Annotated in this window: 91 protein-coding genes and 4 tRNA genes; 52 read left to right on the top strand and 43 right to left on the bottom strand. The window is 66.7% G+C overall.

The features are described 5' to 3' along the window. Positions 1-28: 28 nt before the first annotated feature. A complete protein-coding gene (locus BRO63_RS21530) occupies positions 29-577 on the top strand; it encodes a hypothetical protein (protein WP_179215173.1) in 549 nt (182 codons plus the stop codon). Positions 578-605: 28 nt separating this feature from the next. Next, on the top strand, positions 606-1151 hold the full coding sequence (locus tag BRO63_RS21525; RefSeq protein ID WP_088141754.1) for a MarR family winged helix-turn-helix transcriptional regulator: 546 nt from the start codon (positions 606-608) through the stop codon (positions 1149-1151). A 42-nt stretch (positions 1152-1193) separates the two neighbouring features. Here the strand turns inward: BRO63_RS21525 and BRO63_RS21520 are convergent, their stop codons facing one another. From BRO63_RS21520 to BRO63_RS21490, 7 genes are all read right to left on the bottom strand, one after another. After that, positions 1194-2891, bottom strand: coding sequence for an ABC transporter ATP-binding protein (locus tag BRO63_RS21520; RefSeq protein ID WP_088141753.1), 1698 nt, complete (start codon positions 2889-2891; stop codon positions 1194-1196). Next, positions 2888-4384, bottom strand: coding sequence for an ABC transporter permease (locus tag BRO63_RS21515; RefSeq protein WP_088141752.1), 1497 nt, complete (start codon positions 4382-4384; stop codon positions 2888-2890). Before BRO63_RS21515 ends, BRO63_RS21520 begins: the two co-directional genes overlap by 4 nt. A gap of 5 nt (positions 4385-4389) precedes the next feature. After that, complete coding sequence (locus BRO63_RS21510) at positions 4390-5367, bottom strand: ABC transporter permease (protein ID WP_054453034.1); 978 nt, start codon at positions 5365-5367, stop codon at positions 4390-4392. Next, positions 5364-7601 (bottom strand): ABC transporter substrate-binding protein, encoded by a 2238-nt coding sequence (locus tag BRO63_RS21505; protein WP_088141751.1) that lies wholly within the window; start codon positions 7599-7601, stop codon positions 5364-5366. Before BRO63_RS21505 ends, BRO63_RS21510 begins: the two co-directional genes overlap by 4 nt. A gap of 121 nt (positions 7602-7722) precedes the next feature. Next, complete coding sequence (locus BRO63_RS21500; protein ID WP_179215175.1) at positions 7723-8385, bottom strand: thermonuclease family protein; 663 nt, start codon at positions 8383-8385, stop codon at positions 7723-7725. A gap of 63 nt (positions 8386-8448) precedes the next feature. Continuing rightward, positions 8449-9453, bottom strand: coding sequence for a magnesium and cobalt transport protein CorA (locus BRO63_RS21495; RefSeq protein ID WP_088141749.1), 1005 nt, complete (start codon positions 9451-9453; stop codon positions 8449-8451). Between the two features lie 63 nt (positions 9454-9516). Continuing rightward, entirely contained in the window at positions 9517-11622 is a 2106-nt protein-coding gene (locus BRO63_RS21490; RefSeq protein WP_088141748.1) for an ATP-dependent helicase, read from the bottom strand. 118 nt (positions 11623-11740) lie between these two features. Between BRO63_RS21490 and BRO63_RS21485 the strand changes: the two genes are divergently transcribed. Next, positions 11741-12637, top strand: coding sequence for a DUF72 domain-containing protein (locus BRO63_RS21485; protein ID WP_088141747.1), 897 nt, complete (start codon positions 11741-11743; stop codon positions 12635-12637). Here the strand turns inward: BRO63_RS21485 and pdxR are convergent. Further along, positions 12623-14134: a MocR-like pyridoxine biosynthesis transcription factor PdxR gene (gene pdxR / locus BRO63_RS21480; RefSeq protein WP_373557789.1), complete on the bottom strand. Its 1512-nt coding sequence runs from the start codon at positions 14132-14134 to the stop codon at positions 12623-12625. The genes BRO63_RS21485 and pdxR overlap by 15 nt on opposite strands. A 95-nt stretch (positions 14135-14229) precedes the next feature. On the opposite strand from pdxR, the gene BRO63_RS21475 reads away from it, so the two are divergent. The 3 genes from BRO63_RS21475 (at position 14230) to BRO63_RS21465 (ending at position 17972) form a co-directional block, all read left to right on the top strand. Beyond that, positions 14230-15495 carry a 4-aminobutyrate--2-oxoglutarate transaminase gene (locus BRO63_RS21475; protein ID WP_088141746.1) on the top strand — a complete coding sequence of 422 codons (1266 nt, stop codon included), beginning with the start codon at positions 14230-14232 and terminating at the stop codon, positions 15493-15495. A 123-nt stretch (positions 15496-15618) separates the two neighbouring features. Next, positions 15619-17103, top strand: coding sequence for an NAD-dependent succinate-semialdehyde dehydrogenase (locus BRO63_RS21470; RefSeq protein WP_256943371.1), 1485 nt, complete (start codon positions 15619-15621; stop codon positions 17101-17103). Between the two features lie 14 nt (positions 17104-17117). Beyond that, the gene (locus BRO63_RS21465) at positions 17118-17972 is read left to right on the top strand and encodes an inositol monophosphatase family protein (RefSeq protein ID WP_088141745.1); all 855 of its coding nucleotides are present in this window, start codon (positions 17118-17120) and stop codon (positions 17970-17972) included. 161 nt (positions 17973-18133) lie between these two features. Here BRO63_RS21465 and BRO63_RS21460 read toward each other — a convergent pair whose 3' ends face one another. The 7 genes from BRO63_RS21460 to BRO63_RS21430 all read right to left on the bottom strand — a co-directional run bounded on the left by BRO63_RS21460 (position 18134) and on the right by BRO63_RS21430 (position 27749). Beyond that, positions 18134-18952: an NAD-dependent protein deacetylase gene (locus BRO63_RS21460; RefSeq protein WP_088141744.1), complete on the bottom strand. Its 819-nt coding sequence runs from the start codon at positions 18950-18952 to the stop codon at positions 18134-18136. Between the two features lie 45 nt (positions 18953-18997). Continuing rightward, the gene (epsC, locus tag BRO63_RS21455; protein ID WP_088141743.1) at positions 18998-19945 is read right to left on the bottom strand and encodes a serine O-acetyltransferase EpsC; all 948 of its coding nucleotides are present in this window, start codon (positions 19943-19945) and stop codon (positions 18998-19000) included. A 175-nt stretch (positions 19946-20120) separates the two neighbouring features. Further along, positions 20121-21170: a UDP-glucose 4-epimerase GalE gene (galE, locus tag BRO63_RS21450; protein WP_088141742.1), complete on the bottom strand. Its 1050-nt coding sequence runs from the start codon at positions 21168-21170 to the stop codon at positions 20121-20123. A gap of 13 nt (positions 21171-21183) precedes the next feature. Beyond that, positions 21184-22851, bottom strand: a complete 1668-nt coding sequence (gene pgi / locus BRO63_RS21445; RefSeq protein ID WP_088141741.1) for a glucose-6-phosphate isomerase — start codon at positions 22849-22851, stop codon at positions 21184-21186. A gap of 13 nt (positions 22852-22864) precedes the next feature. Then, positions 22865-24268 carry a phosphomannomutase/phosphoglucomutase gene (locus tag BRO63_RS21440; RefSeq protein ID WP_088141740.1) on the bottom strand — a complete coding sequence of 468 codons (1404 nt, stop codon included), beginning with the start codon at positions 24266-24268 and terminating at the stop codon, positions 22865-22867. A gap of 20 nt (positions 24269-24288) precedes the next feature. Next, positions 24289-26550 carry a GNVR domain-containing protein gene (locus BRO63_RS21435; protein WP_088141739.1) on the bottom strand — a complete coding sequence of 754 codons (2262 nt, stop codon included), beginning with the start codon at positions 26548-26550 and terminating at the stop codon, positions 24289-24291. Between the two features lie 62 nt (positions 26551-26612). Next, entirely contained in the window at positions 26613-27749 is a 1137-nt protein-coding gene (locus BRO63_RS21430; protein WP_088141738.1) for a polysaccharide biosynthesis/export family protein, read from the bottom strand. A 242-nt stretch (positions 27750-27991) separates the two neighbouring features. Here BRO63_RS21430 and BRO63_RS21425 point away from each other — a divergent pair, with 242 nt between their 5' ends. The 13 genes from BRO63_RS21425 to BRO63_RS21365 are packed head-to-tail and all read left to right on the top strand — an operon-like array spanning position 27992 to position 41263. Then, positions 27992-29401: an undecaprenyl-phosphate glucose phosphotransferase gene (locus BRO63_RS21425; RefSeq protein WP_088141737.1), complete on the top strand. Its 1410-nt coding sequence runs from the start codon at positions 27992-27994 to the stop codon at positions 29399-29401. After that, on the top strand, positions 29391-29900 hold the full coding sequence (locus BRO63_RS21420) for a GDP-mannose mannosyl hydrolase (protein WP_218824107.1): 510 nt from the start codon (positions 29391-29393) through the stop codon (positions 29898-29900). Before BRO63_RS21425 ends, BRO63_RS21420 begins: the two co-directional genes overlap by 11 nt. Positions 29901-29905: 5 nt before the next feature. Further along, the gene (locus tag BRO63_RS21415; protein ID WP_088141736.1) at positions 29906-31336 is read left to right on the top strand and encodes a mannose-1-phosphate guanylyltransferase/mannose-6-phosphate isomerase; all 1431 of its coding nucleotides are present in this window, start codon (positions 29906-29908) and stop codon (positions 31334-31336) included. Positions 31337-31370: 34 nt separating this feature from the next. Then, positions 31371-31733, top strand: a complete 363-nt coding sequence (locus BRO63_RS21410; RefSeq protein ID WP_088141759.1) for a VanZ family protein — start codon at positions 31371-31373, stop codon at positions 31731-31733. 10 nt (positions 31734-31743) lie between these two features. Beyond that, on the top strand, positions 31744-32853 hold the full coding sequence (gene gmd, locus BRO63_RS21405; RefSeq protein ID WP_013395110.1) for a GDP-mannose 4,6-dehydratase: 1110 nt from the start codon (positions 31744-31746) through the stop codon (positions 32851-32853). 6 nt (positions 32854-32859) lie between these two features. Next, complete coding sequence (locus BRO63_RS21400) at positions 32860-33813, top strand: GDP-L-fucose synthase family protein (protein WP_088141735.1); 954 nt, start codon at positions 32860-32862, stop codon at positions 33811-33813. Positions 33814-33851: 38 nt separating this feature from the next. Next, positions 33852-35168 (top strand): oligosaccharide flippase family protein, encoded by a 1317-nt coding sequence (locus tag BRO63_RS21395; RefSeq protein ID WP_088141734.1) that lies wholly within the window; start codon positions 33852-33854, stop codon positions 35166-35168. Positions 35169-35188: 20 nt separating this feature from the next. Next, positions 35189-36091 carry a glycosyltransferase family 2 protein gene (locus BRO63_RS21390; protein ID WP_088141733.1) on the top strand — a complete coding sequence of 301 codons (903 nt, stop codon included), beginning with the start codon at positions 35189-35191 and terminating at the stop codon, positions 36089-36091. A gap of 27 nt (positions 36092-36118) precedes the next feature. After that, positions 36119-37414 carry an O-antigen ligase family protein gene (locus BRO63_RS21385; RefSeq protein ID WP_088141732.1) on the top strand — a complete coding sequence of 432 codons (1296 nt, stop codon included), beginning with the start codon at positions 36119-36121 and terminating at the stop codon, positions 37412-37414. Further along, positions 37407-38537 carry a glycosyltransferase gene (locus BRO63_RS21380; protein ID WP_088141731.1) on the top strand — a complete coding sequence of 377 codons (1131 nt, stop codon included), beginning with the start codon at positions 37407-37409 and terminating at the stop codon, positions 38535-38537. The genes BRO63_RS21385 and BRO63_RS21380 overlap by 8 nt, the downstream gene beginning before the upstream one ends. Positions 38538-38550: 13 nt before the next feature. Beyond that, a complete protein-coding gene (locus BRO63_RS21375; RefSeq protein ID WP_088141730.1) occupies positions 38551-39438 on the top strand; it encodes a glycosyltransferase family 2 protein in 888 nt (295 codons plus the stop codon). Next, positions 39435-39995 carry a putative colanic acid biosynthesis acetyltransferase gene (locus tag BRO63_RS21370; protein WP_088141729.1) on the top strand — a complete coding sequence of 187 codons (561 nt, stop codon included), beginning with the start codon at positions 39435-39437 and terminating at the stop codon, positions 39993-39995. Before BRO63_RS21375 ends, BRO63_RS21370 begins: the two co-directional genes overlap by 4 nt. Next, a complete protein-coding gene (locus BRO63_RS21365; protein WP_088141758.1) occupies positions 39992-41263 on the top strand; it encodes a glycosyltransferase WbuB in 1272 nt (423 codons plus the stop codon). Before BRO63_RS21370 ends, BRO63_RS21365 begins: the two co-directional genes overlap by 4 nt. Positions 41264-41373: 110 nt before the next feature. Here the strand turns inward: BRO63_RS21365 and BRO63_RS21360 are convergent, their stop codons facing one another. The 3 genes from BRO63_RS21360 to BRO63_RS21350 all read right to left on the bottom strand — a co-directional run bounded on the left by BRO63_RS21360 (position 41374) and on the right by BRO63_RS21350 (position 45320). Beyond that, the gene (locus tag BRO63_RS21360) at positions 41374-42039 is read right to left on the bottom strand and encodes a response regulator transcription factor (RefSeq protein ID WP_088141728.1); all 666 of its coding nucleotides are present in this window, start codon (positions 42037-42039) and stop codon (positions 41374-41376) included. Between the two features lie 359 nt (positions 42040-42398). After that, the gene (locus BRO63_RS21355; protein ID WP_088141727.1) at positions 42399-43151 is read right to left on the bottom strand and encodes a response regulator transcription factor; all 753 of its coding nucleotides are present in this window, start codon (positions 43149-43151) and stop codon (positions 42399-42401) included. A gap of 564 nt (positions 43152-43715) precedes the next feature. Then, positions 43716-45320 (bottom strand): glucosamine inositolphosphorylceramide transferase family protein, encoded by a 1605-nt coding sequence (locus BRO63_RS21350; protein ID WP_088141726.1) that lies wholly within the window; start codon positions 45318-45320, stop codon positions 43716-43718. Positions 45321-45701: 381 nt separating this feature from the next. On the opposite strand from BRO63_RS21350, the gene BRO63_RS21345 reads away from it, so the two are divergent. The 10 genes from BRO63_RS21345 to BRO63_RS21300 all read left to right on the top strand — a co-directional run bounded on the left by BRO63_RS21345 (position 45702) and on the right by BRO63_RS21300 (position 59957). Next, on the top strand, positions 45702-46367 hold the full coding sequence (locus tag BRO63_RS21345) for a TetR/AcrR family transcriptional regulator (protein WP_088141725.1): 666 nt from the start codon (positions 45702-45704) through the stop codon (positions 46365-46367). 47 nt (positions 46368-46414) lie between these two features. Further along, entirely contained in the window at positions 46415-48763 is a 2349-nt protein-coding gene (locus BRO63_RS21340; protein WP_088141724.1) for an acyl-CoA dehydrogenase, read from the top strand. A 12-nt stretch (positions 48764-48775) separates the two neighbouring features. After that, on the top strand, positions 48776-50071 hold the full coding sequence (locus BRO63_RS21335; protein ID WP_088141723.1) for an acetyl-CoA C-acetyltransferase: 1296 nt from the start codon (positions 48776-48778) through the stop codon (positions 50069-50071). Then, the gene (locus BRO63_RS21330) at positions 50068-52026 is read left to right on the top strand and encodes a 3-hydroxyacyl-CoA dehydrogenase NAD-binding domain-containing protein (protein WP_088141722.1); all 1959 of its coding nucleotides are present in this window, start codon (positions 50068-50070) and stop codon (positions 52024-52026) included. The genes BRO63_RS21335 and BRO63_RS21330 overlap by 4 nt, the downstream gene beginning before the upstream one ends. 77 nt (positions 52027-52103) lie before the next feature. Continuing rightward, the gene (locus BRO63_RS21325) at positions 52104-53426 is read left to right on the top strand and encodes an OmpP1/FadL family transporter (protein ID WP_088141721.1); all 1323 of its coding nucleotides are present in this window, start codon (positions 52104-52106) and stop codon (positions 53424-53426) included. Positions 53427-53496: 70 nt separating this feature from the next. Next, the gene (locus tag BRO63_RS21320) at positions 53497-55887 is read left to right on the top strand and encodes a 3-hydroxyacyl-CoA dehydrogenase/enoyl-CoA hydratase family protein (RefSeq protein ID WP_088141720.1); all 2391 of its coding nucleotides are present in this window, start codon (positions 53497-53499) and stop codon (positions 55885-55887) included. 1 nt (position 55888) lies between these two features. Then, the gene (locus tag BRO63_RS21315; RefSeq protein WP_088141719.1) at positions 55889-57088 is read left to right on the top strand and encodes an acetyl-CoA C-acyltransferase; all 1200 of its coding nucleotides are present in this window, start codon (positions 55889-55891) and stop codon (positions 57086-57088) included. A 17-nt stretch (positions 57089-57105) separates the two neighbouring features. Beyond that, on the top strand, positions 57106-57651 hold the full coding sequence (locus BRO63_RS21310; RefSeq protein ID WP_088141718.1) for a DUF4442 domain-containing protein: 546 nt from the start codon (positions 57106-57108) through the stop codon (positions 57649-57651). Next, a complete protein-coding gene (locus tag BRO63_RS21305; protein WP_088141717.1) occupies positions 57615-58205 on the top strand; it encodes a chalcone isomerase family protein in 591 nt (196 codons plus the stop codon). Before BRO63_RS21310 ends, BRO63_RS21305 begins: the two co-directional genes overlap by 37 nt. A gap of 48 nt (positions 58206-58253) precedes the next feature. Further along, positions 58254-59957 carry an AMP-binding protein gene (locus BRO63_RS21300; protein ID WP_088141716.1) on the top strand — a complete coding sequence of 568 codons (1704 nt, stop codon included), beginning with the start codon at positions 58254-58256 and terminating at the stop codon, positions 59955-59957. A gap of 51 nt (positions 59958-60008) precedes the next feature. Here BRO63_RS21300 and BRO63_RS21295 read toward each other — a convergent pair whose 3' ends face one another. Together BRO63_RS21295 and BRO63_RS21290 are read right to left on the bottom strand one after the other, a co-directional pair. Beyond that, complete coding sequence (locus BRO63_RS21295; protein WP_088141715.1) at positions 60009-61577, bottom strand: sulfatase-like hydrolase/transferase; 1569 nt, start codon at positions 61575-61577, stop codon at positions 60009-60011. Between the two features lie 11 nt (positions 61578-61588). Then, complete coding sequence (locus tag BRO63_RS21290) at positions 61589-62527, bottom strand: Bug family tripartite tricarboxylate transporter substrate binding protein (RefSeq protein WP_256943374.1); 939 nt, start codon at positions 62525-62527, stop codon at positions 61589-61591. Positions 62528-62729: 202 nt separating this feature from the next. Between BRO63_RS21290 and BRO63_RS21285 the strand changes: the two genes are divergently transcribed. The 6 genes from BRO63_RS21285 (at position 62730) to BRO63_RS21260 (ending at position 69954) form a co-directional block, all read left to right on the top strand. Then, complete coding sequence (locus BRO63_RS21285) at positions 62730-63254, top strand: MarR family winged helix-turn-helix transcriptional regulator (RefSeq protein ID WP_088141713.1); 525 nt, start codon at positions 62730-62732, stop codon at positions 63252-63254. 322 nt (positions 63255-63576) lie between these two features. Next, on the top strand, positions 63577-65622 hold the full coding sequence (locus BRO63_RS21280) for a TonB-dependent siderophore receptor (protein WP_256943373.1): 2046 nt from the start codon (positions 63577-63579) through the stop codon (positions 65620-65622). Between the two features lie 147 nt (positions 65623-65769). Then, positions 65770-66795: a 2-keto-3-deoxygluconate permease gene (locus BRO63_RS21275; RefSeq protein WP_088141711.1), complete on the top strand. Its 1026-nt coding sequence runs from the start codon at positions 65770-65772 to the stop codon at positions 66793-66795. Then, positions 66792-68009: a D-threonate kinase gene (dtnK, locus tag BRO63_RS21270; protein WP_088141710.1), complete on the top strand. Its 1218-nt coding sequence runs from the start codon at positions 66792-66794 to the stop codon at positions 68007-68009. Before BRO63_RS21275 ends, dtnK begins: the two co-directional genes overlap by 4 nt. Continuing rightward, positions 68006-69058 (top strand): 4-hydroxythreonine-4-phosphate dehydrogenase PdxA, encoded by a 1053-nt coding sequence (gene pdxA, locus BRO63_RS21265; RefSeq protein WP_088141709.1) that lies wholly within the window; start codon positions 68006-68008, stop codon positions 69056-69058. Before dtnK ends, pdxA begins: the two co-directional genes overlap by 4 nt. A 5-nt stretch (positions 69059-69063) precedes the next feature. Next, positions 69064-69954: a GntR family transcriptional regulator gene (locus BRO63_RS21260; protein WP_088141708.1), complete on the top strand. Its 891-nt coding sequence runs from the start codon at positions 69064-69066 to the stop codon at positions 69952-69954. Between the two features lie 67 nt (positions 69955-70021). Here BRO63_RS21260 and BRO63_RS21255 read toward each other — a convergent pair whose 3' ends face one another. Then, positions 70022-70690 (bottom strand): FadR/GntR family transcriptional regulator, encoded by a 669-nt coding sequence (locus BRO63_RS21255; RefSeq protein ID WP_088141707.1) that lies wholly within the window; start codon positions 70688-70690, stop codon positions 70022-70024. A 188-nt stretch (positions 70691-70878) separates the two neighbouring features. Here BRO63_RS21255 and BRO63_RS21250 point away from each other — a divergent pair, with 188 nt between their 5' ends. Together BRO63_RS21250 and BRO63_RS21245 are read left to right on the top strand one after the other, a co-directional pair. Further along, complete coding sequence (locus tag BRO63_RS21250) at positions 70879-71748, top strand: fumarylacetoacetate hydrolase family protein (protein WP_088141706.1); 870 nt, start codon at positions 70879-70881, stop codon at positions 71746-71748. 59 nt (positions 71749-71807) lie between these two features. Then, entirely contained in the window at positions 71808-72779 is a 972-nt protein-coding gene (locus BRO63_RS21245) for a tripartite tricarboxylate transporter substrate binding protein (protein ID WP_088141705.1), read from the top strand. Positions 72780-72818: 39 nt separating this feature from the next. On the opposite strand, the gene BRO63_RS21240 is transcribed toward BRO63_RS21245, so the two are convergent. The 5 genes from BRO63_RS21240 to BRO63_RS21220 are packed head-to-tail and all read right to left on the bottom strand — an operon-like array spanning position 72819 to position 77800. Beyond that, positions 72819-74315 (bottom strand): class I adenylate-forming enzyme family protein, encoded by a 1497-nt coding sequence (locus BRO63_RS21240; RefSeq protein WP_088141704.1) that lies wholly within the window; start codon positions 74313-74315, stop codon positions 72819-72821. Positions 74316-74324: 9 nt separating this feature from the next. After that, positions 74325-75059: a CoA-transferase subunit beta gene (locus BRO63_RS21235; RefSeq protein ID WP_088141703.1), complete on the bottom strand. Its 735-nt coding sequence runs from the start codon at positions 75057-75059 to the stop codon at positions 74325-74327. Continuing rightward, complete coding sequence (locus BRO63_RS21230; RefSeq protein WP_088141702.1) at positions 75052-75885, bottom strand: CoA transferase subunit A; 834 nt, start codon at positions 75883-75885, stop codon at positions 75052-75054. Before BRO63_RS21230 ends, BRO63_RS21235 begins: the two co-directional genes overlap by 8 nt. Before the next feature lie 26 nt (positions 75886-75911). Further along, on the bottom strand, positions 75912-76634 hold the full coding sequence (locus BRO63_RS21225; protein WP_088141701.1) for an enoyl-CoA hydratase/isomerase family protein: 723 nt from the start codon (positions 76632-76634) through the stop codon (positions 75912-75914). Next, positions 76631-77800, bottom strand: coding sequence for a CaiB/BaiF CoA transferase family protein (locus BRO63_RS21220; protein ID WP_088141700.1), 1170 nt, complete (start codon positions 77798-77800; stop codon positions 76631-76633). The genes BRO63_RS21225 and BRO63_RS21220 overlap by 4 nt, the downstream gene beginning before the upstream one ends. A 284-nt stretch (positions 77801-78084) precedes the next feature. On the opposite strand from BRO63_RS21220, the gene BRO63_RS21215 reads away from it, so the two are divergent. Continuing rightward, positions 78085-79053: a tripartite tricarboxylate transporter substrate binding protein gene (locus tag BRO63_RS21215; RefSeq protein WP_088141699.1), complete on the top strand. Its 969-nt coding sequence runs from the start codon at positions 78085-78087 to the stop codon at positions 79051-79053. A gap of 11 nt (positions 79054-79064) precedes the next feature. Next, the gene (locus BRO63_RS21210; protein WP_088141757.1) at positions 79065-80696 is read left to right on the top strand and encodes an FAD/NAD(P)-binding protein; all 1632 of its coding nucleotides are present in this window, start codon (positions 79065-79067) and stop codon (positions 80694-80696) included. Here the strand turns inward: BRO63_RS21210 and BRO63_RS21205 are convergent. The 3 genes from BRO63_RS21205 to BRO63_RS21195 form a co-directional block, all read right to left on the bottom strand. Next, entirely contained in the window at positions 80605-81369 is a 765-nt protein-coding gene (locus BRO63_RS21205) for an IclR family transcriptional regulator (protein ID WP_088141698.1), read from the bottom strand. The genes BRO63_RS21210 and BRO63_RS21205 overlap by 92 nt on opposite strands. Positions 81370-81430: 61 nt before the next feature. Further along, positions 81431-82057: a cysteine dioxygenase family protein gene (locus tag BRO63_RS21200; RefSeq protein ID WP_088141697.1), complete on the bottom strand. Its 627-nt coding sequence runs from the start codon at positions 82055-82057 to the stop codon at positions 81431-81433. Between the two features lie 147 nt (positions 82058-82204). Then, on the bottom strand, positions 82205-82816 hold the full coding sequence (locus tag BRO63_RS21195; protein ID WP_143219495.1) for a hypothetical protein: 612 nt from the start codon (positions 82814-82816) through the stop codon (positions 82205-82207). A 186-nt stretch (positions 82817-83002) separates the two neighbouring features. Here BRO63_RS21195 and BRO63_RS21190 point away from each other — a divergent pair, with 186 nt between their 5' ends. The 3 genes from BRO63_RS21190 (at position 83003) to BRO63_RS21180 (ending at position 84389) form a co-directional block, all read left to right on the top strand. Beyond that, positions 83003-83605 carry a helix-turn-helix domain-containing protein gene (locus BRO63_RS21190; RefSeq protein WP_088141695.1) on the top strand — a complete coding sequence of 201 codons (603 nt, stop codon included), beginning with the start codon at positions 83003-83005 and terminating at the stop codon, positions 83603-83605. Positions 83606-83706: 101 nt separating this feature from the next. Next, a complete protein-coding gene (locus BRO63_RS21185; protein ID WP_173150359.1) occupies positions 83707-83955 on the top strand; it encodes a hypothetical protein in 249 nt (82 codons plus the stop codon). A gap of 203 nt (positions 83956-84158) precedes the next feature. Further along, a complete protein-coding gene (locus BRO63_RS21180; protein ID WP_088141693.1) occupies positions 84159-84389 on the top strand; it encodes a DUF3079 domain-containing protein in 231 nt (76 codons plus the stop codon). Positions 84390-84491: 102 nt separating this feature from the next. On the opposite strand, the gene BRO63_RS21175 is transcribed toward BRO63_RS21180, so the two are convergent. Beyond that, positions 84492-84568: transfer RNA gene (locus BRO63_RS21175), tRNA-Arg, on the bottom strand. A 323-nt stretch (positions 84569-84891) separates the two neighbouring features. Here BRO63_RS21175 and BRO63_RS21170 point away from each other — a divergent pair. From BRO63_RS21170 to BRO63_RS21160, 3 genes are all read left to right on the top strand, one after another. Continuing rightward, on the top strand, positions 84892-85581 hold the full coding sequence (locus tag BRO63_RS21170; RefSeq protein WP_088141692.1) for a DUF3313 domain-containing protein: 690 nt from the start codon (positions 84892-84894) through the stop codon (positions 85579-85581). 81 nt (positions 85582-85662) lie between these two features. Beyond that, positions 85663-87105 carry a DUF1254 domain-containing protein gene (locus BRO63_RS21165; protein WP_088141691.1) on the top strand — a complete coding sequence of 481 codons (1443 nt, stop codon included), beginning with the start codon at positions 85663-85665 and terminating at the stop codon, positions 87103-87105. 98 nt (positions 87106-87203) lie between these two features. Then, the gene (locus BRO63_RS21160; RefSeq protein WP_088141690.1) at positions 87204-87980 is read left to right on the top strand and encodes a hypothetical protein; all 777 of its coding nucleotides are present in this window, start codon (positions 87204-87206) and stop codon (positions 87978-87980) included. Positions 87981-88060: 80 nt separating this feature from the next. Here the strand turns inward: BRO63_RS21160 and BRO63_RS21155 are convergent. The 3 genes from BRO63_RS21155 to BRO63_RS34015 all read right to left on the bottom strand — a co-directional run bounded on the left by BRO63_RS21155 (position 88061) and on the right by BRO63_RS34015 (position 89219). Continuing rightward, positions 88061-88137 (bottom strand) — tRNA-Arg (locus BRO63_RS21155). A gap of 128 nt (positions 88138-88265) precedes the next feature. After that, positions 88266-88342 (bottom strand) — tRNA-Arg (locus tag BRO63_RS21150). An 82-nt stretch (positions 88343-88424) separates the two neighbouring features. Beyond that, a complete protein-coding gene (locus BRO63_RS34015) occupies positions 88425-89219 on the bottom strand; it encodes an IclR family transcriptional regulator domain-containing protein (RefSeq protein WP_179215172.1) in 795 nt (264 codons plus the stop codon). 96 nt (positions 89220-89315) lie between these two features. Here BRO63_RS34015 and BRO63_RS21135 point away from each other — a divergent pair, with 96 nt between their 5' ends. Continuing rightward, positions 89316-90197, top strand: a complete 882-nt coding sequence (locus BRO63_RS21135) for a TauD/TfdA dioxygenase family protein (RefSeq protein WP_179215171.1) — start codon at positions 89316-89318, stop codon at positions 90195-90197. A 23-nt stretch (positions 90198-90220) separates the two neighbouring features. After that, positions 90221-91183, top strand: coding sequence for a Bug family tripartite tricarboxylate transporter substrate binding protein (locus BRO63_RS21130; RefSeq protein ID WP_088141688.1), 963 nt, complete (start codon positions 90221-90223; stop codon positions 91181-91183). Between the two features lie 7 nt (positions 91184-91190). On the opposite strand, the gene mnmH is transcribed toward BRO63_RS21130, so the two are convergent. The 7 genes from mnmH to cysS all read right to left on the bottom strand — a co-directional run bounded on the left by mnmH (position 91191) and on the right by cysS (position 98230). Next, the gene (gene mnmH, locus BRO63_RS21125; RefSeq protein ID WP_088141687.1) at positions 91191-92252 is read right to left on the bottom strand and encodes a tRNA 2-selenouridine(34) synthase MnmH; all 1062 of its coding nucleotides are present in this window, start codon (positions 92250-92252) and stop codon (positions 91191-91193) included. Positions 92253-92393: 141 nt separating this feature from the next. Further along, positions 92394-92486 (bottom strand) — tRNA-Ser (locus BRO63_RS21120). Between the two features lie 87 nt (positions 92487-92573). After that, positions 92574-93839, bottom strand: coding sequence for an aspartate kinase (locus BRO63_RS21115; RefSeq protein ID WP_088141686.1), 1266 nt, complete (start codon positions 93837-93839; stop codon positions 92574-92576). Positions 93840-93982: 143 nt separating this feature from the next. Then, complete coding sequence (gene tilS, locus BRO63_RS21110; RefSeq protein WP_179215174.1) at positions 93983-94957, bottom strand: tRNA lysidine(34) synthetase TilS; 975 nt, start codon at positions 94955-94957, stop codon at positions 93983-93985. A 151-nt stretch (positions 94958-95108) separates the two neighbouring features. Beyond that, on the bottom strand, positions 95109-96074 hold the full coding sequence (locus tag BRO63_RS21105) for an acetyl-CoA carboxylase carboxyltransferase subunit alpha (RefSeq protein WP_059372051.1): 966 nt from the start codon (positions 96072-96074) through the stop codon (positions 95109-95111). Positions 96075-96110: 36 nt separating this feature from the next. After that, a complete protein-coding gene (locus tag BRO63_RS21100; RefSeq protein WP_088141755.1) occupies positions 96111-96755 on the bottom strand; it encodes a DNA-3-methyladenine glycosylase family protein in 645 nt (214 codons plus the stop codon). A 20-nt stretch (positions 96756-96775) separates the two neighbouring features. Beyond that, the gene (cysS, locus tag BRO63_RS21095) at positions 96776-98230 is read right to left on the bottom strand and encodes a cysteine--tRNA ligase (protein ID WP_088141684.1); all 1455 of its coding nucleotides are present in this window, start codon (positions 98228-98230) and stop codon (positions 96776-96778) included. Positions 98231-98580: 350 nt separating this feature from the next. On the opposite strand from cysS, the gene BRO63_RS21090 reads away from it, so the two are divergent. The 3 genes from BRO63_RS21090 (at position 98581) to BRO63_RS21080 (ending at position 100674) form a co-directional block, all read left to right on the top strand. Then, on the top strand, positions 98581-99264 hold the full coding sequence (locus tag BRO63_RS21090) for a tetratricopeptide repeat protein (RefSeq protein WP_088141683.1): 684 nt from the start codon (positions 98581-98583) through the stop codon (positions 99262-99264). A 134-nt stretch (positions 99265-99398) separates the two neighbouring features. Beyond that, complete coding sequence (locus BRO63_RS21085) at positions 99399-99908, top strand: peptidylprolyl isomerase (RefSeq protein ID WP_088141682.1); 510 nt, start codon at positions 99399-99401, stop codon at positions 99906-99908. Continuing rightward, on the top strand, positions 99901-100674 hold the full coding sequence (locus BRO63_RS21080; RefSeq protein ID WP_088141681.1) for a UDP-2,3-diacylglucosamine diphosphatase: 774 nt from the start codon (positions 99901-99903) through the stop codon (positions 100672-100674). Before BRO63_RS21085 ends, BRO63_RS21080 begins: the two co-directional genes overlap by 8 nt. Before the next feature lie 92 nt (positions 100675-100766). On the opposite strand, the gene BRO63_RS21075 is transcribed toward BRO63_RS21080, so the two are convergent. The 3 genes from BRO63_RS21075 to azu form a co-directional block, all read right to left on the bottom strand. After that, positions 100767-101630 carry an undecaprenyl-diphosphate phosphatase gene (locus BRO63_RS21075; RefSeq protein WP_088141680.1) on the bottom strand — a complete coding sequence of 288 codons (864 nt, stop codon included), beginning with the start codon at positions 101628-101630 and terminating at the stop codon, positions 100767-100769. A gap of 19 nt (positions 101631-101649) precedes the next feature. Further along, a complete protein-coding gene (locus tag BRO63_RS21070) occupies positions 101650-103233 on the bottom strand; it encodes a TerC family protein (protein WP_088141679.1) in 1584 nt (527 codons plus the stop codon). A gap of 195 nt (positions 103234-103428) precedes the next feature. Further along, positions 103429-103878: an azurin gene (azu, locus tag BRO63_RS21065; protein ID WP_088141678.1), complete on the bottom strand. Its 450-nt coding sequence runs from the start codon at positions 103876-103878 to the stop codon at positions 103429-103431. A gap of 351 nt (positions 103879-104229) precedes the next feature. On the opposite strand from azu, the gene BRO63_RS21060 reads away from it, so the two are divergent. Together BRO63_RS21060 and nosZ are read left to right on the top strand one after the other, a co-directional pair. Continuing rightward, positions 104230-106425, top strand: a complete 2196-nt coding sequence (locus BRO63_RS21060; protein WP_088141677.1) for a NosR/NirI family protein — start codon at positions 104230-104232, stop codon at positions 106423-106425. 54 nt (positions 106426-106479) lie between these two features. Beyond that, positions 106480-108396 (top strand): TAT-dependent nitrous-oxide reductase, encoded by a 1917-nt coding sequence (gene nosZ / locus BRO63_RS21055; RefSeq protein WP_088141676.1) that lies wholly within the window; start codon positions 106480-106482, stop codon positions 108394-108396. Positions 108397-108567 lie beyond the last annotated feature (171 nt).

Below are 108567 nucleotides of genomic sequence, written 5' to 3'. Positions count from 1 at the left end.
CGGCCTGCTCGGCAACGTAACGGGGGCCGTGGGCGGCGCAACTGGCGGCGCCAATGGCGGCGTGCTGGCGCCCGTGACCGGCCTGCTCGGCAACGTGACCGGGGCCGTGGGCGGCGCAACTGGCGGCGCCAATGGCGGAGTACTGGCGCCAGTGACGGGCCTGCTCGGCAACGTGACCGGGGCCGTGGGCGGCGCAACCGGCGGCGCCAATGGCGGAGTACTGGCGCCTGTGACGGCTCTGATTGGCGGAGTGACCGGAGCGGTGGCTGGCACGGCCGGCGGCGCTGCGGCGGGCGCAGGCGTTTCGGCCGGCACGAACGGCGGCGGCCTGCTGGGCGGGCTGGTGGGCGGCGTGAACGTCGCGGCCGGCACCGGGGCCGGCGCCGGTGCCTCCGCAGGCACGCCCGCCAGTTCGGGAGGATCAGGCGGCACAGCCAACGGCGGATTGCTCGGCGGGTTGCTGGGCGGCGTGACGGGCAGCCTGACGGGCGGCGCGGCGGCGGGCGGCTCTTCCGGAGGGGCCGCCAACGGCGGTCTGCTGGGCGGCGTGCTCGGCGGCCTGGCCGGCAAGAAGTAATCCACCTCAACCGCCAGGAATCCACATCATGCTGCAACAACAGACCTACTTTCACCACGAGCATGTGACCGGCATGGCTGAATCTGCAGGAAGCAACCGGCGGTCCGGCATGCTGGACGAAATGGTCCTGCTGCTGGGCCGGCAGTTCGCCGCTTACAACGCGGCATGCCAGTCGGCCCTGGCGGAAAAGCTGGGCCTGCCCCTGGCGGACCTGAAGGCGCTGGAGCTGGTCATGGAGTTCGATGCCCTGCCGACGGGGCATCTGGCCCAGTTGATGGGCGTCAGCTCCGGCGGCGCGACGGCCCTGATCAACCGGCTGGAAGCGGCTGGATATGTCCAGCGCGGCCGCCACCCGCTGGACCGCCGGATGATCGTGATCCGGCCGGTCGAGGAAACGTGCCAGGCGCTGGCGCAGGAACGGCAGTGGATCGCCGAGGCCATCGCCACGACGGCGCGCGGCTATGACACCGCGGAGCTGGAAACGGTGCATGCCTTCCTGACGCGCTGCGGCCGCAGCCTGAAACGCGACACCCTGGCCTGGCTGGAGACAGGCAGCGCGCATCCGGCCGGGTAGCAAAACAGCGGGGGCCCCGCCCCCGCTGCCTCGAGCGCCGGATCAGGCCGCTTCGGATGGCCCGAAGTGCAGGCGCGGCACCGCGGCCAGCAGCCTGCGCGTCATGTCCTGGCGCGGTTGGTGCAGTACCGCGTCGGCCTGTCCCAATTCGATGATGCGGCCGCCATCCATGACGGCGATGCGGTCCGCCAGGTACTCGACCACGCCGAAGTTATGCGTGATGAACAGATAGGCGATACCCAGTTCAAGCTGCAGTTCACGCAACAGGTCCAGGATCTGGGCCTGCACGGAAACATCCAGCGCCGATGTGGGCTCATCGCAGATCAGGACTTTCGGCTCGACCGCCAGCGCCCGAGCGATCGCGATCCGCTGGCGCTGGCCCCCAGAGAATTCGTGCGGATAGCGCGCCAGCGTATTGGACGGCAGGCCCACGCGTTCGATCAGCCTTGCCGCGTGCGCGCGGCGCGATTCCTTGTCCATGCCGGTGCGCAGGGACGCCAGCCCCTCGTCCAGGATGTCGCCCACCCGCATGCGCGGATCGAGCGAGGCATAGGGATCCTGGAACACGATCTGGATGTCCTGCCTCAGGCGCTGCAGCGTGCGCCGGTCCGCGGACAACACGTCCTGCCCCTGCAGCGTCGCGCGGCCCGACACGCGCGCGCCGTCGATCAGGCGCAACAGCGCCTTGCCGGTGGTGGTCTTGCCGCAGCCGGATTCACCCAGCAGGGCCAGCGTCTCGCCCGCCTTCAGCGTGAAGGTCACGCCATCCACGGCCTTGACCCAGGACGCGACGCGGCGCAGCGGCCCCTTGCGCACGGGGTAATGGACCTTCAGGTCCTGCACGTCCAGCACCACTGCGGCATCGCGCGCCTGGGCCCTGGCGGACAGGCGGGCCTCGTCGCGCGCCATGGCCTCGCGGCCGCTTGCCGTAAGCGGCGTGCCGCGCTTTTCAAACGTGGGGATCGCTTCGAACAGCTGGCGCGCATAGGGATGCTTGGGCGCGCGGAAGAATTCCTCGGCGTCGGCGCTTTCAACGATCTCGCCGCCGCGCATCAGCGCCACGTGGTGGGCGACGTTCTTCACCACCGCGAGGTCGTGGGTGATCAGCAGCACCGCCATGCCCATTTCCCGCTGGATGCCGGCCAGCAGATCCAGCACCTGCGCCTGCACCGTGACGTCCAGCGCGGTGGTGGGCTCGTCGGCGATGAGCAGCAGGGGCTCGGCCGCCAACGCGATGGCGATCATGACGCGCTGCTTCTGTCCGCCCGAGAACTGGAAGGGATAGTCGTCGATGCGCCGTTCGGGTTCCGGGATGCCCACCCGCCGCAGCCAGTCCATGGCGCGGGCGCGCGCCGCCGCGCCGCGCAGGGGCGTATGGGCGATCAGCGTTTCAATGATCTGGTCGCCCACCCGCATGACCGGGTTCAGGCTGGTGGACGGTTCCTGGAAGATGATGCCGATGCGCCCCCCGCGCACGCCGCGCATGGCGCTTTCCGGCAGGCAGTTGAGGTCTTCTCCGTCCAGGTCGATCTGCCCGCCCACGATGCGTCCGGCGTCGGGCAGCAGGCGCAGGAGCGCCAGCGCCGTCATGCTCTTGCCGCAACCCGATTCGCCGACCAGCGCAAAGGTCTGGCGCCTGGAGATCGCCAGCTGCAGGCGCTTGACTGCATGCGTCATGCCGCTTTCGCCGGCGATATCGACATCCAGGCCGTGCACTTCGAGCAAGGGAGCCTGGCTCATGGCGCATCTCCCGGGCGGGACTGGCGCGTATCGGTCGCCAGGGCCGTGCGCGGCGCGCGGCCGAACAGGCCGAAGCGCGCCATGCGGCCGGGCTTGTAGCGGCGCGTGCGCGGATCGAAAGCGTCGCGCACCGCGTCGGCGAACAGGTTGGCGGCCAATACCAGCGCCAGCATGAACAGGAATGCGGTCAAGAGGTTCCACCAGATCATCGGGTCGCGGGACATTTCCAGACGGGCGCCGTCGATCATGGATCCGAAGGAGTTCATGCTGGGATCCACGCCTATGCCCAGGTAGGACAGCACCGCCTCGTACAGGACCAGGCCGGAAAATTCCAGCACCACGGTGATCAGGACCAGATGCGCCACATTGGGCAGCAGATGGCGGGTCATGATGCGCCAGTGCGACACGCCGAAGGCCCGCGCCGCCTGCACGTATTCGAGCTCGCGCAGCTTGAGGGTCTCGGCGCGCAACAGGCGGCACAGCCCGGCCCAGCCGGTGAAGCCCAGGATCATGCAGAGCAGGAACAGCCGCAGGTCGGCGCGCGCGGCCGAGGTGTCGAACAGGTCGGCGTGGTTGTCGATGTACACCTGCATCATCAGCGCGCAGGCGGCCACCAGCAGCACGCCCGGAATCGAGGTGATGGTGGTGTAGAGATACTGGATGCCGTCGTCGACCTTGCCCTTGAAATAGCCGGCGGCGATGCCGAAGACGATGGCCGGCGGCAGCATGGCGATGGTGGTGAGGCTGCCGATGACCAGCGCGGTGCGGATGCTCTTGAGGGCCTGCCACAGCACGTCGTTGCCGATGCGGTCGGTGCCGAGCGCGTGATAGCCGCTGGACAGGCCGGCCAGGGCGCCCGCCGCCAGGCACAGCAGCGTGAAGGTGACGGCCATGGCGCGCCAGGGCACGTCCGAAGCCGCCTCGTCGGCGGCTCTTGCTCCGCGCCGCCTGGCCAGCCCGGCGTACATCAGTCCGATCACGGCGGCAGACACTGCCAGACCCGCGGCCAGGCCCAGCCCAAGCCGCTTGGCTACGTCGCCCAGATGGTCGCGGTCGGCGTCTTCCAGATGCACGCCCGCCCCCCGCAGCCGGGGAAAATCGCGCACCGGCTTGTCGTTGACGAGCATGGTTTCCTTGGTGAACTGCCGTATCGCCAAGGGCTCGGAATAGGTCTTTTCCGGCGTCGTCAGCACCGAGCCCGTAAGCAGCCCGTCCAACGCCGAGCGCACCGCGGGCGCGTAGGCCGGCGGCGCGTCGGTCGCGGCGCCGGGGGCCGGCGGCAGCAGCGGCCGGTAGTGCACCGAGTCCAGCAGGCCCACCACCACGAACGCGGCCAGGATCACCGCCGAGCACATGGCGGGCGTGTCGCGCGCCACGCGCGCCCAGGTCGCGCGCAGGTTCGGGCTGCGGCGCACATGCCAGACATAGGCCAGCGCGCCCAGCACCATGAGCCACAGCGCGATATCGGTCCAGAGGAAGACGAACTTGGGCATGGCGGCTACTCGAATCGGACGCGGGGGTCGGCCAGCGTGTAGGAAATGTCGGCCAGGATCAGCCCCACGATGTAAAGGGCGGCGCCCAGGAACACCATGGCGCGCACGATGGAGAAGTCCTGCGCGTTGATGGCGTCAATGGTGTAGCTGCCCAGGCCGGGAATGCCGAAGAAGGACTCCGCGATCAAGCTGCCCATGAACAGCAGCGGCAACGCGGCCACCGTGCTGGTCAGGATGGGCAGCATGGCGTTGCGCAGCACGTGCCGGAACAGCACGATGCGTTCAGCCAGGCCCTTGGAGCGCGCGGTGCGCACATAGTCCTTGCCGATCTCCTCCAGGAACAAAGTGCGGTAGAAGCGCGCTTCCGGCCCCAGCCGCGACACGATCGCGACCAGCACCGGCAGCGCCAGGAACTTGACCACGTCCAGCCCGCCCGAAAAGCCCGAGAACGGCACCAGCCGCAGCAGCTTCGCAAAGACCCATTGGCCGGCGATGATGTAGAACAGGCTGGAGATGGACAGCAGCAGCACGCAGACCACCACGCCCCAGAAATCGAGCCGCGTGGCGCGGAAATACACCAGCGTCAGGGAAAAGACGATGCTGACGAAGAGCCCCAGGAAAAACGTAGGCACCGCCAGCGCCAGGCTGGGCCCCATGCGCGTCTTGATTTCGCGGCCGATGTCGCGCCCGCCGTCGGACGCGCCGAAGTCCATGACCAGCAAGGGCACCGAACGCTGGTAGAACACCGTGTCGGTCAGTTGCGCCGCGCCTTGAGCCTTGGCGTTGAAGAACAGCGGCTTGTCGTAGCCGCGCTCGACCTTCCATTTCTCCACGGCTTCCTGGTTCGCGCGCTGCCCGCCGATGGCCAGCCGGGCCATGTCGTCGGGCGTGTTCACGGCGAAGAACAGGATGAAGGTGAAGAGGTTCACGCCGATCAGGATCAGCACGCCGTACAGCAACCGGCGGATCACGTAGCCGATCATGATTGATGCTCCTTGCCCAGGGCCGGCGCGAATGCCGTCTGGCGTTCACGCCGCTTCAGCGCCACATACGACGGCCAGATCGCCAGCGCCAGCAACAGCGCGAACAGGCCTATCGGCCACCACCTCGGATAATTCCACTCGTCGATCTTCTGCTGCCGCAGCGCGGCATCGATCTTCATGTACTGCAGCGTGTTGCGCACCATCTGGGTCGGCTTGGCGTTGCCGACCCATTGCTGGTAGGCGCCGCCCGACATTGGGAAGTAGCCGAACATCCAGGGCGCGTCGCGCTGCACGATGGCAGTCATCTTGGCGATGAGCTGTTCCTTTTCAGGGCCGTCGTCCAGGAACTTCATCTGCTCGAAGAGACGGTCGTACTCGGGGCTGGCATAGTTGGCCGCGTTCTCGCCGCCGCCCTTGGCCTTGGCGTTGGGGCCGTACAGCAGGAACAGGAAGTTTTCGGCGTCGGGATAGTCGGCGTTCCAGCCCCACAGGAATATCTGCGCGGACCCGCGCATCATCTTGTCCTGGAAGCGGTTGTAATCGGTGGCGCGCACGTCCAGCTGCACGCCGATCTTGGCCATCTGGCGCCGCATCCAGTCGAACTGCGGATTGGAGCCGCCGCCCTGCATCGAGTCGTAATAGAGCACCAGCGGCGCCCCGGTCTTGGCATTGCGGCCGTCGGGGTAGCCGGCCTCGGCCAGCAGGCGGCGCGCCACGTCCACGGACTTGCGCACGGGCTTGCCGTCCACCAAGTTGTAGACCACCGGGTTCACGCCTTCGGGCGGCTCGCGGTAGCCGAGCACGCCCGGCGGCACCGGGCCGTAGGCCACCGAAGCCTGGCTGTTCTCGAACACCGCGACGTACTCTTCCCAGTCGAACGCGATGCTGATGGCCTGGCGCAACTTGCGGTTGCTTTCTTGCTGTTCCGGCGTGTCGCCCTTGCCCACCACCGGGTCCAGCCAGTTGAAGCCCATGTACCAGTTGGCGGTCTCGACGGTCGTCGGCAGCTTGATGCCGTGTTCGTTGTACAGGCGCGCCTTGTCCTGGCTGTCGCCCGCCGCGACCAGCATGGCCACGCCGTACTCGCCGCGCTCGATCTGCGGCACGTCGTAATAGCCCTGCAGGAACTTGCCGGTCAACGGGATGGCTTCCTTTTCGACGCTGAATTCCGCGCGGTCGATGAAGGGCGTGGGCTTGCCGCAGTCGGCCAGCAGCCCCGCGGCCGCGTCGCCCGGCTCGCCTTCGCAGGGATAGGGTTCGCCATGGAAGTTGGGATTGCGGCCCAGCACGTGGCGGCGGTTCTGCAGCGACTCCACCAGCATGTAGGGACCGGTGCCGACCGGCCAGGTGTTGAACGACAGGTCGTGCGCCGCCATGCCCGGCTGGCTGTAAAAGCGGTCGGCTTCCCAGGGAATGGGCGCGGTGAAGGTCATGGCCAGCCAGTACTTGAACTGCGGGTACTTGCCGTTGACGCGGATGCGCAGGGTGTGCGGATCCAGCGCCTGCACGCCCGTAAAGCCGTCGGCCTCGCGCAGGTCCAGCCAGGGCGGCGCACCGGCGCCGCCCGGCATGTCTTGCCGCAGCGCCTGGTCGCGCTGGCGCAGCCGGTCCGCGTACTCCTTCAGGCCGGTCACGTGCTCGGTCATGAGGCTGGAGATCGGCGACACCACGCGCGGGCTGACCAGGCGCCGGAAGGCATAGACGTAGTCGTCGGCCGTCAGTTCGCGGGTGCCGGTGCGCGGGAAATCAGGAATGTAGAACTTGTCGTCCAGTTCGCCCGGCGCCAGCGGAAAGTAGTCGTAGCCGCCATCGGTCTTGCGGGCGAATGCCGGATGCGGCGCATAGCGCGCGCCCGGCCGGATCTTGATGTCGTAGATGCTTTGCGCGATCTGCTCGCCGGGCGTGTCGGCGGGCAGCGTGTTGCCCTGCGCGTCGAGGTAGACGGGCGGGTCGATCGACGCCGCCGCGCGCGGCACCAGTTCGTAGGGCCGCTTCAGATAGTGGTAGCCGTACAGCGTCTCATAGATGTTGTACGTATAAGGGGTCTCGTCGCCGGAATAAGAGCTGGCCGGATCCAGGTACTTCGGAGAGCGCTTGACGAAGGCGGAAAACAGCGTGTTCTGGCTTTCTGCGCCGGACGGATAGGGGCTGTTGATGGGGCTTTCTTGCGAGCAGCCCGCCAACGCCAGCGACAGCAGCATGGCCGCCGCCCAGAGCCGCTTCAATGCACGCATGGAAACCTTCCCTTCGAATCGTTGCGACAGAGGATAGCAAACACGGGCCGGAGACCATACCCAGGCATCCCCCAGGGCTGGCGGCGATCAGGCACAGCGTTCCGGGCCGGTCCGCGCGGATTCAGCCGCACTGGCGCTGTCGCCAGCAGTCGTAGCGCCACTTCCAGGGTTGCATGGCGCCGGGCTGCGCCCACAGGCCGCGCCCGGCCGCCTTGGCCTGGCGCTGCAGGTCCGGCATGGCCTTGTCGCGCAGGTAATCGCCCTGGCGCGCCGTATAGGCCCAGGCGTAGCCGTCCTCCACCTGTTGACGATTGGCCGAGCGGCCGTCATCCAGGATCAGGGCGCAGACTTCCCGGCCGTACTGGTCTTTCTCGTAGCATTGCGCGGTGAGCGTCTTGCCCGCGACCAGGCCAGCCAGGTTCTTGCGCGAGGCCTCGGCATAGGGTTGTCCGGGCTGGTCGGACCCGTGGCCCTCTTCGGGCGCATCGATGCTGTCCATGCGGATGCGATGCTGGCCGTCGGGCGCGCGCAGGGTCACGGTGTCACCGTCGGCCACGTTCACGATCATGCCCGTGAGCGCGTAGCTACCCTGCGGGATGCCGCCAGCGAGCGTCGCGCCAGGCCGGCTCTGGGCTGAAGGCGCCGGACGTTCAGCCCGCTCCTGCCCCTCTCTTCCCGAAGGCTGCAGCCAGTTGACGATGGCGCCTGCCGCCGCAAGTATCAGGGCGACGATCAGGGCGGTCAGCTTGCTGCCGCCGCGAAAAGAAGGTTTGCCACGCACCAGCCGGGCTCCAGGTAGGAAAACGCAGGCAGTTTGCCATAAAGGCGGGGCGTGGAGTCGCCCCTCCTACAGCCAGCCCGACTTGCGGAAGCGCCAATACAGCACCGAACAGATCGACACGATGACACCCAGCGTGACCGGATAGCCCCAGGGCGATTTCAGTTCGGGCATGAACTCGAAGTTCATGCCGTAGATCCCGGCGATGGCCGTGGGCACCGCCAAAATGGCGGCCCAGGACGCCAGCTTGCGGGTAGTGTCGTTCTGCGCGGCCTGGCCTATCATCAGGCTGGCTTCAAAGGCGAAGGCCAGGGATTCGCGCAGCGAGTTGAAAAGTTCGTCCACGCGCAGCACGCGGTCCGCGACCTCGCCGAAATACGGACGGGCATGCTCGTCCACCGCCGACATCTCGACCCGCGCCAGACGGCGGCAGATTTCGGCCAGCGGCGACACCACGGTATGGATGCGCAGCAGGTCGCGGCGCTGCCGGTACAACCTGCGGATATCGGAGTCCTTGGCGCCGCGGATCAGCAGCTTCTGTTCGGCGCCCTCGACCACGGACTCGATCTTGCCGGCGGCGGCCACATAACGGTCCACCAGCCAGTCCAGCAGTTCGGAAGCCACATAGTCGCTGCCGCGCTTGAGCAGGTCGGGCGAAGCCTCAAGCCGTTCGCGCAAGGGGCTATGGCCGGCGGTGGCGCCGCGCCGCACCGTGACCAGGAAACCGTCGCCGATCAGGAACTGAGTCTCGCCGAAAATGGGACGCTCGGCCTCCACCTCCACCGTGATGGCGACGATCAGGATCATGTTGCCGTAGTCGATGATCTTCGGCCGCCGGTGGGATTCCAGCATTTCTTCCTGGTTCTTGTCGCAGGCGCCGAGTTCGCTGGCGACCTTGGCCAGCATTTCCGGGCGCGGATTGCGCAGGCCGATCCACAGCATGCCGTGGTCCTGGCTGACGTACTGGGCGACTTGGTCGATGGGAACCTCGCGTTCCCGCCGTCCGTTCACATAGGCGATCGATGCGACGACCTCTCTCTTCGAGTCGTCGGCGGCCTGTTCTTCAGTAGCCATAAACACCCTTTTGCAATGCGATCCCTGCTGGACAGCTTATCTATCGGGCGATGATAGCCCAGCCTACGAGAACAGGTTGCGCACCCGCTTGGCCACGTCCACGCTGGGCGCCTGCGGCGCCTTGGGCATGCCGCGCCCCTCGGGCAGCTCCGGCGGCTTGGGCAGGTGGTCGAACAGCGGCAGCATCGCATTGGTGATGTAGCGCGTGCGCGATCCATAGACGTGCCGGTCGCCCATGCCGGTCTGCTGGTGCACATAGAACCGCTGCGGCACGATGAGCTGCAGGCGCTCCTTGGCGCGCGTCATCGCCACGTACAGCAGGCGGCGCTCTTCCTCGATTTCCTCGGCCGTGCCGGTGCTCATGTCGGACGGGATGCAGCCGTCCACCACATTCAGCACATAGACCGCCTTCCATTCCTGGCCCTTGGCGGAATGGATGGTGGACAGGATCATGTAGTCCTCGTCGCGATGCGGCGCGCCGGACTCGTCGCTGGTGGCGTCCGGCGGATCCAGCGTCAGCTCGGTCAGGAAGCGTTCGCGCGTGCCGTAGCCCGCGGCGATGCGCACCAGCTGGTCCAGGTCGGCGCGGCGCACGCGCGCATCGTCGTACAGGCGTTCCAACTGCGCGCCATACCAGCGCAGGGCCAGGTCCACGTCGGCGGGCCATTTCAGCGCGGGATCACACAAGGCCGCATAGGTATCGGCGAAAGCGCCCCACTCTTCCTGCGCCGCCGCGCCCGGCTTGAATTCGCGCAGCGCGCGCAGCGGTTCGGCGGAGGCGGACATGGCGTCCATCAGCTTGCCGGCCGTGGCGGGTCCGATGCCGGGCAGCAACTGCGCCACGCGAAAGCCCGCCATGCGGCCGCGCGGATTCTCCGCCCAACGCAATATCGACAACAGGTCCTTCACATGGGCGGCCTCCAGAAAGCGCAGGCCGCCGAACTTCACGAAGGGAATGTTGCGGCGGGTCAGTTCCAGTTCCAGCGCGGCGCTGTGGCTGGCGGTGCGGAACAGCGCCGCCTGCGATTTGAGCGTGGCCCCGCCCTCGCGTTGCGCCAGCACCTGGTCGGCCACCCAGCGCGCCTGGCCGGCTTCGTCGCTGACCGTCACCAGTTCGGGCAACTGGGACGACTGGCGGTCGGTCCACAGGTCCTTGGCGTAGCGCTCCGTGGCCAGGCCGATCACGGCATTGGACGCGTTCAGGATGGGCTGGGTGGAACGGTAGTTGCGGTCCAGCGTGATGACCCGGGCCGGGGTTGGAAACTGGTTCGGAAAATCCAGGATGTTGCGCACGGTGGCCGCGCGGAACGAATAGATCGATTGGGCATCGTCGCCCACCACCGTCAGGCCGCGGCCGTCGGGCTTCATCGCCAGCAGGATGGCGGACTGCAGGCGGTTGGTGTCCTGGTATTCGTCCACCAGCACGTGGTCGAAGCGCGCCCCCACGTCTGCCGCGATGCCGGGATCGCCCATCATCTCGGCCCAGTAGAGCAGCAGGTCGTCGTAATCGAGTACCTGCTGGTCCTGCTTGGCTGCGACGTAGGCGCGGAACAGGTTCTTGAGCTCGTCTTCCCATTGCGCGCACCAGGGGAAGGAGGTCTTCAGCACGTCGGCCACCGGCGTCTGGCTGTTGACCACCCGCGAATAGATCGCCAGGCAGGTGCCCTTGAGCGGAAAGCGCGACTTGGTGGACGACAGGCCCAGCTCGTGGCGCACCATGCCCATCAGGTCCTCGGCGTCGCCGCGGTCGTGGATGGTGAAGGCTTCGGACAAGCCGATGCGTTGCGCGCAATCGCGCAGCAGGCGCGCGCCGATGGCGTGGAAGGTGCCGGCCCAGGGCAGCGACGGCGCCTGTTGCGTGGCGCGCAGCCTCATCACCCGCTGCAGCACCGAGCCCACGCGCCGCTCCATTTCCAGCGCCGCGCGGCGCGAGAAGGTCAACAGCAGCATGCGCTGGGGATCGGCGCCGTTCAGGATCAGGTGCGCGACCCGGTGGGCCAGCGTATTGGTCTTGCCCGAGCCGGCCCCGGCGATCACCAGCAGGGGGCCGTCGTCGCCCGGCGCGCCGGCCACGCCGAACTCGGCGGCCTCGCGTTGGGCGGGGTTGAGATCGGCCAGGGGATCGGGGCGCTCGGCGGACGGGTTGGACGTATCGGTTTGGTCGGACATGGGGCGGGGCCGCAGCAAGGCGGCCGCTGAAAACGGCGAGCCCGGACATTGCCGGGCTTCGGATGAACACTGTATATTTATACAGAATTTTTTCAATAAAGTCTGATTGCCTGCGGCCATGCGCCTCTTGACCGGCACCGCCTCCTGGACCGACCCCACCCTGCTGGCCTGCGGCCGCTTCTACCCGCCGGAGGTCCGCAGCGCCGAGGCGCGGCTGCGCTTCTATGCCTCGCGCTTTCCCATGGCCGAGGTCGATTCCAGCTACTACGCCATGCCCACGGCCGAAAACGCCTACTTGTGGGCGCAGCGCACGCCGGACGATTTCGTCTTCAATATCAAGGCCTTCCGGCTATTCACCGGCCATCAGACGCCGCTGTCCGCGCTGCCCGCGGACATCCGGCGCGAACTCCCCGACTGGCCGGAACCCGTCATTTATCACGACCGCATGCCCGCCGACCTGCGCGATGAACTCTGGCGCCGCTACCAGCTTGCGCTGGAACCCTTGCGCATGACGGACAAGCTGGGCGCGGTGCATTTCCAGTTTCCGCCCTGGATCCGGCGCGACGCGCGCAGCCGGGCGCGGGTGGCCGACTGCGCGCGTCGCATGGAAGAACACCTGGTGTCGGTGGAATTCCGCCACCGCAGCTGGTTCGAGTCGCCCGCCGCCACCGCGGACACCCTGGCCTTCGAACGCGATCTCGGGGTGGTCCATACGGTGGTCGATAGTCCCCAAGGGTTCGACAACACCGTGCCCGCAGTGTGGGAGAGCACCCATCCGGAACTGACGCTGCTGCGCCTGCACGGGCGCAATACGGCCACCTGGAACGTGTCCGGCGCCGCGTCCTCGGGCCGCTTCCAATACGAATACTCGGAACAGGAACTGGCTGAACTGGCCGAGCGCTTCACGCGGCTGGCGGCGCAAAGCGCCCAGGCGCACGCGGTGTTCAACACCAACTTCGAAGACCAGGGCATGCGCAACGCCGCGGCCTTCGCGGCGGCGCTAGCGCCCGCCTGACGCCGCCAACGCCGCCGGCGCGCGCGCCACTTCGTTCAGGCTTTCCAGCAGCACCTCGAACTTGCGCGCGATGTCGTGCTCGGGCACGCAGGCGTAGCCCAGCAGCAGGCCCGGCCGGCGGCCTTCGTCATTGACGTAGTAGCGCGACAGCGCGCGCGTCAGCACGCCCTTGCCGCGCGCCACGTCGACCACGCGCAGGTCGTCCATGTCCTGTGGCAGCGTCAGCACCAGGTGCAGGCCCGCCATGCTGGCGTCGCGATGCAGCCAATCCGGCCCCAGGCGCCGCTCGATCAGATTGACCAGCATGGCGCGGCGCCGCCCATACAGCATGCGCATGCGGCGGATGTGGGCGGCGTAGTGGCCTTCCGAGATGAACGTGGCCAGGGCCGCGTGCGTCATCAGGTGGCCTTCGCGGTAGAGCTCGGCATGCGCCGCCTGGAACGCGGCGGTCAGGGTCTTGGGCAGCACCAGATAACCCACCCGCAGGCCCGGGTACAGGGTCTTGCTGAAGGTGCCCATGTAGATCACGGGCGCGTCCGGCTCCAGCCCCAGCAGCGAGGCGATCGGCCGGCCGGAGAAGCGGAATTCGCTGTCGTAGTCGTCCTCGATGATCCAGCTGCCGCTTTGCCGCGCCACCGCCAGCAACTGGCGCCGGCGCGTCAACGACATGACCGGCCCCAGCGGATACTGGTGCGAGGGCGTGACGAAGATGAAGCGCGGCGGCGTGCCCACGGTCTCCGGCAGCCGCATGCCCTCCTCGTCCACCGGCAGGTGCACGGTGTGCAGGCCGTTGGCCTGCAGCACGGTGCGCGCGCCCCAGTAGCCCGGATCCTCGACCCAGGCGGTCTCGCCGGCTTCGCCCAGGATGCGGGTGGTCAGGTCGATGGCCTGGTGCGAACCTTCGGTAATGATGATCTGCTCGGGATCGCAATCGATCGAGCGGGTCAGCGCCAGGTGCTGGGCCAGCGCTTCGCGCAGGGCCGGCAGCCCGCCGCCGTAGGCGTAGGTCAGCAGGTCGGGCGAGGGATTGCGCCACAGGGCGCTGAAAATGCGGCCGAACTTCTTGTGCGGGAATTCGGTCAGGTCGGGCACGCCGGGCATGAAGGCGCCCCACTGGTAGGGCGAGGCCGAGACGCCGTCGACGATGGCGGCGCCGCGCGGCGACAGCGCCGGGCGCGGCTGCGCGGGCGGCGGCTGGCGCATGCGCCGGCCGCTGGCCAGGTAGGAATCCGGCACCGAGGCGTTGACGAAGGTGCCGTTGCCCTGGCGGCTGCGGGTGTAGCCTTCAGCCAGCAGCTGGCTATAGACGTGGACCACGGTGTTGCGGGCGATGCCGAGTTCGGCCGCCAGGTCGCGCGAGGCGGGCAGGCGCGAGTCCGCGGCAATAGCTCCATCCAGGATGGCTTCGCGGATGCCGCGGTACAGCCGCTTGTTCATGGGCTCGCTGGAGCCGTCCGCCAGCCGCAGCTGCAGCAAGTCACCGACTATGGACCGCAATTGGTTCTACCCGATTTATAAAAGTGGTTCCCACAAATGGGGCCATCGTAGCATTAAATAAGGTTTTCCCGCCCATCATGCTCGCAGAGGCTGAGATGAAGAATCAGGACCTGAATACCCGCCGTTCCCTGGCCACGCCCCGCGGCGTCGGCGTCATGTGCGACTTCTACGCGGTGCGCGCCGAAAACGCCACCCTGTGGGACGCCAATGGCAAGGAATACATCGATTTCGCAGGCGGCATCGCCGTCCTGAACACGGGCCACCTGCACCCGAAGATCAAGGCCGCGGTCTCCGCGCAGCTGGACAACTTCACGCACACGGCCTACCAGATCGTGCCGTACGAAGGCTATGTCTCGCTGGCCGAACGCATCAATCGCCTCGCCCCCATCGACGGTCTGAAGAAGAGCGCCTTCTTCACCACCGGCGTCGAAGCCGTCGAAAACGCCATCAAGATCGCGCGCTCGGCCACCGGCCGCTCGGGCGTCATTGCCTTCTCGGGTTCGTTCCACGGCCGCACCATGCTGGGCATGGCGCTGACCGGCAAGGTCGCCCCGTACAAGCTGTCGTTCGGTCCGATGCCGGGCGACATCTATCACGTGCCCTTCCCCAACGCCACCCAGTCCATCAGCGTGGCGGACTCGCTCAAGGGGCTGGACCTGCTGTTCAAGTGCGACATCGATCCCAAGCGCGTCGCGGCCATCATCCTCGAACCTGTCCAGGGCGAAGGCGGCTTCAACATCACCCCGCCCGAGCTGATGACGGCGCTGCGCAAGATCTGCGACGAACACGGCATCCTGCTGATCGCCGACGAAGTCCAGACCGGCTTCGGCCGCACCGGCAAGCTGTTCGCCATGGAGCACCACTCGGTGCAAGCCGACCTGATCACCATGGCCAAGAGCCTGGGCGGCGGCTTCCCGATCTCGGGCGTGGTCGGCCGCGCCGACGTCATGGACGCGCCCGCCGCAGGCGGCCTGGGCGGCACCTACGCCGGCAACCCGCTGGCGGTCGCCGCGGCGCACGCCGTGCTGGACGTGATCGCCGAGGAAAAGTTGTGCGAACGCGCCGTCACCCTGGGCGACAAGCTGCGCGCGCACCTGGAAGGCCTGCGCGCCAAGGTTCCGGGCATCGCCGACGTGCGCGGCCTGGGCTCCATGGTCGCCCTGGAACTGAACGATCCCGCCACCGGCAAGCCGGACGCGGAAGCGGTCAAGCGCGTGCAAGCCCGCGCCATCGAAAAGGGTCTGATTTTGCTAAGCTGCGGTGTGTACGGCAACGTCCTGCGCTTCCTGTACCCCTTGACCATTCCCGACGCCCAGTTCGATCGCGCGCTGGCCATCCTGTCCGAGGCGCTCGCCGCCTGACGCACAGGGCCTGAACTACCGGTATTCCGGCGGGCAGGCACAAGTCTTGCGGGCGTAGCGGGTTACCCGCCACGCCCGCAAGCGCTTCCTGGCCCGCCGCTTCCCTTCAAGGAGACTCCAACAATGACCGCACTGACCCATCCCCTGGCGCGCCCCGATCTGCTGCGCGACGCCTGCTATATCGACGGCAAGTGGGTAGCCGCCGGCAGCGGCCCGTCCATCCCCGTGGACAATCCCTCGACCGGCAAGACCATCGTGTCCGTGCCCAAGCTGGGCCGCAAGGAAGCCGAACAGGCCATCGCCAGCGCCGAGGCCGCCCTGCCTGCCTGGAGCGCCAAGACCGGCAAGGAACGCGCCGCGATCCTGCTGAAGTGGGCCCAGCTGATGATGCAGAACCAGCAGGACCTGGCCGCCATCATGACGTCCGAACAGGGCAAGCCCGTGACCGAAGCCGCCGGCGAAATCGCCTACGCCGCCTCGTTCCTGGAGTGGTTCGGCGAAGAAGCCAAGCGCATCGACGGCGACATCCTGCAAAGCCCCAAGGCCGGCCAGCGCCTGATGGCGCTCAAGCAGCCCATCGGCGTCACCGCCGCCATCACGCCGTGGAACTTCCCGGCCGCGATGATCACGCGCAAGGTCGGCCCGGCCCTGGCCGCCGGCTGCACCATGGTGGTCAAGCCCGCCCAGCAGACCCCGCTGACCGCGCTGGCGCTGGCCGTGCTGGCCGAAGAAGCCGGCGTGCCCCCGGGCGTGTTCCACGTCATCACCGGCAGCTCGCGCGAAATCGGCGCCGCCCTGTGCGAAAGCGACGTGGTGCGCAAGCTGAGCTTCACCGGCTCCACCGAAGTCGGCCGCACGCTGATGGAGCAATGCGCCCCCACCATCAAGAAGCTGTCGCTGGAACTGGGCGGCAACGCGCCCTTCATCGTGTTCGATGACGCCGACCTGGACCGCGCCATCGACGGCATCCTGGCTTCGAAGTACCGCAACGCGGGCCAGACCTGCGTCTGCGCCAACCGCATCTACGTGCAGGCCGGCGTCTACGAAGAGATCGCCAAGCGCCTGGTCGCCAAGGTCGAAGCCATGAAGGTCGGCGACGGCTTCGCCGACGGCGTGACCCAGGGTCCGCTGATCGACAGCAGCGCCGTGGAAAAGGTGCAGGAACACATCGCCGACGCCACCGCGCACGGCGCGAAGGTGATCGCTGGCGGCAAGCCCCATGCGCTGGGCGGCACCTTCTTCGAACCGACCGTGGTGCGCGACGTGACCCAGTCCATGCGCTTCGCGACCGAGGAAACCTTCGGCCCGGTGGCCCCGCTGTTCCGCTTCGAAACGGAACAGGAAGTCATCGGCATGGCCAACGACACCATCTTCGGCCTGGCCGCCTACTTCTTCACGCGCGACTACGCCCGCATCTGGCGCGTGTCCGAGGCGCTGGAGTACGGCATCGTCGGCATCAACACCGGCATCATCTCCAATGAAGTCGGCCCGTTCGGCGGCGTCAAGCAATCCGGCCTGGGCCGCGCGCATTTGGCGCGTGGACTTCCCAGAGTCCGATATGTTGCATCCCGGCCCGCGCCCGGCATGGTAGATTTGCGCGTTCCCTGACCGAACGAGTCCGTATGAGCAGAACCTTCACCCGCGAGGACACCCGCCGGCTTGCCGCCATCCTGGCCGAAACCGCGCAGACGGAAGTCATGCCGCGCTTTCGCAATCTGCCGGAAGGCGCGGTGCGCGGCAAAAGCTCTGCCCGCGACCTTGTGACCGACGCGGACGAAGCCGCCGAGCGCCTGATCGGAGCGCGCCTGGCCAAGCTGCACCCGGGCGCCGTGCTGATCGGCGAAGAAGCCTCGGCGCGCAACCCCGCCCTGCTGAACATGCTGGTCGACGCCGACCTGGCGTTCCTGATCGACCCGATCGACGGCACCCGCAACTACGTGGCCGGCCTGCCGCTCTTCGGCATGATGATCGCCGCCTGCCATCGCGGCGACGTGATCGCGGGCGTCATCTACGACCCCGTCAGCCGCGACAGCGCGCTGGCCGTGCGCGGCGAAGGCGCCTGGATGGAATACGAAAACGGCAAGCAGGCCCAGCTCGCGGTGGCCAGCCCCGCGCCGCCCGAGGACATGGACGGCCTGATCTCGACCGGCGCCCTGCCCGAACCGCTGCGCACCACCGTCAACGGCAATCTGTCGCGCCTGGGCAGCACCGCCTCGCTGCGTTGCGCCGCGCACGAGTACCGCATGCTGGCCGCCGGACACTGCCACATCGCGCTCTACAACCAGCTGACCGCCTGGGACCACGCGGCCGGCTGGCTGCTGCACCGCGAAGCCGGCGGCTACGCGGCCCACTTCGACGGCTCCCCCTACAAGCCCACGCACCGCAGCGGCGGCCTGCTGTATGCGCCGGACGCCGGCAGCTGGCACGCGGCCCGCAAGGCGCTAATGGGGGACATGGCGGACGCCGCCGAGACTTGACAAACGCCTCCCGGAAAAGGTCAAAAACTCGGGGTTATCCCTAGGAGTTATCCCCAGTTCCTGTGGACAACCCTATGGAAAGGTCTGTAACAGCCGAAAAAAACCTTTGCAGGGCAAGCACTTGCTTAGACCGGTCAAAAACCGGCCGGCCTTCGGGCGTGTTACAGGGCGTCCAGCGCCTCGGCGCAAGGCAGTTCCACTTTCAGGGTCAGCATGCTGTCGGCGCGGGTGCGCCCCAGGTTGATGGCAGCTATCGGCATGCCGTTGCGCGAGGCCGCGGACACGAAGCGGTAGCCTGAATACACCATCAACGACGAACCCACCACCAGCACCGCGTCGGCGTTCATGAGGCCGGCGTTGGCGCGGTCTACGCGCTCGCGCGGCACGGTCTCGCCAAAGAAGACCACGTCCGGCTTGACGATGCCGCTGCAGCGCGGACAGGGCGGCACCTTAAAGCGCGCGAAGTCCTCGCCTTCCAGGTCGGCGTCGCCATCGGGCGCATCCGTGGCCTCCAGCTGTACCCAGTCCGGATTGCCGTCCTGCAGCGCCTCCTGCCAGCTCTGGCGGCCGCCGCGCCAGTCGCAGGCCATGCAGCGCACCTCGTCCAGCCGGCCGTGCAGGTCGACGACGTCGCGGCTGCCGGCGGCCTCGTGCAGGCCATCGACGTTCTGCGTCACCAGCACCGAAACGCGGCCGCGCGACTCCAGCCGCGCCAGCGCCCGGTGCGAGGTATTGGGCTGCACGTGGCCAAAGCGGCGCCAGCCCACCATGCTGCGCGCCCAGTAGCGTGCCCGCGCCAACTCGCCGCCCATGAAGGTCTGCAACGTCATGGGCGGCTTGCGCTTCCATTCGCCTTCGGTGTCGCGATAGTCGGGAATGCCGGAGTCGGTGCTGACGCCCGCCCCCGTCAGCACGAACAGCCGCGGGTGGCGGTCGACAAAGCCGCGCAGCGCGGCCAGATCAGAGACTCGTGTGTCCATCCAGGCTCCTCAGTGCCGGCCGCGAAACGGACCGCAAACGCCGGCTCAGCCGCCCAGACCGCAGTCGGGCATGTCGCTGACCAGGCTGGCCTGGGTCACGTTGCTGCCCGGCGGCACGCTGCGGGTCAGCCAGACGTTGCCGCCGATGGTCGAACCCTTGCCTATGGTGACGCGGCCGAGAATCGTCGCGCCAGCGTAGATCACCACATCGTCCTCGATCAAGGGGTGGCGCGCCAGGCCCTTCTTGAGTTCGCCGTTTTCACCCGGCGGGAAGCGCTTGGCGCCCAGCGTGACCATCTGGTAGAGGCGCACGCGGTCGCCGATGATGGCGGTCTCGCCGATCACGACGCCGGTGCCGTGGTCGATGAAGAAGCTGCGGCCGATGGTGGCGCCGGGGTGGATGTCGATGCCCGTGTCCGCATGCGCGATTTCCGCCACGATGCGCGCCAGCATCGGCGCGCCCAGGCGGTACAGCACGTTGGCCAGGCGGTGATGGATCATCGCCGCCACGCCCGGATAGCACAGCAGGACCTCGTCCACGTTATGCGCGGCCGGGTCGCCTTGATAGGCGGCAGTCACGTCCAGATCCAGCGCGGCGCGCACGCGCGGCAGCTCGGCGCCGAACTGGCGCACGATCTCGATGGCGCGCTGGCGCGTGTCCGCGGGCGGCGCCTGGTCGGGCCGGCCCACGTACTGCAGTTCGAGACAGACCTGGTGCAGCAGCGCGTCCAGCGCCGCGCCGATGGTATGGCCGACGTAGAAGTCCTCGACCTCCTCGCGCAGGTCGATCGGACCCAGGCGCATCGGGAACAAGGCGCCACAGAGATCCTTGACGATCTGGCGCAGGCTTTCCTGCGAGGGAAACTCGCGCAGGCCGGCGTCTTCGCGCAGGCGGCCGCGGGGACCGCGCCAGGCCACGCGCGCTTCGCGCAGGCCGGACACGATGCCGTCCAGGTTCCAGTGGGCCGGCGCGCTGTAGGTCGGCCCGCTCATGGCTGCGGCTCCCGCTGGAAGCCGGTAGAGGGATTGAATTCAAACATGGGTGCGCCTCGTTGACGGTGCATGGCCGCGGCGGCCTGGCCGCCGGGCGATGCTGCTTCGCAATATTTCCGTCAACTGTAACCGCTCGCGCCGCTTTCGCGGAACCCATCCGACACGGCGCAGGGGTTTATGTCCCCGCCTCCTGCTCGTAGCCTTGCGGATTGCCCTGCTGCCAGCGCCAACCGTCCGCGCACATGGCGTCCACGCCATGCGTGCTGTGCCAGCCGAGCAAGCTGGCCGCCAGCGCGGGATCCGCCCACATCCGCTCGATGTCGCCGGGACGGCGGGCTTGCGTGCGCACCGGAATCCGGCAGTCATTGACCCTTTCGAACGCATGCACCAGCTCCAGCACGCTGGTGCCCTGCCCCGTTCCCAGATTGACCGCCACGAACCCGGGATGGCCCTCCGAGTACGCCAGCGCCCGCACATGCCCTTGCGCCAGGTCCATGACGTGCAGATAGTCGCGCACGCCGGTGCCGTCGGCCGTGTCATAGTCGTCGCCGAACACCCGCAGAAAGGGCTGGCGGCCCACGGCCACCTGGGTGATGAAGGGAAACAGGTTGTTCGGGATGTCGCGCGGGCTCTCGCCGATCTGTCCGCTATGGTGCGCGCCGATGGGATTGAAGTAGCGCAGCGTGACGGCGCTGAAGGCGGGGTCCGCCCGGCAGACGTCGCGCAACACCTCTTCCACCATCAGCTTGGTGCGGCCATACGGATTGGTCGGCGCCAGCGGGTGCGCCTCGGTGAACGGTAGATACCGCGGTTCGCCATAGACGGTGGCCGACGAGCTGAACACCATGCGCGCCACGCCCGCCTCGCGCATGGCGCGCAACAGCGCCACCGAGCCGCCGACGTTGTTGTCGTAGTACTTGAGCGGATCGGCGACCGACTCTCCCACCGCCTTGCTGCCGGCCAGGTGCAGCACCGCCTGCACCGGCGTGCCGCGCGCGGCCGCCTCGGCCAGCACGGCTTCGACCAGGCCGGGGCTGCGGATATCCCCTTCCACCAGCGGAATCTCCGCGCCGCACAGGCGTTCGACGCGGCGCACGGCCTCGCGGCTGCCGTTGCTGAAGTCGTCCAGCACCAGCGGCCGCTGGCCGGCCGCCAGCATCGCCACCAGCGTGTGCGTGCCGATGTAGCCGGCGCCCCCGGTCACCAATACATGCAGGTCCGGCATGCCCAGGCCTCCTTCACAGATGCGCCGCCACGCCCGGCACCCAGGCATGGCGCGGCCGCGGCGCCTGCGCATGGCTGCGGTAGCGGTCGATCCAGTACGAGGTCGACGCGTCGTGGCCCCAGTCCACCACGCCGGCCGACACCGGCACCGCCAGCTCGCGCTCGATGCCGGTGGCCAGGCGCTTGCCCAGTTCCACGCCCCATTGGTCAAACGGGTTGATGCCCCAGACCACGCTCTGCACGAACACCTTGTGTTCGTACAGCGCCAGCAGCGCGCCCAGCCCGCGCGGATCCAGCTGGCGCAGCACGATCAGGGTGGAAGGCCGCCCGCCCGGATGCACCATGTGCTGCGCCAGGCTCAGCGCGCGCTCCTGGTCGTCGATGTGCGCCACGTCCATCAGGGCCTGCTCCAGGCACTTGCCGCGCAACAGCGCCTGGCGCTGCGCCAGGCAGTTCGCCAGCAGCATGCGGTGCGCGTCCGGACTGTCCGCATGGCCTTGCAGGCTGGCGATGAAGTCCACCGGCGCGCCGTCCTCGCTCTGGTGCAGCCACTGGAAGAACGTGTGCTGGCCGTCGGTGCCCGGCATGCCCCAGATGATGGGCGCGGTCGGCACCCCGACCGCCGCGCCGTCGCCCGCCACCCGCTTGCCCAGCGACTCCATCTCCAGCTGCTGCAGATAGGTGACCAGGTGCAGCAGCCGCGCGCTGTAAGCCGCGATGTTCAGCGAGTTGTGGCCCAGCACGCTGCAGTTGACCAGGCCCGCCAGCGCCAGCTGGATGGGCGCATTGGAGGCGACTGGCGCCTGCTGGAAATGCTGGTCCATCGCTTCGGCGCCCGCCCGCATGCCGATCAGCACGTCCGCGCCCACCGTCAGCGCGATCGACAGGCCGGCCACCGACCATACGGAATAGCGTCCGCCCACCCAGTCGCACATCTTGAAGACCTGGCTGGACGGCACGCCCAGCGCGCGCGCCGCCGACACGTTGGCGGTGACCGCGGCCAGATGCTCCGACACGTCGGCCACGCCACCCTGCTTGAGCCAGGCGATGGCGGCGCGCGCGTTGTGCAGCGTCTCGGCGGTGGTGAAGGACTTGGACGACACCACCACCAGGCAGCGGCGCGGATCCAGCCCGGCCACCGCGTCATGGAACGCATGTCCGTCGATGTTGGACACGAAGCGGATCTGCCGGCGCTGCTGCATGCCGCCGAATGCCTGGACCGCCAGGCGCGGCCCCCAATCGCTGCCGCCGATGCCGATGTGCAGCACCGTGTTGAAATCCGCCGTCTGGTCCACGCGGCGCACGAAATCCGTCATGCGCGAATGCTCGCAGACCGAGTCGGCGTCCTGGCCGTCGGGCTGTTCCCGCGTGCGTCCGGCGCGCAGCGCCGTATGCCATGCCGGCTTGCCTTCGGTCCAGTTGACCGGCTCGCCCGCGAACAATGCCTGGCGCGCGTCCGCCACGCCGCGCGCCTGCAGCAGCGCCATGGCCGCCGCCTCCAGCGCCGGCGACTGCCGCTGCATGCTCAGGTCCACGCACAGACCCGCGGCCTCGATGACCTTCAGCGCCGCGCCGTCCAGTTCCGCGCCGCGCGCGGCCTGTGCGAACGCTTGCCACTCCGCGCTGTCCGCCAGGCCCGAATTCGCCCTTAGCGCCTCAACCGCATACTTGGCCTTTCCCATCGCGTGATGCTCCTTAAAACGGTAAACGAACATGAGGGGCAATGCGCCGGAACGCGTTGCGGAAATCCTCCTCGATACGGGCCAGTGCGGCCACCGTGTCCCCTTCGAAACGCAATACCACCGTCGGCGTGGTGTTGGACGGACGCGCCAGGCCGAAGCCGTCGGCGTAATCCACCCGGATGCCGTCCAGATCGTTGATGGACTGCGCGCCGGGAAACTGCCCCTGCGCCCGCAGCGCTTCCACCAGGTCGAACTGCTCGCCTTCGGCGGTTTCCAGCTTGATTTCGGGCGTGGCGCAAGACTGCGGCAGGCTTTCCAGCAGGGCCGACGGATCCGGCGCCCCGGACAGGATCTCCAGCAGCCGCGCGGCCGCGTAGATGCCGTCATCAAAGCCGTACCAGCGCTCCTTGAAAAAGATGTGCCCGCTCATCTCGCCGGCCAGCTGCGCGCCGGTCTCGCGCATCTTGGCCTTGATCAGTGAATGCCCGGTCTTCCACATGGTGGCCTTGCCGCCCGCCTCGGTGATGGCGCGCGCCACGTGGCGGCTGCACTTGACGTCATAGATGATCTCGGCGCCCGGGTTGCGCGACAGCACGTCGCGAGCGAACAGGATCAGCTGGCGATCGGGCCAGATGATCTGCCCCGTCTTGGTCACCACGCCGAGGCGGTCGCCGTCGCCGTCGAACGCCAGGCCGACCTCGCAGTCGGAATAGCGCAGGCAATAGATCAGGTCCTGCAGGTTCTGCGGATCGGCCGGGTCCGGGTGATGGCCCGGGAACGAGCCGTCGACCTCGCAGAACAGCTCGACCACTTCGCAGCCCAGGGCGCGGAACAGCGCCGGCGCCGCGGCGCCGGCCACGCCGTTGCCGCAATCGATGGCGATCTTCATCGGCCGCGCCATGCGGATGTCGCCCATCAGGCGCGCCGTATAGCACGGCATGATCTGCATCTGCGTGCGTCCGCCCGACGCGCTCGCCGATTCGATCGGCAGGCGCATCGCGTCGCGCAGCGCGGTGATGCCCTCGCCGTACAGCGAGGCGCCATCCAGCACGATCTTGAAGCCGTTGTGCGCCGGCGGATTGTGGCTGCCCGTGACCGCGATGCCCGCGCCCGTGTCCATCAGGCGGGTGGCGAAGTACACCATCGGCGTGGTCGCCATGCCGATGTCGATCACGTGCATGCCCGCCGAGCGCAGGCCTGCCTGCAAGGCGGCCGCCAGCTCGACGCTGCTCAGCCTGCCATCCCTCCCCACCACGATGGACCGCGCTCCCAATTCGCGGGCCTGGGTTCCCGCCGCCATCCCCAGGCTGTGCGCGAACCTCGCGTCGATCTCGTCCGGCACCGTGCCGCGTATGTCATAAGCCTTGAAAACCGCATCCAGAATTTGCGGGGTGTCCCAGCCAAAAGTTCCGTGCATGCCAGTTTCTCCGGGTGGCGTTATTTAGGGCCGTTCTGTTTGAAATCGCCGTAATACGCCGCACGGGAGTAGCGATAACTACCGTACTTGGACCGGAAGCCGAAGCGTTCCGGCAGGAGCTTGAGACCGTTGAAGAGCACGCCGTCCACCGGCGCGCCCGCCTGGATCAGGCGCTTGGCGGTCTCGCGGATTTCGCCCACCGTGTTCATGCCCGAGCGCACCACCACCATCACCGCGGCTGCGTGCGTGCCGACCACGGCCGCGTCCGGAGACGACAGCACGGGCGCCGTGTCCAGGATCACCATGTCGTACTGCGATGCCAGTTCGCGCAGGGTTTCGCCGAACACCGGCGAGGCCAGCAGCTCGGAGGGGTCGAAGGTGACCGCGCCGGTGGCGATGAAGTCCACGCCCTCGGACACGCTGTGCTTGCGCACCTGGGTCAGCGGTATGGTGCCCGACAAGACCTCGAACAGGCCGTCTTCCTTGGGCACGCCGAAGTAGCGGTTGAGCTGGCCCTTGCGGAAGTCCGCGTCGATCAGCAGCACGCGCTTGCCCACGCCGCCCTGAATGAAGGCGAAGTTGGCCGACAGGAAGGACTTGCCCACGCCCGCCACCGGCCCGGTGAACATGACCATGTTGTTGGCCGACTGGCGCAGCGACGCCTGCAGCACGTTGCGGAACGATCTCAGGCTTTCGATGGGCGGCGCATTGCCCTGGCTCTGCGCCAGCAGCGCCGGCACGCTGGCGTTCTTGCGCCGGCTGCGCCGCCACAGCTTGTCCTGCATGTCGCTGTAGGGTATGGCGGCCAATACCGGCAGGCCGGTATGGCGCTCCACGTCGTCGGGTTCGGACAGGCCACCGAACAGCGCGTTGCGCACGAAGGCGCACAACATGCCGAAGATCAGGCCGAAGGCGGTCGCCACGCCGATGATGATGGCGGCCTTGGGACGCACCGGCTTGTCAGGCTGCACCGCCGAGTCAAGGATGCGCACGTTGCCCACCTTGCCGGCGCGGATCAGGCGCAACTGCTGGGCGTTGTTGAGCAGCGCCGTGTAGAGCTCGGTATTGACGCGCACGTCGCGCACCAGGCGCACCACGTCCTGCTCCAGGTCGGGCAGCTGGCGGATGTTGTTGCCGATGCGGTTCACGTCCCCGGTCAGTCCGGCGATCTGGCGGTCCAGCGCCACGATGCTGGGGTGGGTAGGCGCGAAGCGGGTGATCATTTCCTGGCGCTTGGAACGCAGTTCCATCACCTTGGTCTGCGCGTCCACCGACTGCGCGAGGATCAGCTTGGCCTCTTCGCTCAGGTCGATGGTGCCGCGCTTGTTGCGCAGGGAGTTGTACTTGGTCTCGGCGGCGTCCAGCTCGCCCTTGAGCACCGGCAGTTGCTGTTCAAGGAATACCAGCGACTTCTCGGCCTGCGCCGACTTGCGGTTCACGTTCTGCTGCACGTACTCCTGGCCGATCTGGTTGAGCACGGCGGTGGTCAGCGCGGGATCATTGCCTTCCAGCGTCACGCCGATCACTCCCGAGGTGCGGCCGCGCTCGAAGATTCCCAGGCGCGCCTGCACGTCCTCGATGGCCGCCAGGCGCGAGCTGCGCGACACGGTGAACTCAGTGCCAGGGCGTCCCGTCAATGCGTCGATGTGCACGTCCATGGCGCCGCCGCCGGGCAGCCTGAAGTGCTCGGGCTTGCCCACCGTGCCGTTGAAGGTCGCGCCCGTGAACTTGTCGCTCAGCGTGTAGCGTCCTTCGCCCAGCGTGGTCACGCGAAAGGGCTTGCCCAGCCATTCGTTGGGCACGTCCAGCTGCGAGATCGCGATGGCTTCGCCGCCCCATGCATAACCGCCGCGCGGAAAACTCGACGGGTACGGCAGGCTTTCGTAGCGCTGCGCCAACCATTCGCCGACCACGGGGAAATAGCGCGGCTTGGCCTGGATGTACAGCAGGAACTTGTCGACCGCGGGCCCGACCACCATGCGCGAACGCAGCACTTCCATTTCGCCCGAGGTCTCCGCCTTGGTGTCGAACATGGAAGACACATCGCCGAGCAGGCTGCGGCTCTGCCCCTGGGGCATTTCCTCCTCCACCTGCACGATGATGTCGGCCGAGTACACCTTGGGCGTGATCATCACATAGGTGAGCGCTCCCAGTAATGCAAGCAGAGTGATCGCGATGATCATCCACCGGTTGGAGAAGATGGCGTCCACGTGGGACGACAACGGAGTTTCCTGCTGGCGAGCCGGCACGGACGGCTCGAACGATTCGATGGGCAACGACATGCAGCTCTCCAAGAGAAGACGCCGCCGCGGTCGCGGCGTCCCCAGGCGTGGTTTAAGGCGGACTAATCTATGGCTTTCACGGTCTGTACGGTCTGGGCGCTCGGGAACAGGTTGCTGATGAAGCGGTTCCACCGCACCAGGCCGGCCGAGTCCACGAACACAACATCTTTGGGTTGCAACTCGAATTTCTCCGCCACCGCAAGGTTCTGCGGCGAGCCGGCGTTCAGGTGGAACACCAGCGGCGTCGCTTGCTCCGTGCTGCGCACAACGAATATCTGCGACGGATTCGAAGTCAGCTGGTTCGGTCCTCCGGCCAAGCCCAACGCCTCGGTCAACGACATGCGTCCGTCACGCATCACTGCCGCGGTGGGCAAGGTCACCTCGCCCATCACGAATACCTTGCTGTCGTCGCGCGGCGTGACCCTGACGATGTCGCCCGACTTCAGCAGCACCTGGTTCAGGTCCTGGCCACGCTCGATCAGGGCCGGCACGTTCACGCGAGTACGGCGTCCATCGCGGATCACGTAGACTGCGCTGCGGTCTCCCGTCGGCAGAATGCCTCCGGCCCTGTTGACGGCTTCCAACAGGGTCATCGGGATATCGTTGATCGCGATCGCGCCCGGCGTCCTGACCTCGCCATCCACGTAAACACGCTTGCTGCGATATCCCAGAACGCGTACGGTGATCTGCGGATCCTGGATGTACTTACTTGAACTATTCACTATGAGATTGCGCGCCTGAAGTTCCGTCAACCCGGCCACTTTCAGCAATCCCGCATACGGAAATTGGATATGTCCAGTGGATGAAACCGTATAGCCCGGAATGCCCGAGGCGGTGTCTCCAATAGCTAGTTCCGTCACCCCAGTCCCGATGGCGTAGGTTTGCGTCGGAAGGACGAGCTCTGGGTGATCCCACACCACGACCGAGAGGATGTCTCCCGGCCCGATCAGGTAGGGTCCGGACTTGCCGTAGAGCTTGTCGACGCCTTCGTTGTCGAGCAATGCCTGACGCGCGCGCTGGTCTTCCAGGACCAGCGACGGCGTGATTTCCTTGATTACGGCCTTGGAGTTCGGATCCAGCGGATCCGCAAGTTGATTGGCGTCAAAGGTCATACCGGGGGACAAGGCGCAAGCGCCCAGCGAGGACACGAGCGCGATAGCTGCTATGCCTCGGCTCAACGTTCCGAAAAATGTCGTCATGGCAAATCCACTTGTGAATGACTTCGTTGCTTGGAGTGAGCCCGATGCGTAACGGGTTGCGACATTCCACTCTCTTTTCCTAGCCCCGCACATTCGACGGATGTCCTAAGCCTTCTCCTACATCGTTTGGAGGTTTCGGGTGCGTTGCGCACTCAATAAGATTTTGTCGGTAGCCACAAGCTTTGCGGCGGTGCACGGTCTTTGCCTTCCGCACGGCGGCTCCCCACGAACAGGAGTGCGCGATGGACCCGTCCCAAACGGACACGTCGTCTAGATTCAGCGGGGCAAGCTATCTCTACCGCTTGCTCGATGCCGCGATCGTCATCACCTGCGGCCTGACTGCCACCGGCTTGAAATTCTCGGACGATGCCTTGGCGGATCCTCCGCAAATCCATCTATTCCTTGTGTATCTGTGCGGCCTGGGCGTCGTCGCCATCTTCCCGGCCTTCCGCCTGTATGTATCGTGGCGCGGCCGCCTGCTGACCGACCTGGTCGTGCGCAGCCTGGCGGCCTGGGCGCTGGTGTTCGCGCTGGGCATCTGCATCAGTTTTCTCATGCACCAGACCGCGGCGATATCGCGCATATGGGCGGCTACATGGTTCGGCATGTCGGCCCTGACGCTGGCCGGCTTACGCATTGCGGTCTACGCGGTGCTGGGCGCGGCGCGCGACCGCGGCCTGGACCGCAAGCGCGTGCTGCTGGTGGGCTTCGGCGCGCTGGGCCATGACCTGTGGCGCCGCGTCGAGCAATACCGCGGCGCGGGCTACGAAGTGGCGGGCATCTACGCCGAGCCTCACGAGAACCTGCCGCCGCAAGTCCGCCGCCTGCATGACCTGGACGAGCTGCATGGCTTCGTGCATGAGCACAACGTCCGCGAGATCTGGATCGTGTTGCCGATGGAAGCGGGCCAGGAACTGCGCGAAGTCCTCTATCACTTGCGCAACGACCTGGTGGACATCCGCTGGATTCCCGATGTCATGTCCATCCAGCTGCTGGGGCACCGCATCGGCGAATTCCTGGGCCTGCCGGCCATACAGCTCAACAGCCTGCCCGCCGCCGGCGTGCGCGGCTGGGCCAAGGAGATATTCGACCGCGGCTTCGCCTTCTGCGCGCTGATCGGGCTGTCGCCCGTGATGCTGACGGTGGCGTTCCTGGTCAAGGCGACTTCGCGCGGCCCGGTGTTCTTCACCCAGCCGCGGCTGGGCGTGGACGGCAAGGTGTTCCACGTCTACAAGTTCCGCACCATGACGGTGCATCAGGAACACGGCGTGGTCACCCAAGCCACCCGCAACGACGCCCGCATCACGCGCATCGGCGGCTTCCTGCGGCGCACCAGCCTGGATGAGCTGCCCCAGTTCCTGAATGTGCTGATGGGCGACATGTCGGTGGTGGGGCCACGCCCCCACGCGCTGGAACACAACGAAATGTACAAGGACCTGGTGCAGCGCTACATGATGCGCCACCGCGTCAAGCCCGGCATCACCGGCTGGGCCCAGGTCAACGGCCTGCGCGGGCAGACGGACACGCTGCGCAAGATGAGCGACCGGGTCGAGTACGACATCTATTACATCCAGCACTGGACGTTCAGGATGGACCTGCAGATCATCGCCCGCACGGCGGTGTCGGGATGGACGGGCCGCAATGTCTACTAAACCCTTGGGATGGCCCGAACAACGCAGGGCCTCGGTCCGCGACGGCGTACTGGCGCAGGCGGAGTTCCGCCAGGCGGTCGAAATGTTGCCGCTGGTTTCCATCGACCTGCTGCTGCGCGACGCCGCGGGCCGCTACCTGACCGGCCTGCGGGCCAATCCCCCGGCCCAGGGCGCCTGGTTCGTGCCGGGCGGGCGCATCAGGAAGAACGAAACCCTGCACGCTGCGCTGCGCCGCATCGCCCGCGACGAATTGGGCATCCCGGTCAGCGAGCTGGCCTGGACCCCGCGCGGCGTGTACGAGCATTTCTATGGCACCAATTTTGCGGGTGAAGCCGGACGCTCCACCCATTACGTCGTCCTCGCCTATGAGGCCGAGCTTTCTTTGGACGTTTCCTGCCTGCCCCAGGCCCAGCACCGCAGCTACCGCTGGCTGCCGGCCAAGGCCCTCGCCGCCGATCCCGGCGTGCACCCCTACACCCAGGCCTACTTCAAGGAGTGAGCGCCATGACCAATCCCCCTCCCGCGTACCGGGCAGTCATTCTTTGCGGCGGTTCAGGCTCGCGCCTGTGGCCGCTGTCGCGCGAACTGCTGCCCAAGCAGTTCATCCGTTTGACCGATGACCGCAGCCTGCTGCAGAACACCCTGCTGCGCCTGGGCTCGGCGGGCGCCGAAGCCAGGCCCACCCTGGTGTGCAACGACGCGCACCGCTATATCGCGGCGGAGCAGGCGCTGGAGCTGGGCATCAAGGACGTGGAAGTCATCCTGGAGCCGTTCGCGCGCAATACGGCGCCGGCGATCGCCGCGGCCACCCTGCGTGCCATGCGCGACGGCGAGGATCCGGTCATGCTGATCATGCCGTCGGACCACGTGCTGGAAGATGGCGAGGTGCTTCAGGCCGCCTTCGCCGAGGCCTACCAGGCCGCCCTGCAGGGCGCGCTGGTGACCTTCGGCATCACGCCCACCGCGCCGCTCAGCGGCTACGGCTACATCCAGGCGGACGAGCCCGGCGTCATGGCGCCCGCGCGCCGGGTGCGCCGCTTCGTCGAAAAGCCCTCGCCCGAAGTCGCGCAGCGGTTCATCGACGACGGCGGCTATTACTGGAACAGCGGCATGTTCGCCTTCCAGGCCTCGGTGTTCCTGTCGGAAATGGCGCGCCTGGCGCCCAAGATGCTGGAACAGGTGCAGGCGGCGGTGGCCATCGGCCATGGCGAGAATTCGCTGTTCCACCTGGACGGCCCCTCTTTCGAAGCCTGCCCCAGCGACTCCATGGACTACGCCATCATGGAGCGCACCGACAGCGCCGTGGTCATCCCGCTGGCCGCGTCATGGAGCGACGTCGGCGCCTGGGACGCGGTCTGGGGCATCGCCCAGAAGACGGTGGAAGGCAACTCCACCACCGGCGACGTCATGCTGGAGGATTCTCGCAACTGCCTGATCCACTCCACCAGCCGGCTGGTGGCCTCCGTGGGCCTGGACGACATCGTCGTGATCGAGACTGCCGATGCCGTTCTCGTGGCGCACAAATCGCGCTCGCAGGACGTCAAGCGGCTGGTCGAGATCTTCAAGACCCAGCACCGCTCGGAGTTGAACCATCACCGCGAGGTGCAGCGGCCCTGGGGATCCTACGACTCGGTGGGCCAGGGTCCGCGCTACCAGGTCAAGCGCATCACGGTCAAGCCCGGGGCGCGCCTGTCCTCGCAGATGCATCATCACCGCGCGGAGCACTGGATCGTGGTTTCGGGCACGGCGCGCATCTACAACGGCGACAAGCAGTACCTGCTGACCGAGAACCAGTCGACCTACATCCCCCTGGGCGAAATCCACAGCCTGGAGAACCCCGGAAAGATTCCGCTGGAGATCATCGAGGTGCAATCGGGGGCTTACCTGGGCGAAGACGACATCGTCAGATTCCAGGACATGTATGGCCGGGTCTGATCTGGATCGGAGCGTCCCCTTCCTGCGGCCGGGCATGGGCCGGATCTGCCTGCCGGCGGCGGCGTTGTTCTTCGCGGTGCTGGTAACGATCGGCAACCTGCCAGGCCTGGCCGCCGAGATGTCGGACGCTTTTGGCGACAAGCGTCTGCATCTTGCGGCTTACGCCTTTCTGACCACGTTGATCTATTTCTCGGTCAACCGGCGCCCAGGACTGACGGCCCTGCTGACGGTCGCGGCCCTGGGTGCGCTGGATGAAGCAATCCAGTCCCTTTTTCCCTATCGACAGGCTGATTTATTAGACCTTTTGGCCGATATCTCGGCGGCTGGTGCAACAGTAATCTCATTGCACATTGGTACCGCAGCCTTCGGCTCCTTTCGTGCAGTTACTAAGTCTTAAGGATACAACCATGCCAAAACGGGCACTGATTACCGGCGTTACTGGCCAAGACGGGGCCTATCTGGCGGAGTTTCTGCTGGCCAAGGGCTATGAGGTCCACGGCATCAAGCGGCGCGCTTCGCTGTTCAATACCGCGCGGATCGACCATCTGTACCAGGATCCGCATGACCAGCCCCGCAATTTCGTGCTGCATCACGGCGACATGACCGACTCTTGCAGCCTGATCCGCATCGTGCAGTCGGTGCAGCCCGACGAGATCTACAACCTGGCCGCCCAGAGCCATGTCGGCGTCTCGTTCGAGGAACCCGAGTACACGGCCAACGCCGACGGCCTGGGCACACTGCGCCTCCTGGAAGCCATCCGCATCCTGAAGCTGGAAAACAAGGCCCGCTTCTATCAGGCCTCCACCTCGGAGCTGTATGGCCTGGTGCAGGAAACGCCGCAGAAGGAAACCACGCCGTTCTATCCGCGCAGCCCGTATGCGGCGGCCAAGCTGTACGCCTACTGGATCAGCGTCAACTATCGCGAAGCCTATGGCATGTATGCCTGCAACGGCATCCTGTTCAACCACGAATCACCCAAGCGCGGCGAAACCTTCGTCACGCGCAAGATCACGCGCGGCCTGGCCCGCATCGTGCTCGGCCTGCAGGAATGCCTGTACCTGGGCAACCTGTCGGCCCTGCGCGACTGGGGCCATGCCCGCGACTACGTGGAAATGCAGTGGCTGATGCTGCAGCAGGACACGCCCGAGGACTACGTCATCGCCACCGGCATGCAATACAGCGTGCGCGAGTTCATCAATACCGCCGCGCGCGAGCTGGGCATCCTGCTGGCCTGGGAAGGCGAAGGCCTGGAGGAGACCGCCACCGTGCTGTTCTCGCCGGTCCATGACATCAAGCCGGGCCAGGTCATCGTCCGGGTGGATCCCCGCTATTTCCGTCCGACCGAGGTGGAAACCCTGCTGGGCGATCCGACCAAGGCGCGCGAAAAGCTGGGATGGTCGCCCCGCACTTCGTTTGCGCAGCTGGTCAAGGAAATGGTCGAGAGCGATCTGCGGGATGCGCGGCGCGATGCGCTGGTCGAGCAGAACGGCTACGAAATCTACGCCTACAAGGAGTAGCACGACATGACGAACCTGGAGCAACGCGTCTTCGTCGCCGGCCATCGCGGCATGGTGGGCGCCGCGATCACCCGCGAACTGCAGCGCCGCGGCTATCGCAACGTGCTGACCCGCGGCCGGGACGAGCTGGACCTGGAAAACCAGAACCAGGTCAACCGCTTCTTCTCGACCACGCCGGTCGACGTGGTGTACCTGGCTGCCGCCAAGGTGGGCGGCATCCTGGCCAACCAGACGCATCCGGTGGAGTTCCTGTACAAGAACCTGATGATCCAGTGCAACGTGATTCGCGCCGCCTATGCGGCCGGGGTGCGCAAGCTGCTGTTTCTGGGTTCGTCATGCATCTATCCGCGCGAAGCCCCCCAGCCCATCCGCGAGGATGCCCTGCTGACGGGGCCGCTGGAAGCCACCAACGAGCCCTACGCCATCGCCAAGATCGCGGGCCTGAAGCTGTGCGAGGCCTATCAGCGCGAGTTCGGCGCGCGCTTCATCTGCGCCATGCCGACCAATCTCTACGGCCAGCACGACAACTACGACCTGCACAGCAGCCACGTGCTGCCGGCGCTGATCCGCAAATTCCACGAAGGCCGGGAAGCCGGGCAGGAGAGCGTGACGATCTGGGGCACCGGCGCGCCGCTGCGGGAATTCCTGTACGTGGACGATCTGGCCCAGGCCTGCGTCATGCTGATGGAGCATCCGCAGGCGGAAGGCATCTACAACATCGGCGCCGGACAGGACATCTCGATCGCGGACCTGGCCAGGCTGGTGGCCCGCGTCGTGGGCTACGAAGGCAACATCGTCTACGACAGCAGCAAGCCCGACGGCACGCCGCGCAAGCTGATGGACTCGGCCCGAGTGCAGGCGCTGGGCTGGAAACCGGAGATCTCGCTGACGCATGGCATCACGCTGGCCTACGGCCATTTCCTGCGTGAACGCACCCAGCATGCGCTGCCCGTGGCCTGACGGCCTCGCCAGAACCCTTATGCCCACAGGCCCCAGCCATGCTCGGATTCCTCAGGAAACACATCGCCGGCAATGCCTCCTTCTGGGGGCTGGTGGAGTATGGCATCGGGCCGGTCGCGGCGCTGGTGTCCCTGCCCATCCTGTTCCGGCAGCTGGGGACCGTGGGCTTCGGCCAGTATTCGATGATCATCGCCCTGGCCGGCTTCGGCAATGCCGCCAACCTGGGCGCGGCGGTGACCGCGACCAAGCTGGTTTCCGAGCGCATGCACGAGCCCGGCGGCGCCTATCGCGCCGCCGGCGTGAGCATGTCGCTGATCGGCTGCGCGCTGGCGGTCGTGACCTTGGCCGCGGTGCTGCTGTGGGGCGTGGTGGGCCTGGGCTGGCCGGCGGCCACCTTCGGCGGGGTGGCGGTGACGATGCTGGCCATGCCCGCGCTGGCCATCTACCTGACGCAGCAGTATGACCAGCTGTTCTCCGGTTGCCTGAAGGGACGCGAGGACTTCCGCGCCACGGCGCTGTGCGAAGTCTTCAGCCGTACCGGCACGATGGCGCTGGCCTGCGCCGCGGCCTGGTTGACGGCCTCGCCCACCTGGACCGGCCTGGCGCAGGCGCTGGGACTGCTGATCGCGGGCAGCGTGAAGATGCGCGTGTTTGCACGCACCTACGGCCGCATCCTGGTGCGCCCGGTGCGCGACCGCGCCGCCATGATGGACGCCTTCAGGTTTTCGCGCTGGTCCTGGCTGAACAGCCTGAGCGCTTTGGCCTTCGGCTCGGTGGACCGCGTGCTGGTGGGCAGCCTCATGGGCCCGGCGGCGCTGGCCATCTACACGGTCGGCGTGCAGGTCGGCCAGATCATCCATACCGCGTCGGTCGCCATCTTCCAGAAGGCCATGCCGCGCGTCACGCGCCTGTCGGTTTCGCCGCCCTACCCCGGCGCCGTCGAACGCGAGATCCGCCGCATGATGCTATGGAACCTGGCGCTGTCGGCCAGCGCCACGCTGGCGGTGCTGGCGGTCAGCCATCCGCTCCTGAACCTGCTGCTGGGAGACAACGTCGCCAGCGGCCATCTGGGCACCTTCCAGCTGCTCATCGTGGCCTCCGGGCTGCTGTCCCTGAATGCCGCGGCGCACTTCTCCCTGCTCGGCCTGGGCAATTCGCGCGCGGTCGCCATCCTGAACGGCCTGGGCGGCCTGGCGATGCTGTGCGTCATGGCGGGACTGGTACACGCGGCGGGCGAACACGCCGCGGCATGGGGCCGCATGGCCTACGCGGCGATCACGCTGGCCGGCGTGGCCCTCGCCATCCGTCAATCCCGCCCAGAATTTCCGGGCGCCTTGCCTGCGGCCACCCGTTAACTCATATGCTGAGGTCCTACATGCGCAAGCGTCATAACGAGTATTCACGTCAGCTCATCGACTTCGTCCGCGAGTTGCGGCCACCGGCGCCGATCGCCGGCAGCCTGTTGCCGAAAGTGACCATCGTGACCCCCTCGTTCAACCAGGCCCGCTTCCTGGAACGCACCATCCTGTCCGTGCTGAACCAGGGCTATCCGCGGCTGGAGTACATCATCATCGACGGCGGCTCCACCGATGGCAGCGTGGACATCATCCGCAAGTACGAGCGCTACCTGACGTACTGGGAAAGCACTCCGGACCGCGGCCAGTCGCATGCCATCAACAAGGGCTTCGAACGCGCCACCGGCGACTATGTGGGTTGGCAGAATTCCGACGACCTGTATTTCCCCGGCGCCTTGCGCAAGCTGGGTTCGGCCGCTTCCAAGGGCCGCGCGCCCATCGTCAGCGGCAACCTGTTCGTGGCCGACGCCGACAACAAGATCTTCCGCAAGATCCACTACACGCCGGTCAATCGCGGCACGCTGACAGTGGTGAAGGCATCGATTCCGAATCAATCCGCGATCTTCCGCCGCGACCTGTTGCAGAAGTATGGGCTCTTGCAGGAGAGCATGCGCTACTGCATGGACCTGGAGCTGTGGAGCCGGCTGCTGCGCGAAGGCAAGAACCTGATCGTGCCGGACGCCATGGGCGTGTACACCGCCCATGACGAAACCAAGACGGCACTGATGCAGGACGTGCTGCTGGAGGAACGCGAGCAGATCGTCTCGCGCATCCGGCGCACGGAGCCGGGCCTGGGAAAACTGTTCGAACTGTCGTGCCGCGCGTCCAAGGTGGCTGCGCATGCGCGGCAAGGGGACCTGTCCTATCTGTTCGAAAAGCTGACCACCAAGATATTCGGACGCGACGACTGGGCTTCGCACTAGCGCCCGGCCACACCGAGAAGAGCCGCAATGACCACGCACCGCCGTCTTTCCACCCTGCATCTGCTGGGCATGTTCGCCTTTACGGCGCTGGCCCTGAACGATGACCGCTTCGTCCTGGGCGTGGGCAGCTTCAAGCTGTCGCCCTTCGATTTCCTGTTCGTCGCCATGCTGGTGGTCAAGATGTTGCGGCTGGCGGATCCCGCGGCCTACGCGCTGCCCCGTGGCATGCTGGGCATGCTGCTGGGCATCCAGAGCGTGTCGGTGATCTACCTGATCCTGGTGTCGCTGCACCATCCGGGCATCGAGACCGGCGACGTGGCGCGGGACCTGCGCATCGTGTTCTATTTCCTGTGCACGCCCTTTCTTTGCTACAAGGACATCGACAGCCCGGCCGCCTATGCGGTGCTGCAGAAGTACATCGTCGCGGCCTGCCTGGCCGTGGCCACGCTGATGCTGGCCGAGCAGCTGCAAGGCTTCAGCGTGGCCAATCCGCTGCGCAACGTACGGCTGGGCGTGTGGGCCATTCCGTTCGGCGTGGTGTCGCTGCTGTACTTCCGGCGCACACTCAACGTCTCCGGACCCAAGGCCTACGCGCTGACGGTCTACATGCTGCTGGCCCTGGTGTTTTCGCTGAACCGCAGCCAATACCTGCAGCTGGCGATCTCGGTCTTCATCGCCGTGCTGCTGGGCGCGGGCCCCGAGATCCGGCGCCGCGCCGTGCTGGTCTTTGCGCCGGCGGCAGTCGCAGGGGTGCTGGTGTTCGCCGCCATCGGCTACCTGGACGTGCTCACCAACCGCATCTTCAGCGTCGAGCGCCTGGACGAGGACTCCAGCTATGGCGCGCGCGTCCAGGAAATGCAGGGGCAGATGGACTTCTTCGCGGAGAGCCCGGTGTTCGGCAAGGGAGCGGGCTTTCGCAGCTGGGTGATGGGCGAGAACGGCTTCGAGCTCAGCACCTTCGCCCACAACTCCTGGGCCTTCTACCTGATGAAATTCGGGGTGGTCGGCACCATCATGATCATGCTGCCGCCCGTGCTCATCCTACTGCTCACGCTGTTGCGACGATATGCGCATCCAGGCCTGGAGCTGCACCGGCGCTACCTGCTGGCCACCGCGCCCATCTATATCTTCATCGACTCGCTTTCCGGCGGCCTGGCCTACGCGCCCAAGACCGCCTTCACCGGGTTCCTGCTGTGCTATTGCCTGTCGCTCATGCGCAATGCCCAGGTCATGCCCGTGCCAGAACAAAGAACGACATCCGCCCCCAGCCACCGCCCGGACGTTGCGCGCCGGACGCCAACTAGAGTGATCCCACATGCCTGATGTCTTGTTTGTCGCGCCAGACCTGCACGGCGGCGTAGGAAGATGTGTCGCGTTCATCGTGGATGCCTTGCCGGAACAAGGGGTGGATTCCGCCTTGTTCCTGCTGCGCTCGCGCATCCGCGAATATCCCGTATCCAACCCCAAGGTGACCCGAGCCCTCCCGGTCAACGAATCTCCCGCCGCGCTGCGGCTGATGCTGCCCGTGGCCTTTTTCAAGCTGCTCAGGCAGATCCGGCACGACAAGCCGGCGATCGTCTGCTCGCACGGCCTCTTGTGCAACATGCTGGTCATCGCAGCCAAGAAGCTGCTGCGCGGCAAGTTCAGTACCGTCGCCTTCGAACACAGCAGTCCCGCCATTCATTACGGCGCCTCGCGCATGCGGCGCCTGAAATGCTGGCTGGTCAGCCAGACTTACCGCCGCCACGACGCCGTCGTGGGCGTGTCGCGCGGCGTCAAGGAAGACCTGGTCAGCATGTTCCCGCCGCTGCGCGGCAAGGTCCACACCATCTACAACGGCGTGCCGCTGGACAATGTCCGCGCGCAGGGCGGCCGCGGCGGGGACGAAGCCCCGCAGCCCGCGCCCTACCATGTGGTGGCCGTGGGCCGGCTCGAGGCGGTGAAGGACTATGCGACCCTGATCGACGCGGCCGCGCTGCTCGACGACCCCGGCATCCGCTTCACCATCCTGGGAGAAGGATCCGAGCACGCCGCCCTGCAGAAACGCATCGACGAGAGCGGCTCGCGCACTCCGGTCACCCTGGCCGGCCATATCGACAACCCGTTCCCGGTAATCGCGGGCGCCGGCGCCTTCGCCCTGACCTCCCTGCGCGAAAGTTTCGGCAATGTGCTGGTGGAAGCCCTGTGCCTGGGCGTGCCGGTGATATCCACCGACTGTCCCCATGGCCCGGCTGAAATCCTGGATTCCGGCCGCTACGGCCTGCTGGTTCCGGTGGGCGATGCCGCCGCCCTGGCCGAGGCGGTGCGCCGCCTGGCCTACGACGGGGAAATGCGTGAACGGTTTGCCGAGCAAGGTCCCGAACGCGCCGACGCCTTCTCCCTGGAACGGCACTGCCGCAACGTCATCGCCCTCTTCCGCCCGCTGATGCAGCGCGGCACGCCCTGAACAGGACAGCATCATGCAGAAGATACCGGTATCGGTCGTCGTCATGACGAAGAACGAGGAACGCAACATCAACAAGTGCCTGAAGGCGCTGGCCGAGTTCGACGAGGTATTCGTGGTGGACTCCAACAGCACCGACGCGACCTGCGCAATGGCGACGGCGCTGGGCGCCAAGGTCTCCAACTTCCAGTGGAACGGCAAGTATCCCAAGAAGAAGCAGTGGTGCCTGGAACAGCTGCCGTTCTCGCACCCCGTGGTGCTGTACGTGGACGCGGACGAAGAGATGACACCCGCGCTGGCCGCCGAGATACGCGAAGTCCTGCCGCGCTTCGCGGCAGGCGCGGGCGGCGCCTTCGTGCCGTTCGATTACGTGTTCTGCGGCAAGAAGCTGGAACACGGGCACCGCGTCTACAAGCTGGCCCTGCTGGCGCGCGACCGTTCGCGCTTCCTGGACTACGACGACCTGGACGTGGCCCATATGTGGGAAGTGGAAGGCCACTACCAGCCACAGGTGGAAGGCGAAACCTTCGCCCTGCGCCAGCGCATGGTGCACAACGACCATGATTCGCTGTTCCACTACTTCGACAAGCACAATCGCTATTCCGACTGGGAAGCGAACCTGCGCACCAAGGGTCTGATGAACGATCCGCGCGAGGCCAATGTGGGCGCACGCGCCCTGCTCAAGCGCATCTTCCAGGCCATGCCGTTCAAGGCGCCCGTCTCGTTCCTGCATTCCTATGTCTTTCGCCTGGGTTTCCTGGACGGCAAGGCCGGCTACGACTACGCCGTGGCGCGCGCCATGTACTACTGGCAGATCGGCATCAAGACCGAGGAGCTGAAGAAGGCGCAACAAGCCAGCGCTGCCGCCGCGCGCGACGACGCCGTGGCGGGAGCCGCCAAATGAGCGCCCTGCAACGCCTGGACCGGTTTGCGCTGGCGCCCGGCCAGCGCGGCCGTTCCGCCCTGACCGTGCAGCTCTGGTGGACAGTGCAGGCGACGCTGTTCCGCTGGTCGCCGCAAGTGGCTTACGGCTTTCGCCGCTGGCTGTTGCGCTGCTTTGGCGCGCAGGTCGGCCGCAAGGTGCTGATCCGGCCCTCCGCCACCGTGACCTATCCGTGGAAGGTCGAAATCGGCGACTACGCCTGGATCGGCGACGACGCGGTCATCTACAGCCTGGGTCCCATCCACATTGGCGCCCACGCCGTGGTGTCGCAGCGCAGCTACCTGTGCGCCGCCGACCACGACGCGGGACAGCCCGACTTTCCGTTGCGCGAGCGCGCCGTGCGCATCGAGGACGGCGCCTGGGTCGCGACCGACGTGTTCATCGGCCCAGGCGTGACCGTGGGGCGCGAAGCCGTGATCGGCGCGCGCAGCTCGGTGTTCCGCAACATGCCGTCCGCCATGGTGTGCCACGGCAACCCGTGCCGCCCGATCCGCCCGCGCCAGGCTGGCCCGGCATGAAGATCCTCATCTACGGCATCAACTACGCGCCCGAACTCACCGGCATCGGCAAATACAGCGCAGAACTGGCCGAGTGGCTGGCCGCGCGCGGGCACGAGGTCAGCGTGGTGACGGCCCCGCCCTACTATCCGCAATGGCGGGTGCACGAGGGCTATCGCGCTGGCCGCTACCGCAAGGAAGTCCTGCGCGGCGTCACCGTGCGCCGCGCGCCGCTCTGGGTTCCGGGACGGCCAGGCGGCCTCAAGCGCCTGATCCACCTGGCCAGCTTCGCCCTGTCCAGCCTGCCCTCGCTGCTGCGCGCCGCCGCCGGGCGGCCGGACATCGTCCTGGTGGTGGAGCCCGCGCTATTCTGCGCGCCGGCAGCCTGGCTGGCCGCAAGGCTTTGCGGCGCCCGCGCCTGGCTGCACATCCAGGACTACGAGGTAGACGCCGCGTTCGAGCTCGGGCTGCTCAAGGGCGCCGGCCTGCGCGCCATGGTGCTCAGGGCCGAACGCTGGCTGATGCGCCGCTTCGACCGCGTGTCGACCATCTCGAACCGCATGCTGGACCTGGCGCGGGCCAAGGGCGTGGACCCGGGTCGCGCGGTGCTGCTGCCGAACTGGATCGACGTGGATGCGATCGCGCCGCACGCCGGCGGACGATATCGCGCCGAGCTGGGCATACCGGACGACGCCATCGTTGCGCTGTATTCGGGCAATATGGGCGGCAAGCAGGGTTTGCAGACCCTGGCAGACGTGGCTCGCAGGCTCAGCCGCGAAACCCGCCTGTGGTTCGTGTTCTGCGGCCAGGGGCCCGAGCGCGCGCCGCTGCAGCAGCAATGCGCGGGCCTGGCCCGCGTCGTGTTCCTGGACCTGCAGCCCGCCGAGCGCCTGGGTGAACTGCTGAACACCGCCGACATCCATCTGCTGCCGCAACGCGCCGGCGCGGCCGACCTGGTGATGCCATCCAAGCTGACCGGGATGCTGGCCAGCGGCCGGCCCGTGGTGTGCGGCGCCTCGCCCGGCACCGAGCTGGCAGGCGTGGTGGCGCGCTGCGGTCTCCTGACGCCGCCGGAAGACGGTGCCGCCATGGCCGAAGCCGTGCGCAAGCTCAGCTACAACGCGCAGATCCGCGAAACGCTGGGCGCCGCGGCGCGCCAGTATGCGCAGGCGCATTTGCACGTGGACAGCGTGTTGGCTGCGGCCGAACAGGAATTCAAGGCCCTCATCGGCGCCAAGGGCAAACCCGCTGCCCGCCCGGCGCAATCCGACGCCAACACCGGCGCCTGATCGTACTCGTCAACAATCCGCCCGGTTCAATCGTCTAGCGGCGGTTGTTGACGGGTCGCGCGCTCTCGAGGACCGCGTTCTTGCGCGGCGCCTCCCGCACGCGCCCCCGCCTACGCGTCGGGATCGTGCTTGGCGGGCGTCGCGCCGTTGCCGCTTCTGACCAAGCCCATCTGCACGGCGATATAGGCCGCCTCGGCCTGGTTGCGCGCGTTCAGCTTCCAGTACAGGGTGCGCGCGTGGCTCTTCACGGTAGCCACCGAGATGCCGACCTGCTGGCCGATCTCCCTCATGGTCTTGCCCTGCACCAGCAACTGCAGGATCTCTTCCTGCCGTTGGGTGAGTTCCCTCAACTCCTGGGTTGGCGGGTGCGACGCGCCCTGGGGTCGGGCCGCCGGCTGCGGATAGCATTCACCGCCCGCCATCACCAGGCTGACCGCGGCCGCCAGCGCATCGGGGCTGGATGCCTTGGGCATGTAGCCCGCCACGCCCGCCCGCGCACACGCCGCCATGACGCCCGGGTCCAGCACCGAATAAAGCACCAGCACCAGCCGCGGCATGAAGAACGCCATGGACTGTGACAGGAGCCCGACGTCCTGCTCGGCCAGGCCGCTGCAACCCATCACCAGCAGCTCCACTGGGCGGTTGATCGAACTGGACATGGTGAGCAGCTGGGCTGGCGAGATGGCCAGGATGTCATCGGTGTTCCGCGCACGCTCCAGCACATGCTGGATCGCGACACGGAGCAGTGCGTAGTCTTCGATCAGTACGGTTGTCATCCCGGGGGGAACCTTGTGACGCATGGCCCATACACGGTTCCCATGACGCTGGCGCATCATTGCTGCAACGGCAGGCTGCTGGCGTCACCGACCTCACGGGAATCTCGTCCGCGGCACGGGATCGCGATGGCGAGGCGGAGTGGTTCGCCTTCTCGATCCAGTCTTGCGGACACAACCCATGCTATCAGCGGCTACCTTCGCTGAATCTCGTTCAGGTGGATGAATGGTGGAGGAATGCAGCAGCACTGCGACCGCGGATACTGCTGTGTATGAATTAGCCAGGATGGCTATGCGCATTCCCGGCAGCAATGGAACGCATGCGTTCCAGGCTGCCGGGCAGGCAGCGCAACCAGCCTCGGTCACCCGAGCTTGCGCCCATAGAGCTGCCCGGCGTCCACATCCCTGCCATTGGGTTCATGCCATTCCAAGGTCGCGCCGCGCTGCAGCGCCGCGTATACGGCTTCGCCCTTGTTCTTGACATGCAAGCGCTGGTAGAGCGTGCACGCATGCGTCTTGGCCGTGGCCACCGAAATATTCAACATCCTGCTGACGGTCTTGATCGGATAGCCGCGCGCCAGCAGCACCAGCACTTCGTATTGGCGCGGCGTGATCTGCAGCAACTGCGCGCCGGCGCTGACGGGCATGGAACCCTTGTTGGCGGCGACATCGTCGGCATCCCTGGCCGGCAAGGCGCAGACCGCTTGCGCGGGAGCCTGCAATGCCTGTTCGCTGGGGAAGCACTGCCCGCCCGCCATGACCAGGCGGATGGCCGCTTCAAGAATTTCCACCGACGCGGTCTTCATCAGGCAACCGTAGACGCTGGCTCCGGGCAGGCCCTGCACCGGCATGGGCAGAGGCATGACGTCCGTCAGCAGCAGGATCCGCTTGGGCGTAAGCACGCGCTGGATTTCATGCAGCGCGCTCCACGCTTCGTCGGTATCCACCGGCAACCCATAGATCAACAGATCGGCGCCCGCGTGCACGCCGTCCGCCTTGGAGATGTCAGCCAAACCCATCCCCTCGATTTCCCACACATCATCCAACTTGCTCAGAATCTGCCACAACCCCAACCGCAGGAGCGGATGGGCTTCAATCAGGACCATCTTGGCCATGGTGTCCTCCCGGTTTTTCGACGGGCCTAGAAGGGATCTTCGCTGTGCTGAAGACTATTTTTTTTCCAGCCCCGCGGTGCGAGTCCGCAATATCCCGGAATATCTAATGAAGCTGAACCGGGGCATTTGGGCTGGGAGACTTTGGTAGCCAACATAACGGATGGCATGAGGTCATCTTATGGTTCGAAATTGTCAAAATCAAGACGTTTCGGGTCGATATAATCCGACAAAAACAGAAATCATTCGTTAGCCTTAATCATCATCGTAAATACGGACGAGACGCGCATCTCATCCGTTCCGGCGCTAGGGTTTTCACCAGGAATTCCCCATGAGCAGCTTGCGCTTTCCCTATGGAAGAGGCAGGAGCGACGCGGGTTCCAGACTAAGGCAGGCCGATGTTACAGCCGTAAAAAAGCCGCGCCGCGGCATCCGCCGGGCGCGGCCTGGGAGTTCCGGAATCTAGGCAATAGCTGTCTATATGTTTCCGTGGACACATCAAGCCCGTGCGTCTCTCTCGTAATCGAAATATAGGTAACATTTTTATTTTTGCGTTTCCGGCACGATTTACTCCATATAGGCGAAGTCAAATACCGTATGCCCGCCTTGATGGTGCCAATGGTGCATCGAAGCATGGCGTTTTCTCAGGAAACTGGCGTAGTGGATTTCGCCGTCCGTTTCCACGTAGGTGGACGGCGTCAGTTCCTCGATCCGGTTCAGCGACACGCCCTTGCCGTAATGGCAGAAGCCCTGGTACTGGGCGCAGCGGATCACCTCTCCGCCAGGCGACACAACGATTCCGGCGTTGCGGGCGCGCATCGGGTTGCGCACGATGGGGTTGCAGGCATGCGGCGTCCACTCGGTCGAGCGCGGCGAATCCGAGAAGAACGCGAATAATTCGTCGCAGTGGCTTTGGCCGTCGGTCCGGTCGATATTTGTTAATAACCACCAGTATTCTCCGTGTTTGAAAATAATGGTATCGACAGCAGATATGTTTGTCATCAGATTTACATCAAGCTCCCATTTTAATGGAAAATCGGTGCACTTCCAAAGTTCTATACTGCGGTTTCCGCAGGTTTCCGGCACCATGTAAGTGACGCCTTCGTGCTCGAATATATAGGGAAACGATAGATGGTAGGGCAGGTTCAGGGCCGTGCCCAGCAGGCGGAAAGCCCCGTCGGAGTATGTCGCGACAGAGATCGTGCCCTTGCGCGAGGTAAAATCGTAATCCTCAAAAAATATATACGGCTTTTTATTCTGGGTATATACAAACGGGTCGGCGAAGAATCTACCCTTGGGCGGCTGCAATACCATGGCCTCGGACACCACCGCCTGCTGCCGGGCGGAAGGAAACATGCCTATCCGCCAACGCACATTGCGTTTCATGACGCGCCGCACAATCAAATCCGACATTAACCAAGCCTGGCGCGCAATATACGCGGCGCTATCCCACTCCACCGGATCCTCGCGCCGCATGCCGCTCATGATCTGCATGCCGGGCGGCGCAACCCCTTGCTTGACGCGGGCCAGCGCCTGCAGCGCGTCGTACACCATGAAATTTCCCAGGCTGAACGCGCGCGCCTGATTCTTCAACCAGAACAGTTCGGTGTTGAAACTGCGCTGGTCCAACAGTTCGTCCTGGTCCTCGCGCGGCCCGACCCGCCAGAGTTTCACCGTGGTGTGGTCTTCACGCTGGTAGACCTCCCAGAAGCCGGCATAGCGGCTCGTGGCCACCGCAATATCGGAATAACTCAGCTGCCACACGCCCAGGCGCGCCCAGCCCGCCATTTGTTCGCGAGTGGCCGGCGATGCGCCCAACGTGATCACCAGGTCCAGGCCCAACGCCGCGACTTGCCTCTGCGCCTCGGGCGCAGGCATGCCGGACGCCAGCGGCAAGACCGCAGCCGCATCCGTCGGCACGCTTTCGCGCATGTCGCGACACGCCAGCGCCTGGCGCTGCTTGGCCGGCAGCAGCCGCGCTTCCAGGCGCGACAAGGCGCCGAACAGGGCGCGTGCGCCCAGGCGCGGCGATTTCTCACCGCCCTCCACATCCATCACCAGCAAAGCAGCGACTTCAAAATCCTGGCTATGCCTGAGCCAATCCACCATCTCATGCATCCAGCCGGGTTGCTCGTACCCGTCGACCAGCAGTCCCACTCTGTAGGTTTTCATTTCTCCTGCTCCTGTGCCAGGGCGTCTGGGCCTTCCGTCCGTTACGGCGAACGGGCTAGCCATTGCGTATTCAGGGGCGCGACAGATTCAACTTCTCGCGCTGATACTGCGGGGTTTTGCGCGTCCCTTCCAGACCACATTCATCCTAGGTCGGCAGTCCGAGGACGAATGGCGCAGGATCATGCGCATACACTAGGAAATTGCTACTCCCTCCGCATGAGATTTGTCATCCGCTTGGGGGAGGCAAGGGCAAATCCGGGCGGGCACGAATGTGCGGCGCGCGGGGCGCTAGTGGTAAACCCTATTGGGGATAGCCGAGGCTCGCATCTCAGCCATCTCTCACGCATAATTGTTTTTAAACGAACGTTTGAATTCAACCTTATGCAAGAAACCAGACCATCCCTCACCCGTGAATCCATCCTGGACACCGCCGAGGCCTTGTTCGCCCAGCAGGGACACGATGGCACCTCGATGCGCCAGATCACCGCGGCCGCCGGCGTCAACCTGGCGTCGGTGAATTACCACTTCGGTTCCAAGGAGTCACTCGTGCAGGCGGTGCTCAAACGTCGCCTGGAAGTGCTGAACCGCGAGCGCTTGCGACTTTTGGATGAACTGGAGGCGCAAGCCGAAGGCAAGCCTTTGAAGCCGTCGCAGATCGTGGACGCCTTTTTCGGCACGCTGCTGCGCCTGGCGGCAGATCCCGCACAGGCCGGCAGCACCTTTCTGCCGCTGCTCGAACGCACCATGACCGACCCTTCGGATTTCATCCGCGCGCTGTTCGCCGAGGAGTACGCGGACGTACTGGAGCGTTACCGCAACGCGCTGTTCGCGGCCTTGCCCGACGTGCCCCGCGCGGAAATCGTGTGGCGCTTCCAGTTCATGCTGGGCGCCACCTCTTACGCCATCATCGGCACGGACCTGCTGCGCTCGGTCACGGGCTGGACCATAGATGACGCCGAACAACCCGATAACCCCAGCCTGCTGCTGCCGCGCCTGATGAGCTTTCTGCTCGGCGGCCTGCGCGCCCCGCTGCCGCACGTCCCCTGAGCGCCCCGCGCCCGCAGACGGAACAGAACCTCCACGGAGACAAGAAAATGAACGCAGTCATCCTCGCTCTGGTCATCGTCGCGCTCCTGGCGGCGGTCGTGCTGGGCGTGCGTCCGATCCGCCGCGCCCTGTTGTCGGCGCCGATCTTCAACCTGTACCGCAAGGTGCTGCCGCAGATGTCGGACACCGAGCGCGACGCGCTGGAAGCGGGCACGGTGTGGTGGGAAGGCGAACTGTTCCGCGGCCGGCCCGACTGGCGCCGCCTGCTGGCCTATCCCCGTCCGCGCCTGAGCGATGACGAGCAGCGTTTCCTCGACGTCCAGGCCGAAGAGGCTTGCCGCATGGTCAACGACTGGCACGTCACCCAGGAAAGCCACGACCTGCCGGCCGAGGTCTGGAGCTACCTGAAGACCCAGGGCTTCCTGGGCATGATCATTCCCAAGGAATATGGCGGCCTGGGATTCTCGGCCTATGCCCATTCCGAAATCGTGACCAAGCTGTCCACGCGCTCGTCCGCGCTGGCGGTGTCGGTCATGGTGCCCAATTCGCTCGGCCCGGCCGAACTGCTGCTGCACTACGGCACCGATGAACAGAAGAACCATTACCTGCCGCGCCTGGCGCGCGGCGAGGAAGTTCCCGCCTTCGCGCTGACCAGCCCCTGGGCCGGCTCCGACGCCGCCGCCATCCCCGACAGCGGCATCGTCTGCAAGGGAGAATGGCAAGGCCGCGAAGTGATAGGCATGAAGGTCACCTGGGATAAGCGCTACATCACGCTGGCTCCCGTGTGCACCCTGCTGGGCCTGGCGTTCCGCCTGTACGATCCGGACGGCCTTCTGGGCGGCAAGAAAGACCTGGGCATCACCTGCGCGCTGGTGCCGCACGACCATCCCGGCGTGGACACGGGCCGCCGCCATTTCCCGCTGAACGCCATGTTCATGAACGGCCCCACGCGCGGCGCGGACGTCTTCATGCCGCTGGACTTCATCATCGGCGGCCCGGCCATGGCCGGCCAGGGCTGGCGCATGCTGATGGAATGCCTGGCGGCGGGGCGCTCGATCTCGCTACCCTCTTCGAACACCGGCATGTCCAAGCTGACGACGCGGGCGGTGGGCGGCTATGCGCGCGTGCGCAGCCAGTTCCGCACGCCCGTCGGCAAGTTCGAAGGCGTGGAGGAAGCGCTGGCGCGCATCGGCGGCAACACCTACATGATGGACGCCGCGCGCAGCATGACGGCGGGCGCGGTGGACCTGGGCGAAAAGCCTTCGGTCGTGTCCGCCATCGTCAAGTATCACGTGACCGAGCGCGCGCGCCAGGTGGTCAACGACGGCATGGACGTCATCGGCGGCAAGGGCATCTGCCTGGGCCCGTCCAACTTCCTGGGCCGCGCCTATCAGCAGATTCCGATCGGCATCACCGTCGAAGGCGCCAACATCCTCACGCGCAGCCTGATCATCTTCGGCCAGGGCGCGATCCGCTGCCATCCTCATGTGCTGGCTGAAATGCAGGCTGCGCAGTCGCCCGACCGCAAGCAGGGCCTGGACGATTTCGACCGCGCCTTCTGGGGCCACGTGGGCTTTGTCGCGAAGAACAAGCTGCGTGCCCTGGGCACGGCGCTCACCGGCGCGCGTTTCGTCGGCATCGACGCCGATGTCGCACCCGAGATGAAGCGCTACTACCAACTGCTCAGCCGCTACAGCGCCGCGTTCGCGCTGCTGGCCGATACCTCGATGCTGGTGCTGGGCGGCAGCCTGAAGCGCCGCGAGCGCCTGTCGGCGCGCCTGGGCGACGTGTTGTCGCAGATGTACCTGATCAGCGCCACGCTCAAGCGCTTCGAGGACGAAGGCCGCCAGGCAGCCGACGCGCCCCTGGCGCACTGGTCCATCCAGGACGCGCTGTTCAAGCTGCAGGAAGCCATCGAAGGCGTACTGGACAACTACCCCAACCGTTTCGTGGCCTGGAGCCTGCGCCGCCTGGTGTTCCCCTGGGGCCGCACCCAGTCCCTGCCGTCGGACCAGCTGGGACAGGACGTGGCGCGGCTGCTGATCAACCCGAGCGCGACGCGCGACCGCCTGACCGCGGGCTGCCATCTGCCCGCGACCGAGGCCGAACCCGTGGGCGCGATCGAACTGGCCCTGGCCGCCACGCTGGACGCCGAACCCATCGAAGCCAAGATCCGCGAGCTTGAAAAGCGCGGCGCGCTCGACGGCAATCCGCAGGCCAATGTGCGCGACATCGCCGACGCCGCCTTCGCCATCGGCGGCATCACCGCCGAGGAGTATGCCGTGGTGAAACGCCGCAACCGCTTGCGCGACACGGTAGTCAAAGTGGATGATTTCCCCTTTGACTTGCGCGCTGCGGACCAGGGCAGCCCCGCGGCTGAACGCAGGGCCGCCTGAAGGAGGAATCGGATGGCATTCAAACCGGTTTACGTCGTCGACGGCGCCCGCACTCCCTTCCTGAAGGCGCGCACCGGCCCGGGCCCCTTCTCCGCCGGCGATCTCGCCGTGCAGGCGGGCCGCGCCCTGCTGCTGCGCCAGCCCTACGCGCCCACGGACCTGGACGAGGTCATCGTGGGCTGCGCCGCGCCTTCGCCCGACGAAGTGAACATCGGCCGCGTCATCGCGCTGCGCCTGGGTTGCGGCAACAAGGTGCCGGGATGGACCGTCATGCGCAATTGCGCATCGGGCATGCAGGCGCTGGATTCCGCGGTCGCCAACATCCAGTCCGGCCGCTCCGAACTGGTGCTGGCCGGCGGCACGGATGCGCTGTCGCGCGCCCCGGTGCTGTATTCGGACGAGATGGTGCGCTGGCTGGCAAGCTGGTACGCCGCCCGCGGCGCGGGCGCCAAGCTCGCGGCGCTGGGCCGATTCCGGCTGCGCAATCTCGCGCCCGTCATCGGCCTGCTCAAAGGTCTGACGGACCCGGTGGTCGGCCTGTCCATGGGGCAGACCGCCGAGAACGTCGCCACCCGCTTCGGCATCGACCGCGCCGCGATGGACGCCTATGCGGCGCAAAGCCATGCGCGCGCGCTGGCGGCCCGCGCAGCCGGCGCGCTGGGCGAGATCTCGCCGCTGATCGACACCCAGGGCAAGCTCTATCCCGACGACGACGGCGTGCGCGACGACTCCACGCCCGAGAAGCTCGCCAAGCTCAAACCCGTCTTCGACAAGCCCTGGGGCAACATCACCGCGGGCAACAGCTCACAAGTGACCGACGGCGCCGTCATGCTGGTGCTCGCGTCCGAGGAGGCGGTCCGCAAATGGAATCTGCGGCCGCTGGGCCGCATCGTCGACAGCCAGTGGGCCGGCCTCGATCCCGCGATGATGGGCCTGGGCCCGGTGCACGCGGCCACGCCCCTCCTGCAACGCCACGGCCTGGGTCTCAATGACCTGGACTTGTGGGAAATCAACGAGGCCTTCGCCGCCCAGGTGTTAGGCTGCCTCGCGGCCTGGCGTGACGATGCCTATTGCCAGGAGCACTTCGGCACGCCGGCCTGGGGCGACCTGGATCCGGCCCGACTCAATGTCGACGGCGGCGCGATCGCCATCGGGCATCCCGTGGGCGCTTCCGGCGCCCGCATCGTGCTGCACCTGCTGGCGGCCCTGAAGCGCCGCGGCGCCAGGCGCGGCATGGCGGCCATCTGCATCGGCGGCGGCCAAGGCGGCGCGATGCTGGTCGAAACCCTGGACGAGGACCGCCCATGACGACACTGGACACGCTTGCGCACTGGCGCCTGGAGCGCGACGCCGACGGCCTGGCCTGGCTGACCTTCGACCGCGCCGGCAGCGCGGTCAACGCCCTGTCCGCCGACACCATGAGCGAGCTTGCCGTGGTGCTGGACGCGCTGGACGCGGCGCCGCCCGCGGGCCTGGTCATCCGCTCCGGCAAGGCCAGCGGCTTCATCGTCGGCGCCGACGTCAATGAATTCGCCAGCCTGGACACGCCCGAACAGGCGCGCGCGCTGGTGGCGCGCGGCTGGAATCTCTTCAACCGCCTGGCCGCGGTGCGCTATCCCACGCTGGCCCTGATCCAGGGCCACTGCCTGGGCGGCGGCCTGGAACTGGCGCTGGCCTGCCGCTATCGCCTGGTGGCGGACCAGCCCGGAACCTCGCTCGCGCTGCCCGAAGTCATGCTCGGCATCTTCCCCGGCTGGGGCGGCATGCTGCGCCTGCCGCGGCTGATAGGCGCGCCTGCCGCGCTGGACATGATGCTGACTGGCCGCGGCGCCGACGCGCGCCGCGCCGCCGCGCTGGGCCTGGCGGACGCGCGCGTGCCGCCCCGCCTGCTGCTGGCCGCCGCGCGCCAGACCGTGCTGTCGCGCAAGGCGCCGCGCCGCGCGCGCGGCTTCGGCGGCTGGGCCAACCGCTGGCCGCTCAAGGCCATCGTCGCCGGCCGCGCCCGCAAGCAGATCGCGGCCAAGGATCCCCTGGGCCACTATCCCGCCGCGCCCGCCATCGTCGAGATCTGGGAAAAGCACGGCGGCAACGCCTTGCAGGCGCCCGCGCTGATCGAGCGCATCATTTCCTCCGATACCGCCCGCAACCTGCTGCGGGTGTTCCGCCTGCAGGAGCGGCTGAAGGCCAACGGCAAGCAGCCCGGCATCGCGCCCGCGCGCCACGTGCACGTGGTCGGCGCCGGCGTGATGGGCGGCGACATCGCGGCCTGGTGCGCGCTCAAGGGCATGACGGTCACCCTGCAGGACCAGGACATGGCGCGCATCGCGCCCGCCATCAAGCGCGCCGCCCAGCTGTTCTCGCGCCGCCTGAAGGATCCGCGGCTGGCGCGCGCGGCGTTCGACCGCCTGGTTCCGGATCCCGCAGGCGGCGGCGTGCCGCTGGCCGACATCGTCATCGAAGCCATCAGCGAACAGCCCGAGGCCAAGCGCGCGCTCTACCGCTCGCTGGAGCCGCGCATGAAGGCCGATGCGCTGCTCGCCACCAATACCTCCAGCCTGCCCCTGGAAGCCTTGCGCGCGGACCTGGCGCGGCCGCAACGGCTGGTCGGCATCCACTTTTTCAATCCCGTGGCCAAGATGCCGCTGGTGGAAGTCGTGCACGCCGAGGGCGACGCAGGCGAGGCGCAAGCCCGCGCCTGCGCCTTTGTCGGCCAGATCGACAAGCTGGCGCTGCCGGTCAAGAGCGCGCCGGGCTTCCTGGTCAACGCCGTGCTGGCGCCCTATATGCTGCAGGCCATGCGCAGCGTGGACGAGGGCCTGGCGCCCGAAGCCGTGGACGCGGCCATGGTCGCCTTCGGCATGCCGATGGGACCGCTGGAACTGGCCGATACCGTGGGATTGGACATCGCCAGCGCGGCAGGCGCGGAACTTGCTGGCGGCGCCGAGCCGCCGCGCTGCCTGGCCGAGCGCCTGGCGCGCGGCGACCTCGGCAAGAAGAGCGGCCGCGGCTTCTACACCTGGCGCGACGGCAAGCCGGCCAAGGGCGCCAGCCAGTCAGGCGCGCCCGCCGGATTGGCGCAGCGCCTGATCCAGCCGCTGATCGACGCCACGCGCGAGCGCGTGGATGCGGGCATCGTCGCCGACGCCGACCTGGCCGACGCGGGCGTGATTTTCGGAACGGGGTTCGCGCCATTCACGGGCGGCCCCTTGCATTACCAGAGCAGCAACGCGTTGCGAAGCATAAGACCGGCTGAGGCCGATTAGGACCTGTACACCCTAAACCGGAACGACAAGACCGGCAGTGCCATAGAGACATCTATCCATCACGAGGAGGCAGTACCATGAGCAGACGTTCATTGTCCCTGAGCACCTTGTCGGCCCTCGTGGTCGGCCTGGGCGCATCCACGGCAACGCACTCGGCCGGCTTTCAGCTCCTGGAGCAGAACGCCAGCGGCCTGGGCAACGCCTATGCAGGCTCCGCGGCGAATCCGGAGAACGCCAGCATCATCTATTACAACCCCGCCGGCATGACCTACCTGCCCGGCTTCAACGTGTCCGGCGGCGTCAACCTGATCAAGCCGTCGTTCAAGTTTTCCGACAACGGCGACAGCCGCAATCCCAGCATTCCCGGCCTGCCGGGCACCGGCCTGGGCGGATCGCGCCCGACCGGCGGCAACGGCGGCGACGCCGGCAACCTGGGCGTGGTGCCCAATATGTACGCCTCCTGGCAATTGAACGAGCAATGGTTCATCGGCCTGGGCGTGGGCGCACCCTTCGGCCTGATGACCGAGTACGACGACGGCTGGGTGGGCCAGTACCACTCCAACAAGTTCGAAATCAAGACGATCAACGTCAACCCGTCGATCGCCTACAAGGTCAACGAGAAGTTCTCCATGGGCTTTGGCGTGAACTGGCAGCACATCGACGCCAATTACAAGAAGAAGACCGTGCTGCCGGTTCCCGGCCTGCCGCTGGGCACCACCGGCGACGCCGACCTGAACCTCAAGGGCGACGCCTGGGGCTGGAACGTGGGCTTCATGCTGCAACCCACCGAAGACACCCGCATCGGCCTGTCCTACCGCTCGAAGATCAAGCACACGGCCAAGGGCGACACGGACATCACCAGCATCTATCCGCGCGGCAACTCGATATCGTTCGACGCCAAGGCCACCGTGTCCCTACCCGACACCCTGATCCTGAGCGCGGCGCACCAGTTGAACGAACGCTGGGAGCTGCTGGGCGACGTCTCGTGGACCGGCTGGAGCAGCATTCCCAACCTGAAGATCCGCAACTCGGGCGTGGGCGCACGCGACGACGAGCTGCCGCTGAACTTCCGCGACAGCTGGCGCGTCGCCCTGGGCGCCAACTACAAGTTCGCGCCCAACTGGAAGTGGAAGTTCGGCGTCGCCTTCGACCAGTCGCCTGTCTACAAGGAAGCCGACCGCCCGACCTCGCTGCCGGACAACGACCGCTACTGGCTCTCGACCGGCGTGCAGTGGCAAGCCACCAAGGACACCACGCTCGACGTGGGCTACACCTATCTCTACCTGCGCAAGACGGACATCGACACCACGTCCGGCAGCCAGTTGACCAAGGGCCGCGTCGCGGGCACCTATGACAGCAATGCCCACATCCTGGGCATACAGCTGTCGTCCCGCTTCTAACCCGCCCCGGATGGCGGGGCCCGGCCTGGTCCGGACCGCCCCGCCATCCGCATTTTTTCAGGAGACTGCCTTGAGCAAGTTCGTCGTCAAACACGTCGCCGTCCTGGGGGCCGGCGTCATGGGCGCGCAGATCGCCGCGCATCTGGCCAATGCCGGCGTGCCCGTCACGCTGTTCGACCTGGCCGCCCCCGAAGGCGACCGCAACGGCGCCGTCAAGAAGGCGATCGCCGGCTTGAGGAAGCTGGAACCCGCGCCCCTGGCCGGCGCGGCGCGCCTGGCTTACATCACGCCCGCCAACTACGACGACGACCTGGAACGCCTGCGCGGCTGCGACCTGGTCATCGAGGCCATCGCCGAGCGCATGGACTGGAAGACCGCGCTGTACGAGCGCATCGCGCCGCACGTGGCCCCTGGCGCCATCATCGCCTCCAATACCTCGGGCCTGTCGATCGACGCGCTGGCCAATGCCCTGCCCGCGGGCCTGCGCGACCGTTTCTGCGGCATCCACTTTTTCAACCCGCCCCGCTACATGCGGCTGGTGGAGATCATCGCCACCTCGCACACCCAGCCCGTCGTGCTGGATCAGCTTGAAACCTGGCTGACCTCGACCCTGGGCAAGGGCGTGATCCGCGCGCTGGACACGCCCAACTTCGTGGCCAACCGCATCGGCGTGTTCTCGATCCTGGCGGCCATGCATCACACGGCCCGCCTCGGCCTGGCGTTCGACGAGGTCGACGCCCTGACCGGGCCGAAGATCGGCCGCCCCAAGAGCGCCACCTACCGCACCGCCGACGTGGTCGGCCTGGACACGCTGGCCCATGTGGTCGGCACCATGGACAAGAACCTGCCGGACGATCCCTGGCACCGCTATTTCAAGCTGCCCGAGTGGCTCTCCGCCCTGATCGCCAAGGGCGCATTGGGGCAGAAGACCGGCGCCGGCGTCTATCGCAAGCAGGGCCGCGAAATCCAGGTGCTGGACCTGAAGGCGCAGGACTACGCGCCCAGCGCCGGCAAGCTGGCCGACGAAGTCGCGGCCCTGCTCAAGGAACGCGACCCGGGCAAGCGCTTCGCCGCGCTGCGCGCCAGCAGCCATCCCCAGGCCCAGTTCCTGTGGAGCCTGTTCCGCGACATCTTCCACTACAGCGCCGTGCAGCTCGAACACGTCGCCGACAATGCGCGCGACCTGGACCTGGCCATGCGCTGGGGCTTCGGCTGGGCGCAGGGTCCGTTCGAAACCTGGCAGGCGGCCGGCTGGCAGGCCATCGCCGCCGCGGTGGCCGAGGACATCGCCGCCGGCCAGGCCATGAGCGACGCGCCGCTGCCGGCCTGGGCGCTGGAACCCGGCCGCAACGGCGTGCATGCGCCCGAAGGCTCCTACTCCGCGCGCACCGGCCAGCTGCGCCCGCGCTCGACGCTGCCGGTGTACCGCCGCCAGTTGTTCCCCGAGCGCGTGCACGGCGAAGGCTCCGGCGAGCGCGGCGTCACGATCTGGGAAAACGAAGGCGTGCGCCTGTGGAACCTGCCGCAGGTCGACGCCGGCGTGGCCATCCTCTCGGTCACCTCGAAGAACCACACCCTGGGCGCGGAAGTGCTCGAAGGCATCCTGCAAGCGGTGGCGCGCGCGGAGCGCGAATACGACGGCCTGGTCATCTGGCATGACGCGCCCTTCGCCGTGGGCGCCAACCTGCAACAGGTCGCCGAGGCCTGCGCCGCCGGCCAGTGGGACATGCTGGAGGCCACGGTTGAAAAGTTCCAGCGCACCTCGCAGTCGTTCAAGTATGCGCAGATTCCCACCGTGGCGGCCGTGCAGGGCATGGCGCTGGGCGGCGGCTGCGAATTCCTGATGCACGCCTCGCACCGGGTGCTGGCGTTGGAAAGCTATGTCGGCCTGGTCGAGGCCGGCGTCGGGCTGATTCCGGCCGGCGGCGGCAGCAAGGAGTTCGCCGGCCGCGCCGCCGCGCTGGCCGCCAAGACCGCCACGCCGGGCGAAGTCTTCCCCTATCTGCAGCCGGTGTTCCAGACCATCGCCACGGCGCAGGTCGCCAAGAGCGCGCTGGAAGCCATCGCCACGGGCTTCGCCCGCGAGCATGACATCGTCGTGTTCCACCCGGACGAGCTGCTGTACGTCGCCATCGGCCAGGCCCGCGCCGCGGCCGAGGCGGGCTACACGCCGCCGGCGCGCCTGCGCGACATTCCCGTCGCGGGCCGCAACGGCATCGCCAACTTTGAAATGGTGCTGGTCAATATGCGCGAAGGCGGCATGATCAGCGCGCATGACTACCGCGTGGCGCGCAGCGCCGCCGTCGCCCTGTGCGGCGGCGAGGTCGAAACCGGCGCCAAGGTGGACGAGGAATGGTTGCTGGCCGTGGAACGCAAGGAATTCGTGGCGCTGCTGCGCACGCCTGAAACCCAGGCCCGCATCCGCCACACCCTCGACACCGGCAAGCCTTTGAGGAACTGACATGAGCAAGCAGATTCAAGACGCCTACATCGTCGCCGCCACGCGCCTGCCGGTGGGCAAGCGCAACGGCGCCTACATCACCACCCGCCCCGACGACATGCTGGCCGCCGCGCTCAATGGCGCGCTGGCGCAGGTCCCGGGCCTGGATGCCGCGCGCATCGACGACGTCATCGCCGGCTGCGCCATGCCGGAAGCCGAACAGGGCATGAACGTGGCCCGCATCGGCCTGTTGCTCGCCGGCCTGCCGCAAAGCGTGGCGGGCGTCACCGTGAACCGCTTCTGCGCCTCGGGCCTGCAGGCGGTGGCCGACGCCGCGGCCCGCATCCGCACCGGCGAGGCCGACATCATGATAGGCGCCGGCACCGAGTCCATGAGCGCCATGCCGCAGATCATGGGCAACAAGGTGTCGATGAACCCGGCCATCTTCGAACACCAGGAAAACATCGGCATGGCCTTCGGCATGGGCCTGACCGGCGAGAAGGTCGCCGAACGCTGGAAGGTCTCGCGCGAGGACCAGGACGCCTTCGCCCTGGCCTCGCACCAGAAGGCTTGCGCGGCCATTGCCGCCGGCCACTTCCGCGCCGAGATCACACCCTATGAAACGGTGTCGCGCCAGCCCGGCGACGCCAGCGGCACGGTGCGCGTCACGCGCCGCCTGGTCGAGACGGACGAAGGTCCGCGCCCGGACAGCAGCGCCGAGGCGCTGGCCCGTCTGAAGCCCGTGTTCGCCGCGCGCGGCAGCGTCACCGCCGGCAACAGCTCGCAGATGTCCGACGGCGCCGCCGCCGTGATCCTGGTGTCCGACCGCATCCTGCGTGAATTCAATCTGAGCCCGCTGGCGCGCTTTGCCAGCTTCGCCGTAGCCGGCGTGCCGCCCGAAGTCATGGGCATCGGCCCGGTCGCGGCCATCCCCAAGGTGCTGCAACGCGCCGGCATCGGCCAGGACGCGCTGGACTGGATCGAACTGAACGAGGCCTTCGCCGCCCAATCGCTGGCCGTCATCCGCGAACTGAAGCTGGACCCGGCCAAGGTGAATCCGCTGGGCGGCGCGATCGCGCTGGGTCACCCGCTGGGTGCCACCGGCGCGATCCGCACGGCCACCCTGACCCACGGCCTGCGCCGCACCGGCGGCAAGTACGGACTGGTGACCATGTGCATCGGCACCGGCATGGGCGCGGCGGGCCTGTTCGAGGCGATGTAGGCGGAGCGGCGCGGAGCATGAAGCCCTATTGGTTCAAGAACCTGTCGCCGACATGGCGGGCGCGCCTGATGCGGGTGGGCTTCAACCTGCATCCGGCGTTCCGCGCCACCGGCGGCAAAGTGGTGCATGTGTCCGCGGACTTCCACCATATCCGCATCAAGCTGCCGCTGCTGCGACGCACCCGCAATATCGTCGGCTCGATGTACGGCGGCTCGCTGTTCGCCGTGACCGATGGCGCCCACCCGACGATGCTGATGTCCGCGCTGGGCGCGGACCACATCGTGTGGGACAAGGCGGCCACCATCCGCTACCGCAAGCCGGCCTACGTCACGCTGTACGTCGACTTCCGGCTGCCGCCCGGCGAGATCGCGGAAATCCGTAAGCTCCTGGCGCGCGACCATGAAACCACCCGGACCTATACGGTGGAACTCAAGGACCGCGACGGCGTCGTCTATGCCGTGGTGGAACGCACGATCTATATCGCAGACAAGAAGTTCTACAAGCAGAAGAACACTGGAGGAGAAACATGCGTTGCATCCCCGGAGGGCGAACCGCCGCCCTGAGCCTCATGCTTGCCGCCTGCCTGGCCGGCGCCCCCGCGCAGTCCGCCGACGTGGAAGTCGCCGGCGTGCGCGTGCCGGACAGCCTGTCGGAAGGCGGCCGCGCCCTGGTGCTGAACGGCGCCGGCGTGCGCACCAAGTTCGTCGTCAAGGTCTACGTGGCCGCGCTGTACGCCACCGCGAAAAGCAGCGACGCGGCCGCGCTGGTCAACAGCGAGGAGCCGCGCCGCATGCGCCTGTTATTGCTGCGCGACGTCGACAGCAAAAGCCTGGACGAAGCCCTGCAGGACGGATTGCGCGACAATACCTCGGCGCAGGAGCTGGCCGAACTGAAGGCGCCGGCCGCCCGCCTGTCCGCCTTGATGGCGGAAATCGGCGCCGTGCGCGAAGGCGACGTGGTCGACCTGGATTTCGACCCCCGTGGCGTCGCGGTCACCGATAACGGCAAACTGCGCGGCCGCATCGACAGCCCCGCGTTCGCGCGCGCCCTGCTGCGGGTCTGGCTGGGCGAAAAGCCCGCGCAAGCTTCCCTGAAAAAAGCCCTGCTGGGCGGCTAGGGCCCCAGGCTCTTCTTGCTGTACAGGCCCCACACGGAAATCCGGCAAATGGAACGAATCTGGCAGAAAAGCTATCCCGCGGGCGTACCCGCGGAGATCGAGATGGACGGCGTGACGACGCTGGTGTCGGTGGTGCGCGAGAGCTGCGAGCGCTACGCCGGCAAGACCTCGTACATCAGTATGGGCAAATCGCTCAGCTATGCCGAACTCGACCGGCTGACGCGCGACTTCGCGGCCTGGCTGCACGCCAACGGCCTGGGCCGCGGCGACCGCGTCGCGCTCATGATGCCCAACCTGTTGCAGTACCCCGTGTGCCTGTTCGGCGCCTTGCGCGCCGGCTGCGTGGTGGTCAACTGCAACCCGCTCTACACCCCGCACGAACTCCAGCACCAGTTGGCCGACTCGGGCGCCCGCGTCATCGTGGTCGCCGACAACTTCGCCGCCACCGTGCAAAAGGCCCTGGACGGCACCGCGATAGAACGCGTGGTGGTGACGTCCATCGGCGAGCTGCTGGGGCCGCTCAAGGGCCGTCTGGTGGATTTCGTGGTCCGCCGCGTCAAGCGCATGGTGCCCGCGTGGTCCCTGCCTGGCGCCTTGCGGCTGGGCGACGCGCTACGCGCCGGAAGCCGCGCGCCCTTTGACGAAGTGCCGCTGGACCAGCGCGACCTGGCCTGCCTGCAATACACCGGCGGCACCACCGGCGTGGCCAAGGCAGCCATGCTCACCCACGGCAACCTGGTGGCCAACCTGAGCCAGGCCTATGCCTGGGTCCGGCCGCTGGTAACCGAAGGCGAAGAGTGCATCGTGACCGCCTTGCCGCTGTATCACATCTTCGCGCTGACGGCGAACTGCCTGACCTTCATGAAGATGGGCGCCAGCAACCTGCTCATCATCAACCCGCGCGACATCCCCGGGCTGGTCAAGGAAATGCGCAAGGTGCCGTTTTCGGCTTTCACGGGCGTGAACACGCTATTCAACGCCCTGCTCAACAACCCGGATTTCGCGCGCCTGGACTTCTCGCGGTTGCGCCTGACGATGGGCGGCGGCATGGCGGTGCAGCGCGCCGTGGCCGACCGCTGGCGCGCCGTCACCGGCCGTTCGCTGGCGCAGGCCTACGGCCTGACCGAAACCTCGCCCGCGGTCACAATCAATCCGCTGGACGTGAAGGAATTCACCGGCTCCATCGGCCTGCCCGTGCCATCCACCGAGATCTCCATCCGCGACGACGCCGGCACGGAGCTGGGCATAGGCGAAACCGGCGAAATCTGCGTCCGCGGCCCGCAGGTCACGCAGGGCTACTGGCAACGGCCCGACGAAACCGCGTTGGTCCTGTACGCGGACGGATTCCTGCGCACCGGCGACGTCGGCTACGTGGACGAGAAGGGCTATGTGTTCCTGGTGGACCGCAAGAAGGACATGATCCTGGTGTCCGGCTTCAACGTCTACCCGAACGAGGTCGAGGACGTGGCCGCCCTGCATCCCGGCGTGCGCGAGGTGGCGGCGGTGGGCGTGCCCGACGAGCGCTCGGGCGAGGCGGTCAAGCTGTATGTGATCCGCAAGGACCCCGCGCTGGACGCCGAGACCCTGATCGCGCACTGCCGCAAGCAGCTGACAGGCTACAAGGTGCCGCGCTACATCGAATTCCGCGATGACCTGCCGCGTACCAACGTCGGCAAGATCCTGCGCCGCGAGTTGAAGCCCGCGGCGCAGGAAGCCGCGCAGGCGCAAGCCCGGCAACCGAGCCGGGCCTGAGCAACCGGCGGCTCGCGGCCAGCGCGGGCCGGCCCTTGTTGCCGGCCCGGACTACCACTGCCCGAAGTACACCCCTGCCCGCTTGTGGGCGTTGGTCCCTTTCTCCACGGCCTCGTCGCTGATGGTGGTGCGGCGCTTGCCGCGCAGCATCCATTCCAGCAGGCGCTGGCGCAGCGCGAGGCGCGTTTGCGCATGCGCGCTGCTTGCGCCCAAGTCCTGGAACTCGTCCGGATCGGCTTGCAGGTCGAAGAGCTGCTCGCGCTCGTCCAGCCAGTACACGTAGCGCCAGCGGTCCGTGCGCACCGACCAGGCACGGGCGTTCTGCGGCGTCTTGCCGCACAACACGCGAGCCTCGCGGAAACTGTAGTCCAGCTCCGAGTAGACGCAGTCGCGCCAGGGCGTGGCGGCATCGCGGCCGTGCAGCAGGGCCTGCAGTTCGCGGCCCTCCAGCCGGTGTCCGGGGCCAGGTTTTCCCAGCGCGCGCAACACTGTGGGCACCAGGTCCACGCTTTCCACCATGTCGTCCAGGGCGCGGCCGCGCGTGGCGTCAGCCGCGGCCGACGGATCCATGACGATGAAGGGCACACGTTGCACGGTGTCGTAGAACAGCTCTTTCTCGCCCAACCAGTGGTCGCCGAGGAAATCGCCGTGGTCCGCCGTGAACACGATGAGCGTGTTCTTCATCAGGCCCGCGCCTTCCATGTAGTCGAACAGCCGGCCCAGATGATCGTCCAGTTGCCGGATCAGGCCCTGGTAGGCCGGACGCACCACGCGCACGCATTCGTCGGTGGAAAAGCTGACGCTCTCTTCCTGCTGCCGGTAGGCCGCCACCACTGGATGCGCGTTCTCCAGTTCTTCCCGGTTGCGCCGCACCGGCAGGCATTGGTCCGGGGTGTAGCGCTTGTGGTACGGATCGGGCGCCATGTAGGGCCAATGCGGCTTCACATAGCTCAGGTGCAGCACCCAGGGCTGGCTGCCGCGCCGCTTCATGAAGTCCAGCGCCTGGTCCGTCATGTAGGCGGTCTCGGAATGCCGCTCGGCGACGCGCGCGGGCAGATGCGCGTTGCGCATGTTCCAGCCGCTGACCACCTGGCCGCCCTCGTCCACCGCGGCGATCACATAATCCGTCCAGGGGTCCGCGCTGTCGTAGCCGTGGCGCCGCAGAAAGGCGGGATAGCCGCTTTCGTCGCCCGGCGTGTGGTGGCCGTCGTAACGGTCCAGCTCGGTGAAGCCGCCACGGCCAAGCAGGACGCCGAGTTCGGAGGCGCCATCGATCGCCAGCCGCTCCATGCCGGCGCGGTCGGGGATGATGTGGGTCTTGCCGGCCAGCGCCAGTTCGCGGCCCTGCCCCGCCAGGTACTCGCCCAGCGTGATCTCGTTGACCGACAGCGGCACGCGGTTCCAGGTGGCGCCGTGGCGCGAGGGATAGCGGCCGGTGTAGTAGCTCATGCGCGAAGGCCCGCACACGCCCGAATTCACGAAGGCGCGATCGAAGCGCACGCCGCGCGCCGCCAACGCATCCAGGCTGGGCGTCTGCAGGTAGGGATGGCCATAACAGCTCAGGTGATCGGCCCGCAGCTGGTCCGCCATGATGAACAATACATTCTGCACCTCGCTCATTGCCGCCTCTCCTATTGCTCGGCCTTGAAGCCGGAGGCCCGCACCACGGGCTCCCATTGCTTGCGGTAGGCAGACAATGCGTCAGCCGTGCCGCTCGCGTCCAGCGACACCGGCTCAAGATAGGCGGCGTGCACGGCCTCCTGCATGGCCGGCTCGCGCAGCACCGCCGCGATGTCCGCGCCCAGCCTGTCAGCCTTGGCCTGCGGCATGGCCGCCGGCGCGAAGAACGCGTTCCAGCCGTCGGCCGCGAGGTTCACCCCGCCTTCCTTGAAGGTAGGCACGTCCTTGAGTTCGGCATCGCGCGCGTCGCCGGAGATGGCGAGGATGCGGATCTTGCCGGCGCGGTGCTGCGGCAGCAAGGTGTCCAGCGTGTCTATGCCTTGCGGCAGGATGCCGCCTATCAATTCGGAAATCAGCGGCGCCGATCCGCGGTAGCCGACCACTTCCGGCTCCTGGCCCAGTTCGCGGCCCAGCATCAGGGCGAAGAAATGCGGCAGGCTGCCGGTGGCAGGCACGCCCACCGCGAACTGTTTGGGATTGGCTTTCAGCCACTGCCGCAGGCCGGCCAGGTCCTGGATCGGCGAATTCGCCGCCACCGCCAGCGCGAACTTGTAGCGGCTGACCAGCGACACCGGCTTGAAATCGCGTTGCGCATCGTAGCCGGGCTGGGAGTAGACCAGCGGCGCCACCACCATCACGGCCGGGTTCGCCAGCATCAGCACGTTCTGGCTGGCTGGCGCCGCGTGCAGGCCTTGCGCCGCGATGCGGCCGCCCGCTCCCGTCTTGTTCTCGACCACCACGGCCACGCCGACCCGTTCCTTGAGCCGGTCCGCGACCAGCCGCGCGATGCGGTCCGAACTGCCGCCCGGCGGATAGCCCACCACCACCGTCAGCGTCCCGTCCAGCGGGGCCTGCTGCGCACACGCCAGCGGGGCTGCTCCCGCCAACATCGTCGCCACCGCGGCGCCTGCAATCCAATTACGCATCGTCTTCTCCTGGAGACAGCGGCCCGCTGTCGATTATGGTTTTCACTGCCTGGCCGATACCCAAATAGGAAAATTGACTTTAGCAACGCGGGCATTTGTTGATCTAATCCAGGACTGCCAATAACGATATGCAGCGCGAACTGCAACGCCACCAGGAGAAGACGCCATGCCGACCGATCCCGCATCCGGCCACCGCCAGCTTTCGGACATGCTCATGTACCGGCTGTACCAGGCTTGGTCACAAGCCAATCCGGTGTTCCTGCGCCTGTGCGAAGGACGCTTCGGCATCACGCGGCGTGAATGGCGCGTGCTGGCCTGTGCCGTCGAGGGCGGCATCATGAATTCGGCCGAATTGGCGGCCGCCGCCAAGCTTGATCCTGTCCGCACTTCCCGTACCCTGGGCGCGCTGTGCGAGAAAGGCTGGCTGCGGCGCCTGCACGACGGCGCCGATCGGCGCATGGTGCGAGTGGAAGCCACCGATGAAGGCGTCGCCTGCTATCGCGCCTTGCTGCCCGAGGTCGCGCACCTGAACGACCTGCTGGTGCAGGACTTGAGCGACGACGAGGTCGCCTTGCTGCGCGGCTTCCTGGGCCGCATCGAACAGCGCGGCCGCCGCATGGCCGAAGACAACATCGTCTCGGAAAAAGCCAGCCGGCGCGACGGCGGCACCCGCCGCCCGCGCCACGCCTGAGCCATTCTGTCGCGCCTCGCCAACAGGCGCGCCGCTCCCGCCCCCCTTCCTCAAGCGTCTGCAAGCCACTGATAGGACGGCGTTTTTTGTCGCCTGCCTTACCGCTCGGCAAGCTTTGCACGGCTTTTTTACATCTGCGGACCGCCGATTACCTGACAGCCTCAACCTAGTAAATCGATAATAGTTATCGTTGTCATTTGCATCCAAAATCGGCCGAGTGCAGGGCCGAAGGGGAAATCCATTGAAACGCCACCCTGATCCCGCCGCCCGGCGCGCGCGGCCGCTGGTCCTGTTGCCTGTTGCCGCCGCGCTTGCCGCCTGCATGGGCGCCGCAGCGCAAGCCCAGCCCGCCGCATCCAGCGAACCCGCCACCCTCCTGCCCGCCGTGCAGGTCACCGGCACCGGTGAAACCGCGACCAGCCCGGTCGAAGGCTATGTCGCCACGCGCAGCGCCACCGCGACGAAGACCGACACCCCCCTGTCCGAAACGCCGCAGGCCATCACCGTGATCCCGCGTGAACAGATCGTGGACCAGGGCGCGCAGAACATCCAGGACACCATGAACTACGCCGCCGGCGTGCGCCCCAATGCGTACGGCGTCGACAACCGCGCCGACTACGTGCGTGTCCGCGGCGTGGAGCCGGTGCAGTACCTGGACGGGCTGCGCCAGTATTTCAGCTTCAACAATCCGCGCACCGAGGTCTATGCCATGGAACGCGTCGAGGTGCTGCGCGGCCCCTCTTCCATGCTGTACGGACAGGGCAGCACCGGCGGCATCGTCAACCTGGTCAGCAAGCGGCCGCTGGAGGAAACGCAACGCGAGATCGGCGTGGTGCTGGGCAACCACAACCGCCGCGAGATCCAGGCCGACCTCACGGGCCCGGCCAGCGAGGACGGCCAATGGCTATACCGCGTGATTGCCGTGGGACGCGACAGCGATACCCAGGTCCAATACGCGCCGGACGACCGGCTGATGCTGGCGCCGTCCCTGACCTGGCGCCCCAGCGCAGCCACCTCGCTGACGCTGCAGGCCACCTGGCAGAAGGATCGCGCCGGCACCACACAATCCTTCCTGCCGTGGAGCGGTTCGGTGCAGGAAAATCCCAACGGCCGCATCCCGACCCGCCGCTTCGCCAGCGAGCCGGGCTTCGACGCCTACGACACCGAGCAGTTCAGCGTCGGCTGGCTGTTCGAGCATCAGTTCAACGACACCTGGAAAGTGCGGCAGAACTTCCGCAACACGGTCAGCAGCGTCGACTACAAGACGCTCTATCCCAACGTCTACGGCGCGCGCCGCGGCGATTCCTACATCGATCCGGAACAGACCACCGTCGACCGCATTTTCTATGTCAACAAGCCGCGCATGCGCACGCTGCTGGCGGACCAGAACCTGGAAGGCAAGCTGAACTGGGGCCGCACGGAGCACACGGTGATCTTCGGCATGGATTATTCGCGCTACCGCGAGACCAGCCAGACGGCCAGCGGCGCGGGCTCGCCGCTGAATCTGTACCACCCCGTGTACGGCAACGTGCCCGAGTACGAACTGTCGGACAACCCCAAGATCAATCAGCAGCAGATCGGCTTCTACGCGCAGGACCAGATCAAATTCGACAAGAACTGGATCTTCCTGGCCGGCATCCGCCGCGACCGCGCCGACAGCACCACCGAAGGCCAGGACCGCGAAACCGACATGGCCACCACCAAACGCTTTGGCCTGATGTACGCCGCGGACAACGGCTGGTCGCCCTACCTCAGTTACAGCGAATCGTTCACGCCCATCGCCGGCGCCGACTTCTATAACCAGCGCTGGAAGCCCATGCGCGGCAAGCAGGTGGAGGCCGGCATCAAGTACATGCCGAAGGACGCCGACATCGAATTCACCGCGGCCGCCTACGACCTGCGCGAGAAAAACCGCCAGACCAACGACCCGAACAACCCCAACAACCAGATCCAGGCCGGCAAGACCCGCACCCGCGGCGTGGAGCTGGAGCTGCGCGGCCGCGTCACCAAGGATGTGGACGTGATCGCCAACTACATCTACACCGACCTGGATCCGCAGCTGGAAGCGCAGCCCAAGCACATGGCCTCCATGTGGGGCAAGTACCGCTTCGCGCTGGCCGGCCAGCCTGGCTTCGCGGTGGGCGCGGGCGTGCGCTACCTGTCGGCGTTCCGCGACGGCGGCGCCCCGGAAACGCCGGCGGTCACGCTGTTCGACGCCATGCTCAGCTACGACAACGGTCCCTGGCGCTATGCGCTGAACGTGAACAACATTGCGGACCGCACGTATGAGGTGGTCTGCCTGGACCGCGGCGACTGCTTCTACGGCGCGCGCCGCACCGTCATGCTGAGCGGCGCCTACCGCTTTTAAAATCGGAACCGCCTCCGGGTCCGGGTACCTGTACGTACATGCTGTACGTACAGGTGTACACTACGGTTTTTCAACCCTGTTCAACCGTCTGACAGACGCGCGCTCGAACGTCTGCAACCCAGAAAAACCGTCCTGGAGACTCCGATAGTGTCGACCGAAACTTCCCGCTCGCCCTTTTTTGGCACGATGCAGAAAATCCCCGGTGGATTGATGCTGGTGCCGCTGATCCTGGGTTCCCTGATCGGCACCTTCGCTCCCGACGCCCTGGCGATCGGCGGCTTCACCACGGCGCTGTTCAAGAACAGCGCCCTGCCCCTGATCGCGCTGCTGATCTTCGCCACCGGCACCCAGGTCAACACGCGCACCGGCGGCCCCATCCTGGCCACCGCCGGCACCATCCTGCTGATGAAGACCCTGGTGCCCGCCACCCTCATCATCATCCTGGGCAGCTACGTCGGCCTGGACGGCGTGCTGGGCGTCTCCATCCTGGCGATGCTGGCCGCCTTCGACAACAGCAACGGCGGCCTGTGGCTGGCCTATACCGGCCAGTACGGCGATGCCCGCGACCGCGGCGCCTATGTGGCCAGCGCGGTCAACGACGGCCCCTTCTTCAGCCTGCTGTTCCTGGGCGCCTCGGGCCTGGCCGATATCCCCATGATCGCCCTGGTGGCGGCGCTGGTGCCGTTCCTGCTGGGCGTGGTGGTCGGCAACCTGGATCCCAAGTGGCGCGACGTGCTCAAGCCCGTGCCCAACATCGTCATCCCGTTCTTCGCCTTCGCGCTGGGCACTGGCATCAACCTGGGCGCCGTGGTTTCCGGCGGCATCAGCGGCCTGATCCTGGGCCTGATCATCAGCCCCATCACCGGCGGCCTGGTCTACCTGGGCTATCGCTACATCCTGAAGCGCGGCGGCAAGAGCGGCCTGGGCTTCGCGGCCGGCACCACCGCCGGCAACGCCATCGCCACCCCGGCCGTGGTGGCGGCGGCCGATCCCAACTTCCAGCAGTATGTGTCTACCGCCACCGCGCAGGTCGCCGCCTGCGTGCTGATCAGCTCGATCCTGGCGCCGATGCTGGCCTCGTACTTCCTCAAGCGCGCCGGCGAGCTCAAGTCCGAGGACGCCGATCCCGCGGTCGCGCCCGCCCTGCGTGAAGCGCGCGGAGAAGCGCTTTGAATCCCGCCATCGCCATCGTCGCCGATGACCTGACCGGTTCCGGCGACACGGCGGTGCAGTTCGTGCGCGCCGGCTGGAGCACGCACCTGTCCATTGGCGGCGCCGACGAGGCGCTGTCGGGTCCGGGCGCCGCGGGCGTGGAGGTGCTGGCGGTCACGACCAACAGCCGCCCCCTGTCGGCCGCCGACGCGGCCGAAGTCGTCTGGCAGAACGTGCGGCGCCTGCGTGCGGCCGGCGTCACGCGCCTGTACAAGAAAGTGGACTCCACCTTGCGCGGCGCCTTCAAGGCCGAGATCGACGCGGCGCGCGAGGCTTGGGGCCCGGACACCATCGCGGTGATCTGCCCGGCCTTTCCGGCCACCGGCCGCACCGTCGAACAAGGCGTGCTCTACGTCAACGGCAAGCCGGTCACCGAGACCTCGGCGGCCACCGATCCGGTGACCCCCGTGAACGAAAGCCATATCCCCACCCTGCTCGGTTGCGCGCACGTCGCGGCGCAGGAAGACGACACGCCGCAAGCGCTGGCGGCACGCATCCGCCAGGCAGGCAAGACCGTGGTGGTCGATGCCGCCACTGAAGCCGACCTGGAGCGCCTGGCGCGCGCCATCGGCCTGATTGGCGTGCACGCCCTGCCCGTGGGCGCGGGCGGCCTGGCCGTGCCGCTGGCCCGGGTCTGGGCCGGTGCCGACCAGACCGCGCCGGTCGTGGTGGTGGTGACCTCGCAGCACAGCGCGGCGCGGGCGCAAGCCGCCGCGCTGCAAGCCTCGGGCGCGGACACCTGGACGCCCTCGCTGGCCCAATTGGCCGACGACGCCGCATGGCAGGCCTGGAGCCAGCCGCTGCTGCAGGCGCACGCGCAAGCCCCCGCGCAGGCCGGTACGGTACTGCTGCTGGCGCCTGAGGGCCAACTGGACGGCCTGGATTCCGAGACCGTCGCCGCGCGCCTGGGCAGCCTGGCCGCGCAATTGATCGCCAGCGCCAACGCGGCCGGCGTGGTCGCCACCGGCGGCGACGGCGCGCGCAGCGTGCTGGTGGCGCTGGGCGCACGCGGCATTGCGCTGGTGGATGAAGTAATGGGCGGCGTGCCCCTGGGCACGCTGACCGGAGGCACGGCCGCCGGCCTGCCCGTGGTGACCAAGGCCGGCGGCTTTGGCACCGAAGATGTACTGGTTCGCGCGGTGCGCGCGATCCGCGACAGGAGATTCAAGCGATGACACAATCCCAACCGGGCAAGCTGCCCCTGCTGGCCGTAACCCTGGGCGACGTGGCGGGCATCGGGCCGGAAATCACGGCCAAGATGCTGATGGGCCATGACGAACTGCGCCAGAAGGCCCGCCTGCTGGTGGTCGGCGATGTCGACGTGATGGTCAACGCCGTGCGCAGCCTGGGCGGCGACCCCGCCATCGTGCGCAAGCTGGACCGCGCAGCCGACTGCGCCAACACGCCTGGCACGATCGAAGTGCTGCAGGCCGGCCCGTCGCTGGCCCACGTCAAGCTGGGCGAGATCAGCGCGGACGCGGGCGACGGCTCGGTGCGCTTCGTCACCACGGCCTGCGCCCTGGCGCGCGCCGGCGAGGTCGACGGCATCGTCACCGCGCCGCTGAACAAGGCCGCCATGCACGCGGCCGGCCACAAGTGGCCCGGCCATACCGAACTACTGGCGCACGAGTTCGGCGTCAAGACCTTCTCGCTGGTGCTATCGGCCGGCGACCTCTACATTTTCCACGCCACCACCCACGTATCGCTGCGCCAGGCCATCGAAGACCTGACCCCGGCGCGCATGCGCGCGGTGCTGCGCCTGGCCGGCTCGTTCGCCAAGGCGCTGGGCCGCGGCGACCAGCCGGTGGCGGTGTCGGGCCTGAATCCGCATGCCGGCGAAAACGGCATCTTCGGCACCGAAGACGCCGACATCCTGGCGCCCGCCGTGGCCGAAGCCAATGCCGCGGGCATCCTGGCCGCCGGCCCGATCCCGGCCGACGCGCTGTTCCCGCAAGCCGTGCGCGGCAAGTGGAAGTTCGTGATCGCCTGTTACCACGACCAGGGCCACGCGCCCTTCAAGGCGGTCTATGGCGACGACGGCGTAAACATCACGGTGGGCCTGCCGGTCGTGCGCGTGTCCGTGGACCACGGCACCGCCTTCGACATCGCCGGCCGTGGCATCGCCCGCGAGGACAGCCTGATCCTGGCCGCCGAGCGCGCCGCGCATCTGGCGCCGGGCTGGACGCATGTGTGGGAAACTGCGCGGGCACAAACCGGAGGTTGATTCCCATGGCGCCCGCCACGCACGACGCATTGCCCGTACTTGACCGCTCCGGCGATATCCCGCTGCACGCCCAGGTGGCGACCCTGCTGCGCGGATACATCCGCACGAACAAGCTCGCGGCCGGCGCCGTGCTGCCCAGCGAGGCGGCGCTGTGCGAGCGCTTCGGCGTGGCGCGCAGCGTGGTGCGCCAGGCGCTGGCGGCCCTGGCCACCGAAGGCCTGATCCAGCGCGAAACCGGGCGTCCCGCCAGCGTGGCGGCGCCCCAGGAACACCGCCGGCTGGTGCAGCGCTCCACCGGCCTGTACGAGCAGTTCGCGCAATCCGGCGTGGCCTTGCAGACCCGCGTGCTGGCTTTCGAGCGCGCCGAACCTCCCGCCGACGTCGCCGCCTTCTTCGGCACCACGCAGTTGCTCATGCTGGAGCGCCTGCGCCATGTGGCCGACGCGCCGCTCGCCTACGTGCGCACCTGGCTGCCCGCGGGCGCCGTGCCCGGCCTGCGCGCCGAGGACCTCGCCGACGCCTCCCTGCACGGCGTGCTGACGCGGCGCTTCCGCCTGCGGCCGGGCGCCGGGCGCAACCAGATCCGCGCCGTCGCTGCCGACCAGGCGTTGGCGCAACTGCTGGGCACCCAAGCCGGCACGCCGTTGCTGATGCTGCAAGGCCAGGGCATGGACCAGCATGGCCGCCCCCTGGAGTGGTTCACGACCTGGCACCGCGCGGAACAACTGGTGTTCGACGTGGCCGTCAGCATGGGCCATGAAAGCGTGCAGCCCCGGCTGCAGACGCCCGATGCGCCGGCCGAACCCTCGCCCCAGGGACACGACCCGCTGACGCGCGCCCAGGCCCTGGTGGCCGAACTTTCCGCCGAACTGGCCCGGCTGCGCGGGCAGCCCTGAGGCGCTTGTTCCGCGGCGGCCGGCCTTGCCCCGGCCGCGCCGCAAGCTCCGCACCCAGCCGGCGCGGCTAGCCCAGCAAGTTGTCCCTGACGTGCAGCAGATGGCGCCGCACGGCCTCCATGGCCCGTTCGGCGTCGCGGTCATGCAGCGCGTCGACGATCTCGCGATGCTCCACCTGATAGGCCTGGCGCCGCTCGGGCGTCAGGCTCTTGCGCTTCAGCGCGCCCCAGGTCGCTTGCGAGCGCGCCGCCGTCATCAGCGCGAACACTTTTTCGATGAAGAGATTGTGCGTGGCCGTGGCCATCAATTCGTGCAATTTGGCGTCCCAGATCTCGAACGCTTCGAAGCTGTCGGCGGCCTCGGCCCTTGCACAGGCATCCTGCATGGCGGCGAAATCGGCCGGGCTGCCATGCTGCACCACCAGCGCCGCGATGGCCGGTTCCAGCACCAGCCGCGCCGCCATCAGTTCGGCCGGGCTGGTGGACAGCACTTCGGCGCGCAGCTGCCCTTCGGCCTGCGCCAGCGGCGTCTGCGGATTGGCGTAGGTGCCGCTGCCCACGCGTTGCAGGATCAGGCCTTCGTCCTTCAATTCGGCCAGGGTGCGGCGCACCGTCGAGCGGCTGATGCCGAACTGTACGCTCAAGGCGCGTTCCGTGGGCAGGCGATGGCCGGCGGGCCAGGCGCCGGATTGCAGATTTTCGATGATGACCGCGCGCAAGGCGGAGGCTTTGTCCATGGACTGTCCCAGAATGGCTAGCGGCCAGATGATACCAAAACAGACCAATAAGCCGTAAGAAACCTAGCAATTCTGTTAGGAAAGTTGGTTTATTTGGTATATCCTCTCCCGAAATTGGGCCTGAATATCTGCCCAATTGGTATTTTTTGGTATTAAACAAGGGCGGCCGGACCGCTCAGGGAGCAAGCATGAAGATTGCAGTATTCCGAATCCAGGGCGAGCGCCGCATCGGCCTGGTTTCCGACGACGGCGGCAGCGTGACCGCCTTGGACTTCCCGCGCGAACTCGCAGCCGCCGGCGCGCTGACCGCCGTGGAATGGCTGGCCGAGGGCCGCGCCTTGCCGGGCAAGACCGGCTCGTCCTACCGCTGGAACCAGGTGGAGCATGAAGCGCCCCTGCCGGCGCAGCGGCGCAACCTGTTCTGCGTCGGACGCAACTACCACGCCCACGCCAAGGAACTGCGCGACTCCGTTTTCAAGGACAACGACGCCAATCCCGAATCCTGGCCCATCGTGTTCACCAAGGTGCCGCAGACCGTGGTCGGCCCCTGGGCCGACGTGCAACTGCCCGTGGGCGTCTCGGACAAGATCGACTACGAAGCCGAACTGGCGGTGGTGATCGGCAAGGGCGGCCGCAACATTTCCCGCGCCGAGGCCATGAGCCACGTGATCGGCTACACGGTGGTCAACGACGTCACCGCGCGCGACGTGCAGATGCGCCACCAGCAATGGGATCTGGGCAAGTCCTTCGACACCTTCTGCCCCATGGGCCCCTGGCTGGTGACGGCCGATGAGCTGGACGGCCAGAAGACCCGCGTGCGCTGCTGGGTCAACGGCGAACTGCGCCAGGACGGCAATACCGAGGACCTGATCTTCGACATCCCCACCCTGATCGAAACCTGCTCGCGCGGCATCACGCTGTATCCGGGCGACGTCATCGCCACCGGCACGCCGGCCGGCGTGGGCCAGGGCCTGAACCCGCCTCGGTTCCTCAAGCACGGCGACGTGGTGCGGGTGGAAATCGACGGCATCGGACATATCGAAAACCGCTTCGTCTGAGTACAAGCCCCGGAATGAACACGGGGCGGCTCGGCAGCAAGAAGCACAAGGAGTGAGACATGAATCTGCGTTGCACCGGGGCGGCCGCGGCCGCCTTGCTGTGGCTGGGAGCCGCGAACGCGCTGGCTGCCGGCTACCCTGAACGTCCCGTGACCATGGTGGTGCCCTTCCCGCCCGGCGGCGTCGCCGACACCATCGCGCGGCCGCTGGCCCAGGCCATGGGCGACAAGCTCGGCCAGGCCGTGGTCATCGAAAACAAGGGCGGCGCGGGCGGCGCCATCGGCATCGGCCAGGCCGGCCGCGCCAAGCCCGACGGCTACACGCTGCTGATGAGCCTGTCGTCGATTTCCATCCTGCCCGCGGCCGACCGCCTGCTGGAACGCAAGCCGGCCTATCAGCTGGACCAGTTCGTGCCCATCGCGCGCATCACCGCCGATCCCACGGTGCTGGTGGTGCGCGCGGACGCGCCGTACAAGACGCTGCAGGAATTCGTCGACGCGGCGAAGAAGCAGTCCGGCAAGTTCAGTTACGGCTCTTCCGGCATCTACGGCACCATGCACGTGCCGATGGAAATGCTGCAGAACGCGGCCGGCATCAAAATGATGCACGTGGCCTTCACCGGCGCCGGCCCCGCGGTGCAGGCGCTGGTGGGCGGCCAGGTCGATGCCCTGGCCACCGGCCCGTCCAGCGTCATGCAGCTGATCCAGGCGGGGCGCGTCAAGGCGCTGGCGCATTGGGGCGACGGCAAGCTCGACAGCCTGCCGGACGTGCCGTCCTTCAAGTCGCAGGGCTATGACATCAGCTTCGTGCAGTGGTCGGGCGTATTCGCCCTGGCCGGCACGCCGCCAGCGGTCGTCGAAAAGCTGCGCCAGGCGGTCAAGGAAATCGCCAACAACCCCGAGCTCCAGGCCCGCATCGCCGGCACCGGCAGTCCCGTGCAATACCTGGACGCGCCGGCCTTCGACGAGTACTGGAAGAAGGACTCGGCCTCGCTGGAAGTCGCGGTCAACCGGATCGGCAAGGTCGAATAGCCCAATGGGACGCCCGGGATTCTGGAGCGTCCCGCCGGTTCATGAACGCAGGCTGGCGGGCGCAAGCTGCCGCGCCAGCGCCTTGCGGTCGACCTTGCCCACCGCGTTCTCGGGCAGGCGCTCGATCCACAGCACCTCGCGCGGCACGTAGATGCGGCCCAACCGCGCCAGCACCTCGGCCTGTATGCCGGACGCATCCGGCGCGGCCTCGCCCGCGCGCTGCACGAAGATCACGGGCACTTCGCCCAGGTCCTCGTCGGGCGCGCCCACCACGCAGCAGGCGGCCACCCCTGGCAGGCCCGTCACCACCCCTTCGATCAGCGCCGGCGAGATGTTCTCGCCGCCGCGGATGATCACGTCCTTGATGCGGCCGGTGATGCTCAGGTAGCCCTGCTCGTCGAAACGCCCCAGGTCGCCCGTGCGCAGCAGCTGCGGCGCGCCGGCATCGGCGCTGTCCACGCCCACATAGCCCAGCATCAGGCTGTCGCCCGCGATGCAGATCTCGCCTTCGCCGCCCGGCGCGGCCTCGCTGCCGTCCGGCAGGCGCAAAGTCACGCTCTGGCCGGCCAGCACCGTGCCGACCGACCCCACGCGGCGCGCGGCGGGCGGGTTCATGGTCGAGGTGCAGGTGGCTTCCGACAAGCCGTAGGAGACCACCAGCGGGCAGCCCAGGAAGGCTTCGATGCGCCGGTGCAGCGCTTCGGTGATGGGCGCCGAACCGCAGCGCGCAAAGCGCAACGCGGCCAGGCTTGCGGGGTCGAACTCCAGTTCCAGCATGCGCGCGTACATGGTGGGCACGCCGGTAATGAGAGTGGGCCGGAACGCGCGCAGCAGGCCCGGCATGTCTTCGGCCCGGAAGCGCCCCGCCAGCGCCACGCAGGCGCCCGCCAGCAGCGGCGCGAAGACCTGGTTGTTGAGCGCATTGGTGTGATGCAGCGGCATCACGTGCAAGAGCCGGTCTTCCGGCGTCAAGCCGGTGTGCGCCAGCACCCCGCGCGCATTGTTGGCCAGCCCGCGGTGGCTCAACAGCACGCCTTTGGGATTGCCGGTGCTGCCGGAGGTGAACAGCAGCAGCCCCGCATCGCCGGGCGCGGCCTCATCGCTGCCCGTCCAATCCAGCGGGCCTTGCGCCACGGCGGCGGCGTCCAGCAGGCGTGCCGGCGCCAGGCCGCTGGCCCGGGCCGTGGCCGCGTTGGCCGCGTCGTGCAGCAGCCAACCCAGGCCCACCGCCGCCACGCGCCTGGCGGTTTCGGCGTCCGACAGGCGCGGCTCCAGGGGACACGGGCAGGCGCCCGCCGCCATCACGCCCAGGATCGCCAGCACCTGCGCCTGCGACCGCTCCATCGCGATCGCCACCCGGCTGCCGCGCGCCACGCCGGCGGCGCGCAAGCCGCCCGCGATGCGCCCGACCTCGCGCTGCAGGCCGGCATACGTCAAGGCGCCGTCCGCGGTCAGGATGGCGGGCCGCCCGGCCCATTGCGGCTGGCTCCACAGGCGCGCGAACGCGGCCACCAGCGTGGCATCGGCGATCGTCATGGCGATCTCCTAGCGCAGCGCGACGGCGGCGTCGCGTTCGAACTGCCCGTCGGGGTCCAATTCGCGCAAGGCGCGCGCCTCGGCCGCGCTAGGCAGCGCGGAAGGCTCGGCGCCCGTGGCGTCGAATTCGAAACCCGTGCGCTCGCGCACTTCGGACAGGCTGGATTCCGGATGCCAGGACTGCAAAGCCAGCCGGCCGTCGCGCTTGACGAACACGGCGATCGGCGTGACCACGCCGTGGAATCCCCCCCAGGATGTCATGAAGTCCAGCTTGGGCACGAAGGTGCGACGCGAGTGCTCGGTGCGCCAGGTGCAGGCGCGCCTGGCCGTGGGCAGCATCACCGCGCCGCCCCCGCCGCCCGGCAAGCGCACCTTGGGCTCATGCCAGTCGCCGATGCAGGAGTTGTTGGCGCAGCCCGCGCCGTCGATCTGCGCCGCGCCCAGGAAGGTCAGGTCCATGCGGCCACGCGTGCACAAGTCGTAGAAGTCTTCGTTGGAGAAGATCGACGCGGTGTGCTCGGCCAGCACCGGATCAGAACTGGAGATCGGCACATGCGAGGGCCGCGGATTCACGCCGCCGGCCACGTTGATGTAGACGAAGTCCCAATCGTAGGCGCGCTTGGCCAGCAGGCAGGCCAGCATGGGCAGGGTGGAATTCACGCCGCTGAAGGTGATCTCGTCCGGCCGGATGAAACGCGCCAGATTGGTGACGATGTAGGAAAAACCCGACCATTGCTCAGCCATGCTGCACCTCCCGCGCATCGGGCGCCGCAGCCATGTGCGCCTGCAGATCGCTGTGTTTGTCCATGTACGCTTCCACCGCCGGATAGTCGATGGCGTAGTCCGGCCAGCAAGACCCCGGCCATGCGCCCTGCGGCGCCACGGCATAGGCCTGCACCATGAAGAACGGCACCAGCGTGGATTCCGGATTGGCCTCGAACACCGCGCTGTCGACCACCTTCTCGGCCACCACCAGAACGCTGCCCGCGGCGCGCGACATGATGCGGTCCCAATGCGCGGTGCCATGCACCCGCACATTGCCCAGCGCGTCCACCTCCGACACATGGATCACGGCGAAGTCCGGCCGGATCGCCGGCACCACCCAGGTCTTCTGCCCGCTGCCGTAGGGATCGTCCAGGCACTTCCAGCCATTGAGTTCGGGCAGGCCGCTGCCATGCAAGCCGCCGCAAGGCTGGAACGGCACGCCGAAGGCCGCCGCGCGCAGGCCGGCCGTGAGGCTGGCGCACGCGTGTTCCTCCAGTTCGATCTCGCGCCGCTCCACCGCCTTGCGGTACCAGGGCGCCAGGCCGAAGTTCCCTTCCATGGCGACGATGCCCGCGCGCACGCGGCGCAGCGCGCCCGCGCGGCACAGGATGTCCACGTCGTAGCCTGGCGACTGCTTGACCAGTTCCAGGTCGCGCCGGCCCTGCCGGATCAGTTCGCGCACGAAGGCGAACGGTCCGCGGTGCAGGAAGCTGCCGCCCAAGGCGATCGATGCGCCGTTGGGCACCAGCGCCGCCAGCTCCGCCAGCGTGCACTGCTTGTTCTTCTGATTGAAACCCGATGCCATGATGTCTCCTGCCTGTTTTTTTACGGTCAGCGCGCCTGCAGATACGCGGCCACCCGTTCCTTCAATCCCGGCTGGGCGGCGGAGCGCACCAGGCGGGCAAGATCGATGTCGGGCGTTTCCGCCGACAGCGCCGCATACAGCTGGACTCGGCTGGCGCGGCTCAGCGCTGACGCGGCGTCCAGCGCCTCGCGTTCGACGGCAGGCCAGTCTTGCGCATCGGCAAGTCCGCTGGCAAAGCCGTCGCGCAAGGCTACTTCCGCGCTGAACGTGGCCGCCTGCTCCAGCACCGCGCGCGCCCGCTCGGCGCCGACCAAGGCCGCGTAGCGGCGCGTCCCCAGCACCAGGCCGAACTTCAGTCCGGGCATGCGGAACGTGGCGTCGGGCGCGCTGACGCGCCACTTGCAGGCGCCGAACAGGTCCACGCCCGCGCCGAAGTTGCGGCCATGCGCCAGCCCCAGCGTCAGGCACGGCGACGCCGCCAGCCGCTGCAGCAGCATCTCGATGCGCACGAAGCGCAGCAGCAGGTCGCCTTCGCTCTGCTCCTGCCAGCCGCCGAAGTCGAAGCCCGCGCTGAAGTTCTTGCCCTCTCCCTTCAAGACAATGAGCTTGGCGCCGCCAGTCTCGGCCGCGTCCAGCGCGGCGATCAGCGCTTCCACCAGTTCGGCCGACAGGGCATTCATCTTGTCGGGCCGCGCCAGCGTCAGCACGTGAGCCGCGCCCTGTGTATCGATGCGCAGGACCTCGCTCATGCTGCCGTCTCCCGCTTGCCGGCGCGCAGCGCGCCCAGCACTTCATCGTTGTGTTCGCCCAGGGCCGGCGGGCGGCGGCGCAAGGCCGTGGTCTGGCCGTCAAAGCGCACCGGCAGGCCGAAGGTGCGCGTGCGCACGCCGTTGGGCAGGTCCACGGGCTGCACCCAGCCCATGTGCTCCACCTGCGGATCGGCCAGCACCTCGGAATAGGTGTTGATGGGCGCGCAAGGCACGCCCGCCGCGCGGAAACGCGCCAGCCAGGTCTGCGCGTCCTCGGCTTCGAAGATCGCTTCCAGGATCTCGCGCAACGCCGTCTGGTTGCGCGCGCGGGCGCTGGTATCGGTAAAGCGCGGATCGGCCAGCAGGTCCTCGCGGCCCACCGTTGCGCAGACGCCCTTCCACAAGGCCTGGTTGCCCGCCGCCATGCCGAAGTAGCCGCCCTTGCAGCGGAAAGCCTGATACGGCGCGTTGCGCGGATGGGCCGACCCCAGCTTGACCGGATCCTTGCCGCTGCCGAAGAACTCCGAGGTCTGCAGGGCCGCGATGCCCAAGGTGGCGCCCAGCATCGGCACGTCGATATGCGTGCCCTGCCCGCTGGCCTGGGCCGCGCGCAAGGCCGATGCAATGGCGAAGGCGCCGTACAGGCCGGCCGAAAAGTCCGCCACGGGCACGCCGCACTTCACGGGTTCGCCACCCGCTTCGCCGGTCACGCTCATGATGCCGCTCATGGCCTGGATGGTCAGGTCGAAGCCGCCTTCCTGCGAACGCGGCCCCGACTGGCCGTAGGCCGAGATCGAGCAATAGACCAGTTTGGGATTGGCGCAGCGCAGCTGCGCATAACCCAGGCCCAGGCGATCCATCACGCCCGGCCGGTTGTTCTCGATCAGCACGTCGGCGGACAGCGCCAACTCGCGCGCCAGGGCCAGGTCGCCGGGGTCCTTCAGGTTCAAGGTCACCGAACGCTTGTTGCGGTTGAGCGACGCGAAGTTCTCGCTGTAGCCGTCGGAAATGGGCGGCCAGCTGCGCAGCGTGTCGCCGCCTTCGGGGTTCTCGATCTTGATCACGTCGGCGCCCATGTCCGCCAACAACATGCCGCAAAAAGGCCCCGCCGCGACATTGCAAATCTCCAGCACCGTGATGCCGGCCAGCGCCGAACTGGGTGTCATGTCTGACCTCTCGTTATGAAAATTCAATATTTGGGACAAAGAAAACACTATAAGAGCTGGCCTTCAAGACTGGCATCATCCAGCGCATCTCTGGCTCACGCCTGCACTTTTTGGCGTCAATCCTAGTGCATTCCCTAGGTGATGTGCTTAATTGTTGACCAGCATAGCACCGTGTGGAATTCTAAGTAAATCATTTATTGAAACTTGAGTCCTATATTTTAGGATTTTAATAAAGGACCGCGACGCTGCATGTGACGGTCCGCACCGACACCAAGGAGACTTCCATGAAGAAAATGTGGCGCATTGCCCTGACGGGCATGGTGCTGGCTTTGGCAGGCGGCGCGGCCGCGGCCGACAACTGGCCGGCGAAACCCGTGCGCATGGTGGTCCCCTTCCCGCCCGGCGGCGCGACCGACGCCGCCGCGCGCATCTATGCGCAGCACCTGGGCGACTACCTGGGGCAGAGCGTGGTGGTGGAAAACAAGGCGGGCGCGGGCGGCGAGATCGGCGCGGAGTACGTGGCCAAGTCGGCCGCCGACGGCTACACCCTGCTGATGGGCGCCGTGGGCAGCCACGCAATCCATGCCGCCATGCCCGACAAGCCCGGCTATGACTTCGGCACCGCCTTCGTCGGCGTGTCGATGGCCACCAGCATGCCCATGGCCGTGGCGGTGAACAGCAGCAAGATTTCCGCGAAGAACGTGCAGGAGCTGATCGCCCTGGCCAAGAGCAAGCCCGGCACCATCACCTTCGGTTCCGCCGGCCCCGGCACGTCCCAGCACATGGCCGGCGAACTCTTCCAGGTCGTCACCGGCACCCGGCTCATGCACGTGCCCTACCGCGGCAGCGGCCCCGCCATCACCGACCTGCTGGGCGGGCAGATCGACATGGTGATCGAAACGCTGCCGGCGCTGCTGCCGCAAGTCGCGACCGGCAAGATCCGCCTGCTGGGCGTCACCACCGCTACCCGCGCCACGGCGCTGCCCGACCTGCCCACGCTCACCGAGCAGGGCGTGAAGGACTACTCGGTCGCGACCACCTACGCGCTGCTGGCTCCCGCGGGCACGCCGCCCGCCGTGGTGGAGAAGCTTTCGGCCGGCATGCAGAAGGCGGCGGCCATGGCTTCCGTGCAGCAGGCCGCGCAGAAGCTGGGCGCCGACGCCGTCGCCACCACTCCCGCCGACACCAGCCGCGTGCTCAAGCAGGAAGTCGCCCGCTGGGCCGACGTGGTGCGCTTGTCGGCGGCCAAATGACGGCGCCCGGCATGACACCTTCCCCGCCCGCGGCGGACCTGGCCATCGTCGGCGGCGGCTCGGTGGCCGTCAGCCTCCTCTATCAATTCCTGCTCTCGCTGGAACCGTCCGCCGGGCGGGCGCTGACGATCGCGCTGTTCGAGCCGCAGGCAGAACCGGGCGCGGGCGAAGCCTACCAGGAGGATCTGCCCAGCAACCTGCTCAACATTCCCGCCGGCAACATGTCGGCGCGGGCCGATCACAGGATGGATTTCGTGGACTGGCTGCGCGCCCAGGATCCCGCCTGGCTGCGCGCGCAGGGCGCGGACTCGATAGCGCCGGCGGACTTCCTGCCGCGCCCGCTGTTCGGCGCCTATATGCGCGCAGTTTATGAACGGGCTTGCGGGCTCGCCCGCAAGCTGGGCATCACGCTCACGCATGTGCGTGGCCGGGTCCGCCGCGTGGCGCCGCTTCCTGGCGGCGGCGCGCGGGTCGAAGCGGAGCCGAATTCGACCTGCCTGGCGCGTTACGCCGTGCTGTGCAACGGCAACCTGCCCTCGCAGGCGTTTCCGGAATTGCGCGATGCGCCCGGCTACTTCAACAGCCCCTACCCGGTCCAGGCGCTGACCGGCGGCATCGCCGCCGACGCCCCGGTCTGCATCATCGGCACCAGCCTGAGCGCCGTGGACGCCATCGCCGCCTTGCGGCAGGCGGCCCATCGCGGCCCCATCCTGTGCGTATCGCGCAATGGCCGCCTGCCTTCCGTGCGCAGCCCTCAAAACCGCACGCCAGATGCGCTGCAACAACTGAGTCCCGAGGGCGTTCCGCGCCTTGCCGCCAGGCATGGCGGCGCACTGTCGCTCGAAGCCATTGCCACGGCCCTGCGCGAGGAAGTGCTGGCGCTGGGCGGCGGCCTGGACGCGGCGGACGTGTTCGGCATGGCGGGCGACGCCCGCGCCGCGCTGGACGCAGAGATACAGCGGTCCGAGCGGGCGGCGCGCCCGTGGCAGGCGGTGGCGGCCGCGACCAATGCGGCCGTCGACCTGATCTGGCATCTCCTGCCGCGGGCCGAGCGCGATCGCTTCCAGTCGCAATGGCGTTCGCTATGGATGGCGCGGCGCGCCACCTTTCCGATGCGCAATGCGCTGAAGCTGCAAGCCCTGTTCCAGAACGGCCAGCTGCAGGTCTGCGGCGGTTATCTGGACAGCCGCCACGACAGCGCCAGCGGCCTGTTCCATACGCGCTTGCGCGACGCGGCGGGCGCCGTCTGCACGCACGCCAGCCGCTATCTGATCAATGCCACCAGCTTCTCGGTGGACACGCCGCGCACGCAGGATCCGCTGGTGTCCGCGCTATTGCGCGAGGGCCATGCGCAGCCTGATCCCCAGGGCGGCCTGGCGCTGGACTATGCCACGGGATGCCTCAAGAACGCCGCAGGCGGGATCGAGCCGGATATCTCGGTGCTGGGCAGCCTGGCAGGCGGCACGTACTTCTGGACCACGTCCATGGACGTCAATGCGCGTCTGGCCCGCGGCCAGGCTCAGCGCATCGGCGCGGCGCTGGCGCGGTCCGCTACTGGTCCAGATAGCCCCGGCGATAGCCCATCCCTTGCGAGATGGACTGGGCACAGGCAGCCACGTCCGGCGCCAGCTGCTTCATCCTAGCGGCGCTCAGGCGGTCCAGCGGACCGGAGATGCCGATCGCGGCCACGGGCTGGTCCAGGCTGTTGAACAAGGTCACGGCCAGCCCGCCCACGCCTTCGCGCCATTCGCCCCGATTGACCGCGTAGCCGGTGCGGGCGATCTTGCGCAGCTCGTCCTTCAAGAGCGGCATGGACACGATGGTCGAGGGCGTGTGGCGCACGAGCTTGTCGGCGTAGCGCTCGACGTAGCCTTCCGCCTGGTAGGCCAGCAGCGCCTTGCCGGTCGCGACGGCATAGGCCGGCGCGCGTCCGCCCACCATCGAGTAGGCGCGTATGGGCTGGGGACTGTCGATCTTGTCCACGTAGACCACGTCGAAACCGTCGAGCACGGACAGATGCACGGTTTCGCCGGTCTGGTCGGCCAGCGTGCGCATGTGCGGCGCGGCCAGCTTGCGCACGTCCAACTGGGCCAGTTGGCGCGCCGCCAGCTCGAACAGCCGCACCGCGCCGCGATAGCCGCCGCCGTCATCGTCCTTGGTCACGTAGCCTGCATGTATCAGCGTCTGCAAGGTGCGGTGCGTATTGCTGCGGGTCAGCCCGACCCGGGCGGCCAGCGCATCGATGGTGCGCGGCGGATTGTCCACGTCGGTCACCGCCTCCAACACCATCAGACCTTTTAGCAGCGTCTTGTCCATTGTTTATTTTCCTAATATTTAGGACAAGAAAATAGCATGGGACGCCGCGCGCGAACAGGCCCTAGCGTGCGCCCCCGGCAATGGCGGCCCGCACGGCTTCCGAGCGGTCCCACAGGTTCGGCAGGCTGGCCGATGAATACCCGGACACGAAAGGCTTGGCCTGCCCGGTTGCCGGATCGTACACGTGGCGCGACACGGCGCCGATGTTGCCGCCGTAGAGATGCACGCTGATGGATACGCGATCCGCATGGGCGTTGGACACGCGGTGGATGTCGCCTTCGGCCGGGGACAGGCGCTCCACGTCGCCCGGCTGCAAGGTAGTCGCCGCGCCCGCCGGCGCGATGCTGCCGTCCTGCCCACGGGCATAACGCTGATTGACCTCGGCCCCGCGCAGCATGCCGACATAGCCCCAGACCTCATGATCATGCACCGGCGTGAACTGGCCTGGTCCCCACACGAAACTCACCAGCGAAAACCGCTCCAGCGGATCGCAATGCAGCAGGTACTGCTGGTAATACTGCGGATGGGGAGCGGTACAGGCCTCGGGCAGCCAGTCGTCATGGCGCACCAGATCGGCGAACGCGGCCTGCAGTTCCGGGGTCTGCGCCAATCCGGACGGCGTGGCCATGCGGGTCGCGGTGGCGATGAAGCGGCGCAGCCTGTCCAGGCCGCCTTGGGATTCGGGCATTGCGTCTCTCCGTGAATTCTGGAAATCCCAGATTGGAAAAACAGTATCCACGATTCAGGAAATATCCGCAGCCTTGCCCCTGACGCCGCCCAGGTATTCGCATCAAACTTTTCTTGCCCCGACTGGTCGCCGGCGAGGGCTTCGGCCTCACCACTTGCAGCCCCGATCCGTAACGGTATCGGCCAATAGAAACGGCAAGGCCAGCAAGCCCATGTCCGCATGCGCGTTCTTGCACGGCGGCCGCGCGCTCTTGGCGATGCCGCGCGCAATCTCGGATTGTTCGGCCCGCGCCTTGGGTCCCAGACGCACGACGGGTTCGCCGCGAGCGCGCGCCATGCCCGCCGCTTGCGCATCTTCGGGACGCCAACCGAAATCGCGGGTGGCGGCCGGAGCGCCTGACGGTGGCGCGGGCGCCCTGTCCTGCGCAGCGGATGGCGCGGGCGCCCTGCGCGGGCCGGCTCGTTGCCCCGGCGTCACGGCCGGCGCCGGCGGCGTGTCCACGCGTCCAGGTTGAGCAGGCTCGGCGCCGGACGCGGGCATGTTCTTCAGCTCTTGTTCCTGCGGCGCGGGCGGCGCCTTGGCGGTCAGCAGATCCACGAAGAATGGCGCTTGCGGCGCCTGCGCGGCGCGCATGCCCGCGGGCTCGATCCGTTCGCGCCACCACAGTCCCGCCACCACCGCATGCAACGCGCATGACGCCAGCACGGCCCACCAGGCCGTCCGCCTCGCGCGCGGCCGCGCATCCACGGCCAAAGACATCTGCGACACCCGGACAATACGCCCCAGACACGGGGCAACGCGGCGATGATAGCCCTGGACACAGTGAAGATTTGTGAAGATGTTGAGGGTTGATGTGGCGCACAATCATCGACTCGAGCCTGGCGAGGGGAAACCCCAAATCCCACCACTCGCCCCCCGGGATACAGTGGCGGCATAGGCTAGTCCGTGGAGATTATCATTCCGTTTTCCTGGAGACTTCCCGACGTGTTTGTGCGCTCGCCGGACGGTGTCTTGCACCGTGTGGTGCGCCACGCCACGACCGCGGAAACCATCGCCCAACTCGAGAGCATGCCCAGCAACTATCACCTGGACTGCGAATGCATGCTCGACAACGGCGAAACCCTGCACTGGATCGGCGACAACCAATATCGCCAATTGAACGGCGGCGCCATTTTCACCGCCGAAACCGCAACCACCACCCCGCGCGGCGATTCCCGCAAGAGCGCTGCCGCCAAGAGCAGCCTGCGCGATCCCCGCGGAAAATCCGTCCCGCGCAAAATACCCGCGCAAGGGCAGAGTCATTTACCATTAGCTGTCGTCAATCTAAAAACCGGCAACGACTGGAGCCTGATACGCGCCTGGCGCGAGCATCTCAAGATCAGCACCGCTGATATGGCTGCACGCCTGGGCGTCGATCACTCCATCTATATCGAACTGGAAAGGCCGCGCCCGCGGCCCAGGCAGGTTATCCTGGACCGCGTATCCGAAGCCCTGGGCGTCACTCCCGACCAGCTCGACGATTCATTGTTTGGAGGGCACGTTCATTAGCGCCCGCGACGGGAACATCGATCTTCCCGCCCTGGCGCACTGAAATGCCCGAACGACTTTGGCGCCGTATATCCAATGGCCCGCGCATGGAGGTATCGCATATGCTCGGCACCGCAAGACGATTGACCGACGTCCTCGCCACCGCGCCGGACGGCACGCTCTACCGCATTGAACGATTCGTCTCGGACCCTGACGCGTACTCCGCGCTGGGCACCTCGCGCTTCGATCCAAAGACGCATTGCATATGCCGCACCAGCACGGGCGAAAAAGTCTCGTGGCTGGGCGGACAGACCTACCGGCTGATAAAGAGCGGCACCTCCCTCACGGCGGTGGACCGACGACGCCACTAGGCGCATGGGGCCGCCGCCGCGCATGCCGCGGTGAGCGCCCCTCCCCCACTTCTCCAACGCCGCAGCCCCGCGCACCACCGTGCGCGCGGGGCGCTCGCGCTTGCGCCAGATCAAGGAATTTCCTGGGCGCCCGGCAGTACGCTGGATGCATACAACGAAAGATCGGCGCCGCAGCGGCGTCCCCCAGTCAGCAGGCATCCGGCATGGCCAAGAAGTTTCCCTTGCACCCCAAGCACCCCGAACGCATATGCTGGGGCTGCGACCGCTATTGCCCGACCGATTCGATGGCCTGCGGCAACGGCTCCGGCCGCACCATGCACCCGGCGGAGACGCTGGGAGACGATTGGTACATGGTCGGAGACTGGGGCTTCGACGAAGAGAAGGACAAGGCCCGGGGCCAAACCCCGGCCACGCAGCCGACGCCAACGCACTGACGCGCAATGCGCTCGATCAATCGGCGCCGCAAAACAAAAAGGCCTTTGATACGAGATCAAAGGCCTTTCCATTTTCTTTCTTCGTAGTCCAAGCAAGAAGCTTGGCGCGCCCGGCAGGATTCGAACCTACGACCCCCTGGTTCGTAGCCAGGTACTCTATCCAGCTGAGCTACGGGCGCTCCGAAAGAGGCGTGTTTATACCATGGAAAACAAGGGCCGCGCAAATCGGACGAAGCGAACGACCCTGCCCGCGTCGACCCAACGGCTCGTGGCGAGCCCGCGCCACGCGATTGCTTCCACAAAACGCGTGCAAAGAAAATAGTCTAGAAAGCCCGGTTCACCCGTCTGCATTGCGAAACTCCGGCATTGGAAAAATAATTGGATTCCTGTGCATTTAGGTCATAACATGCGCTCACGAGCGGAAAGCAGCTTTTGCACGGGACCTCTCGCCGACGCCTGCAGTCGGGGCTCTTCTGCCCCATATCTGTCAGAAGGAACTTGCATGAACATCAAGAATTCCTCGGGCGCGCTTGTTCTGGGCCTCGCAGCCGCCCTCCTGGCCAGCGGCTGCTCCACCGGTCCGAAAACGACGGAATCCGGTTTCCTGCCGGACTACTCGCTGCTGCACCAGGCCCCCGCGCCCGACGGCGGAACCCGCCTGGTGTACCTGAACCCCAATTTCAACGCCTCCCGCTACAGCGCGGTCTGGCTTGATCCCGTCGTGTATTACCCGGAGCCCCAGCCTTCCGCCGACGTCTCCATGGAAACCCTCACGGAGATCCGCAATGCGGTCAACGAAACGCTGCGGCGCAAGGTTGGCGAGCAAGTGCGGCTGGTCGATGGCGCCGGACCTGGCGTCGCCCACATACGCATCGCCATCACCGCGGTAGGTACCTCGGAGCAGGCGTTGCGAGCCTACCAGTACATTCCCGTCGCGTTGGTAATGACCGAGGCCCGCGCCGCCATGGAAGGAGGCATGGCTCGCAACGCCAGCGTCGCCATCGAGTCGCGGGTCACGGACAGCATGTCGGATGAATTGCTGTATGCGTCGGTGCGGGGCGGCACGGGTGAAAAGGTCGCCAACGCCACCCAGGGCGCGGGCGGCGTCCGCCTCTCCAAACTGCAACCGCTGATCGATGAATGGACCTCGGGCGCAGCCCGGGAAATCGGCAAGTACGTACGACAACGTTAGAGCAAGGCATCTCGCGGCACAGTCTGGCCCGTGCCGCGGCACTTCGTGATTTTCAACCCATGAGTCCGTTGGAGTGATCCTATGAAGCTAACACGCCGCACATTGAACGCAGGTGGTCTTGCTCTGCTCGCAACCAGCGCCCTGGGCGCGGCCGCCCGGGCCGCCGATGGCCTGATCGCCGACCTGCCCGAAGGCAACGAGCAGTTCGGACTGGCCACCGATGCCTACATCTATGCCTATCCCCTGGTGACGATGGAAATGACCAGAAGAGTCATTACCAACGTTGCGGAACCCAAGGGCACGCGGGCGCCGATGGGGCACCTCATCAAGCTGCGCCAGTATCCCGACGCCAAGTTCCGGGACGTGACCGCGCCGAACGCCGATACGCTTTACACCACGTCCTTCTTCGATGTCGGCGACGAGCCCTGGGTCGTCAGCCTGCCGGACATGAACGGGCGCTACGCGCTATTTCCGATGCTGGATGGCTGGACCACGGTGTTCGACGTGCCCGGCAAGCGCACCACGGGCACGGGCGCGCAAACCTTCGTGGTCAGCGGCCCCGGATGGGAGGGTTCGGTTCCGCAAGGCATGGTCCAGTACAAATCCCCCACCAGCATCGTCTGGCTGCTGGGCCGCATCTACTGCACCGGCACGCCGGAAGACTATGCGCAAGTCCACAAGCTGCAGGACGAAGTGAAACTCTGTCCCTTGAGCGCATGGGGCAAGGACTGGACTCCGCCCGCGGGCAAGGTCGACCCTGCAATAGACATGAAGACCGCGGTGCGCGAGCAGGTCAACAACATGGACGCGGTCGAGTACTTCACCTTGTTTGCACAGCTGCTCAAGCGCAATCCGCCCAGCGCTGCCGACGCGCCCATCGTCGCAAAGATGGCCGCGATAGGCATCGTGCCAGGACAGGACTTCGACAAGAGCCTGCTCGACCCCGACGTTGCGAAGCGCGTCCCGCAGGTGGGCTTCGGACGCATCATGACGCACTTCAAGTCCAGCGGCGGCGACATCCAGGACGTGGATGGCTGGGGCTTCACGACCAAGACGGGCATATACGGCACCAACTACCTCCAACGGGCGCTGGTCACCGCGATCGGCCTGGGCGCCAACCGCCCCCAGGACGCCGTTTATCCCACGTCCCTGAAGTCAGACACCGGCGCCATCAAGCGCACCTACAACGGTTCGGAGAAGTACGTGCTGACCTTCAAGAAGGGGCTTACGCCGCCAGTGTCGGGCTTCTGGTCGCTGACGATGTATGACGCGCGGTACTTTTTCGTCGACAACCCGCTGAACCGCTACTCGATCAGCGCGCGCCAGCCGCTGAAGGCCAAGCCCGACGGCTCGATCGACCTGTTCATACAGCATGAATCGCCCGGACCGGACATGGAGTCGAACTGGCTGCCTGCGCCCAAGGGCCCATTCATCCTGATGATGCGTCTTTACTGGCCCAATGAAAGCAACCCGTCGATCATCGACGGCTCCTGGACCATCCCTCCCGTAAGACGGGTCACCTGATACCTGGGTTACGCCGCACCGGCCCCTGGCCGGTTTTGCGCTCACCGCAGGCGTGATGGATGCGATTCATCACGCCTGCCGTTTGGGGAGGGTTTGCAATGAAAAAGAAAATCATGGGCTGCCTGATCTGCGGGCTGCTGCAAGCCGGGACTGCGCTGGGCGCCGAAGCGGAGCCCGCTTCCGCAGCGGGTACCGTGCCTTCGAACGAATGGCAATTCTCGGTCACGCCCTACTTCTGGGCTGCCGGCCTCTCCGGCAAGGTATCCCATTCGCGCTCGCCCGTCATCGATATCCACTCGGACTTCGACGAGCTGTTCGACAACCTCGACTTCGGCGCGATGCTCATCGGCGAGGCGCGCAAGGGACGCTATAGCGTATTCGGCGACCTGATCTACACCAAGATCGGCGCACAGGGAGATACGCCGCGCGGCATCCTGGCCTCCAGTGCGGACGTAAAGGCATCCACGTTCGCGGGACTGCTCGGCGTCGGTTATTCCTTGCTGGAAAATTCACCGCATCAGCTGGACGTCGTCGCAGGCCTGCGCGTCTGGTCGGTCGACACCGACATCACACTCAAGGGCGCGCACCTGAACGGCAGAACGCGCAGCGACGGCGCCACCTGGGTCGACGGCCTGGTGGGCGTGCGCGGAAACTACATGCTGAGTTCGAAGTACTACATCACCGGCTGGGGCCTGATCGGCGCGGGCGGCGCAGAAGCGGATTGGGATGTGGGCCTGGGTCTCGGCTACAACTTCAGCAAGAATGTCTCGGCAGCGATAGGCTATCGCGCAGTGGGCGTGGACTACAGCAGCGGCGGCTTCAAGTTCGACGCCGTGCTGCAAGGGCCGATGGCGGGCCTGACGATCCGCTTCTAGATGGCGGCGCAAAACAAAAAGGCCTTCGATACGAGATCAAAGGCCTTTCCATTTTCTTTGCTGTATTGGCCAAGTGAACTTGGCGCGCCCGGCAGGATTCGAACCTACGACCCCCTGGTTCGTAGCCAGGTACTCTATCCAGCTGAGCTACGGGCGCTCCGGCAAAGAGGCAAAATTATATCAGAAAAATCTTGCCGTTTTTACTGCTCTTGCAATTCAGACGGGACATTCAGTCTCGTTGTTTAACTCAACACCGGTCGATTAAAACCAATGCGGAATCAAACTTGGCGCGCCCGGCAGGATTCGAACCTACGACCCCCTGGTTCGTAGCCAGGTACTCTATCCAGCTGAGCTACGGGCGCATTTGCGTTTAAAAGCAAGCCTTGAATAATAGCGTTATTTCATGAAGCGCGCAAGTCGAGTGGCTATCCAAAGCATGATGATTCACACCAATGCCTTGCTGATCTGATCCGCGGTGTCGCGCAGTTGCGGCAGAAACTTGCCGACAATCTCGTCGCGCTCGTGCCTTGCCAGGTTCAGGCTGGTCGTCAAGGCAGCCACCACCCGCCCCCTCTCGTCCTTGATCGGTACCGCCAACCCGCAAATGCCCAGCTCCAGGTGTTCGCTGGCCAATGCGTACCCCGTTCTTGCCGCGTCATCAACTGCCTGACGCAAGGGCGCGGCCTCGACCAAGGTGTACTGCGTATGCCGCGCGAATGGGGCCTTGGCGATGAAGGCTTCGCGCTCCTCGACGCTTACTCCCGCCAACAGCACATGTCCGCTCGACGTGGCATGCGTGGGCAGGCGTTCGCCCACGCCCAGACGCCGTGAAAGCGGGCTCGGCATTTCCGCGCGTGCCACATAGACCACGTCTGCCCCGTCCATCACCGACACCGTGCAGATTTCGCCCGTCTCGCGCATGAACTCCTCGACCGCATGCCGCGCGATATCGCGCCAGGACAGCGACGACAGGTAGGCATAGCCCAACTCAAGCACAGCCGGCGCCAGGCTGAACTTGCGCTCGTCGTTGCGCGCATAGCCGAGCGTCACCAGCGTGTACAGCAGCCGCCTGGCGCCCGCCGGCGTCAGGTTCGCACGTTCCGCCACTTCGCTCAGCGTCAGCGCCTGATGGCCAGGCCCGAACGCTCTGATGACGGCCAGGCCGCGCGCGAAGGCCTCGACGAACTGATCGCTGCCCTTGGGTAAACCCCAGGTTCGTTCGCTCGGATTATTGGGCATGATTATTTCGATATAAGAAATATTTTTCGATAGTCGAAAAATAATAGCACGCCAGTCGGCGCATTTGCATAGATGGCATGCCATCGGAGGAATCGAATGATGGAAATCACCCCCGTCCACGCCGGCTTTGTCGCCGAAGTGGCCAACATCGACTTACGGACTGCCTTGCCGGCAGACGACATCGAGGCGTTGCGCGACGCCCTGGATCAATTTGCAGTGCTCGTGGTGCCAGACCAGCCGCTCGACGAAGCCGGGCAGATGGCCATCGCGCGCCATTTCGGCCCCCTGGAAACGTCGGTAGGCGCGTCGGTTTACAACGCCCATCGCCCCCGCAGGCTGAACCATGCCGAACTCTCCGACATCTCCAACCTCGATGAACGCGGCGGCATTCTCGACCAGGGCGACATCCGCCGCCTGATCAATCTCAGCAACCAGCTCTGGCATACCGACAGCTCCTTTAAGCGCACACCCGCCAGCGTGTCCTTGTTGTCCGCCCAGGAAATTCCGCCCGTCGGCGGCGCCACCGAATTCGCCGACATGCGGGCAGCATGGGATGCCCTGGACGAAACGCGACAACAACGCCTGTCCCCGCTGATTGCGGTGCACGACTACTTCCACTCTCGCGGCCTGACCGACTTCGACGTGGGATCGGCGCCACCCGCGTGGCGCGAACTCCAGCCGCCGGTGCGACAGGTATTGGTGCGCCAGCACGTCGCCACCGGACGCCGCTCCCTGTACATCGCATCGCATATCAGCGGCATAGAAGGGATGGACGACGACGCCAGCCGCGAACTGATAGACGAGCTCATGGCTTTCGCCACCCAGCCGCAATTCGTCTACCGGCACCGCTGGCGCGCCAACGACCTGGTTCTTTGGGACAACCGCTGCACCATGCACCGCGGCGCCGGCTTCGACGAGAAGTACCGCCGCTCGATGCGCCGCGCAACGGTGCAGGACATCGGCCCGACCGTCGCCTGAACCCACACCATCGAGATCCCAAAATGTCCAACACGATGAAGCAACTGGCCGCGGCGTTCGCCATGGCGGCCGCCTGCTTGAACGCCAGCGCCGCATTCCCCGACAAGCCGATCAATATGGTGGTGCCATTCGGCGCCGGCTCGGCAACCGACACGCTGGCGCGCGGCGTCGCCAAAGGCCTGAGCGAAAGGCTGGGCCAACCCGTCACGGTGGAAAACAAGCCCGGCGCCGGCGGCGGCATAGGCGCCGCGTATGTGGCCCGCAGCGCGCCCGACGGCTATACGCTGCTGATGGGCACCAACGGTCCGATGGCGGCCAACGCCAGTCTCTACCAGCATTTGCCTTATGACCCAGTCAAGGACTTCGCGCCCGTCGCGTTGATGGGCCGCCTGCCCATGATCCTGATCGGCAACAACGGCGCACAGGCAAAGACGCTTCCGGAACTGGTCGCCGCAGCCAAGGCGCAACCCGGCGCAATCAATTTCGGCGCCAGCAACACCACCGCGCGAGTCTGGGTGGAACTGCTCAAGCGCATGGCGGGCATCGACGTGACGACCGTGCTTTACAGCAATGTCGGCGGCATGATGACCGACCTCATGAGCGGACGGATCTCCTACGCCTTCGAGAACGTCGGCCCCTCATTGCCGCAGGTCGCCGCGGGCAAAGTCCGCGCCCTGGCCGTGACCGCGCCGCAGCGCGCCCCCTTCGCCGCCGACATTCCGACGGTGGCCGAGAGCGGCCTGGACCAGCATGAGCTGGTGGTGTGGTTCGCGATGTTCGCACCGCGCGGTACGCCTGCCTCCGTGGTCGAGCGCATCAATGCCGAGGTCAATCAGGTGCTTGCCACCGCCGAACTGCGGCAACTCTCCTCGCAGATCGGAATGACGCCAGCCGGAGGCAGCCCTGCGGATCTCAAGACCTACCAGGAAGACGAAGTGAAGAACTGGCGCAAGCTGGTCGACATGACCGGCGTGCGCATCGATTGAACGCGGCTCAGGCGCTGCCCGCCCCATCCAGCCGCGCCAGCAGCGTTCTCGCCTGCTCCACCACGTCGTCATCATTGGGCCGGAACTCAAGCCGCAGCGCTTGCGGCAATTGCGTGAAATGCGCATGGCAGCTGCGCGCATAGGCCGGATCGTAGTGCCGGTCTATGAGTTCCTGCGCCAACTCGGCGCGCGCACCGTTGTCGACCAGGACCAGCCAGCCGTTCACGCGCTCGCGGCTATGCAGGCCGATCATGCGCTGAAGCTGCGCCTTGAGCGTTGCGGGGTCGTCAAACAGATGCGCGTAGTCCTGCTGCAGAAAGGCCGCACGGTCCTCGCGGCTGGAGCGGACCTCGATGCAGGGACTCGCATGCACCGCCGCCAACAGCGCGGCGGGCAAGGCGACCGCGCCGATCTTGCGGCTTTCCGCCTCGACGAACACCGGCCGCGATGCATCGAGCGCGCGCAGGCTCTGCGCCAGCCGCGTGTCGAAGCCCTTTTGCGAGGGCTGCGCGACACCAGCCCAGGCGCCCAGCAATGACCCGCGATGCGCGGCCAGCTGCTCCAGATCCAGCGTCTGCGCGCCGGCCTGCGCCAACGCGTTCAGCAAGCGCGTCTTGCCGCTGCCGGTGGGCCCGGCCAGCACGACATAGCGCAAGCCCGCGGGCAGACTATCCAGCGCCTCCAGCGTGGCCTGGCGGTAGGTCTTGTAGCCGCCGTCCAGCTGCCGCGCGCGCCACCCTATCATGTTGAACATCGTCGTCATCGAGCCGGAGCGCGTGCCGCCACGCCAGCAATAGATCAGCGGGCGCCAGCCCTGGCGCCGATCGGCGAAGGTAGTGTCCAGATGCGCGGCGATATTGCGCGCCACCAGCGCCGCGCCGACGCGCGAGGCCTCGAAGGGGGAGACCTGCTTGTACAGCGTGCCCACCACCACGCGCTCTTCATTGCTCAGCACGGGCGCATTGATCGCGCCGGGAACATGGTCATCGGCGAATTCGAGCGGCGTGCGCACGTCGATGACTTCATCGAAATCGTGCAACCGGTCTAGCGTGGCGAGCAGGTGTTTCAAGGGATCCGCGCCTGGAAGGTAATCAGCGATTTTCTCATGCGAGGCAGGCTCGCCGCCGCGCCCATGAAAAAACCCGCAACCACTTGCGTGATTGCGGGTTTTTTATCTCCGGTGCTGACCGAAGCCAGATCGGAGAGAATCTGGCGGAGATGGTGGGATTCGAACCCACGATGCAGTTTTTAGCCACATACTCCCTTAGCAGGGGAGCCCCTTCAGCCTCTCGGGCACATCTCCGAAGAGAACGAGATTCTAGCACGACTTTTTTCACTCTTGCCCGCTATTGGGCATACATCGCAAAAAAAATCGTGCCGGAGTCTTATATCAGGCCTTTTCGCCGGGAGCCTGGTCCAGGCCGAAGGCCTTGTGCAACGCGCGCACGCCCAGTTCCATGTACTTGTCGTCGATGATCACCGAGGTCTTGATCTCGCTGGTGCTGATCATCTGGATGTTGATGCCTTCTTGCGAAAGCGTCTGGAACATCAGGCTGGCCACGCCCACGTGCGAGCGCATGCCGATGCCGACGATGGAGACCTTGGCGACCTTTTCGTCGGTGGACAGTTCACGCGCGCCCACGGCGGGGATGACTTCGCGCTTGAGCAAATCGACGGCGCGGGCGAACTCGTTGCGGTTGACCGTGAACGAGAAGTCGGTCGTGCCAGCCACGGACTGGTTCTGCACGATCATGTCGACGTCGATGTTGGCGGCGGCGACCGGACCCAGGATGGAGAAGGCGATGCCGGGCTTGTCCGGAACGGCCAGCAAGGTGATTTTGGCTTCGTCGCGGCTGAAGGCGATGCCGGAGACAACGGCGGCTTCCATTTTTTCGTCTTCCTCAAAAGTAATCAGCGTGCCCGAGACCATTTCTTCTGCGAGCGGGATAAGCGGGTCGGTCAACGAGGACAGGACCCGGACCGGCACACGGTATTTGCCGGCGAATTCAACCGAACGGATCTGCAGGACCTTGGAGCCCAGCGACGCCATTTCCAGCATTTCCTCAAAGGAAACGACGGCCATGCGGCGCGCTTCGGGCACCACGCGCGGATCGGTCGTGTAGACGCCGTCCACGTCGGTGTAGATCAGGCATTCGTCGGCCTTGATGGCGGCCGCCACGGCCACGGCCGAGGTGTCGGAACCGCCACGGCCCAGCGTGGTGATGTGGCCTTCGGGGTCGACGCCCTGGAAGCCCGTGACGATGACCACGCGGCCGGCGTCCAGGTCGGCGCGGATGCGCTCGTCGTCGATCGACGTGATGCGCGCCTTGGTGAACGACGAATCGGTGCGCACCGGCACTTGCCAACCGGCATAGCTGCGCGCCGGCACGCCTTCGGCCTGCAGCGCGATGGCCAGCAAGCCGCTGCTGGCTTGTTCGCCGGTGGCGGCAATCATGTCGAGTTCGCGGCTGTCGGGCTGCGGCGTAATCTCGCGCGCCAGACCGAGCAGGCGATTGGTCTCGCCTGCCATCGCCGACGGAACAACGACAACCTGGTGGCCGGCAGCGTGCCACTTCGCGACGCGACGCGCCACGTTCTTGATGCGCTCGACCGAGCCCATCGAAGTACCGCCATATTTGTGAACGATCAGGGACATCTCGTACTCTGGCTGGGAACCCGCCGCAAAAGGTTGACGGGCAAAGCCGTATATTCTAGCGCGGCGGTAAAAATTTGCGCAGCCTGTGCAAAATTCTGTCCACGCCGCGGCTTTTTGGGGACGCCGGGCGCGGCGGCGGCCGTTCAATTCCTGGGCTCGACCCAGACCCTGCCCCGGTGGCAACGGATGACGTGGCCGGCCTGCTCCACCCGCAACTGGCGGTCATGGCCCAGGCTGTGCAGTCCGCGCAACTGGCGCAGCAGGTCGCGCATCCTGGCGTCGGTCGGCATGCGGGCGCCGTTGCGCTCCAGCCAATGGCGCAGCACGTGCGCCTGCCGCGCCTCGGACAAGGTGCGCCACGCCTGCAGGGAAAAGCTGGCGCCGTCCGCGGAAGGCTCGAGCGCGGCGAAGTCGTCGCGCGCCACCTCGTCCAGGATCTCGGCCGCCTCGCCCATGTGCCGCGCGTGGCGCGCGACGATGGCGCGCCACCCTGGCCAGCGGGCGTCCAGCACCGGCGCCAGCAATTCACGCAGCGCGGCGCGGGTGTAGTGCGGATCGGTATTGGTGGGGTCCTGCACCGGACTCCAGCCGCTGGCCGCGGCCACCGCATCCGCCGCATGCAGGATCGCCTCGCGACCGATGTCCAGCCAGGGGCGCAGGTAGACCAGGCCATCGCGCCGGGACAGCGGCGCCATCGCCGCCATGCCGGCAAGTCCGGTGCCGCGCAAGAGCCGCAGCAGAACGGTTTCCGCCTGGTCGTTGCGGTGATGGGCCAACAGGATGTGCGTCACGCCCTGCCCGCGCGCCAATTGCGCCAGCGCGGCGTAACGGGCGTCGCGCGCCGCCGCCTCGATGCCCTTGCCCGCGGCCTGCGCCACCTCCACGCGGGCCACCGACAGCGGCAAGGCAAGCAGGTCGGCCAGCGCGCGCGCATGCTGCGTCCAGGCGTCGGCGGCGTCCTGCAGGCCGTGATGCACATGGAACAGCGCCAGGTCCATGCCCAGCTCGCGCGCCACGGCGGCAGCGTGCACGGCCAGCATGGCCGAATCGGCGCCGCCGCTAAGCGCCACGGCAATGCGCGCCGGACGCTCGGGCAAGGCCTGCAAGGCGCGGCGCAAGGCTGCGGCCAGCTCGGCCGACACGGGAAGGGAATGAACTACGCCCGCCGCGGCCCGATGCGGAGTATCGGACGCTGGGCGGGCGTTCATGGCGGGATGGCGCGTGGCGCTGGGCCGCGGCGCCGGCAGGCATGCCGGCGCCCTGCCCGCTTCAGGCGCGCACTTCCTGGTAGGCGCCGTAGGACAGCAGGCGCTGGACGCGCTGTTCCACGAGCTGCTCGGGCGTCATGCCCTGGAGCTGGCGCAGGGCGTCGCCCAGCGCGCGGCGCAGCAGACGGGCCATGACGCGCGGGTCGCGGTGGGCGCCGCCCACCGGTTCGTTGACCACGCGGTCCACCAGGCCCAGGTCCTTCAGGCGCGGCGCGATGATGGCCAGGGCCTCGGCGGCTTCGGGCGCCTTGTCGGCGCTGCGCCACAGGATCGAAGCGCAGCCTTCCGGCGAAATCACGGCGTAGGTCGCGTACTGCAGCATCAGCACGGCGTTGCCCACGGCGATGGCCAGGGCGCCGCCCGAACCGCCTTCGCCGATGATGGTGCAGATCACGGGGACCTTCAGCTCGGCCATGGCATAGAGGTTATGGCCGATGGCTTCGGACTGGCCGCGCTCTTCGGCGCCGATGCCGGGATAGGCGCCCGGGGTGTCCACGAACGTGAACACGGGAATGCCGAATTTTTCGGCCAGGCGCATCAGGCGCAGGGCCTTGCGATAGCCTTCCGGACGCGGCATGCCGAAATTGCGCGCGGCGCGTTCCTTGGTGTCGCGTCCCTTCTGGTGGCCGATGACCATGCAGGGCGTGCCGTTGAAGCGCGCCAGGCCACCGATGATGGACTGGTCGTCGGCGTACATGCGGTCGCCGTGCAGCTCATGGAAGTCGGTGAACATTTCGCGCACGTAGTCCAGCGTGTAGGGACGCTGGGGATGGCGGGCGACCAGGGCCGTCTGCCAGGGCGTGAGCTTGGCGTAGATTTCCTTGGCCAAGGTCTGGCTCTTCTGCTGCAGACGTCCGATCTCGTCGGAGATGTCTACGGCCGAATCGGCCTGCACGTAGCGCAGCTGCTCGATCTTGTTCTCAAGCTCGGCGAGCGGTTGTTCGAATTCCAGAAATGTATTGCGCATGTAGTGTGGTTCCGTAGATGGGCTGCCTGGCTTGCGTCAGTATTGGACCGGAGTCGGTTCCAGACTGCGCCACAGATACCAGGTCGCCACGGTACGCCAGGGTTGCCACGCCAACGAGACTTCGCGAGCCTCGAAACGCGAGACAGGCTCGCCGCTGAAATAGTGTAGCGAGATTGCCTTGAGCAACCCAGGATCATCCAGCGGCAGGACATCAGGCCGCTGCAGATTGAAAATCAAAAACATCTCCGCCGTCCAGCGGCCGATGCCCCGGATGGCGGTCAGTTCGGAAATGACGGCTTCGTCGTCCATTGCCGCCCATTTCTCGGGATGGACCCGGCGCTCGCCGAAATGCACGGCCAGGTCCAGCACGTATTCGGCCTTGCGCTGCGACAAGCCAGCCGCGCGCAGGCCTTCCAGCCCGACGCGCAGCACGGCGACGGGCGTGGGACGCTTGCCCACGGCCTCGATGAACTGGGTCCAGACGGTGTCGGCCGCCTTGCTGGACACCTGCTGCCCGATGATCGCCCGCGCCAGCGTCACGAAAGGCGTGCCGCGCGAAGTCAGCCAGACCTCGGGATGCTGGGGGATGATCTTTTTCAGAATGCGGTCGCGCCGCATCAGGTGGGCTACGGCGGCTTCCCAATACTCGGGCTTGGGAATCTCGAGGTCGACGGTGGACATGGCGGGCGGATCCTGCGGGTTCAAGCCCGACGCCATTGCGTCACGCCGCCCGGTTTGTCGTCGAGTTCGATGCCGGCCTCGCGCAGCTCCGCGCGGATGCGGTCGGCTTCCGCGAAGTTGCGGGCCGCCTTGGCGGCCGCGCGCGCGTCGATCAGGGACTGGATGGCCTCCGCGTCCAGCGCACGGCGCTCGCCCTGCTCCATGGCGGCCGCCGAATAGCGCGTGGGCGACTGGAAATACGCCGCCGGATCCTGCTGCAGCAGGCCCAGCAGGGCAGCCAGCGCCTTCAGCTGGCCGGCGCTGCGCGCGCTCTTGCCGCGGTTGGCCTCGGAGGCCAGCTCGAACAAGGCCGCCACGGCGCCCGAGCTGTTGAAGTCATCGTCCATGGCCGCCTTGAAGGCCTGGGCCTGCGGCTCGCTCCAGTCGATGCCCTGCGTGTCGGCAGGCACGTTCTGCAGCGCCTGGTACAGGCGGTCGAGCGCGTTCTGCGCATCGATCAGATTGTCCGGCGTGTAGTTCTGCGAGCTGCGGTAGTGGTTGCGCACGATGAAGAAGCGCACCATCTCCGCTTCGCGCACGTTGACACGGTAGACGGCCTGATCGGCCGCCGGTTCTTCCTGGGCGATGGTCTGGCGAATGGTGCGGAAATTGCCCAGCGACTTGGACATCTTGTCCGAGTCGACCATGAGCGGGCCGCAGTGCATCCAGATGTTGGCCAGCGCGCCGCCGAAAGCGCCCTCGGTCTGGGCGATCTCGTTTTCATGGTGCGGAAATTTCAGGTCCGGACCGCCGCCGTGAATGTCCAGCGGCAGGCCCAGCAGCGACTTGCTCATGGCCGAGCACTCGATGTGCCAGCCCGGACGGCCCAGGCCATACGGCGATTCCCACTTGGTGTCGGCCGGCTCCTCCGCCTTGGCGGACTTCCACAGCACGAAATCCAGCGGATCGCGCTTGGCCGAGCCCACCGCCACGCGCTCGCCGGCACGCAGGTCGTCCAGCGTCTTGCCGGACAGCTTGCCGTAGCCCGGAAAGCCGCGCACGGCGTAGTTCACGTCGCCATCGTCGGCCTGGTAGGCCAGGCCGTTCTGCTCGAGCTTGCCGATGATGTCGAGCATCTCGCCGACGTACTCGGTCGCGCGCGGTTCGCGGTCCGGCGTCTGGACGCCCAGCGCGCGCTCGTCGGCGTGCATGGCGTCGATGTAGAACTCGGTGACTTCGCCGATGCGGCGGCCGGTTTCGACGGCGCGGCGGATGATCTTATCGTCGATGTCCGTGATGTTGCGCACATAGTCGACCGTCAGCCCGCTGGCGCGCAGCCAGCGCTGCACGACGTCGAAGGACACCAGCATGCGGGCATGGCCCAGATGGCAGAAGTCATAGACGGTCATGCCACACACGTACATGCGCACCTGACCAGCCTGGGCCGGCTTGAACGGTTCTTTGGTACGCGACAACGTGTTGTAGATTTGCAGCATGGCGCTTATAGGCTTTATCTAAGTTTTCCGTGGCGGTTGCGGAAAGTTGCTGCCGAAGGAAAATACCTTCGGCGCGTGCCGCCGGGTCGGATTTCGGTCCCGCCGATTTCGATCCTGCGATTCCGATCCCGCGGTTTCGATCATGATCTCGGCCTCGGGCCATAATCCCACTGGCGCCGACCATTCCGAACCCGCATTCCGAGCCCGCGCTCCATCAACGATATCGCGGGCTTCGTCCCCGATGTCGAGCCAAAACTCAACCGGGGCTAAAATGGCGGTCGTCAAGTATAGCAAGCGGCCCGGTCGCGCGCGTAAGCGTCGGCCTGCCAAGACTTTTAACGGATGCCCAAGTGACTATCAAGCCGCGCTTTCGCGTCGCCCTGCTCGCCCTGGCCCTTGCGGGCGCGCCGGTTGGAACCTCTCTGGCCCAGTCGATGGCCGGCGGCGGGGGAAGCAACCCCAACGCCAACCTCACGACCCTGGATCCCATCCCGCCCGAAGGCGGCTGGGACAGCCTGGCCAAGCTGCTGGAAGCCGCCAAGCCAGGCGTCGACACGCGCCTGACGCCCTCGCCCTCGCAGATCACCACGTACATCGAGCGCCTGCTGAGCCACGGCGACAACGAAGAAGCGCTTGCCATGATCGAAAAGCGCCAGGAGCAGATCAAGGACCAGCGCGGCGACGATGTGCAGCTGATGTTCCAGCACGCCCGCGCCCTGGCGGCCCTGAACCGCACCGATGAAGCCATCGGCATTTATACCGAGATGACCAACCGCTTTCCGGAACTCCCGGAACCTTGGAACAACCTGGCGGCTCTATATGCTGGACGCGGTGAACTCGACCGGGCGCAGGACGCCCTGTCGATGGCCCTGCGCGCCGACCCCAACTACGCCGCCGCCCGTGCCAATATGGGCGATCTGCAGCTTCTGCAGGCCTTGAGCACCTACAAGAAGGCCGCCAGCGACGGCGTGCCCGGCATGCAGGAAAAGGTCCGCGAAGTCGAAACCATGCTGAAGGATAAACACGGCAAATGATGTCCCGCTACTCCCCCTTACACCTGCTGCGCCTGACGGCGTGCTCGTTCGCGCTGGCTGCATTCGCCCCAGCGCTCGTCAGCGCCGCCCCCGCGGCCAATTCCTCCACCTCCTCCTCTGAAGGCACAAAAGCCATGAGCACCAACCCCCGCGTCAAGCTCCAAACGAACCAAGGCGACATGGTCATCACCCTGGATGCCGCCAAGGCGCCCAAGACCGTCGAAAACTTCCTGACCTACGTCAAGGAAGGTTTCTACAACGGCACGGTGTTCCATCGCGTGATCGATGGCTTCATGGTCCAGGGCGGCGGCTTTGAGCCCGGCATGAAGCAGAAGCAGACCCACGCCCCCATCGAAAACGAGGCCAACAACGGCCTGAAGAACGACAAGTACACCCTGGCCATGGCCCGCACCAGCGATCCGCACTCGGCCACGGCGCAGTTCTTCATCAACGTGTCCAACAACGACTTCCTGAACTTCACCGCGCCCACGCCCAATGGCTGGGGCTATGCCGTGTTCGGCACCGTGACCGAAGGCACCGATGTGGTCGACAAGATCAAGGGCGTGAAGACCGGCAACAAGGGCTTCCACCAGAACGTGCCGAACGAAGACGTGATCATCGAGAAGGCCGAAGTTCTTGAATAAGATCGCGCTGTCCGGCCCCATCTGGCTGGCGTCCGACCTGCATCTGGGACCGGCCACGCCGGCCACCTCGGAGGCCTTCCTGGCCTTCCTGGAGGCCGCGCGGGAGGAAGCCGGCGCCCTGCTGCTGCCGGGCGACATCTTCGATGCGTGGATCGGCGACGACGTGATCCGCGCCGCGCCGCCGTGGCTCGCCACGGCGCTGACGGCGCTGCGCGACACCGCCAGCCGGATTCCGGTCTGGCTGGGCCGCGGCAACCGCGACTTCCTCATCGGCGAAGAACTGGCCCAGGCCCTGGGCGCCAAGCTGCTGCCCGAGCCGGCGCTGCTGGAAACGGATTACGGCCAGATCCTGCTGACCCATGGCGACGAGTTCTGTACGGACGATGCCGCCTACCAGCAGTTCCGCAAGATGGTCCGCGATCCGCGCTGGCAGGCCGAGTTCCTGGCCAAGACCATCCCCGAACGCCTGGCGATGGCGCAGCAGGCCCGCGGCGAAAGCCAGGCCGCCAACCAGATGAAGTCCATGGAGATCATGGACGTCAACGCCGCCGCCATTGAATCCGTCTTCCGCGAGACGGGCGTGCGCGTGCTGGTGCATGGCCATACTCATCGCCCCGCCCGCCACGTGCTGGAAGTGGACGGCAAGAAGCGCGAGCGCTGGGTCCTGCCCGACTGGGACTGCGACCATGTGTCGCCCGCCCGCGGCGGCTGGCTGGTCATCGACCAGGACGGATTGCAGTTCTACGACCTGGAAACGGAAGCGTAGCCCGACGGCGCACCGCGCCGTAGCGGAAAACAGCAAGGGCCGCGCGAGCGGCCCTTGTCATTGATGCTGCCGGCGGCGCGCCGGCCGTGCCGTCAGCGCGTGAAGATCCAGGCCGCGACGATGCCGCCGAAGATGATCCGATACCAGGCAAAGACGCGGTAGGTATGGTTGGCGACGAAGCGCAGCACGGCGCGCACCACCACCATCGCGCTCAGGAACGCGGCGATGAAGCCCACCGCGATGCCCGACAGGTCGTGCTGGGTGAGCACGCCGAAGTTCTTGTACATGTCGTACACCGCCGCGCCCAGCATCGTGGGCATGGCCAGGAAGAACGAGAACTCGGTGGCCGTCTTGCGCTGGATGCCGGCGATCATGCCGCCGATGATGGTGGCGCCCGAACGCGAGGTGCCCGGGATCATGGCCAGGCATTGCGCCACGCCCACGCCCAGCGCCTGCTTCCAGGAAATCTGCTCCAGCGTGCGGGCCGTGGCGCGCTCGTCCGAAGCGGTATCGTCGGCCGCGCCCGGCATGTCGCCCGGCGTGTGGTGCGTCTTGCGCTCCACGTACAGCATGATCAGGCCGCCCAGCACCAGGGTCACCACCACCACGGCCGGGTGATAGAAGATGCTCTTGATGGACTTGATGAAGATCGCGCCGATGACGGCGGCCGGCAGAAAGGCGATGATCAGGTTGCGGGTGAAGGCCACCTCGGTGGGCACCCCGGTCAGCGTGCCGCGGATCAGCGTCAGCAGGCGCGCGCGGAACACCCACATCACCGCCAGGATGGAGCCCAGCTGGATCACCACCTCGAACACCTTGCCCTGGCTGGATTCGAAATTGATCCAGTCGCCCACCAGGATGAGGTGGCCGGTACTGGACACGGGTATGAATTCCGTCAGGCCTTCGATGATGCCCAGGACGAAAGCTTTGATCAGGTATAGGGTGTTCTCGGTCACGGTGTGGGGTCGGTTTCAGTTAATCGTTGGCTAGGGATTCGTCGTCCGCAAGCATTTCCTGCGGCCGCTTCTCGACGCGCACCAGCGCGATGCGGCGTCCGTCCATTTCCAGGACTTCAAAGCGGAAGTGTTCGTGGTGCATTTCGTATTCGCAGACGTCGCCCGGCTTGGGCAGGTGCCCGAAGCGCGACAGCAGGTACCCCGCCAGGGTTGAAAAATCCTGGGCATCATCGACCAGGCCTTCGGTTTCCAGCACTTGCTCGACATGGTGCAGGTCTGCCGCGCCGTCGATTTTCCAGGTGTTCTCGCCGTCGGCGACGATGTCGGGCAGTTCGTCCTCATCGGGGAATTCGCCGGCGATCGCCTCGAAGACGTCGATCGGCGTCACCAGGCCCTCGATGGCGCCGAACTCGTCGGCCACCAGCACCAGCTGGCCGCGCGAACGCTTGAGCGTGTCCATCAGGCGCAGGATGCCGATGGACTCGTGCACGATGATGGGATCGCGCAGGCGGTTGCGGCGCACCCGGCCCTCGGTGATCAGGTCGGCCACCAGGTCCTTGGCGCGCGCGATGCCCAACACCTCGTCCAGCGAACCGCGGCAAACCGGGAAGAAACTGTGCGGCGCCTCGGTCAGCTGGCGGCGGATGGTTTCCGGATCGTCGTCGATGTTGATCCAGGACACATCCGTGCGCGGCGTCATGATCGAACGGATCGACCGCTCGGCCAGCGTCAGCACGCCGCTGACCATGTTGCGTTCCTCGACCCCGAAGGCCGGGATGGCCGGGCCGTCCGCGCGAGGCAGGTCGGGTTCGTCGGCGGGCGGGCGCTTGCCCAGCATGCGCAGCACGGCCGAGGCCGTGCGCTCGCGCATCGGGCGGCGCGCATCCAGCTTGAGCAGGTTGCGGCGCGCCACCTGGTTCAGGGCCTCGATGGCGACCGAGAAGCCGATGGCTGCGTACAGATAGCCCTTGGGCACCTTGAAGCCGAAGGCTTCGGCCAGCAGCGAGAAACCGATCATGAGCAGGAAGCCCAGGCACAGCACCACCACCGTGGGGTGGGCGTTGACGAAACGCGTCAGCGGCTTGGACGCCAGCAGCATGATGCCGATGGCGATGATGACGGCGATCATCATGATGGCCAGATGGTCCACCATGCCGACCGCGGTGATGACCGAGTCCAGCGAGAACACCGCGTCCAGCACCACGATCTGCGTCACGATCACCCAGAAGCTGGCGTACACGCGCGGCCCCGACGAGCCGCCGTGCTGCGAGCCCTCCAGGCGCTCGTGCAGTTCCATGGTGCCCTTGAACAGCAGGAACAGGCCGCCGATCATCAGAATCAGGTCGCGGCCCGAGAACGACAGCGGGCCGATGGAAAACAGGGGGGTGGTCAGCGTGACCAGCCATGACATGACCGACAAGAGGCCCAGACGCATGATGAGCGCCAGGCTCAGGCCCATGATGCGCGCGCGGTCGCGTTGCGCCGGGGGCAGCTTGTCCGCCAGGATGGCGATGAAAATCAGGTTATCGATCCCCAGGACGATCTCAAGGACGACCAGGGTAAGCAAGCCGACCCACGCAGTAGGGTCCAGCAGCCACTCCATCAGGAGCTCCAGAAGTTACACGACCGGTAATCGTACATGGAAAATCCGTGACACGCCGGTGACGAGCCCCGTCCTTATGCCTGATGCGCGCGCGGTCTAGGCCCGTGGAACCAGGGCGTCCGGCACCTGCCCCGCCCTTGCGGAAAGACAAAAAAAACCGGCCTCGAGCCGGTTTTTCGCGTCAGCGGGAGCCGCTCAGCTGCCGAGCTTGAGCGTGCCCTTCATCATGGCCCAGTGGCCAGGGAAGGAGCAGAAGTAGGCATAGGCCTCGCCCGGGGTGAGCTTGGAGACGTCAAACGTAACCGAATCCGACTCGCCGCCACCGATGACCTTGGTATGGGCGATGACGCGGGTGTCGCCCGCCTTGACATATTCCTGCGGCAGGCCGGCGTTCATGCCATCGGTGGCCACGGCGGTCTTGTCGGCCTCCTTGGTCAGCACCCAGTTGTGGCCCATGGCGACCTTGGGCATCTTGCCGACATGCTTGAGGTGCACGGTGAATTGCTTGCAGCTTTTGTCGACGACCATTTCCTTCAGGTTGTATTGCATGGCGTCGTTGCTTTCTATGGTTGCTTCGCACTGAGCGGCCAACGCGGGCAGGCTGGCTGCGGACAGGGCGATGGCGAGGGTGGCTTTTGCCAGCATGGAGATTCTCCGTAAACGTTGGCGGCCTTTCCGACACGCGCGAGGCACATGCCTAGCGTCGCTGCCGCCACGCACAAGTCTATGGCGGCCTTCCAGGCGCACCATTGACGGACATCAATAGCGCCTCGTTCACCCCCTTCAAAACGGGGATATCCCCTACGCCGCGTGAGGGTATTGCCGCCGAGCGGGCTCCGTGCGCGCGGCAATTGACAAACCGCAATACGACGGATGCCGCGTGTTCTTAGGATGCCTGCAAACAAGCACAAACAGCAGAGTCCGAAGATGCAAGGCAGCACAGCGGCGGGGCGTGGGTTCAGTCGGTACATCTGGTTCATACATGCGGTTGTTGTCTTGCTGCTGTTCTGTGCGCAGACGGCTGGCACCGCGCAGGCCCAACGTCTGCCTGACTTCCTGGGCAGTGTCCCGATAGGACAGATCTTCCCTGGCGCGGACCGCGCCGACCCGCCCGCCGGCAAGCCCATGGTTGCCAAGGTCTATGCCAGCGACCGCCAGCTGGGCGTGGTCTATCTGACTTCCGACGTCGTCAACACTCGCGGCTACTCCAGCAAGCCCATCGACCTGCTGATCGGCCTGGCCAATGACGGACGCATCGTCGGCGCACGGCTTGTAGAGCACCACGAGCCCATCGTGCTCATCGGCATTCCGCAGTCCAAGGTCGACCATTTCATCAGCGGCTATGTCGGGCTGAACTTCGTGGACTCCCCTCCCCGCCATGGCGCCCCGCCGCCCGTGGACATCATCAGCGGCGCGACCGTCACGCTGATGGTGATCGGCGACAGCATCACGCGCTCGGCGATCGCCGTGGCCCGCGCCCATGGCATCGACAAGAGCGCCGGACAGGCGCAGCAGGCCGCGCCCGCCACCGCCCGCGTCGTGGACGAAACGCGCGATGCCGTCCAGCCCTGGCAGGCCTTGCTGGACGCTGGCGCGGTGCGCAACCTGCGGCTGAGCTCTGAAGACGTGAACCGGACGTTCCGCGAATCCGGCCGGAACGACGCGGCGGCTAGCGCGGCGGCCAGCGCGGAGGGCGGCGCGGACGCCGACGGCTTCATCGACTTGTACGCCGCGCTGGTCAGCGTGCCCGCGATCGGCCGCAGCCTGCTGGGCGACACGGAATGGCAGCGCCTGAGGGAACGGCTCAAGCCCGGCCAGCAGGCCGTGCTGGTGGCCGGCAACGGCGCCTACTCGTTCAAGGGCTCGGGCTACGTGCGCGGCGGCATCTTCGACCGCATCGAGATCATCCAGGACGAAAGCAGCTTCCGCTTTCGCGACCGCAATCACCAGCGCCTGGCCGACGTGGCCGCCGAGGGCGCGCCCGCGTTCCGCGAAGTCGCGCTGTTCGTCGTGCCCGAGGACACCGTATTGGACCCGGTCGCGCCCTGGCGCCTGCAGCTCATGGTGCAGCGCGTGCTCAGCGTCAGCGACAAGGCCTTCGTGACCTTTGACCTGAGCTATGAACTGCCGGCGGCCTATACCCGGCCAGCGGCAGGCGCGCAGACGCCCGCGGCACCGTCCGCCGCAGCCGCCGCGGCGCAGGCCGCTCCAGCGGAAGAACCCGCGCCGGCGCTTTGGAAGCAGATATGGCGCGGCAAGGCCGGACAGGTCGCGGTCCTGACCGTGGCGCTGGTGGTGCTGGTGGGCATTTTCTTCTTCCAGGACCAACTGACCAGCCGCCCCTTGCTGCACGACCGCCTGCGGCTGGCCTTCCTGGCGTTCGCGCTGTTCTGGATCGGCTGGTACGGCCAAGCCCAATTGTCCATCGTGAACGTGCTGACTTTCTTCTCGGCGCTGCGCAGCGACTTCCGCTGGGAGTACTTCCTGATGGACCCGCTGGTGTTCATCCTGTGGTGCGCCACGGCCATCTCCATGGTGTTCTGGAACCGCGGCGCCTTCTGCGGCTGGCTATGCCCGTTCGGCGCCCTGCAGGAACTCAGCAACCGCATCGCCCGCCGTCTGGGCGTGCGCCAGCTCAAGATCAGCCATGGCGTGAACCAGCGCCTGTCGACCCTGAAGTACGTGATCTTCCTGCTGCTGTTCGGCTTTTCCTTGTATGACCTGGCGCTGGCCGAGCAACTATCCGAGGTCGAGCCCTTCAAGACCGCGATCATCCTGCGCTTCATGCGCTACTGGCCCTTCGTCGCGTTTGCCGTGGCGCTGCTGGCCGCCGGCCTGTTCGTGGAGCGCTTCTTCTGCCGCTACCTCTGTCCGCTGGGGGCCGCGCTGGCCATTCCCGCGCGGCTGCGCATCTTCAACTGGCTGCGCCGCTACCGCGACTGCGGCAACCCCTGCCAGCGCTGCAACCTGGAGTGCCCGGTGCAGGCGATCGACCCCACCGGCGAGATCAATCCGAACGAGTGCATCCAGTGCCTGCACTGCCAGATGCTCTACCACCACGAGCAGAAATGTCCGCACCTGATCCAGAAGAAGGCCAAGCGGGAGCGCCGCCGCGCGCCCGCGGCCGAACCCGCCGAGCAGGTCATCGTCATGCACCGCGCGCCGAATCCGAATAGCGAACCCGGCGCCTGATCCCACTTTTCGCACCGCGGCGCCCGGGGCGCCGTCCCTACCAAGGAGTAATCCATGTCAGACAAGAATCCCGACAAGGCTGGCCTCACCCGCCGCAGCTTCCTCGGCACCGCAGCCATCACGGGCGCAGCCGGCCTGGTGGCCGGGGCGCAGATCTCCACCGCCCACGGCAAGGACGCAAAGGGCGGCGCGAACGGCGTGCTGGGCCACGTCGCCCCTGGCGAGCTGGACGAATACTATGCCTTCAACTCCAGCGGCCAGTCGGGCGAAGTGCGCGTGCTGGGCCTGCCGTCCATGCGCGAGCTGGTGCGCATCCCGGTCTTCAACCATTGCAGCGCCACCGGCTGGGGCCGCACCAATGAAAGCCGCAAGATCCTGACCGAAGGCCTCACGCCCGAAACCCGCGAGTACCTGAAGGACAAGGGCGGCGTGTTCATCAACGGCGACGCCCACCACCCGCATCTATCGTTCACCGACCGCACCTACGACGGGCGCTACCTGTTCATCAACGACAAGGCCAACAACCGCGTCGCCCGCATCCGCCTGGATGTGATGAAGACGGACAAGATCACCGAGCTGCCCAACGTCTCCGGCGTGCACGGCCTGCGGCCGCAACGCTATCCGCGTACCGGTTATGTCTTCGCCAACGGCGAGCACATCATCCCACTGCCCAACGACGGCAAGGTGACCGACGATCCCAAGAAGAACTTCTTCGCCATCTACACCGCCCTGGACGGCGACACCATGAAGGTCGCCTGGCAGGTGCTGGTCGACGGCAACCTGGACAACGGCGACGCCGACTACCAGGGCAAGTACTCGTTCTCCACCTGCTACAACTCGGAGAAAGGCGTCACGGTGGAAGAGGCTTCCGCCAACGAGCAGGACTGGGTCGTGGTGTTCAACATCAAGCGCATCGAGGAAGCCGTCAAGAAGGGCGACTTCAAGACGATGGGCGGCGTCCCCGTGATCGACGGACGCCACGGGTCCAAGTACACCCGCTACATTCCGGTGCCGAACTCGCCGCACGGCTGCAACGCCGCGCCCGACGGCATCCACCTGGTGCTCAACGGCAAGCTGTCGCCCACCGTCACGGTGCTGGACGTGCGCACGCTGGACGACCTGTTCGACGACAAGATCAAGCCGCGCGATTGCGTGGTGGCCGAGCCGCAGCTGGGCCTGGGCCCGCTGCACACGGCGTTCGACGGCCGCGGCAACGCCTACACCACGCTGTTCATCGACAGCCAGATGGTCAAGTGGAACATCGACAAGGCGAAACGCGCCTATAAGGGCGAGAAGGTCGACCCCATCATCCAGAAGCTGGACGTGCACTACCAGCCCGGCCACAACCACTCGACGATGGGCGAAACCCGCGAGGCCGACGGCAAATGGCTGGTGTCGCTGAACAAGTTCTCCAAGGACCGTTTCCTGAACGTCGGCCCGCTCAAGCCGGAAAACGACCAGTTGATCGACATCTCCGGCGACGAGATGAAGCTGGTGCATGACGGCCCCAGCTTCGCCGAGCCGCACGACATGTGCCTGGTGCACCGTTCCAAGATCCATCCTGTGAGCGTCTGGAAGCGCGACGACCCGATGTGGGAAGACGCCCGGCAGATGGCCAAGAAGGACGGCGTCTCGCTGGACGACGCGGCGAAGGTGGTGCGCGACGGCAACAAGGTGCGCGTGTACATGATGGCGGTCGCGCCCATGTTCAGCCTCAAGAAGTTCGAGGTCAACCAGGGCGACGAGGTCACCGTGGTAGTCACGAACATGGAGGTGATCGAGGACCTGACGCACGGCTTCACGCTGGAGGGCCACGGCATCGCCATGGAGGTCGGGCCGCAGGCCACGTCCTCGGTCACTTTCACAGCGGACCGGCCGGGCGTGTACTGGTACTACTGCCAGTGGTTCTGCCACGCGCTGCACATGGAGATGTCCGGCCAGATGGTCGTCCATCCCAAGAAGACCGCGTAGCGCATATGAAGCTCGCCGCAATCCTGACGATGCGCGCAGGCAAGGCCGCCGGCGCCATGCTGCTGGCGGCGGCCGGGCTGGCGCTGCCGGGCGCGGCGCCCGCGGCGACCCTGGAGATCGCCGCGGGCGCGGACCTGGCGGCGGCAGTCGCCTCTGCCGCCGCCGGCGACG

The sequence above is a fragment of the Achromobacter xylosoxidans genome (assembly GCF_002192695.1).
GTDB classification, from domain to species: domain Bacteria; phylum Pseudomonadota; class Gammaproteobacteria; order Burkholderiales; family Burkholderiaceae_B; genus Achromobacter; species Achromobacter xylosoxidans_C.
Note: the sequence above shows the minus strand (reverse complement) of the source record. Positions and strands in the feature narration are given on the sequence as shown.

Bases quoted from the DNA above. Each gene is read 5' to 3' on its own strand.
- BRO63_RS21170 (WP_088141692.1), top strand. From the start codon at position 84,892: ATGAACATCAAGAATTCCTCGGGCGCGCTTGTTCTGGGCCTCGCAGCC.
- BRO63_RS21310 (WP_088141718.1), top strand. From the start codon at position 57,106: ATGAAGCCCTATTGGTTCAAGAACCTGTCGCCGACATGGCGGGCGCGC.
- BRO63_RS21255 (WP_088141707.1), bottom strand. From the start codon at position 70,690: ATGGACAAAGCCTCCGCCTTGCGCGCGGTCATCATCGAAAATCTGCAA.
- BRO63_RS21460 (WP_088141744.1), bottom strand. From the start codon at position 18,952: ATGGACACACGAGTCTCTGATCTGGCCGCGCTGCGCGGCTTTGTCGAC.
- BRO63_RS21495 (WP_088141749.1), bottom strand. From the start codon at position 9,453: ATGGCTACTGAAGAACAGGCCGCCGACGACTCGAAGAGAGAGGTCGTC.
- BRO63_RS21285 (WP_088141713.1), top strand. From the start codon at position 62,730: ATGCCGACCGATCCCGCATCCGGCCACCGCCAGCTTTCGGACATGCTC.
- BRO63_RS21410 (WP_088141759.1), top strand. From the start codon at position 31,371: ATGGGCCGGATCTGCCTGCCGGCGGCGGCGTTGTTCTTCGCGGTGCTG.
- BRO63_RS21085 (WP_088141682.1), top strand. From the start codon at position 99,399: ATGAGCACCAACCCCCGCGTCAAGCTCCAAACGAACCAAGGCGACATG.
- pdxA (WP_088141709.1), top strand. From the start codon at position 68,006: ATGACACAATCCCAACCGGGCAAGCTGCCCCTGCTGGCCGTAACCCTG.
- BRO63_RS21360 (WP_088141728.1), bottom strand. From the start codon at position 42,039: ATGACAACCGTACTGATCGAAGACTACGCACTGCTCCGTGTCGCGATC.
- BRO63_RS21355 (WP_088141727.1), bottom strand. From the start codon at position 43,151: ATGGCCAAGATGGTCCTGATTGAAGCCCATCCGCTCCTGCGGTTGGGG.
- BRO63_RS21430 (WP_088141738.1), bottom strand. From the start codon at position 27,749: ATGACGACATTTTTCGGAACGTTGAGCCGAGGCATAGCAGCTATCGCG.
- BRO63_RS21295 (WP_088141715.1), bottom strand. From the start codon at position 61,577: ATGAGCGAGGTGCAGAATGTATTGTTCATCATGGCGGACCAGCTGCGG.
- BRO63_RS21370 (WP_088141729.1), top strand. From the start codon at position 39,435: ATGAGCGCCCTGCAACGCCTGGACCGGTTTGCGCTGGCGCCCGGCCAG.
- BRO63_RS21350 (WP_088141726.1), bottom strand. From the start codon at position 45,320: ATGAAAACCTACAGAGTGGGACTGCTGGTCGACGGGTACGAGCAACCC.
- BRO63_RS21470 (WP_256943371.1), top strand. From the start codon at position 15,619: ATGACCGCACTGACCCATCCCCTGGCGCGCCCCGATCTGCTGCGCGAC.
- BRO63_RS21465 (WP_088141745.1), top strand. From the start codon at position 17,118: ATGAGCAGAACCTTCACCCGCGAGGACACCCGCCGGCTTGCCGCCATC.
- BRO63_RS21115 (WP_088141686.1), bottom strand. From the start codon at position 93,839: ATGTCCCTGATCGTTCACAAATATGGCGGTACTTCGATGGGCTCGGTC.
- BRO63_RS21205 (WP_088141698.1), bottom strand. From the start codon at position 81,369: ATGGACAAGACGCTGCTAAAAGGTCTGATGGTGTTGGAGGCGGTGACC.
- BRO63_RS21280 (WP_256943373.1), top strand. From the start codon at position 63,577: ATGGGCGCCGCAGCGCAAGCCCAGCCCGCCGCATCCAGCGAACCCGCC.
- BRO63_RS21135 (WP_179215171.1), top strand. From the start codon at position 89,316: ATGATGGAAATCACCCCCGTCCACGCCGGCTTTGTCGCCGAAGTGGCC.
- BRO63_RS21200 (WP_088141697.1), bottom strand. From the start codon at position 82,057: ATGCCCGAATCCCAAGGCGGCCTGGACAGGCTGCGCCGCTTCATCGCC.
- BRO63_RS21525 (WP_088141754.1), top strand. From the start codon at position 606: ATGCTGCAACAACAGACCTACTTTCACCACGAGCATGTGACCGGCATG.
- BRO63_RS21070 (WP_088141679.1), bottom strand. From the start codon at position 103,233: ATGGAGTGGCTGCTGGACCCTACTGCGTGGGTCGGCTTGCTTACCCTG.
- BRO63_RS21235 (WP_088141703.1), bottom strand. From the start codon at position 75,059: ATGGCTGAGCAATGGTCGGGTTTTTCCTACATCGTCACCAATCTGGCG.
- BRO63_RS21250 (WP_088141706.1), top strand. From the start codon at position 70,879: ATGAAGATTGCAGTATTCCGAATCCAGGGCGAGCGCCGCATCGGCCTG.
- BRO63_RS21485 (WP_088141747.1), top strand. From the start codon at position 11,741: ATGCGCCTCTTGACCGGCACCGCCTCCTGGACCGACCCCACCCTGCTG.
- BRO63_RS21510 (WP_054453034.1), bottom strand. From the start codon at position 5,367: ATGATCGGCTACGTGATCCGCCGGTTGCTGTACGGCGTGCTGATCCTG.
- BRO63_RS21390 (WP_088141733.1), top strand. From the start codon at position 35,189: ATGCGCAAGCGTCATAACGAGTATTCACGTCAGCTCATCGACTTCGTC.
- BRO63_RS21180 (WP_088141693.1), top strand. From the start codon at position 84,159: ATGGCCAAGAAGTTTCCCTTGCACCCCAAGCACCCCGAACGCATATGC.
- BRO63_RS21290 (WP_256943374.1), bottom strand. From the start codon at position 62,527: ATGTTGGCGGGAGCAGCCCCGCTGGCGTGTGCGCAGCAGGCCCCGCTG.
- BRO63_RS21260 (WP_088141708.1), top strand. From the start codon at position 69,064: ATGGCGCCCGCCACGCACGACGCATTGCCCGTACTTGACCGCTCCGGC.
- BRO63_RS21185 (WP_173150359.1), top strand. From the start codon at position 83,707: ATGCTCGGCACCGCAAGACGATTGACCGACGTCCTCGCCACCGCGCCG.
- BRO63_RS21475 (WP_088141746.1), top strand. From the start codon at position 14,230: ATGAAGAATCAGGACCTGAATACCCGCCGTTCCCTGGCCACGCCCCGC.
- BRO63_RS21315 (WP_088141719.1), top strand. From the start codon at position 55,889: ATGAGCAAGCAGATTCAAGACGCCTACATCGTCGCCGCCACGCGCCTG.
- BRO63_RS21375 (WP_088141730.1), top strand. From the start codon at position 38,551: ATGCAGAAGATACCGGTATCGGTCGTCGTCATGACGAAGAACGAGGAA.
- BRO63_RS21105 (WP_059372051.1), bottom strand. From the start codon at position 96,074: ATGCGCAATACATTTCTGGAATTCGAACAACCGCTCGCCGAGCTTGAG.
- BRO63_RS21490 (WP_088141748.1), bottom strand. From the start codon at position 11,622: ATGTCCGACCAAACCGATACGTCCAACCCGTCCGCCGAGCGCCCCGAT.
- BRO63_RS21305 (WP_088141717.1), top strand. From the start codon at position 57,615: ATGCGTTGCATCCCCGGAGGGCGAACCGCCGCCCTGAGCCTCATGCTT.
- BRO63_RS21515 (WP_088141752.1), bottom strand. From the start codon at position 4,384: ATGCCCAAGTTCGTCTTCCTCTGGACCGATATCGCGCTGTGGCTCATG.
- BRO63_RS21210 (WP_088141757.1), top strand. From the start codon at position 79,065: ATGACACCTTCCCCGCCCGCGGCGGACCTGGCCATCGTCGGCGGCGGC.
- BRO63_RS21420 (WP_218824107.1), top strand. From the start codon at position 29,391: ATGTCTACTAAACCCTTGGGATGGCCCGAACAACGCAGGGCCTCGGTC.
- BRO63_RS21395 (WP_088141734.1), top strand. From the start codon at position 33,852: ATGCTCGGATTCCTCAGGAAACACATCGCCGGCAATGCCTCCTTCTGG.
- pgi (WP_088141741.1), bottom strand. From the start codon at position 22,851: ATGGGAAAGGCCAAGTATGCGGTTGAGGCGCTAAGGGCGAATTCGGGC.
- BRO63_RS21245 (WP_088141705.1), top strand. From the start codon at position 71,808: ATGAATCTGCGTTGCACCGGGGCGGCCGCGGCCGCCTTGCTGTGGCTG.
- BRO63_RS21330 (WP_088141722.1), top strand. From the start codon at position 50,068: ATGACGACACTGGACACGCTTGCGCACTGGCGCCTGGAGCGCGACGCC.
- BRO63_RS21335 (WP_088141723.1), top strand. From the start codon at position 48,776: ATGGCATTCAAACCGGTTTACGTCGTCGACGGCGCCCGCACTCCCTTC.
- BRO63_RS21165 (WP_088141691.1), top strand. From the start codon at position 85,663: ATGAAGCTAACACGCCGCACATTGAACGCAGGTGGTCTTGCTCTGCTC.
- BRO63_RS21220 (WP_088141700.1), bottom strand. From the start codon at position 77,800: ATGACACCCAGTTCGGCGCTGGCCGGCATCACGGTGCTGGAGATTTGC.
- BRO63_RS21435 (WP_088141739.1), bottom strand. From the start codon at position 26,550: ATGTCGTTGCCCATCGAATCGTTCGAGCCGTCCGTGCCGGCTCGCCAG.
- BRO63_RS21195 (WP_143219495.1), bottom strand. From the start codon at position 82,816: ATGTCTTTGGCCGTGGATGCGCGGCCGCGCGCGAGGCGGACGGCCTGG.
- BRO63_RS21415 (WP_088141736.1), top strand. From the start codon at position 29,906: ATGACCAATCCCCCTCCCGCGTACCGGGCAGTCATTCTTTGCGGCGGT.
- BRO63_RS21300 (WP_088141716.1), top strand. From the start codon at position 58,254: ATGGAACGAATCTGGCAGAAAAGCTATCCCGCGGGCGTACCCGCGGAG.
- BRO63_RS21230 (WP_088141702.1), bottom strand. From the start codon at position 75,885: ATGGCATCGGGTTTCAATCAGAAGAACAAGCAGTGCACGCTGGCGGAG.
- BRO63_RS21225 (WP_088141701.1), bottom strand. From the start codon at position 76,634: ATGAGCGAGGTCCTGCGCATCGATACACAGGGCGCGGCTCACGTGCTG.
- BRO63_RS21400 (WP_088141735.1), top strand. From the start codon at position 32,860: ATGACGAACCTGGAGCAACGCGTCTTCGTCGCCGGCCATCGCGGCATG.
- BRO63_RS34015 (WP_179215172.1), bottom strand. From the start codon at position 89,219: ATGCCCAATAATCCGAGCGAACGAACCTGGGGTTTACCCAAGGGCAGC.
- BRO63_RS21160 (WP_088141690.1), top strand. From the start codon at position 87,204: ATGAAAAAGAAAATCATGGGCTGCCTGATCTGCGGGCTGCTGCAAGCC.
- BRO63_RS21425 (WP_088141737.1), top strand. From the start codon at position 27,992: ATGGACCCGTCCCAAACGGACACGTCGTCTAGATTCAGCGGGGCAAGC.
- galE (WP_088141742.1), bottom strand. From the start codon at position 21,170: ATGCCGGACCTGCATGTATTGGTGACCGGGGGCGCCGGCTACATCGGC.
- BRO63_RS21440 (WP_088141740.1), bottom strand. From the start codon at position 24,268: ATGCACGGAACTTTTGGCTGGGACACCCCGCAAATTCTGGATGCGGTT.
- BRO63_RS21340 (WP_088141724.1), top strand. From the start codon at position 46,415: ATGAACGCAGTCATCCTCGCTCTGGTCATCGTCGCGCTCCTGGCGGCG.
- BRO63_RS21505 (WP_088141751.1), bottom strand. From the start codon at position 7,601: ATGCGTGCATTGAAGCGGCTCTGGGCGGCGGCCATGCTGCTGTCGCTG.
- BRO63_RS21385 (WP_088141732.1), top strand. From the start codon at position 36,119: ATGACCACGCACCGCCGTCTTTCCACCCTGCATCTGCTGGGCATGTTC.
- gmd (WP_013395110.1), top strand. From the start codon at position 31,744: ATGCCAAAACGGGCACTGATTACCGGCGTTACTGGCCAAGACGGGGCC.
- BRO63_RS21365 (WP_088141758.1), top strand. From the start codon at position 39,992: ATGAAGATCCTCATCTACGGCATCAACTACGCGCCCGAACTCACCGGC.
- nosZ (WP_088141676.1), top strand. From the start codon at position 106,480: ATGTCAGACAAGAATCCCGACAAGGCTGGCCTCACCCGCCGCAGCTTC.
- BRO63_RS21345 (WP_088141725.1), top strand. From the start codon at position 45,702: ATGCAAGAAACCAGACCATCCCTCACCCGTGAATCCATCCTGGACACC.
- BRO63_RS21100 (WP_088141755.1), bottom strand. From the start codon at position 96,755: ATGTCCACCGTCGACCTCGAGATTCCCAAGCCCGAGTATTGGGAAGCC.
- BRO63_RS21380 (WP_088141731.1), top strand. From the start codon at position 37,407: ATGCCTGATGTCTTGTTTGTCGCGCCAGACCTGCACGGCGGCGTAGGA.
- BRO63_RS21520 (WP_088141753.1), bottom strand. From the start codon at position 2,891: ATGAGCCAGGCTCCCTTGCTCGAAGTGCACGGCCTGGATGTCGATATC.
- cysS (WP_088141684.1), bottom strand. From the start codon at position 98,230: ATGCTGCAAATCTACAACACGTTGTCGCGTACCAAAGAACCGTTCAAG.
- azu (WP_088141678.1), bottom strand. From the start codon at position 103,878: ATGCTGGCAAAAGCCACCCTCGCCATCGCCCTGTCCGCAGCCAGCCTG.
- BRO63_RS21240 (WP_088141704.1), bottom strand. From the start codon at position 74,315: ATGACGATCGCCGATGCCACGCTGGTGGCCGCGTTCGCGCGCCTGTGG.
- BRO63_RS21130 (WP_088141688.1), top strand. From the start codon at position 90,221: ATGTCCAACACGATGAAGCAACTGGCCGCGGCGTTCGCCATGGCGGCC.
- BRO63_RS21215 (WP_088141699.1), top strand. From the start codon at position 78,085: ATGAAGAAAATGTGGCGCATTGCCCTGACGGGCATGGTGCTGGCTTTG.
- epsC (WP_088141743.1), bottom strand. From the start codon at position 19,945: ATGAGCGGGCCGACCTACAGCGCGCCGGCCCACTGGAACCTGGACGGC.
- BRO63_RS21325 (WP_088141721.1), top strand. From the start codon at position 52,104: ATGAGCAGACGTTCATTGTCCCTGAGCACCTTGTCGGCCCTCGTGGTC.